This window comes from Chryseobacterium sp. ZHDP1 (assembly GCF_018603435.1).
In the GTDB taxonomy this organism is placed as follows: Bacteria; Bacteroidota; Bacteroidia; order Flavobacteriales; family Weeksellaceae; genus Chryseobacterium; species Chryseobacterium indicum.
In genome coordinates this window covers 2,076,176-2,191,518 of record NZ_CP075682.1, presented here as the reverse complement: position 1 = coordinate 2,191,518, position 115,343 = coordinate 2,076,176, and the positions used below count along the sequence as shown (strand labels likewise).

Below are 115,343 nucleotides of genomic sequence, written 5' to 3'. Positions count from 1 at the left end.
AGCAATGAATACTCAGGCTGGAAAAATTGTTTCGGCTATTGATAAGATACTGAATAAATAAAGAGGTTTGGGTTTCGGCGGCGAAGCCGCCGAAACCCAAACAAAAAATCCGGCGGAGCTTTGCTCCGCCGGATTCAATATAAAAATAGTCAATTTACTTTTCCAGTTGCTTATAACTTCTCTGGATGAAGTCCGTAAGCTCTTTTCCTTTCAATAGATTCTGCGAAAGTTTAGCAAGATCCAAAGCGTATTTAATCAAATCTGATTTCGCTTCTATATTTTCCGTTTTTAAAATCTGACCCGCAAGTTCGCTGTTGGAATTTACCACCAGATTATACATTTCCGGGAATCCTCCCATTCCGAACATTCCGCCGCCTCCTGTTGCCTGCATATCTTTCATTCTTCTCATAAATTCAGGCTGGGTAATTGTGAAAGGCGCATCGCTGCTGTCTAAATCTTCAAGCTGAACGGTAAATTTGGTATCATTGATAGACTCTTCAACGTTCTTCTTTAAAGATTCCTTTTCAGTCTCTGTTAATTTTGAAATAACAGGTTCGTCTTTTTTAATCAGATTGTTGATGTGATCTGCATCTACTCTTGCAAAAGAAATTTTATCTTTCGATGTTTCCAGTTTTTGAATCACGTGAGGAATAATCGGAGAATCCAAAAGAAGAACCTCATATCCTTTATCTTTTGCAGACTGGATGTAAGAGTGCTGTTCATCTGCGTTGGACGCATAAAGAACGACCAGTTTTCCGTCTTTATCGGTCTGAGTAAGTTTAATCTTTTCTTCCAGTTCATTCCAAAGGAAATATTTTCCGTCAGTGGTTGGATAAAGAGTGAATTTATCAGCTTTTTCTGCAAATTTTTCTTCGGTAACAATTCCGTATTCGATCACTACTTTAATGTCGTTCCATTTTTTCTCATAATCTTCACGGTTTTCGTTAATTAAAGATGCCATTTTGTCGGCAACTTTTTTTGTGATGTATGAGGAAATTTTCTTCACGGCTCCGTCTGCCTGAAGATAAGAACGGGAAACGTTCAATGGAATATCCGGAGAATCGATCACACCGCGAAGAAGCATTAAGAAATCAGGTACAATTCCTTTCACTTCATCGGTTACAAAAACCTGATTCTGATACAACTGAATTTTATCTTTTTCAATATTTAAATTGTTGTTCAGTTTCGGGAAAAATAAAATCCCCGTTAAATTGAACGGATAATCTACATTCAGGTGAATATTAAACAAAGGTTCCTCAAACTGCATGGGATACAATTCGTGGTAGAACTTCATATAATCTTCATTCGTCAGTTCGCTCGGCGCGATAGTCCATGCCGGAGTCGGATTGTTGATAATATTGTCAACTTCTTCCGTTTCTGCAACCGCATCTTCAGGAGCATCTTCCGGTAATGGAAGCGTATGTGTTTTTGTTCCGAATTTAATGGGAACAGGCATAAATTTGTTATACTTCAACAGCAGTTCACGGATCTTTCCTTCTTCCAGAAACTCTGTAGAATCTTCTGCAATATGAAGAATAATTTCAGTTCCTCTGTCTGTTTTATCCGTAGTTTCCTCTAAAGTAAATTCAGGACTTCCGTCACAGATCCAACGAACAGCAGGCTCATCTTTATAAGATTTGGTAAGGATTTCTACTTTTTCCGCAACCATAAAGGCAGAGTAAAATCCAAGTCCGAAATGTCCGATAATTCCTGAATCTTTTGCCGTGTCTTTGTATTTTTCCAGAAATTCTTCAGCACCCGAAAAAGCAACCTGATTGATGTATTTTTCAACTTCTTCACCCGTCATCCCGATTCCCTGATCGATGATGTGAAGTTTTTTGTTTTCTTTATCTACTTTTACCTCAATCTTCGGATTTCCGTATTCCACTTTTGCTTCCCCGATGCCTGTTAAATGTTTCAGCTTTAACGTAGCGTCCGTTGCGTTGGAAATTAACTCTCTTAAGAATATTTCGTGGTCACTGTAAAGAAATTTTTTAATAAGCGGGAAAATATTTTCCACAGATACATTAATATTTCCTTTAGTCATAATAATTTTGGGTTTTTAATTTTCTATACTTTCTCAAAAAAAATACCGTTTCCAAGAAAGTGACATTTTGACATTTTTTCAGAATAGGATTGTTGAAGATCAAAATTTTTCAAAAGAATAAAAATCAGCAATTTTTTAAGACTGATATTTTCTTTTTTTCCAATCAGATATCTAATTTTTAAATAAGACATTCCATTTTTGGTTAAATTGTTTATCCTGAAAATACCTTTATAATGCAGATTTATCCGCAAAAAGCCTTATTTTTAGTTCTTAAAATATTTAATAATGAATTTGAAAAGTGCAGTTTTGGTTCTGCTTCTCATGGCTTCGTATGTCTATGGGCAGAAAAAACCGTTGGATCATTCGGTTTACGATAATTGGCAGAATATCGGAGCCAGAAAAATATCCAATGACGGAAAATGGGTAGGATATTCAGTAGATGTACAGGAAGGAAATCCCGATCTTTACTTACATTCTGCAAAAAATAAAAGCACGAAGAAATTTCCGAGAGCCACAAAAATGGAATTTACCAGCGATTCCAGATTTGCAGTTTTCCAGATCCGTCCTTTTTACAAGGATATAAAAGCGGTAAAAGATAAAAAATTAAAACAGAACAAACTGACCAAAGATACCCTCGCTGTTTTTGATTTCACGAAAGGAACGACAGAGAAAATTCCTAATGTAAAAGGATTCAAAATTCCGGAAAAAGGAGGTTCTTTCGTAGCTTATCTGTTAGAAAATATGAAAGATAAATCTTCCGAAAGTCCTTCAGATAAAGATGATGACGACGAAAACAAAGATGATGATACAAAGGCAAAACCATTACAGCTGGTTGTCAGAAATCTTTTGAACGGAAAAAGTACAACGTATGACAATGTTGTTCGCTATCAGTTTAGTAAAAACGGAAAAGAGCTTGTTTTTGTTACAAAAAAACCGGAAGAAAAACCTAAAAAAGGGAAGGAAGAGAAAAAAGATTCATTGGAAGATAAATCTCTGGCTATAAAAGAAACAGATAAATCCAAACCGAAAAAATATACGCTTCAGACAGTTCAGGTTGTTGATCTTAAAACCGGAAACGTCAATAAAATCTCAGAAATGGAGGGAGATTTCTCACAGCTTGCATTTGATGAAGAAGGAAATCAGTTAGCTTTTGTTGGAACTTCTTCTGCACAGAATGATCTCGTAAAACTTTACCAATTGTATTATTTTAATTTTAAAGGAAATAAAAATAAAACCGTTACCAACGATCATTCTCAGATGAAGAAAAACTGGGTAGTTTCTGAAAACCGTTTACCGATATTCAGTAAAAACGGAAAACAGTTGTATTTCGGGGTGGCTCCGAAACCTGTTGCAAAAGACACTACATTGATTGCAAACGATCATGCTGTGGTTGATATCTGGAATTATAAGGATGATTATCTGCAAACGGTTCAGTTGAAAGAATTGAGAAATGATCTTAAAAAATCTTATGCTGCCGTAATGCAGACCGACAAACCGGAACATTTCACAAACATTGACGGAGAAGATCTCGATACTTTACGGCTGGTGAATGAAGGAAATGCAGAGTTTGTATTGGGAATTACCAGTATGAATAACCGCATTCAGTCACAATGGGAAGGTTCTGAAAAGAAGACTTATTTTATTATCGACAATAAAACAGGCGAAAGAACAGAAATGATAAGAAACCTGAATGGCTCAGTTGCCGTTTCTCCATTGGGAAAATTTGTCGTGATTTTCGACAGGGAAAAAGGACAGTGGCTGAGTTATAATGTAAAAACAAAACAGACAGTACCGCTCAATAAAGATTTGTCCGTTTCTTTTGTAGATGAAGAGTTCGACATGCCGGATTTTCCTAGCGCATACGGAATTGCATCTTGGACGGATAATGATGAATCCATAATCATCAAAGACCGATACGATCTTTGGGAATTTTTTCCGGACGGCTCTACAAAGCCCAGAAACATCACCAACGGATTCGGGCGCAAAAACAAGATTACTTTTGATACGTACGATTTAGACAAAGACATTAGAAGTGTAAACCGAAAAAAATCGATTTATTTGTCAGCATTTGATAATGTTTCCAAAGCCAACGGGGTTTTTAAAACAACCGTTCAGGTCGGTTCTGATCCTGTGAAAATTCAGATGGAAAATGTTTGGGGATATCGCAGTCTTCAGAAAGCAAAAAATGCAGAAGATTATATTTTAGTAAAAGAATCCTACACCGATTCTCCGAATATTTTCACCACTTCCGATTTTAAAAATCAGGAAAAACTAAGCAACACCAATCCTCAGCAAAGTCTTTACAATTGGGGAACAAGTGAATTGGTTAACTGGAAAACTCCGAAAGGAAATTCATCGACAGGCGTTCTATACAAACCTGAAAATTTTGATCCTAACAAAAAATATCCGATGATTGTTTATTTCTACGAAAAACTTTCGGATAATCTGAACCGTTACGTAGCACCGTCTCCGACTCCTTCAAGATTAAATATCTCTTATTTTGTAAGCAACGGATATCTCGTTTTCACACCCGATATTTCGTATGTAGATGGCTTTCCGGGGGAATCCGCAATGGAATATATCAATTCCGGTGTTGAAAAGCTGAAAGAAAATTCATGGGTAAATGGTTCAAAAATAGGAATTCAGGGACAAAGCTGGGGCGGTTATCAGGTTGCCTATCTTATTGCACATACCGATATGTACGCGGCAGCATGGAGTGGTGCTCCTGTCGTAAACATGACTTCTGCATACGGTGGAATAAGATGGTCTTCAGGAATGAACCGACAGTTTCAGTACGAAAAATCGCAAAGCAGGTTAGGGAAAAATCTTTGGGAAGCGCCTGAACTGTATATTAAAAATTCACCGCTTTTTACCATCGATCAGGTGAAAACTCCGGTGGTGATTATGAGTAACGACAGAGACGGAGCTGTTCCGTGGTATCAGGGAATTGAGATGTTTACCGCATTGCGCCGTTTAGGAAAACCGGCTTGGCTGTTAAATTATAATGGTGACGACCATAATCTGATAAAACGCCAGAACCGGAAAGATATTCAGATCCGAGAACAGCAGTTTTTCGATTATTATCTTAAAGATGCGAAAGCACCGGTCTGGATGACGAAAGGGATTCCTGCAACCCAAAAGGGAAAAGACTGGGGATTTGAATTAACCGATGAAAAGCCTTAGTGTATAAACAACAAATCGGCGGAGCTGAAAGCTCCGCCGATTCATTTTATCGCGTTATCAAAAAAACTTATTTATTCTTAAGTTCCTCTTTAATTTTGTTTTCCAGTTCTTCCGCAAGTTCAGGATTGTCTTTTAAGACATCTTTTACTGCATCACGACCTTGTCCAAGCTTTGTTTCTTCGTAGCTGAACCAAGAACCACTTTTCTTTACAATTCCCTGTTCTACAGCCTGATCCAGAATTTCTCCTGTTTTAGAAACCCCTTCACCATACATGATGTCGAATTCTGCCTGTTTGAAAGGCGGGGCAACTTTGTTCTTAACAATTTTCACTTTCACACGACTTCCGATCGCTTCATCACCCTGTTTGATAGGCGCACTTGCTTTTCTGATGTCAACTCTTACCGAAGCATAGAATTTCAAAGCGTTACCCCCCGTTGTAGTTTCAGGATTTCCGAACATAACCCCGATTTTCTCTCTCAACTGGTTGATGAAAATAACCGTACATTTTGTTCTTGAAATGGTTGCCGTTAATTTTCTTAAAGCCTGAGACATTAATCTCGCATGAAGACCCATTTTAGAATCTCCCATTTCCCCTTCGATCTCTGCTTTTGGCGTAAGCGCAGCAACCGAGTCAATTACCACGATATCAATCGCTCCCGAACGAATCAGGTTATCAGCAATTTCCAGTGCCTGTTCTCCGTTGTCCGGCTGAGAAATAATAAGGTTTTCAAGATCGATTCCCAATTTAGCAGCATAAGTTCTGTCGAAAGCGTGCTCTGCATCAATAAACGCTGCAATACCTCCTGCTTTCTGAGCTTCTGCAATCGCGTGAAGCGTTAAAGTTGTTTTACCTGAAGATTCCGGACCGTAGATCTCAATGATTCTTCCTCTCGGATAACCACCCACTCCAAGAGCGATGTCCAATCCCAAAGATCCTGAAGGAATTACCTCAATTGTACTGTCTACGGAATTTTCTCCCAAGGTCATTACCGTTCCCTTTCCGTATGTTTTATCTAGTTTGTCCAGCACTAAAGCCAGTGCTTTTTTCTTATCGTCTATATTACTCATCTGATGTTTAAATAATTTATCAAAAATACAAAAATTTACGCTCAAAAACTAATCTTTCCTACCACTAAAAGTTGTTTTTATAGTTAAAAAAACATAAAATTCAGATGTACCTCAAAAATAAAAACGGAATCTTTAAAACTTTTGTTTTATGCTTTATCAGGAGCTTTTTCGCGCTTTCCGCTGCAATCTTTTTTTTCAAAAAAGGATTTTCGCTGCAATCACGGCTAGGGTAGAAGTCATCAAATAAATTGCAGTCTTTGCAGTAGATTTTTAATGGAAATTAGAATTTTGGGTGATGCTGAGATAATCACTCAAGACTTTCATCTGATCTTTATTCCCTTTTTTTATTCTGGCTTCACGGCTTACGAGTCGGTCAACGATTTTGGTAATCATTCTTTTCGTCACCGGAAAAGCCTTTCTGTTGGAAACCTCCGGAATTTTCAGTCTTTTACACACTTCATCATCCAGCAAAAACCATGTACAGCAGATGTGGAGGTAGCGCAGATTCTTTCTCTGGAAATTGTATTTCAGGATCGGGTTTTCCAGCGATTCGTTCAGAAGAGAATGAGCCAGCAAAACAGAATCTCCATCCGCAGAAGGCTGAACCGAAGTCCACAAATAGAAATACTGCGTTGCCTGTACTTTATCATTCGGTAAAAGATCTTCCGGAATTCCCAGAAGATAACCTACATATTTCCAAAGGTGGAAAAGTCCTTTTTCTTCCTCTTCAGAAAACGTGTTTCCCAGTTTGTGCAGACTGTGCATAAAGACGAGACTGAAGCCAATATACGTTGCCATCATATCCCATGAATTAATGGGTTCTCCCCAGTTTTCCGTGTCCCATTCTTTATAATATTTCTTAATGGAAACTCTTGCGTAAGAATGGATCAGGCGGGTTTTTATGGCAAATTCATATCCTTTTTTATGAACTTCCAAAGCATCATATCGGGTAACATTTACCCAAAAATCAAGCGTTTCAGAAAGTCTTTTTACAGCGCCTTTTTTTAAGGCTTCCGTTGCAATAAGGGGTTTGTTGAGGTAAGCATAATCATAACCTCCGATCAGGCAGTAATCACGAAGAGAGATCAGAGAATCCACATTGCTTCTCATGCAGAGTTCTGCACCGCTTTTAATCAGATCATAATCCAGCCAGTCAGGAATTTTCTGAGTCTGCAGGAAAAGCTGTTTCACACTTTCCGGAACATCATCATTCTCAGAAACACCATTTCGGATGTAGCCTTCAATTTCTCTCGAAGCTTCATGAAATTTTTGAGTGAGATAAACGTCTTTTACAACCTGATCGCCGACTTCATCCACATCATAAAAATAAGATGAAAATTTTTCAAAATCTTTAAAACTGACCTCTGCTCCTGAAAAATCAAGAAGCTGCTTTCCGTTGCCTTTTGTCCAGAAATCCTTAAAATGCTGCGAATCTTTAAAGCGTGGCTGTAAAATTGTTTTCTCCATCGAAGGCTAAAGTTACAAGTTTTGCGCCGCAATTGCAGAGTGAGATTTATCAGGAAAACTCTTGTTAATAAACTGATTATTCACAATTAACTATTCACTATTCACATTTGACATTTTATATCAATCCCCATTCAAACGCTTTTTTCAACAATTCTTTGCTGTTTCTGGAGTTTGTTTTTGCTAAGATATTCTTTCTGTGAGTACGGACTGTATGTTCTGATAAAATCAGCATTTTTGAAATTTCCGGTCCGGAATATCCTTTGGCAATAAGTGAAAGAATTTCTGTTTCCCTTTTGGTTAAATTAATTTCCGAGCCGAATTGTAGAACCGGATTTTCAATTTTAATCTGAATAAAATCTTTCCGATGGCCGATTCCTGTCATGAGAACCGTATACGGATTCTGCTTTGTAATATGATGGATATTGGTATGAATATTAATTGACTGTACCAGGTTTTTATCCTCATCTTCCCATGTAAGAACCGCCTGATGATGAAAAAGCTCGTAATTTCCTGAAGCGGTTTTCATTCGGAAACAGTAACTGGGTTTAAGAAAAAGCTGATGCTCTTTACCGATTTTCATTAAAATTTCCACGACTTTCTGTTCGGCTTTGGTAATGAATTCTATATCATCGGGATGAACCAGATCAATCACATCTTTTAGATTCTGCGGATATTCTTGTAACCCATGAATTTTTAAAATATCAGGATGATGGTTAGAAATTACACTGTTGGTAAGATTTAATACGTAATAATAAAATTCTCCTATCGCAAACATTTCACCAATGATACGCTCAATCGGAGGGATATTGGAAATGTGTTTCTCCTGTCTTCCTACGCCTGAATAGGAATTCCAGACTTCAACCAAGGGATGTTTTTTTTCCGAATTATCCATATAAAAGATTTGTAACTAAAATAGTTAAAGTTTCTTTAAAATACCACAAAAGGGGGATTTTTTTATATCAATAAAATTTGAAAATTTGTATACGCCAATAATCATGAAAACTCATTCTAAATTTTTTTTCCGTTTTTTCGGGTAATGTTTTCATATTTTCTTTAAAAAAACAAAATTTACATAATATCATTAATATGTCAGAAATAGTTTAGAATTTTCTGTTAGCTGTTTGAAAATGATAAACTGGAATCCTCTGCAATTTTGCAGGGGATTCATTATTGTATAATCTTACTGTTTAAAATTAATTTGTCGAACTTAACTGTCAGGTCCACGATAGCCGAACATTTGATAAATATAGAAACCCAGAATGAGAGCATAAAATACCGAAGCTACCGTAAGAATAAGAACAACAATATTATTTTTACTTTGCTTGGTGAAAAATTTAATAAATCCATACGATATTATTACCAAGCCGACCGCAAAAAGATAAAATATATGTCCTGAATATATCATTTGTAAGCCCCATAAAATTCCGCCGATAGTGCCGCCAAGAATTCCTCCCCAGAATACTTCCTATATAAGTACTTGTCTTTATTTCTACATCTTTTTTCTCAGCTTCTATTCTGCTGCTCACAAGGTCTGTAATCTCCTGAACTTCTTCTCTGGACAGTATTTCAGAATGTATGATTGAATTAATGTCGTTTTTGGTATTTCCTTTTTTATAGAGCTGATTTGCCTCATGATGAACTCTTCTCTTTTCCTCTTCTTTTTCAACCAGTTTATAATATCTTTCCTTCAGAGCACTGAATCCGCCTCTTTCTTCTACCACTGTTTCAAGCGCTTTTTTCGCGTCTTCGGTATATCCGTTTGAATTCAGATAGACATTCATAAGCTCAGAATCGGAATATTTAGAATATCTTTCAATAAGTTCATCCAGCATGTTTACTAATTTTAAGCGGTTAATTTAACCAAAAAAACCTTCCCATCAGGAAGGTTTTCATATTTTAAGCTGATACTTTATTAGTTAGATAAAGAAGCAGCATGGATCAGCATATCTACTAACTTGTTAGAATACCCCATTTCGTTGTCATACCAGGAAACAAGTTTTACAAAGTTTGGAGAAAGCATAATTCCTGCATCTTTATCAAAGATTGAAGTTCTCTTATCTCCTACGAAATCCTGAGAAACTACAGCATCTTCAGTATATCCAAGAATACCTTTCAATTCACCTTCAGAAGCAGCTTTAATAGCAGCACAGATTTCATCGTAAGAAGTCGCTTTTTCTAATCTTACTGTAAGATCAACTACAGAAACGTCAACAGTTGGTACTCTGAAAGACATTCCTGTTAATTTTCCGTTCAAAGAAGGGATAACTTTTCCTACCGCTTTTGCAGCACCTGTAGAAGAAGGGATGATGTTGTTTAAAGCAGCTCTACCACCTCTCCAGTCTTTCATTGAAGGACCGTCAACCGTTTTCTGAGTAGCCGTTGTAGCGTGTACCGTAGTCATTAAGCCTTCTACGATTCCAAAGTTATCGTGGATCACTTTTGCTAATGGAGCCAGACAGTTAGTTGTACAAGAAGCGTTTGATAAGATTTTGATATCATCTGTAAGTTCTGTGTGGTTTACACCCATTACAAACATTGGCGTATCATCTTTAGAAGGAGCAGAAAGAATTACTTTTTTTGCACCTGCAGCAATATGTTTTGCAGCACTGTCTTTATCTAAAAATAAACCTGTAGATTCTACAACGTAATCTGCACCTACTTCGTTCCATTTCAAATTGCTTGGATCTTTCTCAGCAGTTACTCTGATTCTTTTTCCGTTTACCACAAGGTCATTACCTTCTACAGAAACCTCACCCGGAAAAATTCCGTGTACAGAATCGTATTTAAGCATATAAGCCATGTATGTAGCATCGATAAGGTCGTTGATTCCTACTACTTCGATGTTATCTCTTTCAGTCATTGCTCTGAAAACAAGACGTCCAATTCTACCAAACCCGTTGATACCTACTTTAATTGTTGACATAATAGTTTGTTTTAAATTATATTAAAATATTAGATTGCTAAAATTTCTGAAATCAGTAAAAGATCTTTATTGATTTCGTTGTGTTTTTTAATGGCTTCTTCAATCGGAGTGTATACCAAATCATTGGAACGCATTCCTGCCATTACGTTGGTTTGTCCTTCCATTAATCCTGTTACGGCTCCAAACCCCAGTCTGCTTGCTAAAACTCTGTCTGCACAGCTTGGAGAACCGCCTCTTTGCATATGACCTAAAATTGCGACACGAATATCGTAGTCCGGGAATTCCTTCTTTGTTTTTTCTGCAAGTTCATACACGTTGGCCAATTTCTCACCCTCTGCAACGACAACTATGCTTGAAGCTTTTCCTGTTTTTTCCGCACTTCTGAAATTAGCAAAAAGTTCATCGATGCTGTCTTTTTTCTCAGGAATCAAAATATCCAGAGCTCCGGTTGCCAGTCCGCTGTTCAGAGCGATAAAACCTGCATCACGACCCATTACTTCCACAAAGAAAACTCTGTTGTGGGAAGTTGCCGTATCACGGATTTTATCAATCGCTTCCATTGCAGTATTTAAAGCAGTATCATAACCAATGGTATTATCCGTCCCGAAAATATCGTTATCAATCGTTCCCGGAACACCAATTACACGGATTCCGAATTCCTCGTTGAAGATTTTTGCTCCTGTGAAAGTTCCGTCTCCACCAATACAAACCAAACCGTCAATGCCATATTTTACACAATTGTCGTAGGCTTTTTGACGGCCTTCTTTGGTTCTAAATTCCTGTGATCTGGCAGATTTCAGAATCGTTCCGCCCTGGTTGATTATATTTTTTACGGAACGAGGCCCCATTTTAAGGAAATCATCGTTGATCAAGCCATTATAACCTTCTCTTACTCCGTAACATTCTATTTTATAATAATTTGCGGTTCTTACTACCGCCCTTAATGCTGCATTCATACCCGGAGAATCTCCTCCCGAAGTAAGAACTGCAATTTTTTTTACAGCACTCTCTTTCATCTAGTAAAAAATTTCGAACACAAATTTACAAAAACAAGTTCAGATAATCGCAGTAACTTAAGAAGAGTTTTACATATAAATGATGAAACCTGAATAAAATTTATCGGTTTATAAAAAAATATCAATGTTTTTACGTGAAAATTATCGAGATGAAAATTATTTTAATGCTTTTCGGTAAGATATTTCCAGTATCTTCTCGGAACGTGCTGAATATGAAGCTTCATATTTTTTCTCTCCACAATATTGGTTTTTGTAAAATATCTTTGCCAAAGCGTCTGATAATTTTTTTCTTCATCGTGAAACTTTTGCTGATATCGGTTCAGATCTATTTTTTCATCGGGATAGAAAAAATCGCAGGTTTCCAAGTCGTACAGAATTCCGTAATTTCTTCTCAAATCATAAATCATCCATTTCTGATCCTGATAACGGTCTTTGAAATGTTTCCGGATTAAAGGGAGTACATTGAAATCAGGATCTATTTTGGCGAAGAAAACACCGTCCTGCATTTTTTCAAAACGGACAAAAGCCGTCATTCTGTGTCTTTCCCGACTGACGGATTTACAGATTTTTGAGATCTTCAGAATGTCATTATCTGCATAATTTTTCAGAATATTTTCATCGGAATGTTTTACGGATTGTTTTACGGCAGACAAAATAAGCTGTTCCAGTTCCGGATCTTCAGATAAATAAACTTTCAGAAGCTCGTGAATTCCGGCTTTTCCGATATTCTGTTCTAATTTGTTTAAAACCCTTTCAGATTTATCATTTTGAGTAATGACTTCATGAATTTCCGCAAAGATATTTTCCTGATGAAACCTTTCTTTACTTACAATTTCCACGTCCTTATATTTATATTCAAAAACTTCGAATACAGCGGTTAAAAGTCCGTCGAAACTGCCGTCGTAGAGTAGGGTAGTCATCTGAGTTGAAAGGGAGTGTTTTAGTGTTTTAGAGTTTGTAATCTTTTGTTATTATGTTGATGTTATTTCATTATTTATAATATTTTGCTACAGGAAAAATTTCGGAATATCTCTGCTTCCGTGCAAAACTCTCACAATTCTGATATGATGATCTAAAATCCTGTAAAAAATAACGTGATTGTCTTTCGGAAAGCTATATAAACCTTTTTTTATTTCATCTCGCTTTTTGCCTAAATATGGATTTAAAAATAAATTCTGAAAAATTTCTTCAATTTCCAAAAGATATGTTTCTGCCTGATTGAATCCAAATTCATTCAAAGTATAATCAAAAATATCCTCCAGATCTTTATCAGCAATTTCCGATAAGATATAGGTTTTCTCAGACATTGCTGATTCTGTTCTTTTTAGCCTGAATAATATTCTTTACAGAACGAGAGCTTTCAACATCATTCCAGCCTTTTTCTATTTCAGCTTTTAAATCCTGAATTACACGGTGCCGGTAAACCTCATGAAGCCGCAATGCATCACGCACAACTTCACTGGCATTCTGAAAATCACCGGATTCTATTTGTTTTGAAATATATTCTTCCTGCTTTTTTGTGAAACTGACATTCATAATAAATTCTTTCTTCGAAGTTATATATAATATCCAAATTTAGCAAATATGGACATTGGGAATTATTTTCTGCGATTTAAGATAAGATCAAAGGAGTGAATTTAAAACAACGTCAACTGTTGCGAAAACTGATTATGAAATTTCGAAGAACTTCCGCCAATCAGCAATTTCTTAAGATTTTGATTTGTCAGATATTTTAAAAAGGCGTTTCCTGCGTTAAAATCAATGAAATATTTGGCGCGGTTTACTGCAGCTCCCAACTTTTTAAGATGATCCATATTCAGAACCTGAAATCGTCTTGCGCTTACAATTTTCTGTGCTGTTTTTACTCCAATTCCCGGAATTCTCAAAATCATCTGATAATCCGCAGTTTGAAGATTAACAGGAAACTGATCTAAATGTCGCAGAGCCCAGCTTAATTTGGGATCTACTTCAAGATCTAAAAACGGCATATTCGGATCCAGTATTTCTTCAGCTTTAAAACCATAAAAACGCATCAGCCAATCCGACTGATACAAACGGTTTTCACGAAGCATCGGAACTTCAGTCGTAAGAGCAGGTAATCTTTTATCTTCTAAAACAGGAACATAACCGGAATAATACACTCTTTTCAGTCTGAAATTTTTATAAAAATGATCGGCAACTTTAATGATCTGTAAATCATTTTCATTCGTAGCACCGACAATCATTTGTGTAGATTGTCCTGCAGGAGCAAATTTTGGCGTTTTCCTGAACAGTTTTTTCTCATCTTTATATTGTGCAATTCCGTTCTGAATATATTTCATCGGGTTAAGCATATCCTGTCTGTTCTTTTCAGGAGCCAGAAGTTTCAGTCCGCTTTCGGTTGGGATTTCAAGGTTGACGGATAAACGGTCGGCGTACAAAGCGGCTTCCTGCATCAGTTCATCACTTGCTCCCGGAATCGATTTTAAATGAATGTAACCGTTGAAATTTTCTTCCAGACGCAATTTTTTCGCCACACGAACCAGACGTTCCATGGTCGTATCCGCATTTTTAAAAATTCCTGAGCTTAAGAACAACCCTTCAATATAATTTCTGCGGTAAAAATTAATCGTTAAATCTACCACTTCCTCCACAGTAAAAGCAGCTCTTTTAATATCATTTGAACTTCTGGAAACACAGTAGGCGCAATCGTAAATGCAATGATTGGTTAATAGAATTTTGAGAAGAGAAACACATCGTCCGTCTTCCGTATAAGTATGGCAGATTCCGCTTGCGGAGCTGTCTCCCAAAGCACCTTTTTTATTCTTTCTCGAACCACCGCTTGATGAGCAGGAAACATCATATTTCGCTGCATCGGCAAGGATCTCAAGTTTTTCTTTCAGGCGGTCAAAATTCATTTCGCATTCTTTTTTTACTGATTTCTATTATCCATAAATCACATTAAATTTCAAGAAAATATTCAGATGATAAAAGTCTTTGATTTTTTAAAACTGATGTATCTTATTTTTTAGTTCATTTAATTTAATTCTAATGTGACTTAAGTGTTTAAAAAAATAAACTTAATTAGATTTAAAATTTTATATTTTCTAGTCAAATTTAATTCCAAAATTGATAAATGTCAATCTTTTTTGATAGAAGTTATCAACAGTTTAAAGTGACAAATTTAGTATATTTACGCTCATTAAATTTATGTTATGAATCATAAACCCGTTGAAGGTTTTTCCAAATTAACAAAGCAGGGGAAAATCGACTGGCTCGTAAACGAGTATCTTGAAGGAAACGAAGAATATCAAAATATATTAAACCAATACTGGAACGAAAATGCTGATTTGCAGAAACTTCACGACGAATTTTCTGAAAATACTATTTCCAATTTCTATATGCCTTACGGAATTGCTCCGAATTTCCTCATCGATGGAAAACTGTTTGCGCTTCCGATGGCAGTGGAAGAAAGTTCTGTAGTAGCGGCAGCTTCAAAGGCAGCAAAATTCTGGATTGATAAAGGTGGTTTTAAAACAACGATCATCAACAACGAAAAACTGGGGCATACCCACTTTATTTTTAATGTTGAATCTCATAAACTGCTTCATTTTTTTAATTTTAAACTGAAGAAAAAATTACTGGAAGCTACGGAAGACATCACAGCGAATATGAGAAAGCGCGGTGGTGGAATTTTAGACATCAAACTCGTCGATAAAACGTCCGAAATGCCCAATTATTATCAGTTGAAAGCAAGTTTCGATACAGTAGATTCGATGGGCGCGAACTTCATCAATTCCTGTCTGGAACAGTTTGGTAAAACTCTGAAGCAGGAAGTTGCGGTAAGCGAAGATTTTTCTCAGGAAGAAAAGAATTCTCTGCAGATCGTAATGAATATTCTGTCCAATTTTACTCCGGATTGTATCGTAAGAGCTGAGGTTTCCTGCAAAATTGAAGATCTGAAAGACGACAGCGGAATTTCCAATGAAGAATTTGCATGGAAATTCAAACAGGCAGTAACGATTGCTGAAATTGAGCCTTTCCGTGCGACCACTCACAATAAAGGAATTATGAATGGAGTAGATGCGGTTGTAATTGCAACAGGAAACGATTTCCGTGCAACAGAAGCCTGTGCTCACGCATACGCAGCGAGAAACGGAAGATATTCTTCTCTCACACATTGTACAACAGACAACGGAATTTTCAGATTCTGGATTGATCTTCCGATTTCTGTTGGTGTTGTTGGTGGTTTAACGAATCTTCACCCTTTGGTAAAGTTCTCTTTGGCACTTCTTGGAAAACCTTCTGCTCAGGAACTGATGAGTATTTTGGCGGTTTCCGGATTAGCTCAGAATTTTGGAGCGTTACGATCTTTGGTGACGACTGGAATTCAGAAAGGGCATATGAAAATGCATCTTTTCAATATTCTGAATCAGTTTAATGCAACTGAAGAGGAAAAGCAATATTTTGTGACGTATTTTAAAGATAAAACAGTGAGTCATCATGAGGTGATTGCGGAATTGGAGAAGTTGAGAAACAAGTGAGTTTAGCCACGCTTTTAATATTTAATTTATATTGGTTTGTTATCAGAAATAATAAAAATCATCAATGAAAAAAATTGTATCACTAATTGCAATTTTACTTTTTTTAGTAAGTCCTAAATTATTTTCACAAACCGATAAAAATGGAAATCCTGTTTTTAACAGTTTAAAAATTGAAGATATTAAATTTGAAAATGTTGAAATCATTTCAAATTATTATACAATAGAAAATAATATAGAAAATAAATCTTCTTCTGTTTTTATTAATGAAAAACCAACTTCGGAAGACTATATAAATTTTTCAACCAAATTGCCATCATATTTTTTTATGATTGTTGATAAAGGAAATGTTCTTGGGATGGCAATCCTGATCCCTAAAACTGAAGATGATTCTTTTTTTTATAATGTAGTGATTCCAAGTAAAGATTTAAGTTTTCAAATTCCATCTCAATTGAAAGGAAAAATTACCGAACATCGAGCAAATGAAATTTTGAATCTCAAAAATTCAAAAGCCGAAATTAGCAAGAACGTTTTGAAATTTAATAATATGGATTTTGAGGTACTTCAGTATGATAAAATTATTGCAGAATTAAAGAAAAATGTTTTAGCAGAAATTGAGAATGAAAAAAATACAGAAAAAAATAATGTAGAAGAATATATCAGAACCGAATCAAAAGAAGGAGGAAAACTTGATTTTAAAAGTAGAGTTGAAAAGCATGAAGGAGCATTTATAGCTTTTGATGGAGTTATGTACAACAAAAAAGACTTTTCAATTTTAATGTGGGGAGCTTCTGTAAGAAAAATCGGAATAAAAGATTTTTCGAAAGCTCAAAATATTTGGGAGCAGATTAATAGTAAAAAGCTAACCGAACCAGAGCTAAATGCCTTAAAGAAAGGGTTTGAAGCGAAATTTTAATAAAAACATTTTTTAGACAATTCAAACTTTACTTTATAAATTTTGTATCAATATATTCAAAAAAATAAAATTAAAGTAATTGCAAAACAGCAAAGTCTATATTCGTAATTACTAATTTGAAATTAAATAAAATGAAAACAATAACATTAATTTTTGGTGCTGCTTACGGAATGTTATCTGTAATTTTAGGCGCTTTCGGAGCACACGCTTTAAAGAAAATATTGTCTGTGGAAAGGCTGGAAAGTTTTGAAACAGGCGTGAGATATCAAATGTATGCTGCATTTTTTCTTTTAATTGCAGGCTACATTTTAAAATTTGAAACCAAAACAGAGAACTGGATTTCGTGGTTTATGATTTTCGGAACGATGCTTTTCTCATTCAGTATTTACGGATTGAGTATGCAGGATTATTTCGGGATGAACCTGAAATTTCTCGGACCGATTACTCCGCTTGGAGGATTACTGATGATTCTGAGCTGGGCTTTGCTGATCTTTTACTTCGTGAAGATGAAAGCTTAAAAATAAAGAAACTTCAGTTTGAGATAAAATTTAATGAATCGCAAGGTTAGACAAGGGGGTCTAATTCTTCATTTTTCAGATATTTAAGTTAAACGAAGGCGTAAAACTTATCAAAGAAATACAAAACTTTGTATTTCATTACTAAACGAAGTGCCTTTGTTTTTCTTAAAATCATTCCAAAAAATGAAATTTTTTTGTATCCCTTTGCGGCAAATTAATAAACACAATCAATCAAAACATAGAAGTTATTTTATCTTAAAATAAATTAAAAAAGGAATTCTGCGTTCAGAATTCCTTTTTTTATTACCTCAAAAAATTTTCATTCAGCCATTTCAGCTTATTGTAGCTTTTCAGGAATTTAGCTTTTAGTTCGATATTTTTTTCCCGTGCATCCAATAATTTATTTTCTCTGGAATTGATCAGGAACAAAGAACTTTCACCATTGTTGAACCTCGTTTCCTCCGCATTCAGAAGTCTTTGGTAATTATTCAGATTCTTGGTGGAAATATCAATCTGGGTGAAATAATTATTCACTTCATTTTTATAGGTTTCAATTTTTGTGCTCAGTTCACGGGTTTTAAGCTGAGAATCCTGTTGGTTTTGAGAAATCTTCAGCTTGGCAATTTCATAATCTGCTCTTGCCTGTCTTTGAAATACGGGAATCTCCAGTTTCAGTCCGTATTGGAAATTATTATCAAACAAAGGAAGAAAATCGGCACGGTAATTTTCTTTATTAAAAAAATTATATGTGAAATCCAGTTTTGGAAGGAAGCTTTGCCATTTCAGCCTTTTTTCACTTTCGAGGATATTCTGCTTCTGAAAATAATATTCCAGTGAAGCGTGATTCTGTAGCTGTTTCGATTCTAAATTCTGTACCAGAAATTCATAATCGGAATATCCGGAATGCTCGTCAAGATTCGAAGACGGAAAAATAAGCTTTGAAATTTCATAAAACTCCTGATTTTCTTTCCAGAGGTACATCTGAAGTTCCTGCGTACTTTTCACAAAACTTAAATAAGCGTCTCTTTCCTGAAGCTCAAAACTCTGCAATTGTGAAGCGGCTTCCACTGTATCAATTGCCGGTCTTTCTCCAAAATCGTACGTTTTTTTGGTAAGTTCGAGTCTTTTTCGATTAATTTCTACCGCAGATTTCTGCAATTTGTAGATTTCATAGTTTTTAACCCATTCCCAATACGTATTTTCGGCATCCAGAAGAAGTTCATTGGTGAGAACAGTCTGTTCGGCTTCCGTCATTTTCAATCCGAATTTTGCCTGATTCAGCATGGCTCTTCTTTTATCATACAGAAGATTTTTTGCCAAAGGAATCGTAACTCCGAATTGGTATAAACCTCCTTTCGTTTCGCTGCTGTTCAATTTTTCGCCATCCAGATAATTGTAACTTCCGGTAATATCAATTCCGTACCAAGTCGGAATGCCGAGTTCTACATTTCGCTGTTCGTAATATTTTGTTCCGTCAATATTTTTCTCCCCCAGTTTTCCTGCGAGTACCGGATCAAAATTTCCTCTCGCCTTGGTAATTTCAGCATTGGCAATTTTATTCTGAAGCTGATATTTAAAAGCTAACGGATGATAATTTTTGACTATATTCAGAAATTCCTGATGCGAAAGTTTCAGAGAATCCTGCGCAAACGAAAACTGAACACACAACAGAATGAGAAGTGTGGTAACTATTTTTTTAGCATAAGCAACATTCATATTTCTATTTATTTGGACAGCTATTCCGCCCTCCGTTCCCGCTTTTTGCTCGTCGTTCCTCCTCACAAAAGAGCTCCACTCAGGTCGTGCTGCACCAGTATTGTGGAAAAAATACTCAAAAATAAATTGTAAGTAATTCATAAACAAAGTTTTATTATGAGTTTTGCGTTGTTTTTTAATTTTATTTTTAATAAAAAAGGCTTTTCTTCGTTAGGCTCAGGATGAACTAAACTCAGCCTGACAGTATTTAAATAAATCAGTTAGTATCAGAAATGTCATCCTGAGCTTGTCGAAGGATCTATGAACTAAACTGCCTCTACTGTTAGAGTTTATACAAATTAAATTATCGATAGGATTGGGCTTTAACCCATTCACAAATAGAGCAATTTAGTTGGCTTTAGCTAAAGCCTGTTTTAAATTTCGGCTAAAGCCTGTGTTAAACGCCCCTGTTGATATCGGGCTAAAGCCCGACGCTATTGATAAAAAATAATAACTTGTATAAACTCCATTTATTGATTTCTGAATATTGCCTGTAACGATAAGTCAGATTATTTTTTAGACTTTTCATCTTTTGCAGATTTTTCGTTTTTTACTTCATAATAATCCGGCGGGAAACCGTTGATGTTTCGCCATAATTCGTACCAGACCGGAACGTCATTAAGAATCGCAATTCCCTGAACTCCGGTTCCCATTTTAATTTTCGGAGGCCACTGTTTTTCATTTTTATCCTGAATCACCAAAGCTTTGAACATTCCGTTGGCGCTGATGTTGTTTTCTACTGCAATTACTTTTCCTGCAAAAGTTCCATAGCTGGAATTCGGCCATCCTGAAAAGACAATCGCCGGAAAACCATCAAAAATACACATTACACGCTGTCCTTCTTTTACCAGAGGCAAATCGACAGGTTTAATGTAAATTTCTACGGCGTAATCTACTTTTTCCGGAACAATAATTCCGATGCTTTCACCATCTTTGAGGATTTCCCCGATTCCGGCTTTATTGATCTGCACAACCTGTCCGTCCTGAGAAGCGATCACGAAATACAAACCTTGTCTTGCTTTGTAATTGGCAACCTGATTTTCGAGTTTGGCAATATCGCCATCACTTCCCTCGATCTGTCCCATACTTTGGAAACGGTCGCCTTCCGTTTTGCTCAGTTTCTCATTATAATCCTGAATGGTAGCATTTTGTTCGATGCTTACATTCACAATTTCCTGTCGGGTTTGCGCCAGTTTATTTTCAGTTGCCGTTTTTTTAGCTAAAGCATTCTGATAAGAAACACTTCTCTGCTGAAATTGCGTGAGCGAAACCAAACCTTCATCATACATTTTCTTCTGTCTTTCGTATTGGTCGGAACTCATTCTCAGCTCGTTTTTTACTGCTTCCAGTTCGGCTTCTTCTCCTGCTACTTTATTATTGAGCTGACTGATCTTCACTTTAAGCTGACTCAATTTTAAATCTCTGGCAGAATTTAAAGCCTGCAACTGACTATTGGTGGTTCCAACTTTGGCTTCGTAATAGTCTCTAACTCCTTTTTTGGCTTCTACCTGCATTTCGGTTCTTTTCACCAAAAGCGGATCCAGATAATCTTCTTTGACTTCGGAAAGCTGAAGCAAAGTATCACCTTTTTTTACATAATCGCCGTTTTTCACATACCATTTGATGATTCTTCCGGGAATCGGAGAATTGAGCTGTTGCGGACGCTGTTCCTGATAAAGCGTACTTACGTTTCCCATTACCTTGATATTTTGTGTCCATGGCAGAAACAGAGTGATAATTCCGCCAATCAGGATGAAAAGAAACCATCTTTTAACCCTTGATTTTCTGTGGATGTGGTATATTTTATTGACTGACTTCAGTTCCATCTCTTTTAGTTTTTGTTAAATAATTTTTTCACATTTCCGTTTTCTACCTGAAGATGCTGATCGGCTTCCAGAATAAGATTTTTATCTTCTGAAACAATGATAATGGTGGTTTTTTCTTTTAGTTTTAAAAGATATTCCGTCATTTTAGTTTTAAATGTATCATTCATTCCGTCTAAAGGATCTTCAAGGATTAATAATCTTCTTTCGCCTGCCAAAGCTCTCAGGAGAAGAATTTTCTTTTTGGAGCTGAACGAAATTTCCGTATCGGTTTCGCTGACGTTGGTGAAGAATCCGTTGCTGAACTGGCTGGAGAAATCTTCGATGCCAATTTCTTCTGCAATTTCCAGAATCTGTTCTGCGGAGGTTTCATTCTGTCCGAGAGTGATGTTTTCGTAAACTGTTCCTTTAATGATCGTCATGTCTTCAAGATACATCCCGATCTGGCTTCGTAGCGATACTTTATCAATATTTTTTAAAGGAATTTTATCAAATAAAATACTTCCGGAAGTCGGATCATAAAATCCGGTCATCATATTCAGCAGTAAAGATTTTCCTGCGCCGAGCTGTCCTGAAATAATGGTTAAACTATTTTCCGGAATTTTAAAATTGATGTTTTCCAGAATCCTGTGATGATCGTTGAAAGCAAAATTTACGTCTTTAAATTCAACTTCAAAGCCGTCATTGTTTTGATCGAAAGTAATTTCCCCGAATTTTTCTTCCTGAAGCGTGGTTACTTTATTCAGTTTTGCCAAAGCTGCAATAACGTCGTAATAGCTTTCAAGACTGATGATTAGTTTTTCCACAGCAGACATAATGCTCAGAACAACGATTTCCGTGGCGATAAACGCTCCGATGTTAAGTTGCTGATTCACCAAAAGGTAAGTCCCGATTACAAGCATCACCAAAGTAATCACCACTTTAAAAGCAATAATGGTTTTATACTGGAAAACCAGAACGCGAAAGTGCGAAGTCCGGTCATCGAGATATTTTACCACTCTTTCATCAGTTCCTGAAAGATGTGCTTCTGTTTTGGAATTTAGCTTAAATGTTTTGATAGACGCGGCAATATCTTCAATCCAGGAAGCTACCTCATACTTTTTGTCGCTTTCTTCGATGCTGGATTTAATTCCGCTTTCCATCGTGAATCTGAAAATAATGACCACACAAATCACCACTAAAGCTCCGAACACCAAAAACCACGGATGGTAAAAGGAAAGAAGAAGGATTCCGAATAAAATCTGGATGAGCGCGGTTGGAATTTCAAGTAAAATTTTAGAAATTCCTTTCTGAAGATTCTGGGTATCGAAAAAACGATTAACCAGTTCAGGAAGATAATATTTCCGTGTTGCTGAAAGATTCACTTTCGGAAGTTTTTCGGCAAAAGCAAGGGAAAATTCAACAAAAATTTTCTGCTGAATCTTTTCAATGATCTGCATTACTTTCAGCCTGAAATAGCCGACAAGCCAGGTTCCCAGAACCACAAAAGCGATCAGAATATAAATAGAAGTTGCCATCGTAGCTCCCATTACAAAACTGACGATAGACTGTATTCCCAGCGGAACGCTCAACTGAACAAGACCATTCAGGATGGCATAAAAATAAATATTGGTGACATCTTTCTTTTCCTTTGTAACGTATTTGAAAAGGTTGTAACCGTGCTGTTTGGGAGAAGTTTCCATTTGAGTCTTATTATTTTATAAGGTTGAAGGTGATAAAACGCAGATAATCCAAAACATACTTTTTGTGATCTATTTTATTGATATGATTGTCGGTAAGTTTCGGAAGATGTTCGCTGAAAAACTGCTGATCGTGAGCGGTTTCCAGTAGAGTGCTTGCAAATGATTTCGGATAAGGGAAATCCGGCTTTGCTTCTGCAATGATGTCTCCGATAAATGCGCAAAGACTTTTTAAAGGACTGAAAACCATTTCTTTATTGATTTCGTCCACTTCTTTTACCAGATAAGCTTTGCTGCTTTCTGCAATAACGATGTTGTGAAGTTTTGTAAGATCATAATCTTCTATTTTATCATCAGTTTCATCATTATGCGTGATGATTTCGAGGATTTTTTCCATTTTTTGCTGAGGTTCCCTGATTTCCTGAAGCCTCAGTTTGGAAATGAATTCGATGTAAGACCAGTACCAATTGAGAATATAGGTAAGAAGTTTATGCTTTGAAGAAAAATACCGGTAAACCGTTGCCTCTGTAGAGTTGATCTTTTGGGCTAGTTTTTTAAAAGTAAAACTTTCAAAACCGGTCTCGTAGATCAGTTCTATTGAATTTTTGACAATGGCACGTCCGATCTCGCTGTTTTCGGGATCTTTAAGATAAAGGTGTTCGTTGACTTTAAATTTTACCTGAAATTCCATGATGTATTAAATAACTATATTTTTTGATAGCAAAATATATACCGAAAAATGTTTTAATATTATTTATAATAGTAATACTATCGTATTGTAATTTCTATGAAATGGATTCTCCATAGAAAAGTTCAATGATCTCTCATTAAAAATTATCTTTGTGATAAATTATAAACGATGTATAGATTTTTGCTAATTGTTGTGGTTGTTCTATTTTCCGTAGTTCAGGCGCAGATTCCGAAAGTGAGCAGCGGAAAGATTGAAAGAATATCGGATTTTAAATCTCAGTTTGCAACACCGAGAAACATCGATGTATGGCTTCCTGAAAATTATTCAGCATCTAAGAAATATGCAGTTCTGTATATGCAGGACGGACAAATGCTTTATGATTCTGATCTCACGTGGAATAAACAGTCCTGGAATGTGGATGAAACTGTTGCGGAACTGATTAAATCAAAAAAAATACAGAACACCATTGTTGTAGGAGTGTGGAATGATTCCAAAATGAGGCATTTCGATTATTTTCCGCAGAAACCTTTTGAAACTTTATCCGTAGTGGAAAAAGATACCGTTAATCATCAGTTGAAAAAAGCAGGAAGAGCCAATGAAAAGTTTTCTCCCAATTCAGACAATTATTTAAAGTTTTTGGTGAAGGAACTGAAACCTCTTATTGATAAAAAATATTCAACCTTTAAAGACAGATCTCATACTTTTATTGCTGGAAGCAGCATGGGCGGACTGATCTCCATGTATGCCATTTGCGAATATCCTCAGATTTTTGGCGGAGCAGCCTGCCTTTCCACACACTGGACCGGAACTTTTACCAATGAAAATAATCCTTTTCCTGAGTCTGCTTTACGCTATTTAGACAAAAATTTATCCGATCCCAAAAACCACAAAATCTATTTTGACTGCGGAGATCAGACTTTGGATGCATTGTATCCTGAAATTCAGAAAAAAGCGGATGCAATTATCAGAAAACACGGTTACTCTGAAAAGAACTGGAAAACGTTATACTTTCCCGGTGAAAATCACAGCGAGGAAGCATGGGCAAAAAGACTTTCGAAGCCTTTGGAGTTTCTTCTTGCTAAATAAAAATATTCAGTAAAAGTTTAAAAATGATTCTTTAAACTGGGGAATTTTAAATGAACAGCTTTTTTCAATAATCAGTATTCCTGGATTTTGATTGTTAATAAAATCAATGCATCTTTGAGATTTAAAATTAATAACACATGAGTTACAAAACGTACAATATTATTATCAAAATTAATGAAGAATCTGAGAAGGAAGATCTGAAAAATAGGTTGACCGAACATTTTAAGTTTTACAATATCAGAGAGTTCTTTACACCCTTTAGAGGAATTGTCTGTCAGGCGAATAACAAATTTAAGGAATATTCTTTTGAACAGTTTCCGGATCAGTTCTTCAGAGATCAGGATGAGGTTGAAGACTATTATTCTGAATCTGAAAATCATGCGCTTGAATTTTCTAAGAAGAACGGAGATCTGGAAGTGGTGTATGTGGAAGTAGATTGTTTCGGAGGAAGATGTGCTTCAAATGGTTTTGTGATACAGAATGGTGTGAAAACCAAAAATGAAGATGTTTTTCATTCCGCACACATGAAACTGCTTCATGCAATTGATCCTCAATATGATTCATGGCATTTTTATCCTTTCACCAGAACTTTTTTTACTGATAAAGGCGGTATCAATGGTGAAATCCTGAATTTTACTTTTCTGGCGGTTCTGATGGCCTTTAATATGGAAGTAGAACACAATCCTGACTTTGAATTTAACGCGGCAGAAAATGAAATGCAGATTCTTCTTAAAGATAAGTTTGAAATTTATCTGATGAATCTGGGAAGAGAAAGAATTAAAGTATTGGGAAGATTATTCGATAACAGGGCAGAAACGAATAATGAAGTAAAAAACCTTTTAAACGAAGCATTGCAGGGATTGGAGTATTATATAGAAATAGATAATTTTGAAAACGGAGAGAAAGATTCGGTTTCCAGTATTTCCAGAGAAAAGTTTCAAAGTGTTGCCAGAGTGAGTTACAGAGCGCAGATTTTTAATGAAATAAAAATTGATTTTTCGACTGATGAAAAAGAACCTGTTAAGAATGTCACAACAAAGAAGGAAGGTTTTTTCGGTAAAATTTTTAAAAATATTTTCGGAAAATAAGTACAGTTACCTTTGGTTACAACATTTTAGGAAGGGCAAATTTACAATATAATTTTGGGGTAATTTACATTTTATTAAACTGATAAAAAGCATCCTTACAGACATTGCTTTCTTTAAAATAAAAGTTGATAATTCATCTGTTTTTATTAAATTTGTCAACCTTTAACTATTAAAATAAAATAATAAAAATAATATGAATCTTCACGAGTATCAATCAAAAGAGATTTTATCAAAGTATGGAGTAGCTATCCAACGTGGTTTCGTTGCAAACAACGTAGATGAAGCTGTAGCTGCTGCTGAAAAACTAACTGCTGAAACAGGTGCACAGGGATGGGTTGTAAAAGCTCAGATCCACGCAGGTGGCCGTGGTAAAGGGGGTGGTGTAAAGTTCTCTCCAAACATGGATAAACTTAAAGAAAACGCTCAGAACATCATCGGAATGCAGTTGGTAACTCCACAGACTTCTGCTGAGGGTAAAAAAGTAAATTCTGTTTTGGTTGCAGAGGATGTATATTATCCGGGAGAAACGGAAACTAAAGAATTTTATGTTTCTATTCTTTTAGACAGAGCTGAAGGTAAAAATACAATCGTATATTCTACTGAAGGTGGGATGGACATTGAGCACGTTGCTGAAGTAACGCCTCATTTGATCCACAAAGAAATCATTGATCCTGCTTTAGGTCTTCAGGGATTCCAGGCTAGAAAAATTGCTTTCAACTTAGGTCTTGAAGGGAATGCTTTCAAAGAATTCGTAAAATTCATCGGTTCTCTATACAATGCGTACACAGGAATTGATGCATCTCTTTTCGAAATCAACCCTGTGTTGAAAACTTCTGATAACAAAATTATCGCTGTAGATGCTAAAGTAACTTTGGATGACAATTCATTGTTCCGTCACAAAGATTTAGCTGAGCTTAGAGATACAAGAGAAGAAGATCCAATGGATGTAGAAGCTGGTGAAGCGGGTCTTAACTTCGTAAAATTAGACGGTAACGTTGCCTGTATGGTAAACGGAGCAGGTCTTGCAATGGCAACAATGGATATCATCAAATTATCAGGTGGTAACCCTGCAAACTTCCTTGACGTAGGTGGAACAGCAGATGCACAAAGAGTACAGACGGCTTTCGGAATCATCTTAAGAGATCCAAATGTAAAAGCAATCTTAATTAATATCTTCGGAGGTATCGTAAGATGCGACAGAGTTGCTCAGGGAGTTGTAGACGCTTACAAAGCAATGGGCAGCCTTCCTGTTCCATTGATCGTAAGATTACAGGGAACTAACGCTGTTGAAGCTAAAAAATTAATTGACGAGTCTGGTCTTCCGGTTCACTCTGCAATTACTTTGGAAGAAGCTGCAAACAAAGTAAAAGAAGTTTTAGCATAAGACTGAAATTTTTAAAATACATTAAAACCGTTTCATTTTTTGGAACGGTTTTTTCTTTTTTTAATCAAATTAAATATCTTTTGTAATTTGTAGCTGAAAAAATTTAATATACCATGAAAAACATACAAATTCCGAAACCGTGTTCAGAAAGCTGGGAAATGATGTCTCCGCAGGAAAAAGGACGATTCTGTTCCGTCTGCAATAAATGTGTGATTGATTTTACACAGAAACAGCCCAACGAAATTCTACAAATCATCGATGAAAAGCAAGATGAAGAAATCTGCGGAAGATTTTATAATCATCAGTTGGACACAGGTAATCAATCTGAAAAGATAAGAGCTCAATTCTTTAAACATATTCCTGTGCATTTTCAGAATAGCAGAATCGTATTAACTCTTCTTTCCGTTATTTTATTTTTAACGGGCTGCTCAAAACAAAAAGAAGAATCTTACGCAACGACAGGTCTTGTGATGATGGAAGAAGATTCTATCCCTGAAAATAAAAATTATGTCATAGGCGAGGCTAAAATAAACGAAAACGATTCCTGTGCGAAAATTTCGAAAAAGGATAGTTTAATAATGAAAGACACATCTTCAAAAAATAGATAACTCAAAATAAAGAAAGTGATATAATTAAATAAGTTATTCATTTTAAAATTGTTATCTTTACAGGAAAGGCTTAAAAATGAGACTGCGTTTATCCTTTTTTCTCTTTTTATTTCTTACTTGTCAATCTCAAATTGTCAGCCATTACTTCCTATCTCACGGAAAAGAAATTCAGTTCGAAGATAAAAACCATTATCCTTTTTCTTTAATTCAGAAAGATTTTATTGTGATTAATTCTCAGAAAAAGATGGATGAAATTTTTAAAATTATTCATCAGAAAAATACAGGAAACAGATTTTCGCCTGTTCCTTCCATCACCGAAGATGAAACGTATATTATTGTAAAACCTCAGTTAAAAAACTCCAATGATATTTTAATTGAAGCCATTACTTTTGATAAAAATATCCTCTGCATAAAAGCGAAAGAATTCAGCAATCCGGATTTTAATGAACAAAGCAGAATTCCGCCTGATATCTTATTAAAGCTAAAAGAAAATTTGCTTATTAAAAAAGTCACCATTCAATACTAATATATAAAATTACTGTCATGAAAACTAGAACCTTTATCGTCTCGTGCCTTTTGATTGCAGCACAGGTTTTTGGTCAGCAGAACTACTGGTCGAAACTACAAGAAACAAAAACAGAACGGGAAAATCTGAACCCGAGATGGACGACTCCCAATAATTTTTCTCTATATCAAGTTGATCTGGGAAAAATTAAATCCGATCTTAAAAAAGCACCCCAGCGTTTTTCGGGAGATGAAAGCCTTATGATTAAATTTCCGGATTCTGACGGGAAAATAAGAGATTACATCGTTCAGGAAGCTTCTGTAATGGAGCCGGAACTACAGGCGAAATTCCCTGAAATACGTTCTTACACAGGCTGGCAAAAAGAGCATCCCGAAAATACAATCCGTTTCAGTGTTACCCCTTCTACAGGAATCAGTGTCATGTATTTTGATAACTGGGAAATCAGTTATCTCGACAGTTACACAAAAGACAATTCTGCATTTATTTTATACAAGAGAAAAGATCTTCCGAAAAACGACCGGCTTTTTGAATGTCATGTCGAAAACGAACTGGATAACTTAAAAAATAACGGAACAGCCAATAAAGCTCCTCTGGTTTCGGACGGACAGTTCAGAAAATACAGACTCGCTCTCTCTGCGACAGGGGAATATACCACATTTCATGGCGGAACAGTTGCTCTGGCAATGGCAGCAATGGCAACAACAATGACCAGAGTAAACGGAATTTATGAAAAAACGATCTCTACAACCATGATGATGATCGCGAACAATAATCTGTTGATTTATACCAATGCGACAACAGATCCTTTTACCAATGGAAACCCAAGTAGCATGATAAACGAAAACCAGACCAATACAACGGCGGTCATCGGAACTGCGAACTACGATATTGGCCATGTTTTCGGAACAAACAGCGGCGGTTTGGCAGGATTGGGAGTGGTATGTGTTTCAGGCAGTAAAGCAAGAGGCGTTACAGGTTCCGGAGCTCCGATTGGAGATCCTTTCGATATCGATTATGTTGCGCACGAAATGGGACATCAGTTTGGAGCAAACCACACATTCAGAGCGGCAACTTCTTCATGTGCTGGTAACTTCAATAACGCGACTGCTTTCGAACCGGGAAGCGGATCTACGATTATGGCTTATGCAGGGATCTGCGGAGCAACCAATAATGTTCAGAATAACAGTGATGCTTACTTTCATGCGGCAAGCGTTTTGGAAATGTACGCTGTTTTGCAGAGAGCTTCAGACTGCGCCGTAAAAAATTCTAATAGCAATGGAGTTCCTACCGCTGATGCCGGAGCAGATTATACCATTCCGCAGGGAACTGCTTTTGTCTTAACGGGAACAGGAACAGATCCGGATGGAGATCCTTTAACCTACCTTTGGGAACAGTATGACAATACAAGCAATACGCAGCCTCCGGTTTCCACAGGAACAGCCGGACCGGTCTATCGTTCTTTAACTCCTACTGTTTCTCCGTCAAGATATTTTCCCGTGCTGAGTTCGGTGGTAGCGAATAATCTTATCCCGAAATGGGAAGTTACTCCAGGTGTTGCCAGAACTCTTAATTTTTCTTTGTTGGTAAACGATAATAAAGCAACAGGAAATCAGGCAGCAAGAGATGTTATGGTGGTTACCGTAACGAATGACGGACCGTTTAAAGTAACTTCTCAGGCTACGACAGGAATAAATTATAATGGAAATACTTCCGTTCCCGTAACATGGAATGTAGCAGGAACAAGTACAGGAGCAATTAGTACACAGAACGTATCTATTTTACTTTCTAAAGACGGTGGCTTAACGTTCCCGACTGTTTTGGCAGCAAGTGTTCCGAATAATGGTTCCGCTAATGTTACGATGCCAAATGAAAATGTTTCGTCTGCGAGAATTATGGTAAAAGCGGTGGGAAATATTTATTATGCACTCAATACATCGAGTTTCTCTATTACTCAGACTGTTCTTACAACGGCTGAAACTAACGTGAGAAACTTCTCGATTTATCCGAATCCTTCTCATGATGTTGTCAATATCAGACTTAAAAATTCATCTCAGAAAGCAGATTATACGCTTTACGATGCTTCAGGCAGATTAATTAAAGGCGGAAATTTCCAGGGTGAAACTCAGGTAAAAGTTAATGATCTGATGAACGGAAATTATGTGATCTCTCTGGTTTTTGAAAACGGGGAGAAAATAACAGAAAAATTAATCATTAAAAAATAAATTACTGATTCATAAAAACAGAAAAGCAACCACTATTCGGTTGCTTTTTTTATTTAGTCCTGATTTTCGTTGATTAAATGATCTCCGTTCGTAATACTGATACTTGTAGGAGTAACAAGCTGAATTCTGTCCTCATCAAGACGCTGTTTGATCTTTAAATAAGCTTCGCTCTTGAGCTGAACCATATTCGCGCCCACCTTCATCCAGAATTTAGCCTGAATATTGAAAACGCCCTGTTTCAGATCTGTAAAAATAACTTCTGCAGTATCCAGTTTATCCACATTTTCGAGATTTTTAATAATGTCGAGCATTCCTTTCTGTGCTTTAGAAATATCTTCATCGGCAGGAATTTCGAAATTTAAAATAATTCTTCGCTGAGGTGATGCGGTAATGTTGTAAAACGGAGCATTAAAAACCACCTGATTCGGGATGTAAGCTTTTTTCCCGTCGTCAGTTATAATTTTCGTTGTTAAAAAACCAATTTCCTGTACGGTTCCGGAGTGGGTTCCTATCGTAATATAATCTCCTACTTTAAAGGCCTTATCTATTCCGATCAGCATTCCTGAAAATATACTGGACACCAGATCTTTTAATGCAACCCCTGCAATAACCCCTGCAACTCCTAAACTTCCGATGAATTTCCACAGAAAACCGCTGAAACCCATAATTTCCAGTGCAATGAAAGTTCCCATTACCATAATCAGGAATCTGAATACACTGATTAACGTGACCAGTGAACTTTCTTTTTTGCTTTTCGGAAAAAATTTGTGGAAAAGTTTTACGGCGCCCTGACTGAGATATTTACTGGTGAATAAAAAGAAAGAAAATACCAGAATTCCCACAATAAGTTTTGGGGTAAGTTCTGCAAATTTCAGATACCAGTTCTGTATTACATTATAAACAACATCGATATAGCCTAGACCACTTTTCTCCATGAATAAAAAAAATTTTAGTTAAAGATATAATTTTTAAACAAAAATTTTGCCAGTTCCAAAAACTCTACTAAATTTGTAGACTATTAAGAACAAAATATTATGTCAATTAAACTAGGAGATACCGCACCCGATTTTCAGGCAGAAACTTCTGCCGGAGATATTAATTTTTACGAATATTTAGGAAATTCATGGGGAATTCTGTTTTCGCATCCCGCAGATTATACTCCGGTCTGTACTACAGAACTTGGGTATACTTCGAAATTGAAGGAGGAATTTGATAAGCGCGGAACCAAAGTAATTGCGCTGAGTGTGGATGGAGTAGAAGATCATCAGAACTGGATTAAAGATATTAATGAAACCCAGAATACGGAAGTACAGTTCCCGATTATTGCAGACAAAGACAGAAAAATTTCAGAACTGTACGATTTTATTCATCCGAACGCTTCTGCAACGGCAACCGTTCGTTCTTTACTGATTATCGATCCGGAAAAGAAAGTACGGCTTATTATAACTTATCCTGCTTCCACAGGAAGAAATTTTAATGAAATTCTGAGGGTTCTGGATTCTCTTCAGCTTGTAGATTCCCATAAAATTGCTACTCCTGTTAACTGGAAAGCCGGAGATGATGTTATTGTTCCACCTGCGATTTCTACGGAAGATGCCAGAAAGATTTTTCCGAAAGGGGTGAAAGAGATAAAACCTTATTTAAGATATACACCACAACCGAATACATGATTTATTTGATTTTTTATAGTTTAGTTTTAATTTGTACGAAAATCGCCTCGAAAACTCGAGGCGATTTCAATTGTAGTGTATAGTGAATGTGAAGTGATTGGATCGTAATCTTACTTTACATCATTTGCGATTTGTTTTGCTTTAGAGGTAGGAAGGTAAATGCTGAAACCTAGATTGAAAGTAAGGTTTGAATTTAAACCTTCACTGCCAAATCCTGCTCTTCCTCTGTATTTTACCAGACCTTCAAGACCGATGTTTGGAGTAATGAAGTAAGAATAACCAGGACCTACTCCGAAATCGAAACCTGTAGTAGAATCTGCATTTTCAACAGATCTCCCTCCAATTCCTGCGTTACCTTCTAAGAACCAACGTCCGTGGTTTAGTAAGTTATCTACTCCTTTTTCTCCCGGAGAAAGATAATAACGTCCTAAAGCACCAACTCCGTAAGTAAATTCTGTAGGAGAACCGTTAGTTACTTTGTTGAATCCTAAATCTACATAACCCCCGACAGCAACGTTGTCTTCAATAAAGTAGGCTCCTTTAGGCTGAATAGCAATATTATAACCACCACCGGTGTTTAAACCGAAATTACTTGATATTAAACTACTACCCACTAACCAGTTTCCCTTCTGGATCTGCGCATTCATTGTTGCAGCCAAACCCGTTACTGCCATTATTCCTGTAAAAATTAGCTTTTTCATAATTTATTATTTAATATTTTAATGTTGTATCATTTGTGATTTCAGAAAATCAATAAATGTGCCATTCTACTCAATGCGTAGTGAAATCATTATCATATTAATCAATGGTATGCTCTTATGAAATGCCGATCATCAGGAGTTTTTATTCTAATAAAATTTACAATAAAAGCAGAATAATTGAAACTACAAGTCCTGCCACCGTGAAAACCATTCCTCTTTTGAATGCTTTGGTTTTAGGATTGAACATCCAGAAACTCGAAATCACAAAAAAGAACAGGGAAATTCCGAAGAAAGTATTTAGCGGAGAAAGAGTGTCTTTAGATTGCGATTTGTGAAGTTTTGTCATTTTATCCAGTACAAATGGCAGCTCCTTTTTAGTATACTTTGCCTGTCCCGTTGCGGAATCGTAAGTTCCCTGTTTAAAGGTAAGAACAGTACCTTCAGTTTTTTCAACCTCAAGACCTTTAATTCTTAATTCTTTTCCAAGTGCTTTTTCATCAAGATTTTTTTCTACAACTTTATCGTACTTTTTTTCTTTTTTCAGAAAATCAGTGTCCCGGTAAATTAATAAAACACCACTTACTGCATAAACAGCCATTATTCCGGCAAGGAAATAGCCCAGATAACGGTGCATGATTCTCATAAAACTTCTTGTGTCTTTAATCTTATCCATATATATTGTTTTTGTTTTTTAAATCTCAAAAGTGGAAACTGCAAAATTGCAATTCCCACTTTACATGAAGAAATTATTGTAATTCTTTTTTACAGTTTATACGTTAATGTAACATAGTAATTTCTCGGTGTGATCGGATTCACGGAATAATTTTCGTGTACGGTGTAATTTTCTACATCAAACAGGTTTCCGACTTTCCCCTGAATCGAGAATTTCTTCCAGTCGTAGCCAACTGATAGAGAAACCGTTGTGTAATCTTTTAATTCGAAAATTCTGCTTACCCCATTTCTCTGCTGCAGACTGTTAGCTCCTGTTTTGGTATCATTCCATCCGGCAAGTCTGTCCCCAATGTAATATACTCCGGCTCCCACTTTCAAGCCGGGAACCAATTTTGTGAATTTATAAAATACCGAAGCATTCGCAGTAGTTGCAGGAGTTCTTACCAGTCTTTGGTTTTCTACATATCCGAAAGCTTCCGGAGTATTTAAATACACAGAATTGTTATAAGAGAAACCTCCGATAATGGATAAATTTTCTGTTGGATTTCCTGTAATATCAAGCTCAACTCCGCGGCTTCTCATTTTTCCTGCAAAATCTTTGGTAAGTCCTGCCGGATCTACAGGATTTCCTTTATCGTCTAATGCATTCTGATAATAATTTCTGTACAGAATCTGGTAAACCGTTAGATTAACTGCCAAAGCATTGTTCCAGAAATTCTTTTTCGCACCCACTTCGTACTGATCGATGTTGGTTGGCGTTAAAGCTTCTCCGTCTCTTAATCTTCCCACATTGGCAACAAAAGAGTTTGTATAGGTTGCAAAGGCTGAAAAATTATCATTCGGCATGTAAACAAAACCTAATTTCGGAGATATTGCCTGATCGGATGACGAAGAATTATTAACCAGCGATTTTCCTGTGGTAGAATTCAGATTCACTAAACCGCTTGTAACCGTTTTAAATTTAGTGTTGATCGTTGGCATATTTTCAATATAAGACCAACGCAATCCAGCAATAACTTTAAATTCTTTGGTTAAACTGATGAAATCCTGAGCATACACTCCGATTCTTCTCGTATTAATTCTGTTTTTCTCTAACCTTTCAGCAGCAGGAGCACTTCCGTTTGCCCAGGAATCAGGATTGTCCAGATAAAGAATACCATTGCTGTTTCCGTTGGTACCGTACAGATAGCTGTTTCCGTAAGCCAGTCTGTTGGTTGGATTATAGTAAGTGTACGCATCTGCAACTCCATAATCTGTATCTGCCCCGAATAACACCTTATGGTTTATTTTTCCTGTATTGAATTCACCATTTAAATTTACCTGTGCCGAAGTATAATTCTGTTCGTTATACGTTCTGTTCAAAGGTCTTTTCCAGAAAAGCCTGTCAGTTGATTTTTCGTATCCCCACTGTACTCTTTCCGTAGAAAAATAATCTTTCGTGTAATTCTGGTAAGATGCCGTAGCGTTTAAAGACCATCTTTCATTAAACTGATGATTGAATGTAACATTGGTAGTAACCTGCTCTATATTCTGATATTGCCAGTCTGTTCCTAAAAAAGCATTTCTCGGAAGAAGATTATTCATCTGGTAAGTATATCCGTCACGCTGCGTGATAGATCCGATTCCGAAGTCCGGAGTAAAATCATTTTTAAGATAATCTGCCTCAACGATAATCTGCGATTTATCACTTAAATTAAATAAAAATGAGGGATTGAAATAATACTTTTCAGACTGCACCACATCTCTGAAACTTTCCGCATACTCATACGCTCCGTTCACACGGAAAGCAATATTTTTTGAAAGCGGACCATAAAGATCAACTGTTGGTTTATAAGAATTCCAGCTTCCTGCATTCATCCCCACGCTTCCGCCAAAGTTGAATTTAGGCTTTTTTGTAATCATGTTGATAACACCACCTGCAGCCGTATTTCCGTACAGCATTGCATTTGCCCCTTTAAGAACTTCCACTCTTTCCAATCCGCTTACTTCAGGAAAAACTCCGCTGTTAATTCTGGAGCCGTTCTTGAAAATATTGTCATTTCCCAGAATGAAACCACGTCCTCCGAAACTGTCCTGAGAATTTCCTCTGGAAGAAGTTACATAAATTCCGTTTACATTTTGCAGAACATCACTCAGTTGTTTTGCCTGCTGCTGCTCAATAATTTCGTGAGTAACAATCGCAATTGGCTGAGGTGTTTCCATCATCGTAAGATTAGACTTGGTAGATAATGGTCTTGCCTTGTTGGGATTTCCGGTTTTATGAAGATTAACGTCTTCAATAGTCTGGATTCTAATGGTATCAGCTTCAACATATTTCATCTGCGCGTCCAAAGAAAGGGCTGCGAATACTAATCCTATTGTGGCTAGCTGCTTTTTCATGATAGTCTATTGTTATTTAGAGTGGTTTTAAATAAAGTGCAAATGTATATTATTATTTAGAATTAATAAAAATTATAAACTGATTTTTGTCAGTAATCTTTAATTTAGAAATTGTGTTTTCCCTTATTTTAGTAGGGATGAGAACTTTAGATTAAATATCTTTGTTAAAAAATAAATCTATGCAGTTAGTAAAAGTCGGACTTTGTGCGTTCGGAATGAGCGGAAAAGTTTTTCATGCCCCGTTTTTGAAAGAACATCCGGGATTTTTTATTTCCGCAATTGTGGAAAGAAGTAAAGAAGAATCTAAAGAAAAATATCCTGAAGCAGAAATTTACCGTTCCGTAGAAGAAATGCTTGAAAATGCCGATATCGAACTCGTGGTTGTGAATACTCCGGTTCAGACGCATTTTGATTATGCAAAAAAGGCACTGGAAGCAGGGAAAAATGTAGTGGTTGAAAAACCTTTCACCGTAAATGTTGCAGAAGCAGAAGAACTGGCAAAACTGGCGGAAGAGAAAAAATTATTTGTAAGCGTTTACCAAAACAGAAGATTCGACCGCGATTATCTTCAGGTACAAAAAATCATCAACGAAGGAAAACTCGGAAATATCAAGGAGGCGGAAATCCGTTTCGACAGATTTCGTACCGAACCAAGCGGAAAGGCTCATAAGGAAAATCCTGAAGCTGTAGGTTCGGGTTCTCTGCATGATTTAGGATCGCATCTGGTGGATCAGGCAGTTCAGTATTTCGGGTTTCCCGAAAAACTCTTTGCTGATGTTTTTTCCATGAAAGGAAAAGAATTTGCCAACGATTATTTTGAAATTATTTTGTTTTATCCGAATGATTTAAGGGTAAGGCTGAAATCTTCTGTATTCACCAAAGAAGCACATTTTGCTTATGCTGTTCACGGAGAAAAAGGAAGCTTTTTGCAGGAAAGAACCGATCATCAGGAAAATGAACTCGTTGCAGGAGCCATTCCGGAATATGGTGAAGAATGGACAAAACCTTTAACGGAAACCGATGGAATTCTGAATTATCTAAATGAAAATAAAGAAACCGAAAGAATCCTTACTTCAAGCGAACCCGGAAATTACATGAATTATTATCAGCAGATTTACGAATTTATCGTTTTCGGATACGCATTGCCTTCACCTGCGGAAGAAATCATTAAAAATATGAAAATTATCGATGCGGCAGTGGAAAGTTCCAGACAGGAGAAAGTGATTTACTTGTAGAGTGTTTAAGGTGAGAGAGTTGTAGGGTTTGAGGGTTTTAGAGTTTTAAGGTTTGGGAGTTTTATTGCAGTTTAGAGTTATGACTCTTAAAGCAGGATTTTTAGAGTAAGAAAATTTAATATCAATTAAAATATAACGCTCCACACTCTAAAACTCTCACACACTAAGACACTAAGACACTAAGACACTCAAACTCTCAGACTCTCACACCCTCAAACTCAACTACGCTTCACCTAAAATCTCCTGAAGTTCAAGCCATCTCATTTCATGGTTTTCCAAAGTTTCAGAGATAGATTCCAGATCGGCAGAAAGTTTGGATATTTTCTCGTAATCTGCTTCATTATTAAGCTGATCTAATATTTTCGCTCTTTTTTCTTCTAATTCCGGCATTTCTTTCTCAATGGTTTCGAGTTCACGCTGTTCTTTAAAGGAAAGTCTTTTCTTTTTTGCGTTTGCATTGTTTACAGCAGGAACTGTTTCTTTTACAGGTTCAGATTTTACGGAAACAGATTTCTCCAAAGCATCTTCTTTGCTTTTCGCTTCGCGGTATTCGGAAAAATTGCCCGTAAAATCACGAATTTTGCCTTCGCCTTCAAAAGCAAGAATATGATCTACGATTCTGTCCATAAAATACCTGTCGTGCGACACAATGATTAATGAACCCTGAAACTGCTGCAAAAAGTTTTCAAGAACCGTTAAAGTCGGAAGATCAAGATCATTGGTAGGCTCATCAAAAATCAAAAAGTTCGGATTCTGGTATAAAATATACATCAGATGAAGTCTTCTTTTTTCACCACCCGAAAGCTTAGAAATAGGAGAGTACTGCGTCTGATCATCAAATAAAAACAATCTTAAAAACTGGGAGGCAGAAAGACTTTTTCCGTTGGCTAAAGGGTAAAATTCGGCAACTTCTTTAATGAAGTCGATTACTCTTTCATCTTCTTTATACGTAAGACCTTTTTGCGAAAAATATCCGAAATGGATGGTTTCTCCGGTTTCAATTTCTCCTTTATCAGCCTTTTCAAACCCCTGAATAATATTTAACAAAGTAGATTTTCCAGCTCCGTTTTTCCCTACAATTCCTACTTTTTCACCTCTCTGGAAAGAATAGCTGAAATCTTTCAGCAACAATTTACTTCCAAAACTTTTGTCAATATTTTTAAGCTCAAGAATTTTATTTCCAAGCCTTTTCATTTCAAAATCAAGCTCTAATCCCTGTTTTCTCGTGTCTGTTTTGGCGACTTTTTCTGTTTCGTAGAAAGCATCAATTCTGGATTTGGATTTTGTAGTTCTTGCTTTCGGCTGCCTTCTCATCCATTCCAGTTCCTTTCGGTAAAGGTTGTTGGCTTTATCAATCGTCGCATTCATATTGTCTTCGCGGATCATCTTATTTTCAAGATACGTCGCGTAAGAACCATTGTGAATGTAAAGATTTCGGTCTTCCATTTCCCAGATCGTATCGCAAACGCTGTCGAGGAAATATCGGTCGTGCGTTACCAATAGTAAAGTTATTTTTGCTTTACTCAGATAACTTTCCAGCCATTCCACCATTTCCACATCGAGGTGGTTGGTTGGCTCATCCATAATTAATAAAGTATGGCGGTGTTCGGCTCTGGTTTCCGTTAATAGTTTTGCCAAAGCAACACGCTTGATCTGTCCGCCGGAAAGTGTTCCCATTTTAGCTTCCAGATCGGTGATTTTTAGCTGCGAAAGAATCTGCTTCATTTCATTTTCCAGATCCCATGCTTTATGCGCTTCCATTTCAAGAAGAGCTTTTTCAATGAAATCATTGTCTGTGGAATGCAGAGACTGATGATAATTTTTCAGTGCCATAATCGGAGCCGAATCTAAAGTCATCATAAATTCATCAATGGTAAGATTCGGGTCAAAATCTATTTCCTGATCAAACAACACTACCTGAATATCTTTATTGATGATTACCGTTCCGCTGTCTGCAATTTCTTTTCCCATCAGGATTTTAAGAAGAGTGGATTTTCCGCTTCCGTTTTTGGCAACAATAGCAATTTTATCCCCTTCGTTGATATGAAAAGTAATATTTTCAAATAAAACTTTTATTCCGTAGGATTTGGTAAGATTTTCGGCAGAAACGTAATTCATTATAGTCTGATGGTTAGATTTTGAAACTTAAACTGAGCCGCAAAAGTACGAAAATGTATCAGAAAAGCGGAAGCCAAGTTCAAAGGGATTCAGATTGTTTTCCTAGTGTAGAATAATAATTAATTAACCGTATGTGTTGATTTCTGTTTTGTTTAATTATATTTTGTTTGAGTAATTTTAGTTAAAATTAAATATTTTTTGAATTTAATGTATTTTGAATTGATTTTTAATGTAGATTTATATTCCTAAGATTATTAAAAATTAAAACTATGATGCAAATCAACTATTGGGCTGTTTTTGCAGCCGCACTTGTCCCTTTAATAATGGGATTTATCTGGTATCATCCTAAAGTTTTCGGAAAAGCATGGATGAAAGAAGTCGGTTTAACCGAAGATAAAATGAAGGGTTCCATGATCGGAGTTTTTATTTTTTCCATCATGTTATCAGCTTTAATGGCTTTGTTTTTACAGTTTGTAACCATTCATCAGTTTGGCGCGCTCGGAATGGTCGGCGGAGATGAAATGAACGCCAATCCTTCTTATCATGCCTTCATGAAAGACTACGGAATGGCTTACAGATCCTTTGGTCACGGTGCACTGCATTCTTCCATGACGGGATTTTTATTCGTGCTTCCCATGATTGCCATCAATGCGATGTTCGAAAGAAAATCGTGGAAATATACATTAATTAACGCTGCTTTCTGGACGGTCTGCATTACCATTATGGGCGGAATTATCTGCGGTTGGTATGCTCCGGACGGTTTTCACTGGGCAACACAAAAATAAATGTAATGTTTTAAAAAGTTAAGGCTACTTTTGCGTAGCCTTTTTTATGTCATATACTTTAAGAATTTTTCAGTCAGCTGCCGATTTGCCGGAAGAGTGGAATGTGGTGATCGGAAATCATAATATCCTGCTTTCCGGAGAATACTTCTGTGCTTTAGAACATTCCCGACCTCAGAATATGGAATGTTTTTTTGTCGGTTTTTTCAAAGAAAATGATCTGATTGGCGGTGCTTTGTTTCAGTATCTAGATTTTATTCAGCATAAAACATTTCAGAAAAATGAAGTGTTCTGTACCATCAGGAATTTTGTGGCAAGACAATTGAGTAAAGATGTGATGATTTTAGGAAATAATATGCTTACCGGACAGAACGGATTTTATTTTGATAGCTCAAAAATTATTTCGGAAGAAATGATTCCATTGTTGGAAGAAGCTGTTTATACAATGCAGAACGAAATAAGAAAAACATCTCTGGTGATTTATAAAGATTACCAGTCGAATTTTCTGAAATACTTTGAAGGAGAAAAGCATCGGAAATACTTCAGATTTTCCGTTCAGCCGAATATGATTCTTCGGATAAGAGAAAACTGGAAGAATTTTGAGGATTATATCAATGATTTTTCGAAAAAATACAGGGCAAGAGCCAAAACTGCCAAAAAGAAACTGGAAGGAACCGTTAAGAAAGAATTCAGCTTAGACATGATCAGAAAATATCAGTCTGAAATGAATGTTCTTTATCAGAATGTCGCAGAAAACGCGCCTTTCAATACTTTTTTTCTCAGAGAAAATCATTTTGAAAGCATGAAAGAAAATCTAGGAGAAAATTTCAGAGTCTTCGGATATCTTTCAGAAAATCAATTTATCGGTTTTTATACGATGATTATCAACAATAAAGATGTCGATACCTACTTTTTAGGCTACAAAAAAGACTGTCAGAAAGAAAAGCAGATCTATCTTAATATGCTTTTGGATATGGTGAAATTTGGAATTGACAATCGGTCTGAAAGAATTATTCTAGGAAGAACGGCTTTAGAGATAAAATCAACGATCGGCGCGGAACCGACTGAAATTTTTGGTTTAATAAAGCATAAAAACTTCATGATTAATCCTTTCCTGAAAACTATTTTTCCTTCTGTTTCTCCAAAAACCGAATGGATTCAAAGAAAGCCGTTTAAATAGTTTTATACAGAATTCACACACGTTTTAGTTTGATATTTTCATCAATAGAAACGGGCTTCAGCCCGTTAACAGTATAAGGCTTTTCGATTGGCTTTAGCCAAAATTTAAAATATGCAAAATCACCGGAAAAAAATCAATCCAGAGTCAGCCTCTTCAAAGACCACGAACTTCCATTGTAAATATCCAGATCTACTTTGGTGTTAATTCCGTGCACGATTCCGTTTTCTGTAAACTGCCAGAAATCCCAGTCTGCATCGGGAGAAGGAGCAGGAACATCATTATAATTCGCAAGCCAGAGCGGATAATCATCAAATTCGCCCTTCAGGAAATCTTTGTAGTAATGATAATAGGTGTAAATGATTGGTTTTTCACCATAGGTTTCCTCAACAATTTTGCACCACACTTTAAGATCTTCAACCAGTTTTTTATTCGTTTTTCGCTTCGGGATTTTCTCAATATCCAAAATCGGAGGAAGATCTCCGCTTTCAAGCTTTACATTTTCCAGAAAATTATTTGCCTGAATTACAGGATCTTCATCTGCTCTGTAAAAATGATACGCTCCGCGGATTAAATCCTGCTTTTTAGCCTGCTCCCAGAAATCAGAAAAATGTTTGTCGGCATTTCGGTTTCCCATCGTTGCACGCATCACCACAAACTCCAGCGGAATAGTTTTGTTTCCGATCGTAAGGCTGTCCCATTTGATATCTTCTTTATTCTGATAATGCGACACATCAAATCCGTATGTTTTATCTAAATTATTAGAAAGGATTTTCTGAATTCTCAGCGTTTCCGTTTCACTGTTGTGGAGTTTTCTATGAGTAAATTTATTGAAATATAAAGCGTAATAATAACTTATGGATTGTCTTAAATACAACCCTGTTCCGATAAGAGCAACAATTAAAATAGCCAGTACGATTTTTCTTCGTAAAAGATATTTTTTCCGGCGGTTTTTATGGATCTTTTTGGCGGTTTTTTTGCTGTACATCGTTTGTGAATAAAGATTTACAAAACTAGCTTTTTTCACTTCTAAATGCTAAATAAAATCAGTAAATTTGTGTACTATGGAAACACGCGAAAAGATCATCATCATTGGAGGAGGTTTTGCGGGGCTGCAGCTTGCGAAAACGTTGAATAACAGGAACAAAAAGGTAATTGTTCTGGATCGGGTAAACCATCATATGTTTCAGCCGCTTTTCTATCAGGTTGCATGCGGAAGGATTGAGCCTTCCAATATTTCTTTTCCTTTCAGAAAAATTTTTCAGCGTTCCAGAAATACCCAGTTTCGCCTCACGGAAGTTAAGGAAATCGATACTGCCAATAATAAAGTCATTACCGATGAAGCAGAATTTACCTACGATAAATTAATTATCGCTACAGGATGCAAAACCAATTTTTTTGGAAATAAAGATCTTGAAGGTAAAGCTTTCGGAATGAAAAATACTCAGGAAGCGATCAGTATCCGAAATCATGTTTTAATGACTTTCGAAAAGCTGATTCTTGAAAAAAGCAGGAGCGACGATGGAAACTGGAATATCGTAATCGTAGGAAGCGGACCGACTGGAGTAGAATTAGCCGGAGCTTTCTCCGAAATGAAAAAAGAAATTCTTCCGCGAGATTATCCTTACATGAATTTTGACCATTTGAAGATTATTCTGGTAAGTTCTACAGAAAAGCCTTTGGCGGTAATGAGTCCGGAAGCACAGCAGAAATCTGAAGAATATTTAAAAGATTTAGGCGTTACATTTTTAAGTCAGGAATACGTTACGGATTATGATGGTGATAAAGTGTATATGAAAAGCGGAAAAACCATTCCTTCTAATAATGTAATCTGGGCAGCCGGCGTTACAGGAAACGTTGTAGATGGTTTTCCTGCCGAAAAATTGGTCAAAAACAGATATATTACAGACAGATACAATAAAATAAAAGGCTACGATAATGTTTTTGCAATCGGAGATATTGCGTATATGGAAACTCCGAAATATCCGCAGGGTCATCCACAGGTGGCAAACGTAGCAATTAATCAGGCAAAAAATTTAGGTAGGAACCTTTTAAAGAAAAATCCGAATGAATGGATTGAGTATGAGTATGATGACAAAGGTTCTCTCGCTACCATCGGAAAACACAGAGCGGTTGTAGATTTACCATTTATTAAATTTCAGGGGTTTCTTGCGTGGTATTTCTGGATGTTTTTACATTTAATGCTTATTTTAAGTGTAAGAAACAAGCTTGCCGTGTTCTTCAACTGGATGTGGAGCTATTTTAATAAAGATTCTTCTTTAAGATTGATAATTTTGCCAAATAAGAAAAACGAAACAGTACAATGAGAATTGATATAATAAGCGTACTTCCGGAACTGATGGAAAGTCCGTTTAAAACTTCTATTTTAAGAAGAGCGATTGATAAAGGTTTGGCAGAAGTGCACTTCCATCATTTGAGAGATTGGGGAATCAACAAAAAAAAACAGATTGATGATGAACCTTACGGCGGCGGTGCAGGAATGGTGATGATGGTGGAGCCTCTGGACAACTGTATTTCAGAATTAAAATCTCAGAGAGAATACGATGAGGTGATTTATCTTACGCCGGATGGAGTTACCCTAAACCAGAAAATTGCGAATACACTTTCCATTAAAAATAATCTGATTTTCTTGTGTGGGCATTATAAAGGTATTGATCAGCGTGTAAGAGATCTGCACATCACGAAGGAAATTTCCATAGGCGATTATGTTCTTACCGGCGGAGAATTGGCAGCCTGCGTTCTTGCAGATTCTGTCATCCGGCTGCTTCCGGGAGTTCTGAATGATGAGCAAAGTGCTCTAACAGACAGTTTTCAGGACGATCTTTTATCTCCTCCAATTTATACAAGACCTGAAGTTTACAAAGGTCTGGAAGTTCCAAAAGTTTTACTGAGCGGAAATTTTGCCAAAATTGAAGAATGGAGGCACGATGAAGCGGTAAGAATCACTACAGAAAAACGTCCTGATCTTCTTTAAAATAGATAAAACCTATCGTTGTCCTAAATTTACAATTGATTTTTTTATAAATTTTTACAGCAGCAAACAATAGTTGTTGTTTAAAAATGGTTGAAAAAATTCTTATTACCTAGCTGTTCATAGAATTTCTTCTACAGAAAAATTAAATTTAAAAATACCGTTTTATTTTGGGTCTAAAGCATATATTAGATTGTGCATAATATTTTTAATTAAATTTATCTATTTGATTTAAATAATTCTTTTAAATGCTTATATTTGAATAATAAATTAATTTTGCAAATTTGTTAAAATTATTAACGATATATTAAATAAAATAATAAATTTACATATTCATTTTAAATAAAAAAAGGTAATTGTTTGAAATCAGAAAATGTGCTAATGGAGTTGTTTAGTTTTTACAACGTTGAAAACTTATTTTTACCGGATCCGAAACCAATGCACAAGTTGGACCCAACTATATCGGGACTCAGGAACTGGGATGAGGGAAGATACCGGAACAAACTTTCAAAAATTGCACATGTTTTCAGGCTCATGAAGGAAGAGAATGGAGTATTGCCTTTTATAATTGGTCTTTCCGAAGTTTCCGGAAGGAAAGTTCTGGAGGATCTTGTGAAAATGGAACCTTTTAATTCAGAGTATGGAATTGTGCATTACAATTCTATGGATGAAAGAAGGGTAGATGTTGCCTTATTATATGATAAAAACAAAGTGGAAATAATAGATTCTGAAGCTATTACATTCTTCTTTGAAATTATAAACAGAAGCACAGAAAATTACGATACAACAAGAGATATTCTTTATTCTAAAGTAAGATATAAAGGAGAGATTATTAATATTTTTATTGCACACCTTCCCTCTAAGCGCGAAAAAGATATTAATAAGCCCAAAAGAGCCTTTATACTTTCTGAGATCCGTGAAAGAATTTTAAATGTTGTAAATAATAGCAAAGAAAATGTAATTCTGTGCGGTGATTTTAATGAAAACCCAGATGATGAAAATTTAGTAAAAATTCTTTTTGACGATGCAGGAGTAAAAATATTGGAAAATCCTTTCCAGCATCTGTTTTCCACAAGAAATTATTCTACTTTTCATTATAAATCGGGACTGCTGTACGATCAGATCATTTTATCGAAGTCGTTCTTTAATGATGATCATGTTCTTGAATTTCAGGAGGCAAAAATATTCAATTCTGAAAAACTCAGCAGCCGCGACAGAAAGTTTGCAGGCAGACCTTACCGAACGTATGCGGGAACAAGGTATTTGGGAGGCTACAGCGATCATTTTCCGGTTTTTATAAAATTAGGGATTTGTAAACAGATGTAAAAACATAAATAAAGTAGAAAGAATGAAAAATTCAAACAACACGAGTTATCAGTTAGATTCAATTGACAAGGAAATAATTTATATGCTGATGGATAATGCCAAATCATCATTAGCTCATATTTCAAAAAATGTAGGAATCTCCACGACGGCGGTTCATCAAAGAATAAAAAAACTTGAACAGGCAGGGGTTATAGAAAACTCCATATCCTTTCTGAATCCTAAAAAGATAGGATACAAAGTAATTTCTTACATTGGTGTATTTCTGGATCAGCCGAGCCATTATCCGGATATGGTAAAATCCCTGAAAGATATTAATGAAGTGGTAGAAGCGCATTATACCACAGGAAATTATACCATTTTCCTTAAAGTTCTTTGTAAAGACAACGATCATCTAATGCAGATTCTTAGTAAACTTCAGCAATTGAAAGGCGTTATAAGAACAGAAACTTTCATATCTTTGGAGCAGGGTATTTACAGACAACTGAAAGTATAATAGATTATGAATATTGCACAATATCTGGATTCAACATATTTGAAAACACCTGCACAGTCAGGACTTTCACAGGAAGAAACTTTACAGAAAGATATCGAACTTACACAGGAAGCGATCGATCACGGTATTTTTGCCGTAATGATCCGTCCGGATTATGTTTCTGAGATTAAAAAGTATATTCAGGGAAAGAATTCAGATGTTGTCGTAGGAACGGTGATCGGGTTTCATGAAGGAACCTGCTCTGTAGATGAAAAACTTACCGAAGCTGAAAAAGCAATTGCTGACGGAGCAGATGAACTGGATTTTGTGATCAATTACAATGCTTATCTGAAAGGTGATCTTGAGCTTGTAAAAAATGAGTTTGTAAAATGCACCAGGCTTAGTCTTGAACATCATAAAATTGCAAAATGGATCATTGAGATTGCAGCTTTAACTGATGAGCAGATTGCTGATCTTACCAAAAATATTTCTATTTGGGCAGAAGATAACTTTTCCGAAAATGATTTATCGAAAATTTTTGTGAAATCTTCCACAGGCTTTTACGAAACAAAAGAAGGAAAGCCAAATGGAGCAACATTTGAAGGAATAAAAATTATGCTCGATAATGCAGGAAAACTTCCTGTAAAAGCTGCGGGCGGAGTAAGAACTCCGGAAGATGCAGAAAAAATGATTAATCTTGGAGTAAAAAGAATCGGGACTTCTTCGGCATTGGCTTTAATTAAAAATCAAACGTCTTCGGAAGGATACTAGATAAAAAACTAAACAATGAAAATAAAAAAACCATCAACTTACTATTGATGGTTTCATTTTTTTATGCCTGTTGTGCTAAATATTCTGTGTAAAACTCCTGCGTTTCTTTAATCAGCGCATCCATTTCTTCTAAAGTGAATACTTCTAAAAATTTCTTTCTGAAATCTTTAAAGTGAGGAACTCCACGGAAATAATTGCTGTAATGCTGTCTCATTTCCACCAGTCCTAATCTTTCGCCTTTCCATTCTGCACTCCATTCTGCATGCTGACGAACCGCCAGTAATCGGTCTTCGATTGTAGGAGCCGACAAATGCTCTCCGGTTTTAAAGAAATGCTTGATTTCGTTAAAAATCCAGGGATAGCCAATCGCTGCACGACCGATCATAATTCCGTCGCAGGCATATTTCTGTTTGTATTCTAACGCTTTCTCAGGAGAATCAATATCACCATTCCCGAAAATCGGGATTTCAATATTAGGATTTTGCTTAATTCTTGAAATATGTTCCCAGTCTGCTTCGCCTTTGTACATCTGCGCGCGGGTTCTCGCATGAATGGTTAATGCTTTGATGCCTGTTTCCTGAAGACGTTCTGCCACTTCATCAATATTAATGGAAGTGCTGTCCCAGCCTAAACGTGTTTTTACCGTTACAGGAAGACTTGTAGACCGTACAACAGCTTTGGTAAGACGAACCATAAGATCAATATCCTTCAAAACTCCTGCTCCTGCTCCTTTACAGACCACTTTTTTTACAGGGCATCCGAAATTGATATCAACCAGATCCGGATTTACCGTTTCCACAATTCTTGCAGACATTGCCATTGCTTCTTCGTCACCTCCAAAAATCTGAATTCCGACAGGTCTTTCGTAATCGAAAATATCAAGCTTTTTTCTGCTCTTGATAGCATCACGAATTAACCCTTCCGAAGAGATAAACTCCGAATACATTAAATCTGCTCCGTGCATTTTGCAGAGTCTTCTGAACGGCGGATCACTCACATCTTCCATCGGTGCAAGCAAAAGCGGAAATTCCGGCAGTTCTATATTGCCAATTTTTATCATGGTGCAAATTTACGAATTTCTGAGCATTTCAGAATTTGATAATTTCTATTAATGTAATTGCTGTCAATAAGAAGTGTAGAAAACGAAAATCTCAGGTAAATTATAATACTAAGCAAGAAATCTAAAACACTCCAACCCTCCAACACAAAAACTCTCCAACTCAAAAACCTCCGGCTTTAGAAACTCGCTTTCACCTGCATACTTCCGATATGAATCGTACGGTCTCCGGAATTTCTGCCTTCATAATTTAAATTTAGCTGAAGGAAAGAATTAATTGCCTGCTGAATGAAAACACTCCAAACCTGATTTTTCCCCGGTTTTAATCCATCCAACATCTGGTTTCCGACAATGCTGAAATTATTGCCGTTGAAATTATTATTGATGAATGAGAAATTTCCTCTGATAGAGGTTTTTCTGCGTTCCCACTGAATCGTTCCCGTAACATCAAAAGCTTTGAGGAATTCTTCTCCATCCACTCTCTGTTTCTGGCGGAATGCCGAAGAAAGTTCTGCCTGAATGGCATCGGTAAACTTATAGGTTGCTTTTGGTTTTGTTTCAAAATTATTCAGACGGTAATCTCTTGTAGAAAATAACTGTGAAGAATTTTGAATATCATGAACCGAATTTTCCCAGTCGATACGGAATTCTTTATTAAACCAATAGCCGATATTCAGGAAATGCGAAACCTGTTCGCGCTCCTCATTACTGAAATTCGCATTGATGAGGTTATCATTGGAGATGAAACGGTAATTTCCGTTCCAGCCGGATTTGTCAGTCGGACTGAACTGTGCGGAAGCCAGAATATTCTGATTTTTAAGAATCATGTCATCACTCTTCTCAAAAGGATTCAAAACCAGAACTTTATCTTTTTTGAAGAATGAATTTTGTGAGTTTAATGAAATATTGAAATTCCAGCGTTTTAAAAATTTATTCTCAGAATTAAAAACAATCGATGGATTCACAAATAAAGCGAGCTGAATTTTATTTTTATTGGAAGGGATATAACGCACGGAATTCGTGTAAATTCTGATGTATTGCGCCAAATCGGAATATTCGGCAATTTCAAATTCATCAAGCTGCTGAACGCCATCTCCGTTGTAATCCGTCCATTTGTAAATTCCCTGTCCGTCAGTCACTTTAATATACTGAAATTCCCTTTGTGCTTCCTGTCCGTTCCCAAGTTCATAGAAAGCCTGCAAACGCATTCCGTTCTTGAAAAGCTGCTGATTGTAAAGGATATTTCCTACTACAAAATCATTGTTTCTGGAAAGATCCACATCCTGATTCTGGTAAAAGAATTTTCTGTAGTGGAGTAGTGCATTCAGCGTTGTTTTCTCTGTTTTAATGATCTGGCTTTCTGCCATAATTCCCAGAATATTATTCATATTCTGAAGTCGGTTATCTCTCACAGAATCATTGTCGCGCATATAAACTTTCGCCAATAGTTTGGTTCTTGTGCTGTCTCCGATTTTTTTCTGAACAAAAAGTTCTTTCCAGCTGAAACTGGTAACATCCATCAGTTGCGTATCATTGTACTTCTTTTCGTTGTGTTCCATGCTTCCGCCAATCGCCCAGCTTCCTTTTTTACCGGTAAACTCTGTTGAAGCACCACCTCGGATGAATTTTGTGTCCTGAAGTACAGCATTGGTATTCAGATAAGATAAATTTCCTTTTGTAAAAAATTTACCGCTGATCCATCCAAAATCCAGATCATTCTTTATGCCTTTATAGGTTTCCTGTTCGTCAAGATAATTGATTCTGTAATTTAAGGTAGATTTATTGTTCCATTTATTCAAAAAGCTGAAAATAAATCTGTTCTGTGTTCTTCCGCTGAATTCCTGTGCAAGGTTGAAATCTCTGGAGAATTCCACATCATTAATGCGGTCTAAAATGTGGAACTGCTTGTCAATATATTGATATTCGAAATTCGGAGTTCCTTTCCAGTTATTTTTGGTGAAGGTTTTGTTTCCGAAAACTCTCCATGCATATCCTATATTCTGCTGAGAATCTTTTGATGAAAATAAATTGACATCATAATTGCTCAAAGATATATCGGCTCCTATTTTTCCGTCTTTCAATAAATATTCCGAATTTACAGAATACACCTGTGATTTTTCCGGTGAAGGAAGTTTTCTTACGGCACGATAATCTCCCATGTTAGGACCAACGTATGCGAAAACACGTCCGTTGTTGGTGGTCTGCGTAATTTTATAGTCTCCTAAATTAGCCCCGAAATACGTGTAAGAAACACTGTATAACGTTTGTGTGGCATCGGTTGAAAACTCATAATAATTTCCTCCTGAACCCTGAACCAGTTTGTATAAGATTTTATTGACGTCATATTCTGTAACCACTCCGGAAGGAGCATACATTAAATTCGGATTGTTTCCGGCTTCTGCAAGAATATGTTGATCTTCCTGTGAAAGATTTAAAGAAAGTGGTGCGTTTTTATTGTCATTTTCCATAAACCAGTTCAGTCCGAGTTTCAGCTTTTCCCTTTTATGCTCAACCTTTCCGGTAAATAAATATCTGGAATAATTTCTGTTGGTATAGTTATACGATATGGTAATGAAATTCTGTTGGAAAATCGGTCGGAAACTGGTAAAAGTAACTTCTCCGGTGTTGTAATTGATGATGTAATCCTGATTTTCACCACGCTTCATGAGAATACCATCGATGAAAACCTGTTCAGAACCTGAAATTAAGGTGATAAACTGTTCACCATTTTTTCCGGTTAAACGGTAAGGTCCCTGGTTTCCTTCCACCCCCTGAAAACGGATTCTGTGAAATTCACTTCGCGCAACGCCCATCGAAACATCCACAAATGTTTTGTTTTCTTTCCCGAATTCCGTCTGAAATTCGAGTCCCATACTTCGCCGCTGATATTTGGCAAAATAATTTTTAGCTTCCACCAAATCCAGATGTCCCGCTCTCAATATCGATTTATCCTTGATATTGAGCTGCATATAAATTTTGTCGAATTCCTCAAGCGTTTGTGTATATCCATCTGCCTGAATCGGGAGATTGTGATCCGAAATACTCGCAAGAATAGTCACATCCTTTGAAAGTCTTCCGGAAATCTGTAAATCCATAGAACTTTGTACAGACTGTCCCTGATTGTTACCAAATGTAATTCCGCGAATGATAGATCCTTTGGAGTTTAATTCTCCTAAAAATCTTTTTTTATCATTTTTTGCAAGAACCCCTTCATCTACAAGAATTCTGTTATTGGTTTTTATAAAATCCAGCGTATCTTTTGCGAAAATATCCTGCTCAAATCTGGCTGCGAGAATGCTGTCCTGTTTAAGACTGTCATTTTTAAGATTAGATTGCGGAAGATTGGGATTTTTCCATGTAAATATCTGGGCATTTCCCGAAAACATGCCCACGAACAACAATACGAATATCAGAATAAAATTTCGCAAATCTTAAAAATAATGCGTAAAAATACTTAAAAATACTTTATGGAAAGGGTTTTAGTATTATTAACAGAAAATTAACCTAATTATTGCATTACTAAAAAAAAATGGCGTAATTTTGGCTTGTAAATTATTAATAATTAAATTTTTAAATCATGAAAAAGATTTTTACTATTTTGGGTGTTGTAGTTGCAGGTATTTCTGCAAATGCACAAATCGTAATTAATGAAGTTTATGGAGGTGGTGGAAATTCTGGTGCGCCATATAAAAATGACTTCATCGAATTAAAAAATATCGGCTCCACAACTGTTACTTTAACGGGTGCATATATACAATATGCTTCAGCAACAGGAACATTCAATGGTGGTACAAGTACACATTCTTTGCCTGATATTACTTTAGCGCCCGGAAAAACTTATTTAATTGCTGAGGCTGGAGGAGCTAATGGTGTAGACCTGCCAACTGCTGATGCAACAGGAACGATTAATATGTCAGGAACTGCAGGTAAAGTTGCTTTAACTTCAAGCGCAACTTCAATCACCTCTGCAACAGGTTCTACAGTGATTGATTTTGTAGGATTTGGTGCTACTGCAAACTTATACGAAGGTACAGGACCTGCTCCAGCACCATCAAATACGACTTCAATCTCAAGAAGCTCTGGTGATACTAATAATAATGCTACAGATTTTGTTACTGGTGCTCCAACTCCGCAAAATTCTTCCTCAGGAACTTTAGCCGTTACAGATTTATCCACAGTAAAAGGGGGTAACTTCGTTAAAAACACTTTCGTTAAGAATGATGAGATTACTTTCGGATCTGCAGCTAAAGATGTAAAAGTATACAATATGTTAGGACAAATTGTTAAAACAGCTTCAGTAAAAGAAAATGAGTCTGTAAGCGTTGCTGAATTACAAAAAGGAAATTACATTGTAACAGGTACTGTAAACAATAAACCAGTTTCTCAAAAAATCCTGAAAGACTAATTTAGCTCTTAAGCATTAAAATAATAAAAGCCTCAGATTTCAAATCTGAGGCTTTTTTATGAAGTAATTTCAGTTATTTTTTAATACCAGCCTCTTCTCGCTGCATTAATAATAGAACTCAGATTAAGAATTAAAGTATATCTTATTCTTTTTCCGTAATCTTTAAAGCCGGGTTCAAAACCTAAAGAAGATTGAACAGGAAGATAAATTTCAAGGAAATCCGGGATAATTCTTACTTTTACGCCACTGTCCCAGATAAATTTCGTCGATTGGTTTTTATTGTCATAAACTCCTGCATCTGCATAGACGTGGAAAATTTTCCATACACTCGTATCTACATTTACTGAAGTAATCCATTTATTTACACTTCCCGGAATGAACGATTTAAATCCTCCGTCTGCCAAAACATACTGCTGGGAAAGAATTCCGCCTGTTGCGCTCTGTCCCAGTAAGTTATAGGAAAAAGAGTAGTCTGAAACTCTGGAAATCCCATAATTGAAAGTATTGTTTCTGGTGTTGTTTTTAATAAAATATCCCGCAAATAATCTTACACTCAGTTTCTGCCTTGGTGCAAATTCCCATCGGTAAAAGCCTTCTGCCGTTACTTTATGAAAATCTTCCATCCATTGCGTACTTACGCCCAGACTTTTTTCATGAATACTCTGGCTGTCATTATAACCATATCCAACACTCCAGAGACTGTACTGGTCATAGTCTTTATTGGCAATCATCAAGGCGTTAAGATCTCTTTCAAAATAGTTGTAAGAAATGCCTAAACTTCTGCTCACCGTACTTCTAGGGTTTTTCCGGAAATTTAAATTTGAATAAATTGAAGCTTTTCGGTAGGCAAGATCATAATCATAGTGAAAATAAGAGCCGGAAACTCCGAAAGTAAGACTACGGATGATGCTTTCAGCAGGAAGGAAGGAATAAGCAATGGCTCCCGAACCTGTCAGTTTTCCTGTTCCGGTACTGTAAGTCGGGGTAAGTGAATAAAGAAACTTCTGATCAAAAAACGACTGGTTTTTAAAGTTAAATCCGATTAGGAATTTATCGTACGTATTGCTGAAACGTACTCTCGGATTGATGTATATTTCATTGAACTCAGGATTCGGAATATCTTTAATCAGTTTAAGTTTTATTTTCCGCATGTTGGAAAAGAAACCTTTTGCATACAGAAAATTATCTCTGTAATTTGCTTCAGGGAAAATATAATCGTCATTCAGCGTTATTTTATAGGTGTCTAAAGCAGGAATAGAAAAGTTTTTTGACTTTTGATTTTCCTCTGTTTCAACCCAATATTCTGTGGTTTTACCATTTTTTGACGTTGTCTGCAATTTTACCGGAATGTTTGCATCTGTATTTTTATGAATGGTTACATTCAGCGAATCGCCTTCTCTTTTAAATTTTCTCAGCTTAAAATTTACCCTGTTTTTATGCTCAAGAAATTCCGGGAGGTAGGCTGTTCTCTTATCTTTTTCTGCCAATTCTTTTAAGAAATCAGCAGGATTAATCTCTTTGTCGGTATTTTTAGCAATGAAATCTTTTACAAGAGTTTCAAAATTTCCGTAACCCATTTTGTCGGCGGAATAATTGAAAAGGGTTCCTGTTTCAAAATTACTGATTGCCATATCGTTAAAATTACTCAGGTCAGAATAATTTTCATCAATTTTCTGATCCAGATTCTGAGACATGATGTATTGATATGCCAAACCATATCTTTCGGTCAGTTTTACATCCGAAGCATGAAATAATTTCAAAGGTTTTACACCGAAAATTTTCGTTTCAGGTAAATTTCCCAGCAATTTGGTGTTGGCATAGAATTTTTTGAGGTACTGAATTTCCAGATAAGATTTCAGCCCGTTTCGGAACCAGTGATGATCCTGTTGGTCGGTAATGATAATTTCATCTAAAACTTTTTTGGCAACAATTCCGAAATAATCAAGATCCGTTTTTTCGGCATCGGTAAAAAGTTGGAATCTGAATTTCCAGAAGGTAATGTCATTATTTCCGAAAAAATCTTGTTTACTCCTGAATTTATCCGAAATAAAAATTCTTTCAGGAACAGAACCGATCCTTTCTTTGATGAATTTTAAATGTAAAGGAAGATAAAATTCCAGACTTTCTTTTTCTTCAGGCTTTAAATTATAGCCGAATTTAATTTCTGTATGAATATCATTTGTATTGATATTAATGGATGGATATTCGTTTTGAGAAATCAGGAACTCAGGATCAGAATCCAGATAACCGTTGAATGAATTGATCTGGGTCTGTAAAAGATTACTTTCTGCAATATAATTAACAGGAAGATCTAAGTTTACCGTCCAGAATGTATTATAACTTACGGTTTCTTCGATGTCGGCGTAATCTCTGTTGGAAATATTGTCCGGATCAAAGCGATCCGGAACAATAAAGAAATATTTTAGAGCCACATTATTATCAGAAGTTCCGTATCCTGTAAATTTCTTATCAGGAAGCTGAATCTGATATTGTAGCTGAAGTTTTACTTTTTCTCCGGGTTTCAGAACTTCTTTCAGGGGAAGAAAAATATTTTCTTCAGAAGTCTCTCCAACAGGAATTTCTTCGCCAGAATTTTTAACCTGTAAATTCAGCAGCTTACCAAGCTCATTTTTTTTAGCAAAATGGAGATCGGTATTTCTGTCTTCCAGCTTTCGGTAGACCAGAGAAGTTCCGCGCCTGTTGTAAGCGGCGACCCAATTCAAAAGCTTAATGGTGTTAAGATCTTTCTCCGAATTATTGAAATACACGATTTCTTCGGTTACATCGAGCATCTTTTTATCCTGAGATAATTTAGCCCCGATATAAATACTATCTTTCTGTGCAGAAACTTCTGCAACACCCAAAAACAAAATAAGACAAATACTGATTCTTTTCAAAATTCCTGATAAAGTATCAAATATAACTTATTTTGCAGAGATTCCGCAAAGATTTTACGGCTGAACTGCTTTTTTTTCTAAAGAATTTAAATATGCTTTCCAGCCTTCGTTTTTATAAGTCTGAGCTGCCTGTTCTGCATTTTCAGCTTTATAAATTCCTCTTCCTACAATAATGAAATCTGTATGAAGTGTTTTAAAAACGTGTTCCGGAGTATTGTACTGCTGTCCTTTTCCGTCTCCTGAATCGGCTAAATTTACACCCGGCGTGAATAATAACATTTCCTCAGGAAGCGCATTTTGAGATACTCCTCCGATAACATTCGGGTGCGATGAAGCTATTTTTAACGCTTCTTCACGATAAGCACTTGTTGTTAATGCACCTTTCGAAGACATTCCGATGATGGCTACAACGCCTACATTTTTGAAGCAGTCTAAAGATTCAAAACCTCCGATCACCTGTGAAGTCACAAAATCTGCCCAGTCTGTAATTTTAAAAACACCGCTTGTAAACTGAAGTTCCTGCGTGTTTCCGATGTCTGCAAATTTTCTGTCTTCCATTAAAAGGAAATTGTGTTTTGCAGCAAGAGCTTTTAACGGAGTAATGGTTTTTTCGTATTCAAAATCCGAAATAATATCGATGTGAGTTTTTAAAGCAATAACGTGTGGTCCCACTTTTTCAGCTAAATCTAATAATTCCTGAGTTGTGGTAACATCCGCAGAAGCGATTAAATTAGACTGTTTTGCTAAAGCGGTTTCCAGCAATTTTTTGGAAACGGAATGTTGCGCGGCTTCTAATTTCTGTTCGTAAGAAGGTCTTATTTTTTCTTCAAACTGAATATGGTTTCCCTGTAAAAAATCCTGAATTCTCTTTACTTCATCATCCGTAAGTTCGCCGTTTTCACGAAGAATGGTGCAGACTTCAGAAATATTGAATAGCGTATGAACTCTGTAGCCTCGGCTTTCCAGAAGCTCTTTTCCGCCCTGCTCTCTGTCTAAAACCACCACGATGTCCGCAACTTTGATGTCTTCCTGCTCAACTTCTGCAATGGTTTCAATTAAAGATTTTCCTGAAGTAATGACGTCTTCCACCAAAAGACAGTTTTGCCCTTTCTGGTAAATTCCTTCGATCAGTTTCTTAGTCCCGTAGTTTTTCGCTTCTTTTCTTTTAATAATTAACGGAATATAGCTTTCCAGAGACATTGCTGTAGCCATCGGAAGTGCTGCATAAGGAACTCCGCAGATCAGATCAAAATTATCCAGAGGAAGCATATCCAGTAAATAATTGGCTAAATTTTTTAAGATTTTCGGATCTGAAGCCAAAGGTCTTAAATCTACATAAAAAGGGCTTTCGATTCCGCTTTTCAGGGTAAATCTTCCGAATTTAATGATGCCCAGTTTGTAGCACTCCAAAAAGAATTCTTTTTTACTTTCCATTATTTTTTATTAGATGTTGCAAATTTAAGGAAATGATGTTAAATGTCAATTGTGAATTTTGTTTCGTTTTTTTTCAAACACGAATGACACGAATGTTTTCACGAATGACACAAAATTAATCTGCTAAATCAATAAAATCTGCGAGATTAAAATTTACGATTCACTTTTAACATTTCTCCATAAAAAAACCACTCGTACGACGAATGGCTTTTAAATATTATCTTCAAATTATTTTACAATTTCGGCATCAATTACTTTCGTGGTGCCTGAATTATATTTTTGCTCGGTTTCCCAGAGAAGAAATTTATCTACCTCTTTTATCAGCTTTGGAATTGCAAGTGATAAAACAGCAAGATCATCCAAAACGCCGATCACTGGGACGGCAACTTCCGGCAGAAGATCTATTGGTGAGATGACGTATAAAAGTCCCAACAACGGCAGAATAATATCGATGGATCTCATAGGATATTCTCCTTTTCTCCACATTTTTATCATTCTGAAAATATCAGGGATTTTTTTTACGAAACCTTTGTGGTTAATCGCTTCTTTTGCCAGATTCAGTTTAGAATACTTCATTTTGTGTTTAGGTTTAAATAATTTTTTTTTAACTCTGTAAATTTCGCAAATTCTGTACCAATAATTTACAAAATTTAGTTAAAATTATTTAATAATATTATCTATAAACTGATGGGTAGATTCTGTATTCCAGTCTCTTGAAGCATCTTCCTTAATTAAAATTCTTCCGTCTTTATCCAGCAAATAGGTTGTAGGAAACACTTTCGGAAGTATTTTCTCGGAAATCGGGCTTTGCGCAATGTATACAGGAACGTTGTAATTATTATCTTTCAGAAATTTTCTTACCGCATCCTCTTTGTCTTCCATGGCGATTAAAACAAAATTTACATGATCTTTTCTGGTATCATACAGTTTCTGGATCGAAGGCCATTCTTTTCTACACGGAGCACACCATGTTCCCCAGAAATTAAGGAAAACCGCCTTGTCTTTAAAAGCTTTAAGATTGGTATCGGGAACATTAATTCCTTTCAGGTCAATATCATAATCTTCTTCGCTGATGTGTACTGCATTTTCAATCGTTGCTACCGGAAAAAATGCTTCCTGCAGTTTCTCCTTTACTCCCGGAATAAATGCGATAATGGCAATAACTGCGATCAGCACAATGTAAATTATATTTTTTTTCATTAAATCTCTATTATTTATTTTGTCCCAATATATTGAAAGTAATTATTATTAAGCTGATAAACCAGAAATTTTTTTGAAACAACTCCGTCTTTATTAACAATCGGAATATACAATTTGTCTTTATCAAATGTAATCAGTTTCAGCGGACGTTCCGGTCTGTCAACAACGCTGAAAAAGTCAAAATCAACCTGAATTTTATTGAGAGTTGTTGTTTTTGTTTTAAAAATCTTATCAGAATCAATTAACTGATCTTTTCGGATCGTAAATGCCTGAATTGCCTGAGCCTGATCTTTCGTAGAGAAAATCCCGTTAGAAATAACAAGATAATACATCTGATTATTAAGAGGAACCTTTATAATTTCGGAAATAAAATAAGGAGAATCAGATTGTTCTTTATTATAAATGGTTTTTACTTTTCCGTTTGATGAATATTGAATGATCTGATCGAAGCTTTTCATCGTTCCTCCCAATTCTGTGTCCCAAACATAAAATCTGAGTTTTTTATCTTCTGAGGTAATGACGTTTACTTTATTATTCAATTTTTTAAAGTTATACGACAGTGTTTCAGGATTTTCGGAAATGAATTTTTTGAATTCTGCAGAAAAATGTAAAGACTGAGATTCTTTACCATCGTAGTCGTCATTCTGAGAAAATTTTTCATATTCTTTTGAAAAAAATAATTCTTTATTTTCAAGCTTTGAATTTTGAGCATTCAGAAAATTCGAAATGCATAGAATTACAACAAAAAATCTGAAAAATTTCGACATATTACAACAATTCTAAAATTTCCTGAACGGCATCTTTTCCTCTGTTCTTCGCATAATACACCTGAAGATCGTTATAGAAATGATCTTTAGTATATACTTCAGGATCAGCCTTGTATTTCATCAGAAGTTCTGTTCCGAATTTCGGACGCGGTCCCCATGAATTTTTAACGTTAAAATCTTTATCCAGAATAATCACTTTCGGGATGGATTCGGTTCCGTTCGTTAAAAACTGACTGATTAAACTCTTATCGCTGTCTCTCAGAAAAATACGAACCTCATTTTTACCTTCGAAAAATTTAACCAAAGCAGGAACGGTTGCACTTGCATCACCACACCAGACCTCAGAAATAATTAAAATTTTACCGTCGAAATTTTTAGATTCTAACTGTTTTAGCTGTTCTTCATCCGCCACATACTTTTTTAACGTTCTGTCGATTCTCTGAAGTCCAAGTTCGTAATAAGGTTTATAATCTGCTTCCTGCTGATCGGAAGGGTTTTCTAATCTCTGTTTTCCGATTTCCACATACTCTTCGAAAGAGATGCCTTTTTCCCAGTAATTTTTCACTGCTAAAATTATGATGTTTAAAAATTATTGATGTTTCTTGTTTTGTTGATGAGGAATAAATCTGCCAGAACAAACGCCGCCAGACTTTCCACCACCGGAACTGCTCTTGGAAGTACGCATGGATCATGACGTCCTTTTCCTTCCACAATTGCAGTATTTCCGTATTTATCCACACTTTCCTGAGGTCTTAAAATCGTCGCCACAGGCTTGAAAGCCACACGGAAATAAATATCCATTCCGTTGGAAATTCCGCCCTGAATTCCTCCCGAAAGATTAGACTTTGTGGTAAAATCTTCATTGAAAAGATCGTTATGTTCTTTCCCCGTCATTTTGGCACCGCAGAAACCGCTTCCGTATTCGAAGCCTTTTGCCGCATTAATGTTGAGCATGGCTTTTCCTAATTCTGCCTGAAGTTTTGAGAAAACAGGTTCGCCGATTCCTACAGGAACATTTTTAATCACGCAGGTAATTGTTCCGCCAATCGTGTTTCCTTCTTTTTTTATTTCCTTGATTCTTTCGATCATTTTTTCTGCCGTTTCAGCATCCGGACAACGTACTTCATTGGTTTCGGTTTTCGAAAAATTCAAAGCCTGATAAGGTTTTTCACAGAAAATTTCGCCTACGGAAGAAACGTAAGCGTTGATCTCGATATCCGATAAAAACTGTTTTGCTAAAGCTCCGGCAACCACCCAGTTGATGGTTTCTCTTGCAGAAGATTTTCCGCCGCCGCGATAATCCCTCAATCCGTATTTCTGATCATAGGTAAAATCGGCATGGCTCGGACGATAAGATTCTGCTATGTGATCATAATCTTTTGATTTCTGATTTTCGTTTTCGATGATGAAGCCGATGGGAGTTCCTGTTGTCTTTCCTTCAAAAATTCCTGAAAGAAATTTCACCGTATCACTTTCTTTTCTTTGGGTTACGATTGCGGACTGTCCCGGTCTTCTGCGATCCAATTCGTACTGAATTTTATCGAAATCTACCGTTAAACCTGCCGGAAAATTATTAATGATTCCACCGTAAGCCAGACCGTGACTTTCTCCAAATGTTGTAAGACTGAGAAGATTACCTAAAGTATTTAACATACTACAAATTTAAGGCTTTTTCTTCAGATAAAAAGGATCTGGAGATATGATCTATTTACCAAGAGGATTGATGGTATGAATGACAGATTTTGCCTGTTTCCTTTCTTCATTATTTAATTTTTTCCAGATAAATCCTTTTTTAAGATCTGTATTATCGATGAGTTGAGGAAATATGCCCGCTTTTTCATCCTGTGAAACGTAGCCTGCGGAAATAGCAGGGATTTTAGAATCGTAATTAAAAGGATAATTTTCCGAAACATGAAAGTTTAAATTACCAACTCTGAAAGAATCAAACTTTGTGCTTTCATAGACTGAAGGTTTGTACAACTGTTCTTTTTCAAATTTTCCCATGAAGTTTCCGGGGTTAAAACTTGGAAAATACGTCTGCAAAATATTCGGGAAAGTTAAAAAGCTAACAAAGATGATGCTTAAACCAGAAAATACAATAAGAGATTTTTTTTGATTGAAATAATCAACAAACAGTAAAAAGAAAATCACAAAAAAGACATCCATAAAAAATCTGTACTGTGCTGAAAAAAGAAGAACCAAAATACTTTTAATGATAAGCGAGATACAGATAAAAGTAATGATTCTGTTTTTTTTGATGAAGGTAAAAACAGTGAAGATGATTAAACTAACAATAAAAAGTAAATTTATTTTTGCTTTGATTCCGTTTAAAAAAATCCAGTTTCTGATGTAATCAATAGCAGAAAATTTTTGAATTTCTTCATACGAATACTGCATGTCGTATGTTTTCTGAATAGCAAACTGAGAAGATATTTTTAAAACTTCAGGATTGGGTTTCCAGTTTACTCCTAAATCTATTATTGAAACAGGGAAAACGGGATATCCGAATGTGTAAATATTTTTAATGAAAAACAGGAAGCCGATTAAAATTCCGAAGATTAAATTTTTTAAGTTGGATTTCAAAATAAAAATAGAGTAGAGACAACTCAAAACCGGCAGCCAGATCATAGTAGGTTTAATGATAAAAACAAAAACCGAAAAAGCGAATAGGAGAGTGGTTTGTTTATTTTGTTTTAAAATTTCATTTAAAATGATGAGTGAGAAAATAATAACAGGCAAATCCGGACTTGGCGACTGGCAGAACAATAGTAAAACCGGAATAAAACAAAGTTGAATCCAGCTTTTCTTTTCTATTATATATAAGGTATAAATAATCAGTACAACAGAATTGATTCTTAAAAACGGATCGGTAAAATTTGAAAATCCCGTCTGAAAAATATGCCAGACCGACATTTGTCCGAGGGTAAGATCGAGGTTGGATATTCCTTTTATTAAGCCAAATTCTTTCAGCCATTTTATGGTGGGAACATAATATCCGAAATGGTCTAAAATATAAGGGTAAAAAGATCCGCAGTATACAATAATTAATGAAGTTGCAGCAATCAGCGAAAAATCTTTTTTTGAAAAGGCGGTAAAATCTTTATAAAGTTTATCCTTAAAAAAATAAATCAATCCTATCGCAATTGTAGAAAATTCTACATAGCTGTTTAAAGGGATAAAAAAAGCAGCAATTGTCCACAGTAAACTTATTCCAAGAATTCCCAAAAATATTTTTCCGGAGACGCCTTCCCATAATTTTCCTGAAAAATTTTCTGTAATTTTTCCTATTCCCATTAAAACAGGAAGAAGCAAAAGTGTAGAAAAAAAAAGTAGAATCATAAAAAAAGATTGCCTAAAAATAAGCAATCTTTTTTGTTATCGTTAAAATAAAATTATCTTGGCTGGACTCTTCCGCTTTTTCTGTCCTGCGCTCTACCCAGAGTATAACCGGTAGCACCACCAATTACACCACCAATGGCAGCACCCGCTCCCGGACTTTTCTTATTAACAATTGCTCCCAAAGCGGCTCCTCCTACAGCACCAATAATGGTACCTTTTGCGGCTTCACTCATCCCTTTTTTCTTTGCGGTGGTCTGGGAAGAAGTTCCGTTATTGGCATAAGTCCCGCTGTTGGAAGAAGAACTTCTGCTCGGTCTGTCTCTGTATACTGTACGTGTTTCTCTTATTACCTGCGGTTTAGCATTAGCTGCCGCTGTTTTGGCTTGCTGAACTTCTAAAACACTGTCGGCTTTTTTCTGTGCTTCATAAGCCATTTTTTCTTTTTCAATGGCTAATTTTTGTTTCTCAATTTCCAATTGTCTCATCTGGAACTCCATTTTCTGCTGTTCCAAAGATTGTTGGGCTATCTGGTCGTCTTTTTTACAGGCGGTCAGTAAAAATACAGACATCAGTCCTGTTAATACTATACTTTTCATAACTCAAATTTTTATAAGGATTTTAAGTCAATCCAATTTCGATGTTATTTCTATTTTCAATTATGAAGCCAAAATTCCGTTAAGTAATGTTAAAGTTTTTAAATGAATCTCAATATTTTGTTGAATTCCTTTATTAATAACGGTTTTGAAATGTAAAAATTTATTGATTTTCACTTAAAAATGGATTAATATGAATTTTTTATATTTGATTTACCAAATTACATTATTATGAAAAATTCAATTGTAAAAGTTGTGCTTTTTGCAGGCGTAATTGCTGCTGTAAGCTCATTTTCGGCATCTAAAAATGATTCTGAAAAAAAACATTCACCTATTCAATCTGTTGCCCAGACAGAAACTTACCAGATCCGGTTTGGATTACAGAATCAGAATGGCACTAAAACACTTTCGGGGAGTTATGATCTCGGAAACTTTGTAGCAACCAATACTGTAACCGGAGAAACTTTTGAAACCTATGGCGGTAGCGGAATGCAGTCTTTGCCACAATATTTTGATGGTCTTCCGGAAGGTACTTATACCTTCACAGCAACTCAGGGACAAGGCGGATGGGTAGGATACGGATCTGTAACTGCAGAGGTTTCTGAAGCCAAAGTAGATTCTGATGGATATGTCACGATTTATGTTCCTATCGCATGGGAAGAATAATTTAAAATTTACTTTAAAAATTAGTTTGTGTAGCCTCCTTAATCGGGAGGCTATTTTTAATTTAGCCAACAGAATTTTATTTTATTTACATCGGATTATTATTAAACATGAATTTATTAAGGTCGGAAATGTGTTATAATAAAACAGAAAAGATGACGTTATTAAAAAAATAAATATTCTAAGTTAATGAACTGTATAGTTAAAATTTGATGCGTTTTTTGTAAAAATATTGTAATTTATACTATGTATTATCAAAAAACGCGTTAGATTTGCAGTAAATAATAAATTTCTAGCCTATGGTGAATTTTTTTACTTTTTTTCAATTTTATCACAATTTCAGTTTCTTGGATAGTTCGTATTCAGGAAATAACTTCTTAAACAAAATTTATAATTCTCATATCCTTATAAGGATCTAATATTTATTAATATGAAAAAATATCTATTGTTTTTTTTCTTGGCACTTTCGTATATACTGAGTGCGCAGGTAAGTTCTTATAGTTTTTCTCAGTCTACGGGAACCTATACAGATTTGCCGGGTACGGCAACGGTACTGGCAACTGCAACGGGAAGTACAGGAGCAGCCTCTCTGGATAACGTTATTTATCCGGTTACTCTTCCTTTCCCTGTTTCTTTTAACGGAAGTAATTATTCTTCTATTAATGTATCAACAAACGGATTTATTACTTTTGGGGCGACAGCTCCCGGAGCTGGTACTTACAGCCCGATTTCCAGTACGGAAACTTATGCAGGAGCTGTTTCTGCATGGGGTAAAGATTTAAATTCAATTTTTAATATTAATTCTAAGACAGGAAGTATCAGTTGGGCGGTTGTAGGTACAGCTCCGAACAGAGAAATTGTAGTACAGTGGTCAGATTTCAGACCAGCGTACTCAACTTCTACAACGAGTGTTTATACTTTTTCTTTTCAGATCAGACTCAGAGAGACTACTAATACGATTGCTGTAGTATACAAAGGCGGAAGTTATCTTATAGGTAATACTTCCGTAAGCGGAACTACTCAGGTAGGATTGAGAGGATCAAGCAATGCCGATTTTAATCACAGACAGAATGCTACCACAGCATTATTTACGGCTTCTGCTTTGGCAACGGTAAATACCGGCAGCCAGTCATTTAATACAACTGTTGCTACTCCGGGAATGCCTTCGGATGGTCTTATCTACACATGGACTCCGCCGTCTTGTTTTGGACCGTCTGGTTTCACTTCTACAGCGGTTACTACTTCCAGTGCTTCTGTAAGTTGGGCGGCAGCATCAACCCCTCCGGCAAACGGTTATGAAATATATTACAGCACCACCACAACTCCTCCCGCAACGCCACAGATTACGGGTATTGCAGGAACTGCAACGAGTTATACAATTCCGGGTTTAGCTGCTAATACAACGTATTACGTATGGATTAAAGCAAAATGCAGTTCCACGGCTCAAAGTTCGTTAATAGGACCTATTACCGTGTATACAGGATATTGTACTCCTACAGGTGGTACGTCTTCTACAACGTATTATTTAAATAATGTTACGACTACAGGCGGATGGACTAACCTTGCTTATACTGCTTCTTCGTATCAGGCTTATGTAAACTCTCCGGGAGTGATATTGAGCTCACCAGGATTTACAGTGACTACGAATTTAGCTACTTCGGGTGGAAGTACATATTATTACTACGTTTGGGTAGACTGGAATAACGATCTGGATTTTAATGATCCGGGAGAAACGATTCTTGCGACCACTACTTATACTTCAACCGCAACAGCGAATATTGTAATTCCTGCAGGACAGGCTGTCGGAAACTACAGAGTTCGTACGTCGTCATCATTTATTGGTGCAAATACTTCGTGCGGACCAGCTCCGTATGGAAATTTCGTAGATTTCACTTTATCTGTTGTGGCTCCTCCAACGTGTCTGCCTCCGACTGGTCTTACGATCACTACGGCAACAACATCAAGTGCTACCATACAGTGGACTGTTCCGGCTACACCACCGGCAAACGGTTATGATGTTTATTACAATACTACGGGGGTTGCTCCTACAGCAGCAACAGTTCCTCAATATAGCGGTGTAACGGGACCTAGCCAGCTGATTACCGGTTTGGCTTCAAGTACAACGTATTATGTATGGGTAAGAGCGAAATGCAGCAGTTCAGATATTAGTTATTGGTCAGGACCACGTACGGTTTATACAAATTACTGTGTTCCTACGGGAGGTTCTTCTTCAACAACTTATTATCTGAATAATATTACCACTACAGGTGGGTGGACCAATTTAGCTTATACTGCTTCTTCGTATCAGGCATATGTAAATTCTCCTAGTGTTGTTTTAAGCTCTCCAGGATTTACAGTAACGACCAACTTGGCGACATCCGGTGGAAGTACCTATTTTTATTATGTATGGGTAGACTGGAATAATGATCTTGACTTTAACGATCCGGGAGAAACTATTTTAGCAACCACTACTTATACTGCAACGGCAACGGCAAATATTGCAATCCCTGCGGGACAGCCGATAGGGAACTACCGAGTTCGTACTTCTTCATCGTTTATTGGTGCAAATAGTGCTTGCGGACCTGCTGCATACGGAAATTATGTAGATTTTACCTTATCTGTGGTAGCTCCTCCGACGTGTCTTCCTCCGACTGGTCTTGTGATTGCAAATGCGACAACGTCAAGTGCAACCATACAGTGGACTGTTCCGGCTACACCACCGGCAAACGGTTATGATGTTTATTACAATACTACTGGAGTTGCTCCTACAGCAGCAACTGTTCCTCAGTTCACCGGAGTTCCAGGACCTAGCCAACTGGTATCGGGATTAGCGTCAAGCACAACGTATTATTTTTGGGTAAGAGCAAGATGTAGCAGTTCAGATATTAGTTATTGGTCAGGACCACGTACAGTTTATACAAACTACTGTGTTCCTACAGGAGGTTCTTCATCAACAACTAATTATTTAAAAACGATTACCACTACAAACGGATTTACAAACCTGAACTATACGGCTACTGCTTATAGTGCCTATGTAAACAATTCTGCTACCAGTTTCTCTGTATTACCGGGAGGAGTAGCCAATGTTTCCATGAATGCGGGAACCAGTACTTATTATTATTATATCTGGATCGACTGGAATAATGATTTAGTATTTGATCCGGCTACTGAACAGGTGTATTATTCCGGAGGTTATATAAATTCTGTTGCTAACGCTCCGATAAGTTCTGTGGGTCGTCCTTCAGGTTCTTACAGAGCAAGATTTGCAGCGTCTTATATCGGTACGCTAACTCCATGCGGACCGGCTCCTTATGGAAATTATGTAGACTTTACATTTATCATTAAGCCTTGTTCTACAACCGCACCTACGAATGTTTATGTAGATGCTATTGCTCACAATGCAGCTACTGTACACTGGACCCCTTCTCCTGATAACCTGGGGTACAAAGTATACTGGAGAAAGAACGGAACGACACCATGGGTGAATTCTTCAGTTGTAATAGCGCCGCCGGCAACATCTTATACAATAACTACAGGTTTAGATCCGGCTACAAAATATGATGTAATGGTAGTTGCGGTTTGTAACAATACCGAAGGTACTGCTACTCCGGCTGTGTTTACCACAAGATGTGATCCTACGCCGCCGAGTGTAACGGTAACTAATATTACGACAAACTCTGCCTTGGTAACATGGGCTCCAATTGTATCAAGTGCAACGTATGTAATCAGATACAGAATTGTAGGTACAGGAACATGGACTACGGTGAATATCACCGCACCTCCTTTAAATACATATCCACTTACCGGATTAACTCCGTACACTACATATGAAGTACAGGTGGCGAATATCTGTAATGGAGAAACCACTATTAACACTTGGTCTAATCCTAAAGTGTTCACTACGGAAAGAACGTGTCAGTTACCTCCTCCGGGACTTACCATTACAGCGATTACTCCAACTACGGCGCAGGTAACATGGGATCCTTTCCCGGGTGCTACTTATATCCTGAGATACAGAAAAGTAGGTATTCCGAGCTGGACAATGGTACCGTCTAATACCAATACGATTACCCTTACAGGTTTATTGGAACTGACTAAATATGAAATGCAGGTAGCAAACGTTTGTAGCGGAACTCCGGGTACATATACACTGCCTTATTTCTTCACGACGCCAACGATCGTTTACTGTCAGATGGCATCTACCGGAACAACAACTTCAGAGTATATCTCTAAAGTAACGGTAACGCCAAATGGTAAACCTCAGATGACGAATACTTCCGTAGGATCTAATTATACAGATTATACAGGAGTTACAAACAAGTTTATTGAACTGATTCAGGGGTCTTCCGACAATAAAATCATAATTGATAAAAAACTGTCAGGAAACAATAAAGCAGGAGTTGCCGTATGGATCGATTTCAACAGAAACGGATATTTTGATATCAACGAAAGAATCCTTGCTGACGGACCAAACAGTAATCCTACTGCGAGCACTACGTTTACGGTACCTGCAGATGCATTTATCAGTCTGGTAGACTACAAATATGTAGTGATGAGAGTAGCAATGGGCAAAGATGTTATTCCTGTAAATTGTACCAACTTCCCGAATGGCGAAGTAGAAGATTACACAGTAAGAATTTCTAAGCTTCCTGTTCCTAACCCGATTAATCAGACAGATATATTAATCTATCCGAATCCTGTGAGTTCTGTACTGAATGTTAAGAATATCAGCAGCAGAGCGAATTATAAGATTTATAATTCAGCAGGACAGGTGGTATCAACCGGAGTTATCTTAAACAACAAAATTGATGTTCATGCATTAATTAATGGAATTTATGTAATCGATATTGAAGATTCTAAAGGAACTGTACAGAAAAAGTTCATTAAGGAATAACAATAATTAATAGTTTACACACCAAATAAGCCCTCAGCAATGGGGGCTTATTTTTTTTATTTCTTAATAAGTGTTAAAACTTAGATTATTAAAAGAATAAGAGAATCAAGTAATGTTTAATTTGCTATATGTCTGTAACCACAGCAATAAAAGGGGAGTGGGTTGAATATTAAAGAAAATATATCCTTTTATAAGGATATTAACAGTTTTTTAATCTTTGATAAAAATTGTTAATTGATGGAATTAATATTCGATATAGATGTATGTAAAACTAACATTTCATAAATTTGCAGTCACTCATGTTTAATTTGAGTTTTCATGGTTATTAGTTTTTATCCTCGTAGAAATACGGGGATTTTTTGTTTTTGCGGAAAATATAGCAATAGAGAAGGGAAAACGGAAGCTTTAGTTTTGGTTTTTGGCAAATAAAAATACTTTAAACCTATCATTACTGCTGTATCTCTTACAGCTCTCATCCATAAACGAATCGGGAGATTTTTTAAACTCTTCAATGTATTTGAGACCTTCTTCGTCAATACTTGGAATAATAATGTAATCATACAGCGTTTTTGTAAACTCGCTGGAATTTTTTAAAATGTTTTTCTTGTGTTTTAATGCTTCGTTGAATGTCATGATTTTAGTTTACGCAAATTTAATCATTATTTAGTGAAAAATATAATGTTTTATACAACAATTTTTATTACGTAATATTTATAAACTTAAAAAATATAATATGTAAATAGTTTAGGTTTAGTGTTTTATAGGTTTTTTTGTTGCCGGTTATTGGAATTATTTATATGACTGGAATCATAAAATGGAGAACATATTATAATTAATTTTAGAAATATAACATATAAATGTTTTAGTATCTCAGTAAGTTTGCCTCCCGTTTGCGGGAGGTTTTTGTATTATGACTCTGGTCATACTCATTTAGAAAAGCTTTATTGTAGTTTTATACATTCAATTTCCATTCGTTTTTAAACAGTTTTTTAAACTTCTCAGTTTGTTCTGGGAAGTTTTTTGTTTTAGCGAATCCAATAGATTGTCGTTAGAATTAAGTTGAAATTTATATAAATAAAAAACCTCTAATTATCTGATTTACAGATGTTTAGAGGTTTGTTTGGAGGTACCTAGCGGATTCGAACCGCTGTAGATGGTGTTGCAGACCACTGCCTAGCCGCTCGGCCAAAGTACCATTTACCATTTTTGAGGTGTGCAAATATAGTAAAATTTATTTTCGAACAAAAATTTTTAAGCAATTTCTTTCGTGCCAATGCTCTCTATTTCGCTTTTTGCCTGTCTTTCAGTCTCATAATTTTTGGTATGTATTACCCTTGTATCGCTCCAACTGTCGTGCCATCCGTTTTCTCCAAGAAATGACAGTGCATCAAAAGGGACAAGTCTGGAAATATTTCGTATAAAATAATCCTGTAAAGTCGGAGATGTGCCGTCCGTCATAATGACTTTCGTTCCTGTAATGTATTTTCCTATTGTTTTTCCGTTTGTAAAATACTCCATAAGGAAAGCATACAAAAAATATATAAATGAAGTAAGAATAATATCAGCAAGACGCCCGATTTGGGATAGTTTATAAATCATTGGAGTGAAATAATACATTCCAAAAATGTTATCAATGAAAACAACGGCAATACCGAGAAGGAAAAAGAACAAATTAATCACCAGCTTGTCGATAAAAAGATTCGCAAATCTTTGCCATTTCGTTGCTCTGTGGATATCCACAATTTTAAGGTACTTTCTCATGTGTATTAGTTTTTATAAATTTTAAATTCCTGTTAGTGTTAATTTTAAAGTGGCTTTGGTATCAATAACGGCAGTAATTCCGTAAGGATTGAGAAGGATTTTACTTGGTTTTAGGCTGAATACTTTTCCGTTCATTTTTAAACCTTTATAATATTCTTTATTGAATGCTTCTTCGATGCTTTTCTTTGAACTGTTTTCCAGTTCCTGAGTAGGTATTCCGTATTCTTCTTCGATCATTTTTACGATTCTTCCTCTGAAGAGCAGCGTCGCTGTTTTCTGTAGAATATTGGCTGTTTTCAGGTTGAATTTTGTATTGGACAGTACAATTTTCTTTTTCGTTTCATCATACACAGGAATTCCGGAAATAAACGCTTTTCCGTTTACATACCCTTCGGTTTCCGCTTCTATCATTACCTTATCATCAACGCCGTATACTTTAATATCTTTAATTTTTACGGATGACCCTCTTACATCATATTCCTTATTCAAAAACATATTTCTCGCAATATTGGTCGCTTCCGTATACGGAATATTAGCGGTCGTCTGAAGCAGGAACTGGTTTCCCAAACTAGAAATAAATGTGAAGTTTGGAGCCGATTTTATAGGCGGTGTTGAAGCAGGCTGGCTTCCTGTAAAAGTTTCAGAAAAAACATCAATCCCAATCGTAGTATCAATCTGATTGGCATAAAACTTTAGTGGTGTCATATTTACCTTTACCGGAGAAACTTTCAGCCAGGTTTTGTATTCTTCAGAAATATTAAAAGGCTGTGAAAATGCATTCCAAGCCATTACTGCATATTGCTGAAAATTAAGCTGTGCTGCCATTTGGCTGTCGATGGTTTTACAGAATTTCTGCTGTTGTTCCACCAGACTTTTTTCAACCAGAGAAGTAATTGGGATTTTAATTTTACCATAATCCAGAACAGGCTGTGTTACCCATCGGAAGCCGTTGGGTTTTGTGCTGGTCGTAATAATCCAGTTATTCTGAAAGTTTAATGCTGCATTAAAAGACATCACCGTTTCAAAAGTGGTGTTCTGGTATGTATAAAGTCCCAGCGTTCCGATGCCTTTTTCTGCCCAGATTTTTAAAGGAACTTCGATCAGTATGTTCTGATTGGTTCCTCCCACAAGCCGGATAGGGCGGGTTTTCCAGACTTTTACCTTAAACTGGTCATTATTATTATCGGTATAAGAATCGTCCTGATAAATGAGATCTTTTACCGATGCATTAATCAGATTGCTGATCTCTGAAAGCGGAATGCTCACAGGCATCGTAATATTAGACCGCACTTTCGGAAAATTATAGTCAGGAATTTCCGTGCTGATATTCGTCTGCCCGAAAATACCCGTACAAAACAGAAGAAATACTATTTTTACAACTTTCAATTGTGTTATTTTTTTTAATATTTAGTTTAAGGCTTAAAACTTTTTTCAAGTTCTATACTTGCACCCGTCATTTCCCCTTTCATTGGCGGAGCTGTTTTGGTAATTTTTAATTTAATATAATCTACCTGCGGAAACCTTTCATGTATTGCAAAAATAATTCTTCCTGCTACATGTTCCAGCAATTTAGATTTTATTTTCATTTCCTCATGAATGATTTCGTTGATTTCTGCGTAACTGATGGTATCATTCAGGTCATCAGAAACTGCTGCATTCCAGAGGTCAGTATGAAGTTCTGCATTTACAATATAATAGGTACCAACAATATTTTCTTCCGGAAGAACACCGTGGTAAGCGTATATTTTTACATTTTCTAAATAAATCCTGCTCATAACTCTTAAATTTCTGTAAGCAAAAATCGTTTTAATTCTGCAAAATCTGGATTTATTTCAATACTTTTTTTCTCTTTTTTCATTAATAATTCTAAAGACTCAGGTAAATCTACTGAAGTCTGAATGGCTTTTTCTACTGCCTGAGGAAATTTTACGGGATGAGCGGTTCCCAGAATAAAGCCCTTTTTAGGATTGTCTTCAAAGTGTTTTTCCATAGCAGCATACGCAACTGCAGCATGAGGATCGAGCAGATGACTGTATTTTTTATATACATTTTTAATAGATGCTAAGGTTTTTTCATCATCCACAGAATATCCTGAAATCATATCCGTCACATCCTGAAACTTATTCCCGAAAAGCGTTAAAATTCTCACGAAATTACTCGGATTTCCTACATCCATTGCGTTAGAAAGCGTAGCTACTGTTTCTTTTATCTGTAGTTTTTCTGTTTTTAAATAGTTGGGAATAACATCGTTTTCGTTACACGCAGCAATAAAATGTTCTACAGGAAGTCCCCGGAAATAAGCTAAAATTCCGGCACACAGATTACCAAAGTTTCCGCTTGGGACAGCGATTACAGGCTTTTCTTTTTCTGTTTTTTTCCATTGCTTCAGGGCGAGCAGATAATAAATTTGCTGGGGAAGCCATCTTGCGACATTAATGGAATTGGCAGATGTTAAAAATAATTTCGAATAAATTTCTGAATCCGAGAAAGCCTGTTTTACTAAATTCTGGCAATCATCAAAGCTGCCGTCAACTTCTAAAGCAGAAATGTTTTCGCCGAGTGCCGTTAACTGCTTTTCCTGAACTTCGCTTACCCTATTTTTTGGGTAAAGAATAACCACATTAATATTTTCAGTTTTATAAAATCCATTCGCAACGGCTCCTCCCGTATCTCCGGATGTAGCCACCAAAACGGTTACTTTTTTATTCTCACTTTTCAGGAAATAAGACAGACAGCGGCTCATAAATCGGGCTCCCACATCTTTAAAGGCTAAAGTTGGACCATGAAAAAGTTCTAAAGAATAGATGTTTTCATTGATTTTTTTCAACGGAATTTCAAAATTGATGGTTTCTGAAACGATTTCTTTTAAAATCTCCGAAGGAATTTCGTCGCCCACAAAATCTTTCATGCATCGGTAGGCAATTTCTACATCGCTGTAAAGGTCTAAATTTTCAATAAAATCTTTTTCAAATAATGGGATATATTCTGGGAAAAACAGTCCTTTTTCTTTTCCCTGTCCTTTTATGGTAGCTGTTTTGAAATCAACAACTTCTTCTTTATCTTTTAAATTATAATACTTCATAGGCTGATTTTTTATTCTTCAATAATTTCTATTCCTTTAGGATTTACTTTAGAAACATACGCGAAACTTTCAATGTTGATTTTACTGTAAACAGATTTCATCATTTCTGCTATTTCGTATGAAATTTTTTCATTCTCGGAAAGCATAAAAACCGAAGGTCCGGAACCTGAAATACCCCCGCCTAAAGCGCCTAAACCGAGACTTTTTTCTTTAATTTCATTAAATTTAGGAATCAGGAGACTTCTTACAGGTTCTACGATAACATCCTTTAAACTTCTTCCGATCAGTCCGAAATCATTATTCTGAATTCCGGCAACCAGACCTGCAATATTTCCCCATTGCTCTATGGCATCCTTCAGAAGAATGTTTTTCTTCAGAATCTGTCTTGCATCAGAAGTTTTTACTTCAATCTGCGGATGAACCGCCGTTACAAATAAGTCCGGAGAATTCAGCGGAATGATATCAATGGGATTTGAAGATTTGATTAATGTTATTCCACCAAAAATACAGGGTGTAATATTGTCTGCATGTTTCACCCCTGAAGCTAATTCTTCACCAAACATGGCAAAATAAATCATTTCCTCTTTAGAAAGAATATTTCCCAGCAGACGGTTGGCTCCAAAAGCAGCTCCTGCTGCACTTGCCGCACTGGAGCCCAATCCGCTTCCGGGTTTTATCTTTTTATGGATGATTACCTCAAAGCCGTTTTTAAGATGTAATTCCTCCTGAATTTTCAATAAAACTCTTCCTGCAACATTTTCTGAAGTTTCTTCCGGCAGTCTGAAATCGTCTGTGTGTCTGATGATGATTTCAGAGGTTTCCAGCAGTTTCAGTTCCATTACATCAAACGGTTCATGGATTGCCATTCCTAAAATATCGAATCCGCAAACCAGATTGGCAATGGTAGCCGGAACTTTTAATTTTACTTTTTTCATAACTCAATTTTTAAACAGAACGGAGGATATCTGCGAAAACACCACTTGCAGTAACTTCTGCACCGGCTCCCGCACCTTTTACAACAAGAGGCTGTTCATAATACCTCAACGTTTTGAAAATTACAATATTATCTTTTCCATACAGGTGGAAAAGATCGCTTTCCGGAGCAATATGCTTCAGTCCTACTTTTGCTTTTCCCTCTTTAAATTCAGCAACATATTTTAAAATTTTGCCTTTACTTTTTGCTTCTTCCAAAAGATTCCTAAAATGATCTTCATATTTGGAAAGTGCATTATAAAAGTCGTTTACGCTTCCTTTCATGCATTCTTCAGGAAGAAAACTTTCATTTTCAACAGAAGTAAACTCAATGGGATAGCCTGCTTCTCTGGCAAGAATGATAATTTTTCTGGCGACGTCTGTTCCTGCCAAATCAAGTCGGGGATCGGGTTCTGTGTAACCTTCTTTTTGAGCCTGAGCCACAATTTCAGAAAATGTTCTGCTTCCGTCATAATTATTGAATACAAAATTCAAAGTTCCGCTGAGAACCGCCTGAATAGAAGTAATTTTATCACCGCTTCGGATAAGATCATTAATTGTTCCGATAATCGGCAATCCTGCTCCCACATTGGTTTCAAATAGAAATTGACAACTGTGGTTTCTGGCTGTATTTTTTAAATTTTTATAATTTTCAAAATCAGAAGAGGCGGCAATCTTATTACACGCAACAATATTTACACTTTTCTTCAGAAGTTGCTCATAGATACTTGGAACTTCGGAACTCGCGGTAACATCTACGAAAACAGAGTTTCTTAGATTTCTTGAAATAATTTCCTGCGCAAATTTTTCCGCAGAAGCTTCCTGACCATTTTGATCGAAGTTGGTAAATTCATTTTCTGAAATCCCTTTTTCTGAGAAAATCATTTTACGGCTGTTGGATAATCCAGCAATTCTTAAATTAACAAGAAGGTGTTCTTTAAGATAGTCGTTCTGGCTATAGATCTGCTGAATTAACTTCATTCCCACATTTCCTGTTCCGCAGATGTAGAGATGCACCTGTTTTATTTCGGACTCAAAAAATTCTTCATGTAAAACATTAACCGCTTTTGTAATATCTTTTTCTGAAATAACAATGCTGATATTTTTTTCTGATGATCCCTGAGCAATTGCTCTGATATTGATGCCGTTATTTCCCAGACAACCGAACATTTTGGCACTTACGCCGCTTCTGCTTTTCATGTTTTCTCCCACCAAAGCAACAATCGCAAGATCTGTTTCTATCTTTACCGGATCAATTCTTTTGAGTTTTAAATCATCTTCAAAAGCAGAATCAATGGCACTTTTTGCGTTGAAAACATCTTTTTCGCTGATCGCAATTGTAATAGAGTGTTCTGAAGAACTTTGGGTAATTAAAATGACATTAATTTTCTCCTGACTCAGACACTGGAATAGTTTTGCAGAAACTCCGGGAATGCCTATCATTCCGCTTCCTTCTACAGTAAGCAGAGCAACGTGGCTCATATTGGATACACCGACAGCAATTTGTTCATTTTCAAAATGAGATTTTTTTGCATAATGAGAAATCAATGTACCCTGAGCTTCTGGATCGAAAGTATTTTTGATTCTCAGGTTGATATTTTTCACCATTACCGGCTGAATGGTGGGAGGATACAAAACTTTTGCCCCAAAATGAGAAAGTTCCATCGCTTCGGAATATGAAATTTCAGCAATAGGTTTTGCATTGGAAACCAATCGCGGATCTGAAGTCATCATTCCGTTTACATCGGTCCAGATCTCAAGTTCATCTGCATGGATAACGGAAGCAATGATTGAAGCTGTGTAGTCTGAACCTCCTCTTCCTAACGTTGTGGCATTTTCTTTTACATCTTTCGCAATGAATCCCGGAGTGATAATGATCTGATTTTTATTTTCATTCAGAAATTGGCTGAGATTATTTTCTGTGGCTTCAAAATTTACTTTTGCATTGGTGAAATTACTGTCTGTAACGATGTGAGAATCCATCCAGCAAGCATCCGAACCATTTGATTTCAGTCTGGCTGTAATAATATTTGAAGAAAGAAATTCGCCATATGATGTAATTTTATCTTTGATTCTGTCTGTAAACTCTTTCAATATAAAAATGCTGTTGCAGATGTCCTCAATATCATTAAAATGTTTTTTTACGAAACTGAGCCATGAACTTTGTTCTGAAAAAGGAATCAGGTCTTTAACAAGATCTAAATGTTTTTCTTCGAGATTTTTAAGGATTTGAAGATAATTTTCATTATTGTGGGAAGCGGCTTCTGCAGCCTTTATCAATTGATCTGTAACCCCGTGAAGTGCTGAAACTACAACGATGATTCTGTTTTTCTGAGATTCTTTTTTAATAATGTTTTCTACTAACATTATATTTTGTGAATGGGCAACCGAAGTGCCTCCGAATTTTAAAACTTTCATTATTTGTTTTTTAATTATAGAAAATTGAATTTTACTCTTTAGAAAAAAAGAGTACGCAGACTTATAATGATATGTGAAAATGCACCCCGTTATGGGGTAGTTGTAGTTGTTGTAGCAATAATAGAAACAAAAGATACTTCCGAAATTGAGAAAATCGGAGTGGAAATATCAGATATGTTTATTAAAAAATTCATTGCTGTATGAACAAATGTACAAATTTTTTTTAAATCTGAAATTAAATAAGCTTTTATTTTGAATTTAATATAAACAATGCTTATCTATATTATTACGAACAAAAAAGCACTGCCAAAACAGTGCTTTTATTTATTTTATACTTTTTGAAAGATCAAGCATCGCTTCGATAGGCTTTAAAGCTCTTAATCTTAAATCTTCATCGATGATGATTTCCGGAAGCTCATATTTCATACATAAATACAATTTTTCCATGGTATTACGCTTCATGTAGAAACATTCCGAGCAGTTGCAGCTTTCATCAAAAACCAGAGCAGGAATTAATTCTTTATGAGGAGCACGTTTTCTCATTTCGTGGAGAATTCCTTCTTCTGTAGCGATGATGAATTTCTGGCAGTCGTCTTTTTCAACATAATTCAACAGGGCAGAAGTGGAACCTATAAAATGAGCCAGCTTTAAAACGGCTTCTTCGCTTTCAGGGTGTGCAATTAATTTTGCATCTGGATTATCTGCCAGTTGTTTTGCAATTCTTTCCATAGAAAATGCTTCGTGAACGATGCAGCTTCCGTCCCAAAGAATCATATCGCGTCCCGTTTTCTGAGATAAATATCTTCCTAAATTTTTATCCGGTGCGAAAATTATCGGTCGGTCTTTCGGTAAGGCTTCAATTACCGTTTCAGCATTTGAGCTGGTAACAATAATATCACTTTCCGCTTTCGTTTCTGCGTTACAGTTAATGTACGTTGCAACCAAAGCATTCGGATGCTGTTCGCGCATTTTTCTCAAACCTTCTCCGGAACATCCGTCTGCTAATGAACATCCTGCCATTGTATCGGGAAGAACTACTTTTTTAGTCGGATTCAGAATTTTAGCCGCTTCCGCCATAAAGTGAACTCCGCAGAAAACAATCATGTCCGCATCCGTATCTTTTGCCTGTCTTGCCAGTTGCAGAGAATCTCCCAGAAAATCAGCAATATCCTGAATGTCTCCGGGTTGATAATAATGCGCCAGAATAACGGCATTTTTTTCTTTTTTCAATTTAAGAATTGCCTGTACAAGCTCTTCTCCTTGAGGAATTGCTATATCTTTTATATCCAGAAATCCTCTTACAGGAATCGCAGATTTAGCTTTTTCTAATGTTTCGGTACTCATATCAACCTCAATGTTTTAGAATCAGAAATTAAAATTCAGGAATTAAAATCAGAATTTTGATGTTGTTTAATAAACCTCAAGCTTCTGTTTCTATTCTTTAACTTCCAATAAAATTTTTTATTAAACTTTCTATTTCTTTTTTTGCTTCGTTAAGATCACTGTTGATGACAATTTTATCAAATTCTTTAGCGTAAGACATTTCTTCTTCTGCCTTTGCAACACGCGTTTTGATGGTTTCTGCATCATCTGTATTCCTTGAGATCAATCTTCGTTCCAGTTCTTCAATGGAAGGCGGTTCAATGAAAATCGACAAAGCCTGTTCTCCGAAATATTTCTTTAAGGAAATTCCGCCTTTTACATCAACATCAAAAATAACCACTTTTCCTTCGTTCCAGATCTTTTCTACTTCGGATTTTAATGTTCCGTAGTATTTGTCGGTATAAACCTCTTCAAATTCTACAAAAGCATTTTCAGCAATCTTCTGTCTGAATTCATCGGGTGTTAAAAAATGATAATCCACTGCATGAACTTCACTGCCTCTCGGCTGTCTTGTTGTACATGAAATCGAAAATTTCAGTTCATTAAAAACCTCCAGAGAATGCTTTACCAATGTTGTTTTTCCGCTTCCTGACGGTGCAGAAAATATGATAACTTTATTATTCAAAGTTTTTAGTTTAAAGTTAAAATCTATTATTCAAAATTATTTTGCTTATCCAAAGTTTTTTTACATTGAATTTTAAACATTAAACGTTGAATTTAAAGCACATTTAACGTCTGCTCTTTAATCTTCTCTAGATCATCCTTCATCATCACGACCAGTTTCTGAATTTCCGAATGATTGGCTTTGGAACCTAATGTGTTGATTTCACGACCGATTTCCTGAGAAATAAATCCAAGTTTCTTACCGTTGAAATCTTCATTATCCATTACTTCTTTGTAATATTTCAAATGTTGGGAAAGTCTTACTTTTTCTTCCGAAATATCCAGTTTTTCTGTAAAATAAGCCATTTCCTGATAGAAACGCGTTTCATCTACGTTCTCAAACTCTTTTAAAGTTTTCTGATAACGTTCCTTTACTGCAGAAATTCTTTCTTCTTCGAACGGAATAACCTCACCTAAATATTTATCAATATTCTGAATATTTCTTTCCAGCTCTTCATGCAAAATTTTACCTTCCTTTCTTCTGAATTCTTCAAAACGATCCACGGCAGCATTTACAATTTTTGCCAAAGCTTCCCATTCTCCTTCAGATAATTCGTCAGGTCTTGAAGTTATCGCATCCGGAAGCCTCACTGCCATTTTCAGATATTCGAAATCAGGTCCGTCTGAAGCGATATTTTTCAGCTCATTCATGTAAGAATCAATTAAGCTTTTATTGATTTTCACATCATTGGACTCCTCAAGATTTTCTATATTGATGTAGCAGTCTACTTTTCCACGGATTATTCTATCGTTCAGAATTTTTCTTACCTCAAATTCCTTCTCTTTATATCTCAAAGGAATTTTGATATTTAAATCGAAGCTCTTGCTGTTCAGGGATTTAATATCGATGGTAATTTTTTTGCCTTCAAAAACGTCTTCGGCTCTACCAAAGCCGGTCATTGATAAAATCATAGTTTTTTATTGTCTTACAAAGATAAACAATTAAGTGTATAGTTTTGCTAATGTTGAAAGAGCGAAGCGGGAAGAAGGAAGAAGGAAGAAGGAAGAAGGAAGAAGGAAGAAGGAAGAAGGAAGCGGGAAGATTGTTGTGTATATTATTGAATACCGATTTTAACTTCCATCTTCGTTCTTCCCATCTTACATAAAGTAAGTCTTCAGTAGTAGGAAAGTTTATTTGAACCATTAAGATTTAATTTAAGGAGTTTAGAATATTAAGGTGAGTTCTGCTTTAAGTCATGATATTTTCTAAAAATCTATCTGATTCTTAATTGTACTTAACTCCTTAAATTAAATCTTAATGGTTTATTTTAGAATAAAAAAGTTCGCGCAATCATTTCGTAAATTTTTAACTTACCTAAGAAACATGGAAATATATTGTCTTTTTTTCGGTAAAATAGAATTCACTCATTTTCGTAAATTAGCGCGGTGAAAAAGAAAAATTTAATTTCTGTTGTAGGACCCACCGGAATTGGTAAAACAAGACTGGCAATTGATCTGGCAAAACATTTCAGCACAGAGATTGTTTCGTGTGATTCGAGACAGTTTTTCAGGGAAATGAAAATCGGAACGGCTTCACCGTCTGCTGAAGAACTTGCCGAAGCACCTCATCATTTTATCGGAAACCTTTCCGTTGAGGAATATTATTCCATAGGGCAGTATGAAGAAGATGCATTAAAAAAAATCAGTGAACTTTTCGAAAAACATGATACCGTCATTTTAGTTGGTGGAAGCATGATGTATGAAAAAGCGGTGATTGAAGGTTTGAATGATTTGCCTGAAGCGGATGAAAACAATCAGAAAAAATTACAGGAAATTTTCGAAAAAGAAGGAGTCGAAAAACTTCAGGAAATTCTGAAAGAGCTTGATCCCGAATATTTTGCCATAGTAGATTTTCACAATCACAGAAGACTTTTACGCGCCATCGATGTTATTTGGCAGACGAATAAAAAATATTCTGAACAAATTGCTGTTTCGCAGGATTCCAGAGATTTTAAAACCATCCGGATCGGAATTGAAGCACCGAGAGAAGACTTGTATTACCGGATTAACAGGAGAGTGGATATGATGATGGAAAAAGGCTTGCTGGAAGAAGCAAAAAGTCTGGAGAAATTTAAACATCTCACCGCTTTGAATACGGTTGGCTATTCAGAATTATTTAAATATTTTGAAGGAGAATGGGATCTTGATTTTGCCGTTTCCGAAATTAAAAAAAACAGCCGAAGGTACGCAAAACGACAATTGACTTGGTATCGGAAAGCAGATGATATTCATTATTTACAGTTGGGATATTCGCAGGAGGATTTTGATGTGGTTTTAGAATACATTAATCAGAATATTTCGTAGCATATAGTATAGGTAACATAAAAGCTATAACAAAAAAATCGCATTCCGAATGCGATTTTTTTTGCATTTGTGTTAATTAACGAATTTGTTTTTTTAACCAAATACTATTTTTTCATAGATAATTTATCCCTCAATTTACATATACAAAAATAAAGGTAGAGTTGTGTTTATATATTTTTTAATGAGCTTTTGGTAATTCAGAGTTTTTAGTTTTTACACTGCATAATAGTCCCTCTCAGAATAATAATGATTACACAAAAGCTCATTTTGAAACAAAAGCACTGAAGAACTTAAAATGAATTTATATCGCTTTTAAAAATGTAAGATAGATCTGTTAAATGATTGATATACAATTAAAAATATCTTCAGCTATTGTGGTGAACTCATCTACAATAAATCTAGAGTGCTTCATGACGTTTTTGAAAAATTTATTATCTCCGTCATATCAAAATAGTAGTAAAAACACATATCATTTTAATATAAAATTAAATCTCATGAGAAAGTCAATTATTTATTTTAGTATTTTAGTTTGCCTTTTCATAAATGGGCTTGCTCAGACGGGAAATGTAGGAGTTAATGAAACGTCTCCTGCATCAACTTTGGATGTTAAAACAATATCAGGTTCGAATACAAAAACTTTTCGTTTACGTAATAACAGTGGCTCAGAAACTTTGACAGTACTGGAAAATGGAAATGTGGGAATAGGGCAGCCCAGCCCGGGCTATAATTTAGAAGCTAAAGGTACAATTGCTTTTCCAAATGTCCTTAGCAATACTTTGTCCTCAGGCTATAATGCTTTGGGAATAGACAATACTACTGGTCAGGTGGGTATTTTTACAGCGGGAGCACCTCCTTATCTGTATGGCGAACTTCAGACTGCAGGTTTAGCATTCAACTTAACAACAGCTGCCGGAAATGTTGTCCGTGCTTTGGATCTATCCAGTGCAGATTTAGCGGTAAATACTATAAGTGCTACCTATGGTGTAGCTGCTTCTGCAACAATAGATGGAAGTGCAAGAAGTAATGTCGCTTATATTGTTCTGCCAGCAGTCGGATATTATCGTTTGGATTTGGTATGGTATGGTGTCTGTAGCACCGGTACTGTTGTGACAAATTCCAGAGAATTAGTCGGAGTTAATACTACCATCGCTTTGGCAAGCTCGGGTACCAGTTTTACTACTTATACTGTAAATAGAAATATTTGGGTTGCAGATAGTGATTCCGCAGGAAATATCTCAGGTTATATTACTGCGACACCAAATAGAGCAAACACTATCTTTAGAACAACTGTCGCTAATACTAAAATTGCGGTTTTCATTGGTTATGGTGTTGGAGACGAAATCTCAGGATGTCAAATTGCAAAGCCTAATGGTGCAATAAGTAACGGTAGTTATTCTATTACTAAATTATAATTCTTCACACTTTATAATGATGGCTTTGCATTTCTCTACTATAGAATGTAAAAAATATTATTTAGTTTTAGTGAAGTCGATTATAAGAAAAATAAAATATGATTTTAAAAACACGAAGGAGGAAATCGTCTCGAAGAGATTTGGGACGATTTCGTATTTGAAATTGTTTTATCGTCATATATTTGCTGTTTAATAAAATAACCAGTACCTAATTTTTTGTAAAAGCTTGCTTTGATTAACAAAAAATGCAGCCCCGAAAGACTGCATCCCATAACAATATAATTCAAATTTACTACTTCCAGCCGCCACCTAAAGCCCGGTACAAATCGACAATACTGCTCAATCTCTGTCTTTTTACGGACGCGAGATTCAGTTCTGCCTGTAAAGAATTTCCCTGAGCTGTTATTACTTCTAAATAGTTTGCCATTCCGCCTTTGTACAGCATTTCGGCACTTTTAATTCCATTTTTTAAGGTTGCCACCTGTTCCGTTGCTTTTTCTTCCTGAACTTTTAAACTCTCATTAGAAACCAAAGCATCAGAAACTTCTCCCACTGCATTTAAAACCGACTGACGGAACGCCAATACGTTTTTCTCTCTCTGAATTTTAGCCACATTTAAGTCCGTTTTCAATTGTCTTTTCTGGAAAATCGGCTGAGTCAATCCTCCCAAAACAGACCCGAACAAAGAAGCCGGAATCTGAAACCAGTTATCAATTTTAAATGAATTGACACCGCCATTTGCCGTAATTTTCAAGGAAGGATACATATTTGCCTGCGCAATTCCCACCATAGAATTGGATTCCAGCAAAACCAATTCCTGTTGACGAACATCCGGACGACGGCTTACCATTGCTGCGGGAAGTCCTGCGGAAATGTCCTGTGGTAAAGAAGTTTCAGACATTTCAATCGTTCTGCTGATTTTTCCCGGATTTTCACCCACTAAAATACTCAATGCATTTTCCTGAATGGCAATATTTTGCTCCAATTGTGTAATCAAAAGTTCAGTCGATTGTTTCTGGGCGGTTGCCTGCTGAACTCCCAAAGAAGTGGTGTCACCGCTTTGCCATAATTTTTCTGTAAGAGAAAGCGTACGATTGCTGAGTTCCAGATTAGATTGGGCGATCTGCAATTGTTTATCCAGCATCAACAGATTGTAATATCCCTGCGCAATGGCTGCAACAACCTGTGTCTGAATGGCTTTTGTTGCTTCGTAAGTCTGCAGATACTGCATTTTTGAAACTTCCTGCTGATTTTTAATTTTGCCCCAAATATCTGCTTCCCAAGACAAATTGAATGCTGCATTGTAATCTTCAACATAGCTTTTTCCTAAGAATAGGTTTAAACTTTGTCCGTTCATGCTGTTTTTGGAAGGCTTTGAAATCTGTGCGGAAACTCCGAAACCAACATCGGGATATTGAAGATATTTTGCCTGTTTTAATTTCTCCTGTGAAGAAGCAACCTGTTTTAAAGCAATCTGTAAATCGTAGTTGTTTTTAATTCCTTTTTCGATTAAGTTTTGCAGCATCGGATCGCTGAAAAACTTTCTCCATTCCAGATTCGCTACACTTGCAGTATCTGCTGTTGCGGTATATTTAAAGGTTTCGGGAAGCTCCAGTTCAGGCTCCTTGTATGCCAGTTTCGACACACAGGAGACTGAAACCAAAGCCAGTCCAAAAGTGATGATGATATTTTTTATTCTTTTCATAAAGGTTTAAATTTTTAATGGATTACAAAACTTTGAGAAATTGTTTCAAGCAGTTTTTTTTCTACTTTTTGTTTTGAAATTTTTTAACGCAAAGGAAAATTTTTGATATAAAATATTTAAGTGAGCAAAGATTTAATCAATGAAATTGATTTTAAGAAGCGAACTTTAATCATGCAGCTTCATCAGTGACTTGTCGCTTTCTTTGCTTCTTTAAAAATATTAGTAATTAATAATAAATCTTTGCGTTTAAATTCCTGTTTGAAAATCTCAAAGTTTTTTTACTTTTTGTTTTGAAATTTTTTAATGCAAAGGAAAATTTTTGATATAAAATATTTAAGTGAGCAAAGATTTAATCAATGAAATTGATTTTAAGAAGCGAACTTTTAATTATGCAGTTTCATCAGCGATTTGTCGCTTTCTTTGCTCCTTTAAAAATATTCGTAATTAATAATAAATCTTCGATTAAATTCTTGTTTGAAAATCTCAAAGTTTTTTTACTTTTTGTTTTGAAATTTTTTAACGCAAAGGAAAATTTTTGATATAAAATATTTAAGTAAGCAAAGATTTAATCAATGAATTAATTTTAAGAAGCGAACTTTTAATCATCCAGCTTCATCAGCGACTTGTCGCTTTCTTTGCTCCTTTAAAAATATTCGCAATTAATAATAAATCTTTGCGTTTAAATTCTTGTTTGAAAATCTCAAAGTTTTGTCAATCATATATTAATGAGCCGCAGCTAAAAGTTCTTGCTCCAGTTTCTGTCTTTGAAGTCTTTTCTTTTTTCTGCTCGGCATTTTTTCATGTAAATACTGGAAAATCACAAACATCACAGGAATAATGAATACTCCGAATACAACTCCTGTCAACATTCCGCCCACAGTACTCATCCCGATTGAGTGGTTACCTTTTGCGGAAGCTCCCTGAGTCCAAACTAACGGCAGCATCCCGATGATGAAGGCAAATGAGGTCATTAAGATCGGTCTCAAACGCAGTGTTGAAGCCTGAAGTGCAGATTCCAGCAATGATCTTCCTGCATTTCTTCGTTGTACGGCAAATTCTACAATAAGGATCGCGTTTTTCGCCAATAATCCGACCAGCATGATCAATCCGACCTGAACGTAAATGTTGTTATCAATTCCGGCAAGTCCCGTGAAGGCAAATACTCCGAAAATACCTGTAGGAATCGTTAAAATAACTGCAAACGGAAGAATGTAACTTTCGTACTGCGCTGCCAGTAAGAAATAGACAAACAAAATACTCAGCATAAAGATAAATGAGGTCTGTCCGCTTGTTTTAATCTCTTCACGGGTGATTCCCGTCCATTCGTAACCATAACCTCTAGGAAGTGATTTCTGTGCTACTTCTTCCACTGCTTTAATCGCATCTCCGGTACTGTAACCCGGCTTCGGTGTTCCGTTGATCGTTACCGCATTGAAAAGGTTGTTTCTGGTCACCGTTTCAGGTCCGAAACTTCTTTTTAAAGTCACCAATGTTTTTACAGGAACCATTTCGCCGGATTTATTTTTAACATAAATTCCTTCCAAAGAATTCGCATCGGTACGGTAAGGAATATCTGCCTGAGCCATTACTCTGTAGTACTTCCCGAATCGGTTGAAATCTGAAACAAAGCTGCTTCCGTAATAAATCTGCATCGTCTGCATCAATTCTGTAATTGAAACGCCTAACTGATTGGCTTTATCATTATCAACTTCAATCGTGAATTGAGGATTTCCTGCTGCATACGTTGTAAACGCGAAGGCAATTTCCGGACGTTTCATCAATTCTCCGATGAAAGCCTGAGTGTTGGTTCCTAATTGTTCCAAAGAGCCGTTCGTTCTGTCCTGAAGCATAAATTCAAAACCGGAAACGTTACCAAATCCCTGAACGGTAGGGAAATTGAAGAAGAATGCATTGGCATCTTTCACCTGCGAAACTTTCCCTGTTAATCCTGCTGCAATCTGATCGGGATCGCTGATTTCACCTCGTTGATCATGGTCTTTTAATTTAATGAAACCTGCGGAATACGGAGAAGCATTGGCGTTACTGATGAAGTTCAGACCGTCTGCAACCCAGAGATTTTTTTTCGCTTTTTCTCCGTTGATGATTTTATCAATCTGCTCTGTTGCGTTGTGAGTCCTGTCTAATGAACTTCCCGGAGGAGTATTCACGGCATACAAAATGAAACCCTGATCTTCGGTAGGAATAAATCCTGACGGTGCTTTTTTAATTAAGAAAACACTTGCAGCAGTTAGTAAAACCAATCCTCCAACGGCAACCCATTTGTTTTTAATTAAAAATTTAAGACTGTAAATATATTTCTTCGTTAATTTATTAAAGCTTGTATTGAAAGCATTGAAAAATCTCGCTCCGAAACCTGTTTTTTTCCCATGTTCACCGTGTTCTCCCTGAGGATCATTTAATAATAAAGCACAAAGAGCCGGACTTAATGTTAAGGCATTCACCGCAGAAATCATAATGGCAATTGCCAGTGTAAAGGCAAACTGTCTGTAGAAAACTCCTGCAGGTCCCTGCATGAAACCAACCGGAATAAATACGGCACACATCACCAGAGTAATGGAAATAATGGCTCCGGAAATTTCACTCATCGAACTTGTTGTGGCTTGTTCCACAGGCATTCCGGTATGTTCCATTTTGGAGTGAATGGCTTCTACTACCACAATTGCATCATCCACTACAATACCAATCGCGAGTACCAAGGCAAACAAAGTCAGCATATTGATACTGAAACCAAATAACTGTAAGAAAAAGAAGGTACCAATAATCGCAACAGGAACCGCAATCGCAGGAATTAAAGTAGATCTGAAATCCTGAAGGAAAATATACACTACAATAAATACCAGAATAAATGCGATCACTAAAGTTTCAACAACCTGATGAATAGACGCGTCTAAGAAATCTTTAGAATTGTACATGATGATCGGTTCCACTCCTTTTGGAAGCGTTGTTTTGAACTGGTCTACCTGTTTTTCAATTTCCGTTAAGATCTCGTTGGCGTTGGAACCAGCAGTCTGCATAATCGCAAATCCGGCTACCGGTTTCCCGTCCACTCTGTTAGCTGCTGTATAGGTATAAGATCCGAATTCTACTCTTGCCACATCTTTTAATCTTAAAAATGAACCGTCTGTATTGGCTTTAATAGCAATGTTTTCGTAGTCTTCGTTCTTGTTTAATTTCCCTTTATACTTTAAAATATATTCATAAGTTTCCTTGCTTCCCTGTCCTAAACGACCGGGAGCGGCTTCTAAATTGTGATCTTTTACCGCGTTCAGAACTTCCTGAGGCGAAAGTCCGTTTGCTGCTAATCTGTCCGGTTTCAGCCAAAGTCTCATGGAATAATCTCTCGTTCCGAAAACCTGTGCCTGCGCTACTCCGGGAATACGCTGAATCTGCGGAATGATATTAATTTTCAGATAATTCTGTAAAAAAAGTTCGTCATATTGTTTAGGATCGTTACTGGATAACCCCATGAACATGATCATACTGTTTTGTACTTTCTGGGTAGAAACTCCCGCCTGAACAACTTCCTGTGGAAGCTGGCTCATCGCTTTGGATACACGGTTTTGTACGTTTACCGCCGCGTTATCTGCATCAGAACCCTGCTTGAAGAAAACATTCAGCGTCATCGTACCGTCGTTACTGGAGTTGGAAGTCATGTACGTCATGTTTTCAACCCCGTTCACAGCTTCTTCGATAGGCGTGGCTACAGAGCGCGCAACAACCTCCGCATTGGCTCCCGGATAAAATGCCGTTACCTGAACGCTCGGCGGAGCAATATCCGGAAAGAGGGCAATGGGTAAATTAAAGAGGGAGAGCGCCCCCAATAATAAAAGTATTATGGAGATCACGGTAGAGAGTACCGGTCTTTCTATAAATTGTTTTAACATAAGAAGTTTATTTTTTAATGTGGTTTAAACTTTTTAGCTTTAAATTTTTAACACTTAAATAGCTTTTAGTTTAATTAAAAACTTTGCATGAAGTTCACTTTAGCTGAAAATCAAAGATTTTCAAAACCTTATGTGTACTTGTTGAGCGATTGCTTTTTAACTTACAGTAAATTAAGTGTTTAAAAACTTTTATGACTTTTGTGGTTAAAGAAGTTTAAACGGTTATAATGGTTTTGCTTTCAGTAAGCTGTCGGATGAAATCGCTTTCGGCTTGATAGAAGCACCATCTTTTAACATTCCGATTCCTGTGAATACAATCTTTTCTCCCGGCTGTATTCCTTCGGAAATAAAATAATAGTTTTCAGTTTTTCCTGAGATTTTTACAGGCTTACCGGTTACTTTCTGGTCTTTACCAACTACATAAACATAGGTTTTATCCTGAATCTCAAACGTAGATTCCTGAGGAATAATGACAGCATTCGATATCAATTGAGGCATACGAACTCTACCTGTATTTCCTGTTCTCAACGTACCGTTGGTATTTGGGAAAACAGCACGAACGCTGATTGCTCCTGTAGATTTGTCAAACTGTCCGTCTACGATGCTCATTTTTCCTTTTTGCGGATAAATGCTGTTGTCTGCAATCACCAAATCTACCATCGGCATATTTTTCAATTTTTCTTCTAAGCTTGCTCCCTGATATTTATTTTGAAAAGCAATGAAATCAAGTTCGCTTAAAGAAAAGTAGGCGTAAATCTCGCTGATGTCTGATAGTAAAGTCAGCGGATTCGGATCTGTTCTGGAGATCAGACTTCCTTTTTTGTGAGGAATTCTTCCGATGTATCCGCTTACCGGAGCGGTAATCGTTGTAAATCCGATATTGATTTTTGCTCCTCCAACTGATGCTTTCGCCTGTGAAGCGGCGGCAACTGCGGCTGCATAATTTGCTTTTGCAGTTCTCAATTGTACCTCGGATACGACTTTTGCAGCAACCAAAGGCTCTAATCTGTCAACCTCCACTTTTGCTTTCTGGATATTGGCATTGGCAACCTGTAAATTGGCATTTGCCATATTCATCTGTTCTCCGTAAGCTCTTGAATCTATTTTGAATAATGGCTGTCCGGCTCTTACGTAAGCGCCTTCTTCCACATAGATTTTATCTAAATATCCGTCGACCTGAGACCGGATTTCCACGTTATTTTTTCCTTCCAAAGCAGCCGGAAATTCCTGATAGGTTGTTGCCGGTGATGAAATAACGGTGTAAACAGGAAGTTCAGGAGCGGGTGGTGCAGCGTTGACTCCTTCTGCAGCCTTTGTGCAGTTTTGTAAAAGAATAATACTTGAGATCAGTACAATGAGTCTTATTTTTCCAAATATTTTCATTTTGAGTTTAAATTTTTAATGAAATGTTAAATTAAGTAGTGATGTTTTTAATTTGAATTATGTTATTTTTTCTAACAGTGTTAATTTTTAGGTTAAAAAAATTTTCAAAATTCTTAATGTGATTTTAGATTGTTGTTTCCATGAGAAGAACTTTTTATTGTTGGTTAAATATGATTTAGATGAGGTGTGAAATGTGTTACTTTTGCTAACGGTGTTAATTATTCAGGACAAAAAATGATTATCAATTCATTGGTTACATTCTACATGATTGTTTTTTTAATTTTAAATTCGGTTTAAATGAATACTTTATATTAATTGATGTTAATATTCCTAACGGTGTTAATTTTTAATTCAAAAAAGATTACAAAGACTTAATGAAAGCAGAAACGGTTTCATCAAGAGTCGTTTTGTTCATCGTAGAAGGAATATCGTCATTACGCATCATCATGATCGAGATCAAGCCATGAACTGCTGAAAACAGGGCGTGCGACATGTGACAGGCATTATCCGGATTGGATCCGTTTTTCTTAATAATTTTATAAGTACAATCGTAAAGCATATCCTGAAACGAAGAGAATTCTTCTTTCATCATACCTCTTCCGCTGCACTGCATTCCCAATCCGAACATAAGCTGATAATACTCTTTATTTTTAAATGCAAATTTCCAGTAGGCATCAACAATAGCTTTCAGTTGCTCGTCCGGAGCTTCATATTCTCTCTGGGCTTTCAGTAATTCTATGTGTAAACAGTTGAAACCATTCAGCGAAATTTCATACAAAATCGCTTCTTTGTTTTCAAAATAATCATAAACCACCGGTGCGCTGTATTCTATGGCATCAGCAATTTTTCTCATGGAAAGGGATGCCCATCCTTCGGTTTTAGCCAAAGAAAAAGCCGCATCCAGAATACTGGCGCGTATATTTTCTTTTTCTCTTTGCCGACGTTCGTGCAGACCCATGATTTTTAATTACTAACAGTGTTAGCAAAACTACAAACTTTTGAGGATATCTTCCAAACAAATTTTATGCTTTAACTTTTAAAGTAAGATTATTGAAGTGTCTGTAAATTGGCTTGGATGCCGGAAGGATGGGAGCTGGAAGTATTTTTAATGTGTTGATATTTTAATTATTGTAAAAATTAATAGAGTTTATAGTCCCATTCAATCGATTGTAATTTCTGAAACTACCATCTTCTCGCATCCATCCTCCATACTATAATGATCAAGAAATTCTATATCTTTGTAACCAAATAAAAAAGTTATGAATACTCCCTCAAATATGATCGAATTGGGTACAAAAGCTCCTTTTTTTGAGCTTCCGAATCCGTCAAAAAGTAACGAAATTCAGTCTTTGGATGATCTGAAAGGCGAAAAAGGAACTTTGGTGATCTTTATGTGCAACCACTGTCCGTTTGTTCTTCATGTCATTGATAAATTAACTGAACTGTATGAAGATTACAACGAAAGAGGAATTGAATTTATCGCCATCAATTCGAATGATGTGGAAAAATATCCCGCAGATTCTCCGGAAAAAATGATTGAATTCCAGATTGAAAGAAAGTTTGATTTCCCTTATCTATACGACGAAAGTCAGGCAATCGCAAAAGCATATGATGCTGCCTGCACACCGGATTTCTTTTTCTTCGATGAAAAACTGGATTTAATTTACAGAGGACAGATGGACGATTCCAGACCGGGAAATCACAAAGAAGTAACGGGAGAGGATTTAATTATTGCTTTCGAAAATCTTTTGTTGGGAGAACCGCAGGAAGAAATTCAGAAACCGAGTATGGGATGCAATATCAAGTGGAAGTAATTTTTGGCTGATCGTAGCAGGTTATCAGTTGATGGCTTTGCAATTCAAATACATAAAGCTGTTCTTTTTGAACAGCTTTTTTTGTTTGTAATGATTTATAAATGAGTTGTTTAATTTTAGTTAGAAAAGTTATCCACAATTTTATCCACAGAGTTATCCACAATTTATTTTGCTAAAAACTTGCTTTCACTTTTACTTTTTCTTCTACTTTTAAATCTACATTCACCCTGTTCTGTGCAAAATTTTTCATGAATTCTGAAGGGGTCTTTCCTGTATATTTTTTAAACATTCTGTTGAAATACGTTACATTATTAAAACCGCAGCTGTAACTGCACTCTGAAATACTTTTGTCCTGTGCCATCAGTAAACAGGCTTTATTGATGCGGTAGCGGTTCACAAATTCGGTGAAAGTGATCTGAGTTGCTTTTTTGAAAAAATTACAAAATGCAGGCAAAGTGAGATTGGCAAGTTTGGCAACATCCTCAATGTCAATTTCTTTATCATAATGATGTTCCACGTAAGTGAAAATATTTTCGAGCCTCGTTTTATTTTTAGAAATAATGGTGTAGGGCATGATCTCTTTGTTAAGAAGTTCATAGTCTTCACTTTTTGAAAGTTCAAATAAAATTTCCAGCAATAATAAATATCTTCTGTATCCTTCAGATTCCAGCATCAGTCTCAGTTTTGGAAGCATATTAATATGAACCTCATCATGAAAATGAATTCCGTATTTTGACAGCTCCAGAAGATTTTTAATGGATCTTGCTTCAACTTCCTGTTGAGGAAACTGCAGGATTTCTTCCTTAAACTGCAAAACAATTTCTTCATGCGGATCGATGGAGTTCAGTCCAAAACCGGAGTGAGGAATATTGGAGCCAATTAACACCAGATCTCCGTTCGTATAATTGCTTTTATGATAACCAACGTGGCGCGTTCCGCTCCCGGAAACCACACACACGAGTTCAATTTCGGGGTGATAATGGTATTCCCATTTGAATTCTGAAATAGGAGAATTGTTGTGAATCGTACGAAAAGAGCTCTTTTCATCGGGGACTACGCGTTCAAAAGTGACTTTCATTTAGTTAATCATAATTTGTTTCCTAAAATAATAATTATATTAATATGGTTCAAATATTCATTTATAATGTTAAATTAACGTTAAGGCAAATGCTTATATCTTAGCCCACAAGAAATTATATGAATGAAAAATTTCAATATTAAGGCGGTTTTATTTTTAAATTATTTTGTTTTTGCCATTCTACTGAATTCTGTAGGAACGGTGATTTTACAAATGCAGCAAAACTTCGGGATCTCCAAATCTTCAGCCAGCGTTCTGGAAGGTTTTAAAGATCTGCCTATTGCGATCTGCTCTTTCATTCTGGCTTCGTTTTTACCTAAAATAGGAATCAAAAGATCGATGCTGATCGCTTTGCTTTTGGTGAGCTGCATGTGTTTCGTAATGCCTTTTGCCAATGCATTTTGGTTGTTCAAATTATTGTTTACGATTGTCGGGGTTTCTTTTGCGTTAATTAAGATTTCCGTTTTCACTTCTATCGGTTTGGTAACGGATTCAGATAAGGAGCATTCAAGTTTTATGGGTTATCTGGAAGGTTTTTTTATGATCGGCGTATTAATGGGAAATGTTTTATTCAGCTTATTTATAGATGACCATAATCCGAGATCAACCCATTGGCTGAATGTGTATTGGGTTTTGGGAGGGATTTCCACACTTTCATTTTTGTTTTTATTCTTCACAAAATTAGATGAACATGAAACGAGAAGCGAGAAAACGGACTTGCTTGGAGATCTTAAGAACAGTGTAAGTTTATTCAGCTATAAAAAAGTCCTGTTCTTTTTACTGTGTGCTTTCCTTTTTGTCTTGGTAGAGCAGAGTTTCCAGACATGGACACCCACTTTTTACAAAGAGATTTTAAAAGTTCCGACTTCCATGAGTATTCAGGCGGGAGCGGTTTTGGCAGGAGCTTTTGCTTTGGGGAGATTCTTATCAGGATTCTTCTCTAAAAAGTTCAGTTGGATCTACGTGGTTTCGTTTTGCGTGGTAGGATTTGCCATAAGTATCTTATTGGTTCTGCCATTAACTCACAATATTAGTATTGATGCGGGAACAACTTGGTTAAATGCCCCTTTGGTTGTTTACTTATTTCCTTTGATGGGCGGATTACTAGCTCCGATTTATCCAAGCATCAATTCTGTGATTTTAGCATCCATTCCGAAATATTTACACAGCGCAATGTCGGGTTTAATTGTGGTTTTCTCTGCAATCGGAGGAACCATCGGATCGATTATTACAGGTTTTGTGTTTCAGGAATTCAGCGGACAGCAGGCATTTTACCTTTCGTTAATACCGCTTTCCCTGTTGATTGTTTCAGCAGTTATTATGAACAAATTAAAAATAAATCCTAAAAAATAAAATGAAGAAGCAGTTATATATATATGAAATTCAGTCTCTTTTTGATGATGTACAGAGATCAGAAGTTTTTGAAGATCAGAAGATAATGACGGATGCGGTTCCCTTGTTTCCGGTCGAAGAAATTAATGCAAAATATGAAGAAGGGAAGCAGTCGGAAGATTTTAACCTGAAAGAATTTGTCCTGTCAAATTTCGATTTTCTGGGAGCTAAAATATCCATTCAGAGGGAAGATCACCTTCCGATTGAAGAACATATCGAAAAATTATGGGATGAACTGACAAGAACAGCCTATGAGGAAAAGGGGACTTTACTGAAACTTCCAAAACCGTATGTGGTTCCGGGAGGTCGCTTCAATGAATTTTTCTACTGGGACAGTTACTACATCATGTTAGGACTTCAGATTTCCGGAAGAGTGGAAATGATGGAAAATATTATAGAAAACTGTTCTTATCTCATTCAGAACGTAGGATTTGTACCGAATGCGAGCAGGACTCATTTCTTAAGCCGTTCTCAGCCGCCCTATTTCTCGTTGATGCTGGATCTGCTTTTTGAAACAACAAAAGACGAAAATATTTACATCAAATATCACAATACTTTAGAAAAGGAATATGCTTTCTGGATGAACGGAACGCAAAAACTGGAAAATGGTTCGGCTACAAATAGAGTAGTGAAAACAATTCACGGAGATGTTTTGAACAGATATTATGATGCTGAAAACATACCGCGCCCTGAAAGTTATTTAATTGATATTGAAGACAGTAAAAATGCAGGAGAAGAATTTTACAGAAACATCAGAAGCGCCTGCGAATCGGGTTGGGATTTTTCCAGCAGATGGTTTGCAGACGGAGAACATATACAGACTATTGAAACGTTGAATCTTGCTGAAGTTGATCTGAACTGCCTTTTATGGCATTTGGAAGAAACACTGGCAAAATCTTCATCGCTTCAAAAATTAAATGAAAGAAAAATTGATTATTCTGAAAGGGCAGCAAAGCGAAGACAAATGATAGATCAGTATTTCTGGGACGAAACTTCCGGAACATACAGGGACTATCATACTCAAAAAAACACAAACACAGCGTCTGAACATATTGCTGCTCTTTATCCTTTATTCCTGAAAATCGCGAGTGAAGATCAGGCAAAGGCAGTTGCGAAAAATATTGAAGAAAAATTTCTGTATCAGGGAGGTTTGGTAACGACGACTCAAAACACAGGTCAGCAATGGGATTTTCCAAACGCGTGGGCGCCGTATCAGTGGTTGGGTTATCAGTCGATGAAAAACTACGGATTTGATGATCTGGCTGAAAAAATTAAAAACAACTGGTGCAGCAATGTGGAAAGAGTGTACAAAAACACTGGAAAACTGATGGAAAAATACAATGCTTTAGACATAGAAACCGTTGCAGGAGGCGGAGAATACCCTAATCAGGATGGTTTCGGATGGACAAACGGAGTGTATCTCAAATTAAAAAAGAATTAAAACTAACAAATAAAAATCAAATAAGGCTATGAAAAAAAGATCGATGTTTTTACTTGCCGGTATTGCAACCTTGTATTACAACAATGCATACGCTCAGGAAACTCCTAAAGATTCCACGAGATCGGCTTCCATCGAACAGGTGGTTATTACGGGTAACTCTAACCCGAAAAAGAAAATAGAATCGAGTACGGCGATTTCTACTTTTACAGCAAAAGAAATCCAGAAACAAAACCCGATCAGTGCGGCAGCTTTGCTGCAGCGTGTTCCCGGTTTTGCGGTAGAAACTTCCGGTGGTGAGGTTGGAAACAACCTTTTCGCAAGAGGTATTCCTTCTGCGGGAGCGTATGAATTTGTACAGGTTCAGGAAGATGGTCTTCCGGTGTTCGAAGACGGAGCATTACAGTTTGCCAATGCAGATAATTTCTTCCGTGTAGACAACTCGGTAAGCAGATTAGAAGCTTTGAGAGGAGGTTCAGGTTCTATTTTTGCGAACAATTCTCCGGGAGGTTTAATTAACTTTATTACCAAAGAAGGAGGGAACGATTTCAGAGGAACGGCAAAACTGGAAACCAGTACTTATGGATTAATGCGTACTGATGTAAATGTAGGAGGAGCTTTGGTTCAGGACAAATTATTCTTCAATGTAGGAGGTTTTTACAGGACAGATGACGGAATCAGAAAAACAGGTTTTAAAGCCAATCAGGGCGGACAGATCAGAATGAATCTGAAATATGTTTTCGATAAAGGCTATGCTAAAATTTATTACAAAAAACTGGATGACAGAAATACATTCTTCCTTCCGATTCCTTTGGTACAGAACGGAAATGATCTGAAAGAATTTTCCGGTTTTGATGCTAATTACGGTACCTATAGCTACAGAAACATCAGTCAGTTGAACATTCCACAAGTAGGCGGAGGGTTTTTCAGCAGAAATTTAGAGGACGGAATTCATCCGAAAGTTGATGTTCTGGGAGCAGAATTCAAATATGATTTGGGTAACAATTTCTCTGTTTTAAACAAGACAAGATATACCAATATCAATATGAATTATACAGGGATTTTCCCTGCAGGCGGACCTCAAAGCGCGGCTGATTTCGCCAAAGGAGCAGGAATTGCAGGAAATACATCCCAATATTCAATGGTAAGCAACGGAGCGGTGGTAAATCCGGGTTACGTTCAGAAATTAGGATTCTGGGCAATCGATAAGCAGATGAATAATTTCGTCAACGATTTGCAGTTCAATTATAAATTTGATAAAGGAAATGTAACGGCAGGTTTCTACAAATCTAACTGGAAGTCTCATCAATACTGGAACTGGAGCAATATTTTAACGACGGCTACCGATAAACCGGAATTGCTGAATTTGGTAGACACTTCATTAACGCCAAACAGTGTTGGTTATTCTAAAACGTACAATGGAGTAACTGATATGACTTTCCTTCAAAGAGATACTCAAACTCAAGGAAGTTTAAATGATTTATATGCAAATCTGGATTATAATATTACAGAAAGCTTGAGTATTAATGCGGGGATTCGATACAGTCATGATTATTACAATGGAAATTTTGTAAATACAACTAATGGAAATTTAAATAATTCAGGATTAACAACCGATGGAATTCACAGCTTTTTAACGACGACTGCGGATAATAATATGAGTATTTTAGGAAATAAATATACATATTGGAATTTTAATATAGATAAAGTTTCTTTTACTGTCGCTGCAAATTATAAAATAGATAAGGAAAATGCTATCTATGCTCGTTTTTCAAATGGATTCAGATCTCCAAATGAAGAAGCATATTATAATTATTTCTCAAATCCTACACCAGATCAGCCTTTAAAATCTGTTTCTACTAATCAAGTTGAAGTTGGATACAAATATTATTCAAGAACATTTGATATTGCTGTAATTCCATTCTATTCTACTTTGAAGAATCTTTCGTTCACGGATGTATTTTCAAATGGATCTTCAGAAAATACCTTTGCTAATACTAAAAATTATGGGGTAGAATTTGAAGGTTATGCAAGGTTATTTAATAATATTTTTGAAATTACTTTCAACGGAACGGTTCAGAATCCTAAGTATAGCGGTCTGGAAGCAGGAAGTGTTTTAGAAGGAAATACAGTGAGAAGAATGCCTAAGTTCTATTTTAATATTGCACCAGCTGTAAATCTTACCAAAGAATGGAGAGCCTATGTAAGTATGAATTATTATGGAAAGCGTTTTCAAGATCAGATGAATGTTCAGACTTTGCCTTCTTTCTCAGAATTTGGAGCGGGAACTTCTTATCAGTTAGGCAAAATCCGTTTTGCAGTAGACGGAACCAATATCTTTAATACCATCGGAATTACAGAAGGTGATCCAAGAGCAGGATCTCCATCGGGAGACGGAATTATTATGGCAAGACCAATTATGGGTGCGGCTGTAAGAGCTTCTATTACTTTGGATTTCTAAAATTACTTTCTTCATATAATTGATAAACCGTCAGGAATTTTTCTGACGGTTTTTATTTTCAAAAGCCTTCATTTAATGTTTCCACTTTCCTTCAAATTCACCATTGCAAAATGATCCGTCGCCTTTTGCTAAAATTTCACAATGCGGAAGCTCACAAGATATTTTTAAAAGACCATCAAATGTAAAATTATTGTTACAGACCTGAATGGTAATCATTTCCATATATTTTATTACCGTTAATTTTTTCAAACCAACTTCAGTAATTGATGTTTCCTGAATTTGCAGATTTAGTAAATTATTTATTTCTGTCAAATATGGAATACATTCGTCTGTAAGTTGTGTATTGCCTTTTAACCGAAGATATTGCAGAAATTCTAAATTCTTTAAATATTTTATGCCATCGTTCGTAATTTCAGTATCCTGTAAATCTAAATTTTCAATTTTACTGCAATTTGAGACATGAGCTAATCCTTCGTCATTGAGATTTGAACTGTAAAAATTGGCAGATATAAGATTAGGAAACTGTTTCAGATAAGATAAGTCATTAAAATTAATTGGAGATTCTTCCCATCTCAATGAGAAATGTTCACTGTTTATATCATAATAATGATTGCCTATTTTTATTGGATTTTCCATAATCATTATATACTTATTTATATCTTAGTTCTTTTCATTATTCTTTTCAAATTTTCCAAATCATCATCTTTGTATCTTCTTGAACCGGATAAATTTATTTCTTTTAAATTTTTTGGAAATAGATCAGGATTTAAATCTGTAAGTTTTGTTTCGCTCAAACCTAAATATTTTAAGTTTAACATTTGGTTGAGGGTTTTTGGTAATTTATTCAGTTCGCAGTTTTCAATACGTAATGTTTTTAATTGATCTAATTGCGATATTGTCTCAGGAACTGTATCAATATCATTTCCTCGAATCATTAAATACTGTAACGATTTTATTCGGGTGAGCCATTCAGGAAAAACTTTTAATGGAAGATTTAGGAGTGAAATTTTTTTTAATTTTTTCAATTCAGCAATTTCTTTCGGAAGTTCAAAATCATCCAAATTATAAATAAAAGGATGTGCCTGAATTTCTAAGGTTCTTAAGTTGATAAATTGCGAAAAAATGGCACCTGTGTCCTTTAGATTGTATTCTATAAACAGTAGACTAAGTTTTTTACAATTCTTTGGATTTTGCATTGCTTCGCTTAAGGACAAAAATTTAGTTTTTTTAAAAAAGAGCATAATTCAAGAATTTATTTTACATCTTAAGTTAAATTGTAATTACTGATAATTATCCTTTTTCATTAATCCAGTTTTCAATCATGGTAACAGCAGACGTAATAGCTTCTTCCAGTTCAAAAAAACTTTGATGTGTTTCTGCAACAGGATTTTTATCATCGTTATTTTTTATTATAGTAATATGATAGCCTCTTTCAGAACCATGCCAACCTGCAATAAGTAAGTAGTTTTGAGAATATGAAACTTCTAACATATCCGATTTCAGGTTTGATCTTGAAAAATCTTTAACAATATAAACTATAGTTCCGCTTTTAAAATCAATATGTTCAAAAGGATTTTTAGGCATTTTAAATACTTCAGGGATTGCCGAACCGTCCTGACTGTCATGCCAATCAAGAATCAGTCTTACATTATAATTAGAAAATATTTTGTCCTGAATGCGTGGTGAAAATTTGTATCGTCCTGATTTCAGTTTTTCACTTTTTACAATTCCTATTTTTGGCTGTATAAAAAGATTGTTCGCCTGATCTGTCTCATATGATAAATACAACGTCTGATCATCAGAAATAATTTTTAAATAAAATAAAAAATCGTAATCATCATCTGGTATAATATACCACAGATACAGTTTGTCTTTATAAATAATTTTTCTCTTTCCTTTATGTGATACTGCCATTTATTTATATCCAAAAATTCTCAGTCCTTCTTCTGTTATTTCATATTCTAACAGTCCCAAATTTTTTATGATCTGTTCAATTTTTTCTATCGGCTGAAAAAAAAAATTCTGATGTCAGTTTTTCATTTCTGTTCCAGCGTTCTGTTTCATATTTTTCGGGGATCAGAATCCATTCAATTTCTTTATATCTGAATGGTCCCAGTTCGCTTACGTCCCCAAAACCATTTGTGTTAAAACCACCAAGATGAAATTTGTACGTTCTGTCGTTCAGCAGAAATTTAATGTATGCAGACTGAATATTTATTTCTGTATCCCGCATTTCTGTCAGTAACCTGAACCATTTTGAGTTGTTCATGTAGGAAACCCGTTTTAGAATTTCTTTCTCCAGTTTGTCCATAGAGACCTTATTTATTTTTTCGGGATAAGCTCATCAATGTATTTTAGCATAGTTTCTTTTACCGTATTTTCATTAAAATCTATGGTAACGGTTAAATTTCTTTCGTTTTCTGTAAATCTTATTGTATTGTTATCAGGCTCTTCAATCTGTCCGTCAACGATGAAAGTGAAGTTTTTTCCAAAAGCTGTTCGGGAAAGCTCAATATTCCAATCGGGAGTGTCATTAAAATTTAATTCTCTTACCGGAAAAATACTTTCAAATTTTAAAGTAACAGATTGGTCGGCAAATTCCGCAGAAATTAGTTTGCAGGCACTCCGTTCTCTGTTTTGTACTTCAATAATTCCATCGATGCCAATGTATTTGTTTAATTCCTGTTCCATATTTTTAGTTATTTGTTTTTATGAAGGTTATTCAATTTCAATAGAATGATAAGCCATCCATCGTTTTAAATTTCCAACCATCCTTTTCAGATGATCTTCATTCAGGAAGATATTTGTCCAGAATTCAAATCTGTCGCACTGCACACTGATGTAATACATTATGACAGCTAAACAGGCGTAAGATAAGAATTTTTTCTCTTCGTTGCTGATTGTTGTTACCGTTTCATAACCCTGTAAAAAACTTTTTGCTTTTGTCTGATATTCTTCCTCATTCAGGTTGGTTGCCAGAAGCTGAAATAGAAAGTAAGAAATATCAAAACACAAATAGCCGTTTCCGCAGAAATCAAAATCGAAAAAAGTAACTTCCTTTTCATTATCAATGTGCAGATTATCAAACCAGACATCAAGATGTACGCTTCCGTATCTCATTTTCTGTCTGTCGAAAGTTTCGAATTTAAGGCTTAAAAATTCAGATAATTTCTCCAGAAAAATAACTTCCGGATTACCATCGTTAAAGAATTTTTTTATCTTTTCAACAGGATTTGTAAGCAGATTTTTCGCATCATATGAAATCCTGTTCAGTTCAAAATGCTCTGCCGACTGATGAACTCTGGCTAAAGCCTGTCCAATCAGAAAACTTGTTTCAGGTGAAAATTTTGCTGTTTTTATGCCTTTCGCATAAGAAAATAAAACACCGAATCTTTTTCCTTCTGGGGCTTCAATTTCCTGAATATAGTCACTGAATTTATCTGCAATCGGAAAAGCAACCTGCCGGTTTGCGTCTTTTAAGTGAAGGAGAAGCTTTAGTTCTTCCTCAATTTCAGATTTTGTCCGCCAATGATGAGTATACACTCGGAAAACAAATTTCTTTTCCTCATCATTAATAATGTACAAATGATTCATGGCTAGGCGGAAAATGCTGCATTTTGTTTTGTTACTCAGTCCGTATTTTTGCTGAATAAGATATCCGAGATGTACGGGATCAAGCGTACTGTTTATAGCAGGGAATTTTTCTGTCATTAATTTATATTTATATCCGTAAGTGAACAGTACTTTATATGAAACAACTTTGTTTGTAATCAAATGCAGGTGCAGGCAGTCTAAAACAACCCTGTTTGTAACCAAATGCAGTTTACATAACTCTGAAACAATCTGTTTGTAATGAAATGCAAATGCAGGTATTCTGAAACAACCCTGTATGTAATCAAATGCAAATGAATGTAGTTTAAAACAACCTTGTTTGTAACAAAATGCAAATCAATTTAGATTAAAACAGAAAGGTTCGTATCTAAACTCTCTTAGTTCACCCACACTCAAACAGTCTTACTTAAAAAACGGATTATACTCCTTTTCAAACCCGATTTTCGTATGATTTCCGTGTCCGGAGAAAACCTGAGTTTCATTATCCAGAATAAAAAGTTTGGTTTTGATTCCTTCAATTAACTGCTCGTAGTTTCCTTTATAAAGATCAGTCCTTCCGATGCTTCCTTCAAACAGAACATCTCCGGAAATGATAAATTTCTGATTTTCATTGTGATAAACCACACTCCCCGGAGAATGTCCCGGAACATGATAGATTTTGAATTTTTCTCCGTCAAAATCCAGTTCGTCACCCTCATTAATATATTGAATTTCCACATGAATATGATCCAGCTCAAAACCAAACCTCATCCCGCTGATCTGGAACATATCCAGCACTTCTTTGTCTTCTCTGTGCATCAGAACAGGAACTTTATACGTGTCAAAAGCCCATTGTAAGCCCAAAACATGATCAATATGAGCGTGCGTTAAAAGAATTTTTTCAATTTTCAATTCATTTTCTGAAATGAAACTTTCGATCGCTTTGGTTTCCTGTCCGTTCATATTTCCGGGATCAAATAACCATGCTTTTTTATTTTCGTTATAAAGGATATAAGTGTTTTCGCTTGCAAAATTGAATACGAAACCTTGGATCTGAAGCATATTCTGAATATTTTTATTGGAAACAAAGGTAGCTACAAAAGTTTTGGTTTAAAAGTTTTAATAAATTTTTAATTGATAAAGATTCCCGTATTGTATGTTTAAAAACGATTTTTCGTTATCTTCGTCATAATGAAAACATTGCAGCTACTTTTACTTTCTTTGGGCGGACTGGTTTTTGGACAGAATATCCAGAGTATTCAATTGTTTAATCCACAGACCAATGACGAAACGCCGGTTATTAATTTTAATCAGCAGTTGGTTTTAAGTTTCGATGATCTTACCAATGCTAGCGAAATTTACAGATATACCATAAAGCATTACAACAGAAACTGGGAAGACGATAATCTCTTTTTTACAGAATTTGCCAATGGAAGTTTAAACGGTTTGCTTGATAAATTTCAGTACTCTTTCAATACACTGCAATCATATACGCACTACACGCTGAATTTCCCGAACGAGAAAATGCAGCCGAAAATATCCGGGAATTTCGAGCTTATTGTGTACAAAGATTCTGCTGAAAAACCACTTTTCAAAAGAAGGTTTTATGTAGTGGAAGATGCAGCAACTTTAGCAATAGGGGTTTCAAGATTTGCTGATGCAAGAAATCCGGATGCGAACCAAAGGATAGAAGTGAAAGCAGTTCCCAAAGGCGGAGATATAACATCGAATGTAAATTCCATGACGCTGAATGTAATGCAGAACAATAATCCGAATGTTACAATAAATAATTTAAAACCTAGTGCGACATTGGGAAACCAGCTTCTTTTTCAGCAGCTTTCCTTGATATTTCCTGGGAATAATGAATTTTATTATTTCGATAATAAAAATATGAACATGGCTGCAGATATGGTTCGTGCAACCGAACTTTTGGACGGAGTTAACCAGACTTATCTTCATCCGGTCTGGGCTTTCCCGCTGAATTATCAGTATCAGCCGGACGTTAACGGTGCATGGTTTTACCGTAGAAATGATCTGGGAAGAGAAAGGGATGCTACGAGAGAAGCAGATTATTCATGGGTACATTTTTACCTTGATTCTGAGCCGGTCGACAAAGAAATTTTTGTTTTGGGAGGGTTCAATAATTTTAAACCAGGCAAAGAAAACCAGATGCAGTATGATGAGACATTAAAAAAATATGTGGCAAAAATATATCTGAAGCAGGGTTTTTACAACTATATTCTGGCAACAAAAAATCCCGATGGAAGACTTAATTTCGGTGAAGTGAACGGTAATTTCTGGCAGACGGAAAATCTTTATCAGGCATTTTTATATTATGCCCCTTTCGGAAGAAATTACGATGGATTAATGGGGTATGGCGAATTCAGAACGCCGGTGAGATAATTTTACAGCCGATTGATTTCATGCAAAATATTAATGTCATTAACTAAAAAACCTCACAGATAAATCCGTGAGGTTTGAATATAATAATAGTCTGGAAGTTTTGGTGATTATGTTTTGAATACAGCGGTTATTAAAATGTTTTCTTCATCTTCAAAAAGATAATGGATATTTACTGGGAAATCATGCATTGTTTCCACGAGAGTTTCCTGAATCTTTTTTCTCTCTTTTTTTGAAATTCCATTTACACATTCTTTTAATTCTTCTAAAAAATCAGTTCCTTTATATTCTTTTTCCGCATTAAAAACTCTCATAAGAAGTCTTATGTCGTTTTTGGCAATAGAAGAGAGCAATACATTCATCGTTTAGGCACAGTACTTTTTCAGCTCCGAGATATTTTCGTAGAAGTCCAGTTTAGTATCGGGATTTTCCCTGTGAAACTGAATTCTATATAAAATTTCGTCCAGATAAAATTGCGATATCGCTGTTTTATTTTTCATTTCAAGACTTTCTACCATCTTCGCAAAAGTTTCCAGCATTTCCGGATTTAAGTTTTCTATTTTATTTTTTAGAATTTCGGCAGTTGCATTCATCTGATCTGTCTTTTTAATTAGCAATGTAATTTTATAGGGTAAAGGTAGTAAAAAATATTTATTTTCAAAATATTTACTATTTAAAAAGGGGGTGTTTTGTTTGTTTTTGATTTTTTTTAAAAAAAAACTTAGCTTTTTTAAGGGGGTGTGAATTTGTTTTTAAATTTTTAACATTGTCTTAAATTTCTAACCTTTTCTTATATAATTCATACATTTTTGAATTATAATGCCCTGCATAGTGAAAAAAAATAATTCATAAATTAATTATTTATGTTAAATATTTTAACATAAAATATATTTAATGATTAAATTTTACATTAAAGAAGTTGTTTATTGTAAAATTGTGATTATGATTTTTTTGCTGATTTATAAATTCTATTGAATATTTAATATTTATTTCGTTAATTTGGTATAAATCTTTTGTTAATTAAATTTAAAACCAATAAATATTTATTATGAAAATGAAATTTATCTTAGTGTCAAGTGTTGCTGTATGTTCTTTTGTTTTCGGACAAAATGTACCGTCTAAACTAATTCCGGCTAAAGACGGACTGCATGCAGATTTTATGAGATTCGAAAAAGACAGACCTGCTTTTCAGGGCAGTCCGGTTTTATTTGATGAAACTTCACAAAGACTATCCCAAGCTCAGGGTCGCAAGTTGGGTTTTGAAAAAGATCAGTTGGGATTTGAAACGCACAGATTTCAGCAGACCATCGATGGAATTCCTGTAGAATACGGGATGATGGCTGTACAAACCAAAGACGGCAAAATTGTAGGAGAATCCGGAAAATGGATTGTTAAGACTCCTAAAAATTTAGAAAAAAGTGCTAAAATTTCCGAAAGCATCGCATTACAGAACGCGATGGCATTTGTAGGCGCAGATTCTTACAAATGGCAGAATAAAGAAGAGGAAGAATTTATTAAAAAAGAATCAAATGATGCCAGTGCATCTTTCGCTCCTAAAGGAGAAGTGGTTTATTATTCTGATCCTGCTGATGATAAAATGAAGGATTTGAAGCTGGCTTACAAATTCGACATCTATGCTGAAAAGCCATTAAGCAGACAATATGTATTTGTAGACGCAAAAGACGGTAAGGTATTGGGAGTTGATGCGATTATCCACGAAGTTAATACTCCGGGAACAGCTGTTACAGGTTACAGCGGAAGCAGAAGCATCGTAACAGATTCTTACAACGGAAGCTACAGATTAAGAGAAACAGGAAGAAACGGCGGAACGGCTGTTCAGACTTTTGACCTTAAAAAAGGAACCAACTATGCTTCGGCAGTAGATTTTACAGATGCGGATAATACATGGAATAACGTTAATACCAACAAAGATCAATATGCAACTGATGCACATTGGGGAGCAGAAATGACGTTGGATTATCTGTATACTAAATTCGGAAGAAAGAGTATCGATAACAATCATTTTGCAATAAAATCGTATGTGCATTACTCTACCAATTATTTTAATGCCTTCTGGGACGGAACCAGAATGACTTATGGTGACGGAAGTTCCACAACAAACGGAGGAAAACCTCTTACAGCTTTGGATGTTTGTGGTCACGAAATTACTCACGGCATGACTTCTAAAACAGCAAATCTTGCTTATCAGAGAGAATCCGGAGCTTTAAATGAAGGTTTTTCCGATATCTTTGGAAATTCAATAGAGCGTTGGGCAAGACCTACACAAAATAGTTGGAAATTAGGAGAAGATTTCAGTTATGTAATCAGAGATATGGCAAACCCGAATGCTTACGGACAGCCGGATACTTATCTTGGAACGTACTGGAAAGCAACTACTACAACAGGTTGTGCAAGTCCTACTCAGACCAATGATTACTGTGGAGTTCATACGAATTCAGGAGTTCTTAATTTCTGGTACTATTTATTAGTAACCGGAGGAACCGGAACAAATGATAAAGGATTTGCTTACAATGTTACGGGAATCGGTCTGGATAAAGCGGCAGCTATCGCTTACAGAACTCTTACAACATATTTATCCTCTTCTTCAACTTATCTGAATGCAAGAACGTATTCTCTTCAGGCGGCTGCAGATTTATACGGTGCAGGAAGTGCTGAAGTTACTCAGGTTACCAATGCATGGAATGCTGTGGGAGTAGGAGGCGGAACGTCTGCTGCAGGAAAAACTGCCGCTTCAGATGCTTCATTATACACAATAAGTCCAAATCCGGCAACAGATAAATTTACCGTATCATTTGAAGGTAAAGAAGGAAGCGGAGTAGTAGAAGTAATGAGCTTGACAGGTAAAAGAGAAATTTCCGAGAAAATGAAATTAACAGACGGAGCGAACAGAGTGGAAATTCAGCTTCCGGGTAATATGCTTCCGGGAATTTATGTGGTAACTGTAAATGGACAAAAAGCAGGAAACTTAATTAAAAAATAACAGTAGTAATATCATAATTAAAAAAAGTAAGACCATAGGATTTTCCTGTGGTCTTCTTTATTACTTTATATCAAAAAGATTATTATACGAGATAAAACTCATGAAGCTTTTCTTCGCAAAGTGTTTTTACCACTTCAATCCATCGGTCTTCATCATTAAGACATGGAATGTAATGGAAATTTTCTCCTCCGCCGTGTAAAAACTGCTCTTTTCCTTCCACTGAAATTTCTTCCAGTGTTTCCAGACAATCTGAAACGAAAGCAGGGCACACAATCGCGAGATTTTTTACTCCTTTTTTAGGAATGGTTTCCAGTGTTTCATCGGTGTAAGGTTCGATCCATTTGTCCTTTCCTAATCTCGACTGGAAAGAAACAATAGTTTTTTCTTTGGGGAGATTCAGTTTTTCAATTACCAGATTCGTTGTTTTGAAACATTGGTGACGGTAGCAAAACGTATGACTTGGATTGCTTTCTCTGGAACAGCAGTCATTCAGATTACACGTTTTCGTTGGATCGGTTTTATAAATATGTCTTTCCGGAACTCCGTGATAAGAAAACTGAAGCGCGTCGAAATTTTCAGGAAGTTTTTCTCTGATGCTTTCCGCTAAACAGTTGATGTAAATATCACGATCGTAAAAAGGCTGAATATAATTGATCTTTACCTTCGGAAACTTCTGTTTTCTTACTTCTTCTGCCTTTTCCACCACCGTTTCTGTCGTGCTCATCGCATACTGAGGATACAGCGGGAAAAGTACAATCTCGGAAACTCCCTGATCTACCAGTTTCTGAATTCCGGCTTCAATACTCGGCTGCGCATATCTCATCCCGATTTCCACAGGAACATCCACTACTTTCTGAAGTTTCTTCTGAATTTTTTCTGTGATCACGATAAGAGGAGAACCTTCGTCCGTCCAAACCGTTTTATAAGCTTCCGCAGATTTTTTCGGTCTTGTGTTCAGGATAATTCCCTGTACCAGAAGTGCGCGGAAAAACCAGCGGTAATCGATCACTTTTTCATCCATCAGGAATTCATCCAGATATTCTCTTACATCATTAACTGCCGTAGACTTCGGCGAACCAAGATTTACTAATAAAATTCCTTTCATAAAATATAAATAATGAGTAATGGTAATGAGTAATTTAATAGTGCTTATTACTGATTACTTATGTTTTTTATCCGTTTACAGCTTCCACTTTTTCTACTAAATCAGGAACAAACTGTTTTAAAATATTTTCAATTCCGCCTTTTAGCGTAGCTGTTGAGCTTGGACATCCGGAACAGGCACCCTGTAAAAGCATTTTTGCGGTTTTATTTTCTTTGTCATATTCCATTAAAGAAATTTTTCCGCCGTCGTTTTCTACTGCAGGAGCTACATATTCATTTAAAATATCTGAGATTTTCTGTTCGTCGTCTGTATATTCTCTGTTGATGATTTTTTCAACAGGATTTTCATGCTTTTGAGCCTCAATATTTGAAATTTCGCCGCCGTTCTGTAGGTATTCTGCAATTAATGCACGAACCGTCATCATTACCTGATGCCATTCCACAGAATTGTCTCTCGTAACTGCTACAAAATTATCTGAAATGAAAACTTCCTTCGCAAAATCAAATTCATTGAAAATTGCCTGAGCCAAAGGAACACCTTCCGCCGCGTCTCTTGATTTTACTTCTACAAAACCTTCAAGCAATAATTTGTTCGAAACAAATTTCATTACATTCGGGTTCGGAGTCATTTCCGCATAAATCTGGTACATTTCTTTTTTCTTCTGAAGATAAATTCTAGGGTTTGCAAGCAATTCATCCTCAATTACATTTTTAAGGCTTTCTGCCACATGTTCCCATTCTACCGTATCCTGTTTTGCAACTGCTACAAAATTTGCCGTGATGAAAATTCTTTCCACAAACGGATAATTGAAAAGTTCCTGAGCAATAGGAATTTCTGAAATATCAGAATCTCTGTCCAACTCCAAAGATCCCGGGATGAGATTGTAATCTGCTACAAATTTCATCACTTTCGGGTTTTCGGTTGGCTCTATAAGTATCGTACGCATTTTTTCTTTAAATTTGAGATACAAAAATACGCATAAGAAGTGGGATTGAAGAAAATGGAGAGTTAGATTTTTGCTATTAGTGTTATTATTGATTTGAATCCATGAATTTCAGTTATAAAATTTCCTTATTTAATATTCTCGCTCTGATACTCTTCATTTTTGCTATGTATACAGCTTGTAGAACAGAAGGGGCGTTTTTGCTTTATGGAGTGGTTTTGTTTTTCGGAATCTTTGTTCCCGTTTTATTGTTAATCATTGATTTTGGATTTCAATATGTTATTAAAAGTAAACTAACCATTCTTTTTTTAGAAATGATAGTATCAGTGATAGGAGGAATGCTCATTTATCTTTATGTGTCACTTTTAAATTTGTTAAATTAACATTACATACATATGGCTTTAATAAAAGAACTTTTAGGTAAAACACCACAAATAGGAGAAAATACTTTTCTGGCAGAAACAGCAACAATCATTGGCGATGTTACCATGGGAAAAGACTGCAGCATTTGGTATAATGCGGTGATTAGAGGAGATGTTCACTACATCAAAATGGGAAATAAAGTAAATGTTCAGGACAATGCAATGTTACACTGTACCTATCAGAAACATCCTCTGAATATCGGAAATAACGTATCTATCGGTCACAACGCAATTGTTCACGGATGTACCATTAAAGACAATGTGCTTATCGGAATGGGAGCGATTGTAATGGACGACTGTCTTGTGGAAGAAAATTCAATTATTGGAGCAGGATCTGTCGTAACGCAGGGGACGCATGTGAAATCCGGAGAAGTCTGGGGCGGTGTTCCGGCAAGAAAAATCAAAGACATCAATTCGCAGCTTCTGGAAGGGGAAGTGAACAGAATTGCAGATAATTACGTAAAATATTCTTCATGGTATAAAGAAAACGTGAAGAATGTAGAAGGATAAATTTTAATTCAATGATGAATGGTGAATTTTGCTTCGCAGGTAAATTTTCAAAGTAAATTCAAATTCATGAAAATAAAAAAGCATTGCTAAAAATTTCAGCAGTGCTTTTTTTATCCTTAGTGAAATTCCTGAAAGAATTTAATGGTTTTAATTAGTAAATAAGTTCGGCTTTACCTTTTATACATTTAATTGCAGTAGGAGGATTTACCATCATGCAGTCCGACATAATTCCGTATTTCTGGTTAAATGCTTTTACTTTTTCAGTATAATCATCAATTCTGTTTAGAATACTTTCTTCCATTTTTTTAGGATAGGCAATATAGAATTGAGGTCCGCCGCAGGATTTAGCGCCCATCGGAGCGAAAGCCCATTCGTTTGCATCTGTACATTTTTCTTTCGTAACTTCAGATTCAATGGAAACCCGAATTCTGTCGAGCTGTGCCTGATCGTATTTCTGGCTGCTTTCATCGGCAGGTCTTTCTGCGATATCCTGAGGAAGATTGGCGTTTGCTTCTTTAGCGGTTCCACACGAAACAAATATTACCGAAACACTGAATAATACAGCAGAAATATAAGAAAGAGGTTTTAGCATAATGACTTTTTTCTGTTTCAAAATTTTCAAAACTTATGCCAAGATAAGGATTTTAAGTTTCATTTCCGTAATTTTGACAGCGATGAACAATCATTTTTTTGACTTAATAGAACATACCAACCGAAGCGTATTTTTAACGGGAAAAGCAGGAACAGGAAAGACGACTTTCCTCAACGATTTTGTAAAACGTACCAGAAAAAAACACATCGTTGTGGCTCCTACAGGAATTGCAGCCATTAATGCAGGTGGCGTAACCATCCATTCCATGTTTGGACTGCCGTTAAGAACGTTTTTACCAACTACGGAAAGAATTGATACGAGTCTGGCAAATAATATTGCAGACCTGATGCCTCATTTCAAATACAGAAAAGATAAGCTTAAACTTTTGCGGGAAGTAGAAGTAATTATTATTGATGAGGTTTCCATGCTTCGATCCGATGTTCTCGATATGATGGATTTTTCTCTGAGGTTTATCCGTAGAAATAATCAGCGTTTTGGAGGGGTTCAGATGTTGTTCATCGGAGATTTGTATCAGCTTCCTCCGGTTGTGAGGGATGAGCATATTCTTAAAATGTACTACAATTCGCCTTTCTTTTTTGATAGCCATGCGATTAAGGAAATCCCATTAATTACAATAGAGTTAACCAAAGTTTACCGTCAGTCGGATGAAGATTTTCTTGCCATTCTGAATGCGATCCGTGACGGAGATATTGCGAATATAGATTTTGAAAGGCTAAATGAAAGATATGATCCGGATTTTAATTCCGGAGACGAACCTTATGTTTATCTCTGTTCGCACAATAAAATGGCAGACGATATCAATCAGGAAAAACTCGATGAAATAAAAGTAACTTCTAAAACCTACGAAGCGAAACTTTTCGGAGAATTTAAAGAAAATCAGTTCCCGAACGAACAGTTTTTAGACTTGAAAATCGGAGCGCAGATCATGTTTATCCGAAATGATATTTCAGGAGAAAAAAGATATTTCAACGGAAAACTGGGCGAAATTTCTGCGTTGGACGAAAACGAAATTAAAGTAATTCTCGACGGAAGCGAAAGGGAAATTACCGTAAAACGTGAAGTCTGGGAACAGAAAAAATATTTTCTGGATACCGATAAAAATATCAAAGAAGAAGTTTTGGGGAGTTTCGAACAGTTTCCGATAAAATTAGCATGGGCGGTTACCATTCATAAAAGTCAAGGTTTGACGTTTGACCGGGTGATTATCGATGCCGGAAAGAGTTTTACCGCAGGACAGGTGTATGTTGCTTTATCGCGTTGCCGTACTCTGGAAGGGATTGTTCTGAAATCTAAAATTACGCCCGAAGTTATTTTTAAAGACAACAGAATTCTGCATTTCCATACCGATACAGTTGCGAATGATCAGGTTGAAAAGATTTTAAACAACGAAAAATACGATTACAGCATCAGGAAAGTACTTCGTGCAGTCGATTCTCAGTGGCTTTTAAAAGAAGTTGAAGACTGGAATAATCTTTCTATTGTTACAAAAAGTCTGGATCATCTTAAGACGAAGCAATTATATAACCAGTTAAAACCTGAAATCGTTAATCTCGGCAAGATTTTCGAAAAACTGGAAAGGGTTATTTCTCAAAAGGTGAATAATTTTATTGAGCAGAAAGAAGAATGGTCTGAAATTGAAAGCAAAACCAAAGGCGCGGTGAACTTCTTTTTTACCGCAATCAGAGATAAGGTTTTCAGTCCGCTGAAAGATTTTTATGCCGAAATTAAAGGAACAAAAGGTCTGAAACAGTATAACGAAGAATTTCGTGTTTGGCTGGAAGATATTGAAGAATATTTAAACAGTTTAAAGGAAATTCATTTGCTGGAAACAAAACTTCTGGACGAGATCAATAACAAGGAAGTGAGCATGAAAGTCGCAAAAGTTCCGTCTCAGGTTCTCACGTTCCAGTTGTTTGAGCAGGGGAAAACCATCGGGGAAATTGCTTTGGAAAGAGGACTGGTGAAAGAAACCGTGATTGGTCATCTCGCAAAATTTGCAGAACAGGGATTGCTCGATATTTCAAGAGTGGTTACTTCGGATAAAATAAAAGCCTTTGAAGATACTTTCTACAAAGATCCCAAAGAAACTTTAACGGAGTGGAAAAATGTTCTCCCGAGTCATTTTGAATTTAACGAAATCCGTATTCTGATCAATCATTTCAATTACCTGAAAGAGAAAAATCAATAAAATATTGCTGATTTATCAGCCACAAACCTCACAGGTTTTTAAAACCTGTGAGGTTTTTTTATCATAAAATTTTGGAAGAATAAAATCCAGATGAATTTTTGTATTTTTAGGTCTTAAATCCTCATCACAATGAAATATTTATTTACTTTTCTGTTTGCATTTTTACTGAATGCAGATCACGGTTCCAAATTCAATTATGATCTGCTTATCGGTTCATGGTCGCAGAAATCCATTGCGAACAGCAATTCTACCGGAATATTCACCTTTAAAAAAGACAGTACGGCAAGTCTTGAAATGATCGATCAGGCTTCCAACGGAATGATTGGCGGAATGACCGGTCCTTATAAAATTGAAAGAACCAAAGGAAACCTGAAAATTACGTTACTGGGAAAAGAAAAAACATTTGAAATTCAGGAACTGACTAAAGATGTTTTGGTGATTCAGAATAAAATGGAAGGTAAAGAAAAACAGGTTTTTAAACGGTATACCGAAGAAAAATAAAAGTTTTCTGAGAAGAAGTAAAAACGGTCAGCAATTGATAAAATTACTGACCTTTTTTATTTGCTAAGCATATCCTGATTCACACGATAGCCTACAATTTTGATATCGCCGTTTTCATCTTTTTCCAGAGTGAAGGTTTCCTGTGTTTTTTCAGTACCTCTTTTCACATCGTAAACGAAAAGATATTCACTCTTGGGATTACTGCCTTTTACAACCATTGTTTCCCAGTGAGAAAGATTATATTCCTCAACAGGACCGATCTGTCCCGTCACATTTAAAAGTTCTGTAAGTTTTTCTTTGCTCGTTACACTGAAAAATTTTTCTCCGAACAGCTTAAAAATATTATCCTGATTTCCACCGTATCGAATTTCCCAGTAAAACTTCTGCGGCACTTTTTCACCATCTGCTTTATCGGATTCCCGGTCTTTGTAAAACTGGTTAAAGTTGCAGCTTAGTAACAGAAAGGATAAAAGAAGTAGATAAATGCTTTTCATTTTAAATTATTTTTTTTAATCGTTATATGTTATTTTTTCTTTTGCTGAATTTTTTGAAAATTTAGTAGTAATTATATTGAAAATGCTGTGCACATCGAAGATAAAATAGATTTGTAATTAAGAGGTCAATTTCGTTAACAAATCCATTAAGCTCCTGAATCCGCTCAGTTTTTTCCTTTGCTGTAGATTCTTTATCAATTTTAACCTCGTCGTCGATCCTTTGTCTCAGAGACTGTATATAAAGTTTCTTTTGTTTTGAAACATCATATTCATCTTTGGATTGACTGTTATCTGATTCAGAATGAAGATAGACAGCATATTCAGCATTCGCAACAAGGCGGGATTGCTGATGCCCGAAAAATGTTCCGCCATTCGCGAGATAGCCAAAAATCGAATTGATAGCAGAGTAAATTCTGATTAATTTTTTGCGATGTCGGGCATTCTTTTCTACTCCGTTCTTTTGTGCAAGAAAATAAGCATACAGATTATAATACTGATCTTGTCCGGCTTCACTGCTGAAATCTGAACCAAAATTTCGGTAAGTAATATCTGGACTTTGGATTATTTCATCGAAAAATTCAGGGTGATTATCGATTATTTTGTTGAAATCTTGTCTGCTCAGTTTTAATAAAAAATCATTTTCATTACGTATCACTACAGTATCGAGTGTTGTATAATGTTTTGAATTTAAATTTTTTATTTTTTGACTTTCATATTTTTTCTGTTTATCTTCAGCAGTCTTTGAAAAAATATTTGTGTTTGTAATCAGTGAATCTCTGTTTTCAGTTGTTTCTTTTACAATTTTGATTTTTTCACAGCTTATAATGAATAAAAGCAGTAAGATTACACTTTTCTTTTTCACCGTTTAGTTTTTAGAATAATAAAGATATAACATAAATGGCATATATTAAATAGTATAGAATTTAAATTTTTTTCACCGAAATAGAAATGCCTTTATGATCACTCACCACATTTTTATCCACAAAAATTCTGAATTCTGTATTGGGTGAAAAAACTTTCGGAATGATAATGTGATCGATATTTTCTTTAATTTCTGAAGTTACAGGGATGATATTCAGTTCTTCAAAAAGATTTTTTAAAGCTTCTGTTGTTTTTAAATTAATTGAAAATTGTTCTTCTCCTTTTCTGAATGATGTATTAAAATCACCAACGATAAAAATATTTTTGTTCTCTGCATAAATTTTTCGACAGTCGTGGATGGTATTCTGCAATTCGATATCAACAAAAGGTTTTCGGTTAAACCAAGTTCCGATAATCGTACAGTAGAAAACAATTTTTCCCAATTCTGTTTCAAATTCCAAAGCGAGATTAGTTTTTTCATCCGTTACAGCATATTTTTTCGAATAAGGAATTTTAGAGTACAAAACTGTCCGGAAAGCTTTTTCTCCTTTTAAATATTCCGAATAATTGAGATTTTCATAAACGGTGTTCTCAGGAATCGGCGAACAGAGATATTGATACGGAAAATTTTGAAGATCAAGATCAATGGCTTCCGTAAGAATAAGGAAATCGAAATCAAACTGATTAAGAAATTCCGCGGTTCCTGAAGAATTCTTTTTTCTTGCCCAATCGATGTTGAGGGTTGCAATTTTCAATAGTCTCTGTTTAAAATTAATTTCCGTTGATTGTTGTCATAATAACTTGAATGACGACTTGTATCTTTGAAGAATATTTCTTCATTTTCTATTTCATTAAATCTTTGCTTATCGGTTTTTGCAAAATCAATCAGCGTATATGTATTTTCATCTAAAACAGTAAAATCAACGAGTTTTAAATATTCAGGAACAGATTTTCTGTCGATCATAATCTTTCCGCCGCCAAGTTGATGTCTGTCCTGTCCATTTTTCTTCACTCCGGAAACCCAATATTCTTCGCCCGTTTCAATATCAAAATGATTTCCCGAAATGCCGGGAATTTTAAGTTTTTTAAGAGCCTTATTATTGAAATATACCGTTTGTCCGGATTTTGAAAATTCAACCCAACCAATCCACGCAGATCCGTGATGACCGGAAGATTTGTTTTCGATATACCTTATTTTTGATTTCATGTTTTAATTATTGATCTTATCTTTTTAATTTCTCAAAGTCATATAAAGTAATGAAATCAATTTTATGCCCCCATATTTCATTCATTTTCGCCTTGGGAAAAACTCCTGAAATAGAGGTGTTTTCAAATTCATCCTTGAAATAATATTTTATATCCGCTTTATAGATTAAAGATGTTTTTACATTGCTTTTTAAAGATAAAAGAGATTTCCAGTCTTTATCTTCCTTCCCTTCGTTATAGTAAGCTCCTGTGAAAAAAACTTCAATCGTATT

The 115,343-nt window shown here is 35.9% G+C and carries 99 protein-coding genes and 1 tRNA gene (2 of these 100 running past the window's edge); 35 read left to right on the top strand and 65 right to left on the bottom strand.

The annotated features are described in order from the left end of the window. Positions 1-61 carry the end of an alpha/beta hydrolase gene (locus KKI44_RS10030; protein WP_214590871.1) on the top strand. Its footprint begins 743 nt before the window's first position, so only the last 61 of its 804 coding nucleotides appear in the window; its start codon lies off the left edge, out of view; the stop codon is at positions 59-61. 93 nt (positions 62-154) lie between these two features. On the opposite strand, the gene htpG is transcribed toward KKI44_RS10030, so the two are convergent. Further along, positions 155-2,047 (bottom strand): molecular chaperone HtpG, encoded by a 1,893-nt coding sequence (gene htpG / locus KKI44_RS10025; RefSeq protein ID WP_214590870.1) that lies wholly within the window; start codon positions 2,045-2,047, stop codon positions 155-157. A gap of 285 nt (positions 2,048-2,332) precedes the next feature. Between htpG and KKI44_RS10020 the strand changes: the two genes are divergently transcribed. Next, positions 2,333-5,230, top strand: coding sequence for a prolyl oligopeptidase family serine peptidase (locus KKI44_RS10020; RefSeq protein WP_214590869.1), 2,898 nt, complete (start codon positions 2,333-2,335; stop codon positions 5,228-5,230). A gap of 67 nt (positions 5,231-5,297) precedes the next feature. Here the strand turns inward: KKI44_RS10020 and recA are convergent, their stop codons facing one another. The 10 genes from recA to KKI44_RS09970 form a co-directional block, all read right to left on the bottom strand. Further along, positions 5,298-6,299 (bottom strand): recombinase RecA, encoded by a 1,002-nt coding sequence (recA, locus tag KKI44_RS10015; protein WP_087712199.1) that lies wholly within the window; start codon positions 6,297-6,299, stop codon positions 5,298-5,300. A 270-nt stretch (positions 6,300-6,569) separates the two neighbouring features. Further along, entirely contained in the window at positions 6,570-7,766 is a 1,197-nt protein-coding gene (locus KKI44_RS10010; protein ID WP_214590868.1) for an oxygenase MpaB family protein, read from the bottom strand. A gap of 115 nt (positions 7,767-7,881) precedes the next feature. Beyond that, positions 7,882-8,658, bottom strand: coding sequence for a response regulator transcription factor (locus KKI44_RS10005; protein ID WP_214590867.1), 777 nt, complete (start codon positions 8,656-8,658; stop codon positions 7,882-7,884). 442 nt (positions 8,659-9,100) lie between these two features. After that, complete coding sequence (locus KKI44_RS10000) at positions 9,101-9,598, bottom strand: hypothetical protein (protein WP_214590866.1); 498 nt, start codon at positions 9,596-9,598, stop codon at positions 9,101-9,103. 80 nt (positions 9,599-9,678) lie between these two features. After that, complete coding sequence (gene gap, locus KKI44_RS09995; protein WP_108411166.1) at positions 9,679-10,689, bottom strand: type I glyceraldehyde-3-phosphate dehydrogenase; 1,011 nt, start codon at positions 10,687-10,689, stop codon at positions 9,679-9,681. Between the two features lie 29 nt (positions 10,690-10,718). Beyond that, complete coding sequence (pfkA, locus tag KKI44_RS09990) at positions 10,719-11,705, bottom strand: 6-phosphofructokinase (RefSeq protein ID WP_076390826.1); 987 nt, start codon at positions 11,703-11,705, stop codon at positions 10,719-10,721. Positions 11,706-11,866: 161 nt separating this feature from the next. Next, entirely contained in the window at positions 11,867-12,625 is a 759-nt protein-coding gene (locus KKI44_RS09985) for a TIGR03915 family putative DNA repair protein (RefSeq protein ID WP_214590865.1), read from the bottom strand. An 87-nt stretch (positions 12,626-12,712) separates the two neighbouring features. Beyond that, positions 12,713-13,012 (bottom strand): type II toxin-antitoxin system RelE/ParE family toxin, encoded by a 300-nt coding sequence (locus KKI44_RS09980; protein ID WP_214590864.1) that lies wholly within the window; start codon positions 13,010-13,012, stop codon positions 12,713-12,715. Then, a complete protein-coding gene (locus KKI44_RS09975) occupies positions 13,005-13,241 on the bottom strand; it encodes a type II toxin-antitoxin system ParD family antitoxin (RefSeq protein WP_214590863.1) in 237 nt (78 codons plus the stop codon). The genes KKI44_RS09980 and KKI44_RS09975 overlap by 8 nt, the downstream gene beginning before the upstream one ends. Before the next feature lie 101 nt (positions 13,242-13,342). Then, complete coding sequence (locus tag KKI44_RS09970; RefSeq protein ID WP_214590862.1) at positions 13,343-14,602, bottom strand: putative DNA modification/repair radical SAM protein; 1,260 nt, start codon at positions 14,600-14,602, stop codon at positions 13,343-13,345. 297 nt (positions 14,603-14,899) lie between these two features. On the opposite strand from KKI44_RS09970, the gene KKI44_RS09965 reads away from it, so the two are divergent. From KKI44_RS09965 to KKI44_RS09955, 3 genes are all read left to right on the top strand, one after another. Further along, positions 14,900-16,228: a hydroxymethylglutaryl-CoA reductase, degradative gene (locus KKI44_RS09965; RefSeq protein WP_214590861.1), complete on the top strand. Its 1,329-nt coding sequence runs from the start codon at positions 14,900-14,902 to the stop codon at positions 16,226-16,228. A 64-nt stretch (positions 16,229-16,292) separates the two neighbouring features. Next, the gene (locus KKI44_RS09960) at positions 16,293-17,141 is read left to right on the top strand and encodes a hypothetical protein (protein WP_214590860.1); all 849 of its coding nucleotides are present in this window, start codon (positions 16,293-16,295) and stop codon (positions 17,139-17,141) included. 131 nt (positions 17,142-17,272) lie between these two features. Next, positions 17,273-17,659, top strand: coding sequence for a DUF423 domain-containing protein (locus KKI44_RS09955; RefSeq protein ID WP_214590859.1), 387 nt, complete (start codon positions 17,273-17,275; stop codon positions 17,657-17,659). Positions 17,660-17,962: 303 nt separating this feature from the next. On the opposite strand, the gene KKI44_RS09950 is transcribed toward KKI44_RS09955, so the two are convergent. From KKI44_RS09950 to KKI44_RS09935, 4 genes are all read right to left on the bottom strand, one after another. Continuing rightward, entirely contained in the window at positions 17,963-19,516 is a 1,554-nt protein-coding gene (locus KKI44_RS09950) for a TolC family protein (RefSeq protein WP_214590858.1), read from the bottom strand. A 407-nt stretch (positions 19,517-19,923) separates the two neighbouring features. Further along, a complete protein-coding gene (locus KKI44_RS09945) occupies positions 19,924-21,240 on the bottom strand; it encodes an HlyD family secretion protein (protein ID WP_214590857.1) in 1,317 nt (438 codons plus the stop codon). Positions 21,241-21,245: 5 nt separating this feature from the next. Continuing rightward, complete coding sequence (locus KKI44_RS09940) at positions 21,246-22,919, bottom strand: peptidase domain-containing ABC transporter (protein WP_214590856.1); 1,674 nt, start codon at positions 22,917-22,919, stop codon at positions 21,246-21,248. Between the two features lie 10 nt (positions 22,920-22,929). Beyond that, positions 22,930-23,607 carry a TetR/AcrR family transcriptional regulator gene (locus KKI44_RS09935; protein ID WP_214590855.1) on the bottom strand — a complete coding sequence of 226 codons (678 nt, stop codon included), beginning with the start codon at positions 23,605-23,607 and terminating at the stop codon, positions 22,930-22,932. Between the two features lie 168 nt (positions 23,608-23,775). Here KKI44_RS09935 and KKI44_RS09930 point away from each other — a divergent pair, with 168 nt between their 5' ends. The 6 genes from KKI44_RS09930 (at position 23,776) to KKI44_RS09905 (ending at position 30,521) form a co-directional block, all read left to right on the top strand. After that, on the top strand, positions 23,776-24,693 hold the full coding sequence (locus KKI44_RS09930; protein ID WP_214590854.1) for an alpha/beta hydrolase: 918 nt from the start codon (positions 23,776-23,778) through the stop codon (positions 24,691-24,693). 137 nt (positions 24,694-24,830) lie between these two features. Next, positions 24,831-25,781, top strand: coding sequence for a hypothetical protein (locus KKI44_RS09925; protein WP_214590853.1), 951 nt, complete (start codon positions 24,831-24,833; stop codon positions 25,779-25,781). Positions 25,782-25,974: 193 nt separating this feature from the next. Then, the gene (gene sucC, locus KKI44_RS09920) at positions 25,975-27,165 is read left to right on the top strand and encodes an ADP-forming succinate--CoA ligase subunit beta (protein WP_076390839.1); all 1,191 of its coding nucleotides are present in this window, start codon (positions 25,975-25,977) and stop codon (positions 27,163-27,165) included. Between the two features lie 113 nt (positions 27,166-27,278). After that, positions 27,279-27,773: a hypothetical protein gene (locus KKI44_RS09915; protein ID WP_214590852.1), complete on the top strand. Its 495-nt coding sequence runs from the start codon at positions 27,279-27,281 to the stop codon at positions 27,771-27,773. Positions 27,774-27,849: 76 nt separating this feature from the next. Then, positions 27,850-28,299 carry a hypothetical protein gene (locus tag KKI44_RS09910; protein ID WP_214590851.1) on the top strand — a complete coding sequence of 150 codons (450 nt, stop codon included), beginning with the start codon at positions 27,850-27,852 and terminating at the stop codon, positions 28,297-28,299. A gap of 17 nt (positions 28,300-28,316) precedes the next feature. Further along, a complete protein-coding gene (locus KKI44_RS09905) occupies positions 28,317-30,521 on the top strand; it encodes a reprolysin-like metallopeptidase (protein ID WP_214590850.1) in 2,205 nt (734 codons plus the stop codon). 53 nt (positions 30,522-30,574) lie between these two features. Here KKI44_RS09905 and KKI44_RS09900 read toward each other — a convergent pair whose 3' ends face one another. Further along, positions 30,575-31,456, bottom strand: coding sequence for a mechanosensitive ion channel family protein (locus KKI44_RS09900; RefSeq protein ID WP_214590849.1), 882 nt, complete (start codon positions 31,454-31,456; stop codon positions 30,575-30,577). Positions 31,457-31,555: 99 nt separating this feature from the next. On the opposite strand from KKI44_RS09900, the gene KKI44_RS09895 reads away from it, so the two are divergent. Next, the gene (locus tag KKI44_RS09895) at positions 31,556-32,191 is read left to right on the top strand and encodes a peroxiredoxin (RefSeq protein WP_214590848.1); all 636 of its coding nucleotides are present in this window, start codon (positions 31,556-31,558) and stop codon (positions 32,189-32,191) included. A gap of 110 nt (positions 32,192-32,301) precedes the next feature. Here KKI44_RS09895 and KKI44_RS09890 read toward each other — a convergent pair whose 3' ends face one another. The 3 genes from KKI44_RS09890 to KKI44_RS09880 form a co-directional block, all read right to left on the bottom strand. Continuing rightward, positions 32,302-32,892: a hypothetical protein gene (locus KKI44_RS09890; RefSeq protein ID WP_214590847.1), complete on the bottom strand. Its 591-nt coding sequence runs from the start codon at positions 32,890-32,892 to the stop codon at positions 32,302-32,304. A gap of 157 nt (positions 32,893-33,049) precedes the next feature. Continuing rightward, on the bottom strand, positions 33,050-33,565 hold the full coding sequence (locus KKI44_RS09885; protein ID WP_214590846.1) for a hypothetical protein: 516 nt from the start codon (positions 33,563-33,565) through the stop codon (positions 33,050-33,052). Between the two features lie 89 nt (positions 33,566-33,654). After that, entirely contained in the window at positions 33,655-35,943 is a 2,289-nt protein-coding gene (locus tag KKI44_RS09880) for a TonB-dependent siderophore receptor (RefSeq protein ID WP_214590845.1), read from the bottom strand. A 179-nt stretch (positions 35,944-36,122) separates the two neighbouring features. Between KKI44_RS09880 and KKI44_RS09875 the strand changes: the two genes are divergently transcribed. Next, complete coding sequence (locus KKI44_RS09875; RefSeq protein ID WP_214590844.1) at positions 36,123-37,178, top strand: Gfo/Idh/MocA family oxidoreductase; 1,056 nt, start codon at positions 36,123-36,125, stop codon at positions 37,176-37,178. Positions 37,179-37,400: 222 nt separating this feature from the next. Here KKI44_RS09875 and KKI44_RS09870 read toward each other — a convergent pair whose 3' ends face one another. Then, on the bottom strand, positions 37,401-39,296 hold the full coding sequence (locus tag KKI44_RS09870) for an ABC-F family ATP-binding cassette domain-containing protein (protein WP_214590843.1): 1,896 nt from the start codon (positions 39,294-39,296) through the stop codon (positions 37,401-37,403). Between the two features lie 269 nt (positions 39,297-39,565). Here KKI44_RS09870 and KKI44_RS09865 point away from each other — a divergent pair, with 269 nt between their 5' ends. Continuing rightward, entirely contained in the window at positions 39,566-40,081 is a 516-nt protein-coding gene (locus tag KKI44_RS09865; protein ID WP_308196689.1) for a DUF1761 domain-containing protein, read from the top strand. Between the two features lie 46 nt (positions 40,082-40,127). Further along, entirely contained in the window at positions 40,128-41,258 is a 1,131-nt protein-coding gene (locus KKI44_RS09860; RefSeq protein ID WP_214590842.1) for an 8-amino-7-oxononanoate synthase, read from the top strand. Positions 41,259-41,391: 133 nt separating this feature from the next. On the opposite strand, the gene KKI44_RS09855 is transcribed toward KKI44_RS09860, so the two are convergent. Continuing rightward, positions 41,392-42,243: a glycoside hydrolase family 25 protein gene (locus KKI44_RS09855; protein WP_214591133.1), complete on the bottom strand. Its 852-nt coding sequence runs from the start codon at positions 42,241-42,243 to the stop codon at positions 41,392-41,394. A gap of 76 nt (positions 42,244-42,319) precedes the next feature. Here KKI44_RS09855 and KKI44_RS09850 point away from each other — a divergent pair, with 76 nt between their 5' ends. The 5 genes from KKI44_RS09850 (at position 42,320) to deoC (ending at position 46,816) form a co-directional block, all read left to right on the top strand. Next, complete coding sequence (locus KKI44_RS09850) at positions 42,320-43,582, top strand: NAD(P)/FAD-dependent oxidoreductase (protein ID WP_214590841.1); 1,263 nt, start codon at positions 42,320-42,322, stop codon at positions 43,580-43,582. After that, complete coding sequence (gene trmD, locus KKI44_RS09845) at positions 43,579-44,250, top strand: tRNA (guanosine(37)-N1)-methyltransferase TrmD (RefSeq protein WP_214590840.1); 672 nt, start codon at positions 43,579-43,581, stop codon at positions 44,248-44,250. The genes KKI44_RS09850 and trmD overlap by 4 nt, the downstream gene beginning before the upstream one ends. 435 nt (positions 44,251-44,685) lie before the next feature. Then, entirely contained in the window at positions 44,686-45,573 is an 888-nt protein-coding gene (locus KKI44_RS09840) for an endonuclease (protein ID WP_250902190.1), read from the top strand. A 22-nt stretch (positions 45,574-45,595) separates the two neighbouring features. Further along, positions 45,596-46,066 (top strand): Lrp/AsnC ligand binding domain-containing protein, encoded by a 471-nt coding sequence (locus KKI44_RS09835; RefSeq protein WP_076390855.1) that lies wholly within the window; start codon positions 45,596-45,598, stop codon positions 46,064-46,066. Between the two features lie 3 nt (positions 46,067-46,069). Further along, entirely contained in the window at positions 46,070-46,816 is a 747-nt protein-coding gene (gene deoC, locus KKI44_RS09830; RefSeq protein ID WP_214591132.1) for a deoxyribose-phosphate aldolase, read from the top strand. 61 nt (positions 46,817-46,877) lie between these two features. On the opposite strand, the gene dusB is transcribed toward deoC, so the two are convergent. Beyond that, entirely contained in the window at positions 46,878-47,876 is a 999-nt protein-coding gene (dusB, locus tag KKI44_RS09825) for a tRNA dihydrouridine synthase DusB (RefSeq protein ID WP_214590838.1), read from the bottom strand. A gap of 176 nt (positions 47,877-48,052) precedes the next feature. Continuing rightward, entirely contained in the window at positions 48,053-51,259 is a 3,207-nt protein-coding gene (locus KKI44_RS09820) for a hypothetical protein (RefSeq protein WP_214590837.1), read from the bottom strand. A gap of 191 nt (positions 51,260-51,450) precedes the next feature. On the opposite strand from KKI44_RS09820, the gene KKI44_RS09815 reads away from it, so the two are divergent. Next, entirely contained in the window at positions 51,451-52,278 is an 828-nt protein-coding gene (locus KKI44_RS09815) for a T9SS type A sorting domain-containing protein (RefSeq protein WP_214590836.1), read from the top strand. Positions 52,279-52,358: 80 nt separating this feature from the next. Here KKI44_RS09815 and KKI44_RS09810 read toward each other — a convergent pair whose 3' ends face one another. The 9 genes from KKI44_RS09810 to KKI44_RS09770 form a co-directional block, all read right to left on the bottom strand. Next, positions 52,359-55,175 (bottom strand): aminopeptidase, encoded by a 2,817-nt coding sequence (locus KKI44_RS09810; RefSeq protein WP_250902189.1) that lies wholly within the window; start codon positions 55,173-55,175, stop codon positions 52,359-52,361. A gap of 54 nt (positions 55,176-55,229) precedes the next feature. Next, complete coding sequence (gene pyrF / locus KKI44_RS09805; RefSeq protein WP_185208318.1) at positions 55,230-56,609, bottom strand: orotidine-5'-phosphate decarboxylase; 1,380 nt, start codon at positions 56,607-56,609, stop codon at positions 55,230-55,232. Between the two features lie 228 nt (positions 56,610-56,837). Next, entirely contained in the window at positions 56,838-57,185 is a 348-nt protein-coding gene (locus tag KKI44_RS09800; protein ID WP_076390861.1) for a YkvA family protein, read from the bottom strand. A gap of 84 nt (positions 57,186-57,269) precedes the next feature. After that, positions 57,270-57,809 (bottom strand): TlpA family protein disulfide reductase, encoded by a 540-nt coding sequence (locus tag KKI44_RS09795; protein ID WP_214590835.1) that lies wholly within the window; start codon positions 57,807-57,809, stop codon positions 57,270-57,272. A 14-nt stretch (positions 57,810-57,823) separates the two neighbouring features. Further along, positions 57,824-58,576 (bottom strand): hypothetical protein, encoded by a 753-nt coding sequence (locus KKI44_RS09790; protein ID WP_214590834.1) that lies wholly within the window; start codon positions 58,574-58,576, stop codon positions 57,824-57,826. A gap of 1 nt (position 58,577) precedes the next feature. Beyond that, positions 58,578-59,141 (bottom strand): thioredoxin family protein, encoded by a 564-nt coding sequence (locus tag KKI44_RS09785; protein ID WP_214590833.1) that lies wholly within the window; start codon positions 59,139-59,141, stop codon positions 58,578-58,580. Between the two features lie 17 nt (positions 59,142-59,158). Beyond that, positions 59,159-60,229 (bottom strand): chorismate synthase, encoded by a 1,071-nt coding sequence (aroC, locus tag KKI44_RS09780; protein ID WP_214590832.1) that lies wholly within the window; start codon positions 60,227-60,229, stop codon positions 59,159-59,161. Between the two features lie 51 nt (positions 60,230-60,280). Beyond that, entirely contained in the window at positions 60,281-61,915 is a 1,635-nt protein-coding gene (locus tag KKI44_RS09775; protein WP_214590831.1) for an LIC_10190 family membrane protein, read from the bottom strand. A gap of 53 nt (positions 61,916-61,968) precedes the next feature. Then, positions 61,969-62,511 carry a YMGG-like glycine zipper-containing protein gene (locus KKI44_RS09770; RefSeq protein ID WP_214590830.1) on the bottom strand — a complete coding sequence of 181 codons (543 nt, stop codon included), beginning with the start codon at positions 62,509-62,511 and terminating at the stop codon, positions 61,969-61,971. Between the two features lie 228 nt (positions 62,512-62,739). On the opposite strand from KKI44_RS09770, the gene KKI44_RS09765 reads away from it, so the two are divergent. Next, positions 62,740-63,174 (top strand): hypothetical protein, encoded by a 435-nt coding sequence (locus KKI44_RS09765; RefSeq protein ID WP_214590829.1) that lies wholly within the window; start codon positions 62,740-62,742, stop codon positions 63,172-63,174. Positions 63,175-63,601: 427 nt separating this feature from the next. Beyond that, positions 63,602-68,065: a fibronectin type III domain-containing protein gene (locus tag KKI44_RS09760; RefSeq protein WP_214590828.1), complete on the top strand. Its 4,464-nt coding sequence runs from the start codon at positions 63,602-63,604 to the stop codon at positions 68,063-68,065. Between the two features lie 405 nt (positions 68,066-68,470). Here the strand turns inward: KKI44_RS09760 and KKI44_RS09755 are convergent, their stop codons facing one another. The 11 genes from KKI44_RS09755 to KKI44_RS09705 form a co-directional block, all read right to left on the bottom strand. Next, entirely contained in the window at positions 68,471-68,698 is a 228-nt protein-coding gene (locus KKI44_RS09755; RefSeq protein ID WP_214590827.1) for a hypothetical protein, read from the bottom strand. A gap of 488 nt (positions 68,699-69,186) precedes the next feature. Beyond that, a tRNA-Cys gene (locus tag KKI44_RS09750) sits at positions 69,187-69,260 on the bottom strand. 56 nt (positions 69,261-69,316) lie between these two features. Then, positions 69,317-69,826 carry an RDD family protein gene (locus KKI44_RS09745; RefSeq protein ID WP_214590826.1) on the bottom strand — a complete coding sequence of 170 codons (510 nt, stop codon included), beginning with the start codon at positions 69,824-69,826 and terminating at the stop codon, positions 69,317-69,319. A 21-nt stretch (positions 69,827-69,847) separates the two neighbouring features. Further along, entirely contained in the window at positions 69,848-71,212 is a 1,365-nt protein-coding gene (locus KKI44_RS09740; RefSeq protein ID WP_214590825.1) for a DUF4403 family protein, read from the bottom strand. Positions 71,213-71,238: 26 nt separating this feature from the next. After that, positions 71,239-71,601: a dihydroneopterin aldolase gene (folB, locus tag KKI44_RS09735; protein ID WP_214590824.1), complete on the bottom strand. Its 363-nt coding sequence runs from the start codon at positions 71,599-71,601 to the stop codon at positions 71,239-71,241. A gap of 5 nt (positions 71,602-71,606) precedes the next feature. Then, positions 71,607-72,908, bottom strand: a complete 1,302-nt coding sequence (gene thrC, locus KKI44_RS09730) for a threonine synthase (RefSeq protein ID WP_214590823.1) — start codon at positions 72,906-72,908, stop codon at positions 71,607-71,609. 11 nt (positions 72,909-72,919) lie between these two features. Further along, positions 72,920-73,843 carry a homoserine kinase gene (locus KKI44_RS09725; RefSeq protein WP_214590822.1) on the bottom strand — a complete coding sequence of 308 codons (924 nt, stop codon included), beginning with the start codon at positions 73,841-73,843 and terminating at the stop codon, positions 72,920-72,922. A 10-nt stretch (positions 73,844-73,853) separates the two neighbouring features. Beyond that, on the bottom strand, positions 73,854-76,298 hold the full coding sequence (thrA, locus tag KKI44_RS09720) for a bifunctional aspartate kinase/homoserine dehydrogenase I (protein WP_214590821.1): 2,445 nt from the start codon (positions 76,296-76,298) through the stop codon (positions 73,854-73,856). Positions 76,299-76,622: 324 nt separating this feature from the next. Next, positions 76,623-77,642, bottom strand: a complete 1,020-nt coding sequence (nadA, locus tag KKI44_RS09715; protein ID WP_214590820.1) for a quinolinate synthase NadA — start codon at positions 77,640-77,642, stop codon at positions 76,623-76,625. 97 nt (positions 77,643-77,739) lie between these two features. Then, entirely contained in the window at positions 77,740-78,306 is a 567-nt protein-coding gene (gene gmk, locus KKI44_RS09710; protein WP_214590819.1) for a guanylate kinase, read from the bottom strand. Positions 78,307-78,398: 92 nt separating this feature from the next. Next, complete coding sequence (locus KKI44_RS09705; RefSeq protein ID WP_250902188.1) at positions 78,399-79,244, bottom strand: YicC family protein; 846 nt, start codon at positions 79,242-79,244, stop codon at positions 78,399-78,401. Between the two features lie 46 nt (positions 79,245-79,290). On the opposite strand from KKI44_RS09705, the gene KKI44_RS22795 reads away from it, so the two are divergent. The 3 genes from KKI44_RS22795 (at position 79,291) to KKI44_RS09695 (ending at position 82,060) form a co-directional block, all read left to right on the top strand. Next, positions 79,291-79,419: a hypothetical protein gene (locus KKI44_RS22795; protein ID WP_262899426.1), complete on the top strand. Its 129-nt coding sequence runs from the start codon at positions 79,291-79,293 to the stop codon at positions 79,417-79,419. 311 nt (positions 79,420-79,730) lie between these two features. Continuing rightward, entirely contained in the window at positions 79,731-80,648 is a 918-nt protein-coding gene (miaA, locus tag KKI44_RS09700; protein WP_214590817.1) for a tRNA (adenosine(37)-N6)-dimethylallyltransferase MiaA, read from the top strand. A 338-nt stretch (positions 80,649-80,986) separates the two neighbouring features. Beyond that, the gene (locus tag KKI44_RS09695; protein ID WP_214590816.1) at positions 80,987-82,060 is read left to right on the top strand and encodes a hypothetical protein; all 1,074 of its coding nucleotides are present in this window, start codon (positions 80,987-80,989) and stop codon (positions 82,058-82,060) included. 292 nt (positions 82,061-82,352) lie between these two features. Here KKI44_RS09695 and KKI44_RS09690 read toward each other — a convergent pair whose 3' ends face one another. The 4 genes from KKI44_RS09690 to KKI44_RS09675 form a co-directional block, all read right to left on the bottom strand. Next, positions 82,353-83,765 carry an efflux transporter outer membrane subunit gene (locus tag KKI44_RS09690; protein ID WP_214590815.1) on the bottom strand — a complete coding sequence of 471 codons (1,413 nt, stop codon included), beginning with the start codon at positions 83,763-83,765 and terminating at the stop codon, positions 82,353-82,355. Positions 83,766-84,487: 722 nt separating this feature from the next. After that, positions 84,488-87,670 (bottom strand): efflux RND transporter permease subunit, encoded by a 3,183-nt coding sequence (locus KKI44_RS09685; RefSeq protein ID WP_214590814.1) that lies wholly within the window; start codon positions 87,668-87,670, stop codon positions 84,488-84,490. Positions 87,671-87,892: 222 nt separating this feature from the next. After that, positions 87,893-89,053, bottom strand: a complete 1,161-nt coding sequence (locus KKI44_RS09680; protein WP_214590813.1) for an efflux RND transporter periplasmic adaptor subunit — start codon at positions 89,051-89,053, stop codon at positions 87,893-87,895. Positions 89,054-89,414: 361 nt separating this feature from the next. Next, positions 89,415-90,011: a TetR/AcrR family transcriptional regulator gene (locus KKI44_RS09675; RefSeq protein WP_214590812.1), complete on the bottom strand. Its 597-nt coding sequence runs from the start codon at positions 90,009-90,011 to the stop codon at positions 89,415-89,417. A gap of 301 nt (positions 90,012-90,312) precedes the next feature. On the opposite strand from KKI44_RS09675, the gene KKI44_RS09670 reads away from it, so the two are divergent. After that, positions 90,313-90,867, top strand: a complete 555-nt coding sequence (locus KKI44_RS09670; protein ID WP_076390886.1) for a thioredoxin family protein — start codon at positions 90,313-90,315, stop codon at positions 90,865-90,867. Between the two features lie 172 nt (positions 90,868-91,039). Here KKI44_RS09670 and KKI44_RS09665 read toward each other — a convergent pair whose 3' ends face one another. Continuing rightward, positions 91,040-91,945, bottom strand: a complete 906-nt coding sequence (locus KKI44_RS09665; RefSeq protein ID WP_214590811.1) for an AraC family transcriptional regulator — start codon at positions 91,943-91,945, stop codon at positions 91,040-91,042. A 123-nt stretch (positions 91,946-92,068) separates the two neighbouring features. Here KKI44_RS09665 and KKI44_RS09660 point away from each other — a divergent pair, with 123 nt between their 5' ends. Genes KKI44_RS09660 through KKI44_RS09650 form a run of 3 tightly spaced genes read left to right on the top strand, consistent with a single transcriptional unit; the run spans position 92,069 to position 97,236 of the window. Continuing rightward, positions 92,069-93,298 carry an MFS transporter gene (locus KKI44_RS09660; RefSeq protein WP_214590810.1) on the top strand — a complete coding sequence of 410 codons (1,230 nt, stop codon included), beginning with the start codon at positions 92,069-92,071 and terminating at the stop codon, positions 93,296-93,298. A gap of 1 nt (position 93,299) precedes the next feature. Beyond that, positions 93,300-94,778, top strand: a complete 1,479-nt coding sequence (locus KKI44_RS09655) for a trehalase family glycosidase (RefSeq protein WP_214590809.1) — start codon at positions 93,300-93,302, stop codon at positions 94,776-94,778. Between the two features lie 28 nt (positions 94,779-94,806). Further along, a complete protein-coding gene (locus KKI44_RS09650) occupies positions 94,807-97,236 on the top strand; it encodes a TonB-dependent receptor (protein WP_214590808.1) in 2,430 nt (809 codons plus the stop codon). Between the two features lie 72 nt (positions 97,237-97,308). Here KKI44_RS09650 and KKI44_RS09645 read toward each other — a convergent pair whose 3' ends face one another. The 7 genes from KKI44_RS09645 to KKI44_RS09615 all read right to left on the bottom strand — a co-directional run bounded on the left by KKI44_RS09645 (position 97,309) and on the right by KKI44_RS09615 (position 101,889). Beyond that, positions 97,309-97,872: a hypothetical protein gene (locus KKI44_RS09645; RefSeq protein ID WP_214590807.1), complete on the bottom strand. Its 564-nt coding sequence runs from the start codon at positions 97,870-97,872 to the stop codon at positions 97,309-97,311. 17 nt (positions 97,873-97,889) lie between these two features. Further along, positions 97,890-98,450 carry a leucine-rich repeat domain-containing protein gene (locus tag KKI44_RS09640; protein ID WP_214590806.1) on the bottom strand — a complete coding sequence of 187 codons (561 nt, stop codon included), beginning with the start codon at positions 98,448-98,450 and terminating at the stop codon, positions 97,890-97,892. Positions 98,451-98,526: 76 nt separating this feature from the next. Further along, on the bottom strand, positions 98,527-99,150 hold the full coding sequence (locus KKI44_RS09635) for a hypothetical protein (protein WP_214590805.1): 624 nt from the start codon (positions 99,148-99,150) through the stop codon (positions 98,527-98,529). 76 nt (positions 99,151-99,226) lie between these two features. After that, positions 99,227-99,547, bottom strand: a complete 321-nt coding sequence (locus KKI44_RS09630) for a DUF6678 family protein (protein WP_214590804.1) — start codon at positions 99,545-99,547, stop codon at positions 99,227-99,229. Between the two features lie 11 nt (positions 99,548-99,558). Next, positions 99,559-99,927, bottom strand: a complete 369-nt coding sequence (locus KKI44_RS09625) for a hypothetical protein (protein WP_214590803.1) — start codon at positions 99,925-99,927, stop codon at positions 99,559-99,561. Between the two features lie 27 nt (positions 99,928-99,954). After that, positions 99,955-100,947 carry a phosphotransferase gene (locus KKI44_RS09620; RefSeq protein WP_214590802.1) on the bottom strand — a complete coding sequence of 331 codons (993 nt, stop codon included), beginning with the start codon at positions 100,945-100,947 and terminating at the stop codon, positions 99,955-99,957. A gap of 303 nt (positions 100,948-101,250) precedes the next feature. Continuing rightward, on the bottom strand, positions 101,251-101,889 hold the full coding sequence (locus KKI44_RS09615; protein WP_214590801.1) for an MBL fold metallo-hydrolase: 639 nt from the start codon (positions 101,887-101,889) through the stop codon (positions 101,251-101,253). Positions 101,890-102,018: 129 nt separating this feature from the next. Between KKI44_RS09615 and KKI44_RS09610 the strand changes: the two genes are divergently transcribed. Next, positions 102,019-103,230 (top strand): type IX secretion system plug protein domain-containing protein, encoded by a 1,212-nt coding sequence (locus KKI44_RS09610; protein ID WP_214590800.1) that lies wholly within the window; start codon positions 102,019-102,021, stop codon positions 103,228-103,230. 107 nt (positions 103,231-103,337) lie between these two features. Here the strand turns inward: KKI44_RS09610 and KKI44_RS09605 are convergent, their stop codons facing one another. Together KKI44_RS09605 and KKI44_RS09600 are read right to left on the bottom strand one after the other, a co-directional pair. Then, complete coding sequence (locus tag KKI44_RS09605; protein WP_214590799.1) at positions 103,338-103,541, bottom strand: hypothetical protein; 204 nt, start codon at positions 103,539-103,541, stop codon at positions 103,338-103,340. A 51-nt stretch (positions 103,542-103,592) separates the two neighbouring features. Continuing rightward, positions 103,593-103,820 carry a hypothetical protein gene (locus KKI44_RS09600; protein ID WP_214590798.1) on the bottom strand — a complete coding sequence of 76 codons (228 nt, stop codon included), beginning with the start codon at positions 103,818-103,820 and terminating at the stop codon, positions 103,593-103,595. A 455-nt stretch (positions 103,821-104,275) separates the two neighbouring features. Between KKI44_RS09600 and KKI44_RS09595 the strand changes: the two genes are divergently transcribed. Continuing rightward, a complete protein-coding gene (locus KKI44_RS09595; RefSeq protein ID WP_214590797.1) occupies positions 104,276-106,228 on the top strand; it encodes a M4 family metallopeptidase in 1,953 nt (650 codons plus the stop codon). Positions 106,229-106,310: 82 nt separating this feature from the next. Here KKI44_RS09595 and hemH read toward each other — a convergent pair whose 3' ends face one another. Beyond that, positions 106,311-107,333, bottom strand: a complete 1,023-nt coding sequence (gene hemH / locus KKI44_RS09590) for a ferrochelatase (protein ID WP_214590796.1) — start codon at positions 107,331-107,333, stop codon at positions 106,311-106,313. Between the two features lie 67 nt (positions 107,334-107,400). Next, a complete protein-coding gene (locus KKI44_RS09585; protein ID WP_087712341.1) occupies positions 107,401-108,279 on the bottom strand; it encodes a NifU family protein in 879 nt (292 codons plus the stop codon). 392 nt (positions 108,280-108,671) lie between these two features. Between KKI44_RS09585 and KKI44_RS09580 the strand changes: the two genes are divergently transcribed. Beyond that, the gene (locus tag KKI44_RS09580) at positions 108,672-109,208 is read left to right on the top strand and encodes a gamma carbonic anhydrase family protein (RefSeq protein WP_214590795.1); all 537 of its coding nucleotides are present in this window, start codon (positions 108,672-108,674) and stop codon (positions 109,206-109,208) included. Between the two features lie 151 nt (positions 109,209-109,359). Here the strand turns inward: KKI44_RS09580 and KKI44_RS09575 are convergent, their stop codons facing one another. Next, on the bottom strand, positions 109,360-109,800 hold the full coding sequence (locus tag KKI44_RS09575; RefSeq protein ID WP_214590794.1) for a hypothetical protein: 441 nt from the start codon (positions 109,798-109,800) through the stop codon (positions 109,360-109,362). Positions 109,801-109,882: 82 nt separating this feature from the next. Here KKI44_RS09575 and KKI44_RS09570 point away from each other — a divergent pair, with 82 nt between their 5' ends. Then, positions 109,883-112,009, top strand: a complete 2,127-nt coding sequence (locus KKI44_RS09570) for a helix-turn-helix domain-containing protein (RefSeq protein WP_214590793.1) — start codon at positions 109,883-109,885, stop codon at positions 112,007-112,009. A 129-nt stretch (positions 112,010-112,138) separates the two neighbouring features. Next, positions 112,139-112,510, top strand: a complete 372-nt coding sequence (locus tag KKI44_RS09565) for a hypothetical protein (protein WP_214590792.1) — start codon at positions 112,139-112,141, stop codon at positions 112,508-112,510. 56 nt (positions 112,511-112,566) lie between these two features. Here the strand turns inward: KKI44_RS09565 and KKI44_RS09560 are convergent, their stop codons facing one another. The 5 genes from KKI44_RS09560 to KKI44_RS09540 all read right to left on the bottom strand — a co-directional run. Further along, positions 112,567-113,004 (bottom strand): hypothetical protein, encoded by a 438-nt coding sequence (locus KKI44_RS09560; RefSeq protein ID WP_214590791.1) that lies wholly within the window; start codon positions 113,002-113,004, stop codon positions 112,567-112,569. 61 nt (positions 113,005-113,065) lie between these two features. Next, the gene (locus KKI44_RS09555; protein ID WP_214590790.1) at positions 113,066-113,866 is read right to left on the bottom strand and encodes a hypothetical protein; all 801 of its coding nucleotides are present in this window, start codon (positions 113,864-113,866) and stop codon (positions 113,066-113,068) included. A gap of 61 nt (positions 113,867-113,927) precedes the next feature. Continuing rightward, entirely contained in the window at positions 113,928-114,620 is a 693-nt protein-coding gene (locus KKI44_RS09550; RefSeq protein WP_214590789.1) for an endonuclease/exonuclease/phosphatase family protein, read from the bottom strand. Next, a complete protein-coding gene (locus KKI44_RS09545; RefSeq protein WP_214590788.1) occupies positions 114,617-115,072 on the bottom strand; it encodes a hypothetical protein in 456 nt (151 codons plus the stop codon). Before KKI44_RS09545 ends, KKI44_RS09550 begins: the two co-directional genes overlap by 4 nt. A gap of 16 nt (positions 115,073-115,088) precedes the next feature. Beyond that, positions 115,089-115,343, bottom strand: partial view of a hypothetical protein gene (locus tag KKI44_RS09540; protein ID WP_214590787.1) — the 3' portion only. The gene runs 252 nt beyond the window's last position; 255 of the gene's 507 nt are visible here — the last part of the coding sequence; its start codon lies beyond the right edge, outside the window; it ends in the stop codon at positions 115,089-115,091.

What these genes read in the sequence shown, in the direction of transcription:
- pfkA (WP_076390826.1), bottom strand. Translation starts at nt 11,705, where the DNA reads ATGAAAGAGAGTGCTGTAAAAAAAATTGCAGTTCTTACTTCGGGAGGA.
- KKI44_RS09570 (WP_214590793.1), top strand. Translation starts at nt 109,883, where the DNA reads ATGAACAATCATTTTTTTGACTTAATAGAACATACCAACCGAAGCGTA.
- KKI44_RS09930 (WP_214590854.1), top strand. Translation starts at nt 23,776, where the DNA reads ATGTATAGATTTTTGCTAATTGTTGTGGTTGTTCTATTTTCCGTAGTT.
- KKI44_RS09770 (WP_214590830.1), bottom strand. Translation starts at nt 62,511, where the DNA reads ATGAAAAGTATAGTATTAACAGGACTGATGTCTGTATTTTTACTGACC.
- thrA (WP_214590821.1), bottom strand. Translation starts at nt 76,298, where the DNA reads ATGAAAGTTTTAAAATTCGGAGGCACTTCGGTTGCCCATTCACAAAAT.
- KKI44_RS09615 (WP_214590801.1), bottom strand. Translation starts at nt 101,889, where the DNA reads ATGCTTCAGATCCAAGGTTTCGTATTCAATTTTGCAAGCGAAAACACT.
- KKI44_RS10010 (WP_214590868.1), bottom strand. Translation starts at nt 7,766, where the DNA reads ATGGAGAAAACAATTTTACAGCCACGCTTTAAAGATTCGCAGCATTTT.
- KKI44_RS09595 (WP_214590797.1), top strand. Translation starts at nt 104,276, where the DNA reads ATGAAAATGAAATTTATCTTAGTGTCAAGTGTTGCTGTATGTTCTTTT.
- KKI44_RS09850 (WP_214590841.1), top strand. Translation starts at nt 42,320, where the DNA reads ATGGAAACACGCGAAAAGATCATCATCATTGGAGGAGGTTTTGCGGGG.
- KKI44_RS09915 (WP_214590852.1), top strand. Translation starts at nt 27,279, where the DNA reads ATGAAAAACATACAAATTCCGAAACCGTGTTCAGAAAGCTGGGAAATG.
- KKI44_RS09565 (WP_214590792.1), top strand. Translation starts at nt 112,139, where the DNA reads ATGAAATATTTATTTACTTTTCTGTTTGCATTTTTACTGAATGCAGAT.
- KKI44_RS09665 (WP_214590811.1), bottom strand. Translation starts at nt 91,945, where the DNA reads ATGAAAGTCACTTTTGAACGCGTAGTCCCCGATGAAAAGAGCTCTTTT.
- KKI44_RS09645 (WP_214590807.1), bottom strand. Translation starts at nt 97,872, where the DNA reads ATGGAAAATCCAATAAAAATAGGCAATCATTATTATGATATAAACAGT.
- recA (WP_087712199.1), bottom strand. Translation starts at nt 6,299, where the DNA reads ATGAGTAATATAGACGATAAGAAAAAAGCACTGGCTTTAGTGCTGGAC.
- KKI44_RS09840 (WP_250902190.1), top strand. Translation starts at nt 44,686, where the DNA reads ATGCACAAGTTGGACCCAACTATATCGGGACTCAGGAACTGGGATGAG.
- KKI44_RS09900 (WP_214590849.1), bottom strand. Translation starts at nt 31,456, where the DNA reads ATGGAGAAAAGTGGTCTAGGCTATATCGATGTTGTTTATAATGTAATA.
- aroC (WP_214590832.1), bottom strand. Translation starts at nt 60,229, where the DNA reads ATGTTAAATACTTTAGGTAATCTTCTCAGTCTTACAACATTTGGAGAA.
- trmD (WP_214590840.1), top strand. Translation starts at nt 43,579, where the DNA reads ATGAGAATTGATATAATAAGCGTACTTCCGGAACTGATGGAAAGTCCG.
- KKI44_RS09695 (WP_214590816.1), top strand. Translation starts at nt 80,987, where the DNA reads ATGATTGATATACAATTAAAAATATCTTCAGCTATTGTGGTGAACTCA.
- KKI44_RS09685 (WP_214590814.1), bottom strand. Translation starts at nt 87,670, where the DNA reads ATGTTAAAACAATTTATAGAAAGACCGGTACTCTCTACCGTGATCTCC.
- KKI44_RS09960 (WP_214590860.1), top strand. Translation starts at nt 16,293, where the DNA reads ATGAAAAAAATTGTATCACTAATTGCAATTTTACTTTTTTTAGTAAGT.
- KKI44_RS09580 (WP_214590795.1), top strand. Translation starts at nt 108,672, where the DNA reads ATGGCTTTAATAAAAGAACTTTTAGGTAAAACACCACAAATAGGAGAA.
- KKI44_RS09690 (WP_214590815.1), bottom strand. Translation starts at nt 83,765, where the DNA reads ATGAAAAGAATAAAAAATATCATCATCACTTTTGGACTGGCTTTGGTT.
- KKI44_RS09705 (WP_250902188.1), bottom strand. Translation starts at nt 79,244, where the DNA reads ATGACCGGCTTTGGTAGAGCCGAAGACGTTTTTGAAGGCAAAAAAATT.
- KKI44_RS09980 (WP_214590864.1), bottom strand. Translation starts at nt 13,012, where the DNA reads ATGTCTGAGAAAACCTATATCTTATCGGAAATTGCTGATAAAGATCTG.
- KKI44_RS10000 (WP_214590866.1), bottom strand. Translation starts at nt 9,598, where the DNA reads ATGCTGGATGAACTTATTGAAAGATATTCTAAATATTCCGATTCTGAG.
- KKI44_RS09800 (WP_076390861.1), bottom strand. Translation starts at nt 57,185, where the DNA reads ATGAAGTATTCTAAACTGAATCTGGCAAAAGAAGCGATTAACCACAAA.
- KKI44_RS09650 (WP_214590808.1), top strand. Translation starts at nt 94,807, where the DNA reads ATGAAAAAAAGATCGATGTTTTTACTTGCCGGTATTGCAACCTTGTAT.
- KKI44_RS09905 (WP_214590850.1), top strand. Translation starts at nt 28,317, where the DNA reads ATGAAAACTAGAACCTTTATCGTCTCGTGCCTTTTGATTGCAGCACAG.
- KKI44_RS09605 (WP_214590799.1), bottom strand. Translation starts at nt 103,541, where the DNA reads ATGAGAGTTTTTAATGCGGAAAAAGAATATAAAGGAACTGATTTTTTA.
- KKI44_RS09970 (WP_214590862.1), bottom strand. Translation starts at nt 14,602, where the DNA reads ATGAATTTTGACCGCCTGAAAGAAAAACTTGAGATCCTTGCCGATGCA.
- KKI44_RS09985 (WP_214590865.1), bottom strand. Translation starts at nt 12,625, where the DNA reads ATGACTACCCTACTCTACGACGGCAGTTTCGACGGACTTTTAACCGCT.
- KKI44_RS09835 (WP_076390855.1), top strand. Translation starts at nt 45,596, where the DNA reads ATGAAAAATTCAAACAACACGAGTTATCAGTTAGATTCAATTGACAAG.
- KKI44_RS09745 (WP_214590826.1), bottom strand. Translation starts at nt 69,826, where the DNA reads ATGAGAAAGTACCTTAAAATTGTGGATATCCACAGAGCAACGAAATGG.
- KKI44_RS09795 (WP_214590835.1), bottom strand. Translation starts at nt 57,809, where the DNA reads ATGAAAAAAAATATAATTTACATTGTGCTGATCGCAGTTATTGCCATT.
- KKI44_RS09950 (WP_214590858.1), bottom strand. Translation starts at nt 19,516, where the DNA reads ATGAATTACTTACAATTTATTTTTGAGTATTTTTTCCACAATACTGGT.
- KKI44_RS09765 (WP_214590829.1), top strand. Translation starts at nt 62,740, where the DNA reads ATGAAAAATTCAATTGTAAAAGTTGTGCTTTTTGCAGGCGTAATTGCT.
- KKI44_RS09600 (WP_214590798.1), bottom strand. Translation starts at nt 103,820, where the DNA reads ATGAATGCAACTGCCGAAATTCTAAAAAATAAAATAGAAAACTTAAAT.
- KKI44_RS09725 (WP_214590822.1), bottom strand. Translation starts at nt 73,843, where the DNA reads ATGAAAAAAGTAAAATTAAAAGTTCCGGCTACCATTGCCAATCTGGTT.
- hemH (WP_214590796.1), bottom strand. Translation starts at nt 107,333, where the DNA reads ATGAAAGGAATTTTATTAGTAAATCTTGGTTCGCCGAAGTCTACGGCA.
- KKI44_RS09630 (WP_214590804.1), bottom strand. Translation starts at nt 99,547, where the DNA reads ATGGACAAACTGGAGAAAGAAATTCTAAAACGGGTTTCCTACATGAAC.
- KKI44_RS09585 (WP_087712341.1), bottom strand. Translation starts at nt 108,279, where the DNA reads ATGCGTACGATACTTATAGAGCCAACCGAAAACCCGAAAGTGATGAAA.
- KKI44_RS09655 (WP_214590809.1), top strand. Translation starts at nt 93,300, where the DNA reads ATGAAGAAGCAGTTATATATATATGAAATTCAGTCTCTTTTTGATGAT.
- KKI44_RS09855 (WP_214591133.1), bottom strand. Translation starts at nt 42,243, where the DNA reads ATGTACAGCAAAAAAACCGCCAAAAAGATCCATAAAAACCGCCGGAAA.
- KKI44_RS09635 (WP_214590805.1), bottom strand. Translation starts at nt 99,150, where the DNA reads ATGGCAGTATCACATAAAGGAAAGAGAAAAATTATTTATAAAGACAAA.
- KKI44_RS09575 (WP_214590794.1), bottom strand. Translation starts at nt 109,800, where the DNA reads ATGCTAAAACCTCTTTCTTATATTTCTGCTGTATTATTCAGTGTTTCG.
- KKI44_RS09945 (WP_214590857.1), bottom strand. Translation starts at nt 21,240, where the DNA reads ATGGAACTGAAGTCAGTCAATAAAATATACCACATCCACAGAAAATCA.
- KKI44_RS09880 (WP_214590845.1), bottom strand. Translation starts at nt 35,943, where the DNA reads ATGAAAAAGCAGCTAGCCACAATAGGATTAGTATTCGCAGCCCTTTCT.
- KKI44_RS09865 (WP_308196689.1), top strand. Translation starts at nt 39,566, where the DNA reads ATGATGCAAATCAACTATTGGGCTGTTTTTGCAGCCGCACTTGTCCCT.
- nadA (WP_214590820.1), bottom strand. Translation starts at nt 77,642, where the DNA reads ATGAGTACCGAAACATTAGAAAAAGCTAAATCTGCGATTCCTGTAAGA.
- pyrF (WP_185208318.1), bottom strand. Translation starts at nt 56,609, where the DNA reads ATGGAAAGTAAAAAAGAATTCTTTTTGGAGTGCTACAAACTGGGCATC.
- dusB (WP_214590838.1), bottom strand. Translation starts at nt 47,876, where the DNA reads ATGATAAAAATTGGCAATATAGAACTGCCGGAATTTCCGCTTTTGCTT.
- sucC (WP_076390839.1), top strand. Translation starts at nt 25,975, where the DNA reads ATGAATCTTCACGAGTATCAATCAAAAGAGATTTTATCAAAGTATGGA.
- folB (WP_214590824.1), bottom strand. Translation starts at nt 71,601, where the DNA reads ATGAGCAGGATTTATTTAGAAAATGTAAAAATATACGCTTACCACGGT.
- KKI44_RS09935 (WP_214590855.1), bottom strand. Translation starts at nt 23,607, where the DNA reads ATGGAATTTCAGGTAAAATTTAAAGTCAACGAACACCTTTATCTTAAA.
- KKI44_RS09890 (WP_214590847.1), bottom strand. Translation starts at nt 32,892, where the DNA reads ATGAAAAAGCTAATTTTTACAGGAATAATGGCAGTAACGGGTTTGGCT.
- KKI44_RS09625 (WP_214590803.1), bottom strand. Translation starts at nt 99,927, where the DNA reads ATGGAACAGGAATTAAACAAATACATTGGCATCGATGGAATTATTGAA.
- KKI44_RS09875 (WP_214590844.1), top strand. Translation starts at nt 36,123, where the DNA reads ATGCAGTTAGTAAAAGTCGGACTTTGTGCGTTCGGAATGAGCGGAAAA.
- KKI44_RS09975 (WP_214590863.1), bottom strand. Translation starts at nt 13,241, where the DNA reads ATGAATGTCAGTTTCACAAAAAAGCAGGAAGAATATATTTCAAAACAA.
- KKI44_RS09775 (WP_214590831.1), bottom strand. Translation starts at nt 61,915, where the DNA reads ATGATTCTACTTTTTTTTTCTACACTTTTGCTTCTTCCTGTTTTAATG.
- KKI44_RS09560 (WP_214590791.1), bottom strand. Translation starts at nt 113,004, where the DNA reads ATGAAAAGCATTTATCTACTTCTTTTATCCTTTCTGTTACTAAGCTGC.
- KKI44_RS09895 (WP_214590848.1), top strand. Translation starts at nt 31,556, where the DNA reads ATGTCAATTAAACTAGGAGATACCGCACCCGATTTTCAGGCAGAAACT.
- KKI44_RS09620 (WP_214590802.1), bottom strand. Translation starts at nt 100,947, where the DNA reads ATGACAGAAAAATTCCCTGCTATAAACAGTACGCTTGATCCCGTACAT.
- KKI44_RS09925 (WP_214590853.1), top strand. Translation starts at nt 24,831, where the DNA reads ATGAGTTACAAAACGTACAATATTATTATCAAAATTAATGAAGAATCT.
- KKI44_RS09815 (WP_214590836.1), top strand. Translation starts at nt 51,451, where the DNA reads ATGAAAAAGATTTTTACTATTTTGGGTGTTGTAGTTGCAGGTATTTCT.
- KKI44_RS09790 (WP_214590834.1), bottom strand. Translation starts at nt 58,576, where the DNA reads ATGTCGAAATTTTTCAGATTTTTTGTTGTAATTCTATGCATTTCGAAT.
- thrC (WP_214590823.1), bottom strand. Translation starts at nt 72,908, where the DNA reads ATGAAGTATTATAATTTAAAAGATAAAGAAGAAGTTGTTGATTTCAAA.
- KKI44_RS09870 (WP_214590843.1), bottom strand. Translation starts at nt 39,296, where the DNA reads ATGAATTACGTTTCTGCCGAAAATCTTACCAAATCCTACGGAATAAAA.
- htpG (WP_214590870.1), bottom strand. Translation starts at nt 2,047, where the DNA reads ATGACTAAAGGAAATATTAATGTATCTGTGGAAAATATTTTCCCGCTT.
- KKI44_RS09680 (WP_214590813.1), bottom strand. Translation starts at nt 89,053, where the DNA reads ATGAAAATATTTGGAAAAATAAGACTCATTGTACTGATCTCAAGTATT.
- KKI44_RS09760 (WP_214590828.1), top strand. Translation starts at nt 63,602, where the DNA reads ATGAAAAAATATCTATTGTTTTTTTTCTTGGCACTTTCGTATATACTG.
- KKI44_RS09670 (WP_076390886.1), top strand. Translation starts at nt 90,313, where the DNA reads ATGAATACTCCCTCAAATATGATCGAATTGGGTACAAAAGCTCCTTTT.
- KKI44_RS09545 (WP_214590788.1), bottom strand. Translation starts at nt 115,072, where the DNA reads ATGAAATCAAAAATAAGGTATATCGAAAACAAATCTTCCGGTCATCAC.
- KKI44_RS09610 (WP_214590800.1), top strand. Translation starts at nt 102,019, where the DNA reads ATGAAAACATTGCAGCTACTTTTACTTTCTTTGGGCGGACTGGTTTTT.
- KKI44_RS09940 (WP_214590856.1), bottom strand. Translation starts at nt 22,919, where the DNA reads ATGGAAACTTCTCCCAAACAGCACGGTTACAACCTTTTCAAATACGTT.
- KKI44_RS09660 (WP_214590810.1), top strand. Translation starts at nt 92,069, where the DNA reads ATGAAAAATTTCAATATTAAGGCGGTTTTATTTTTAAATTATTTTGTT.
- KKI44_RS09955 (WP_214590859.1), top strand. Translation starts at nt 17,273, where the DNA reads ATGAAAACAATAACATTAATTTTTGGTGCTGCTTACGGAATGTTATCT.
- KKI44_RS09860 (WP_214590842.1), top strand. Translation starts at nt 40,128, where the DNA reads ATGTCATATACTTTAAGAATTTTTCAGTCAGCTGCCGATTTGCCGGAA.
- KKI44_RS09675 (WP_214590812.1), bottom strand. Translation starts at nt 90,011, where the DNA reads ATGGGTCTGCACGAACGTCGGCAAAGAGAAAAAGAAAATATACGCGCC.
- KKI44_RS10005 (WP_214590867.1), bottom strand. Translation starts at nt 8,658, where the DNA reads ATGGATAATTCGGAAAAAAAACATCCCTTGGTTGAAGTCTGGAATTCC.
- KKI44_RS10020 (WP_214590869.1), top strand. Translation starts at nt 2,333, where the DNA reads ATGAATTTGAAAAGTGCAGTTTTGGTTCTGCTTCTCATGGCTTCGTAT.
- KKI44_RS09965 (WP_214590861.1), top strand. Translation starts at nt 14,900, where the DNA reads ATGAATCATAAACCCGTTGAAGGTTTTTCCAAATTAACAAAGCAGGGG.
- gap (WP_108411166.1), bottom strand. Translation starts at nt 10,689, where the DNA reads ATGTCAACAATTAAAGTAGGTATCAACGGGTTTGGTAGAATTGGACGT.
- KKI44_RS09820 (WP_214590837.1), bottom strand. Translation starts at nt 51,259, where the DNA reads ATGTTTTCGGGAAATGCCCAGATATTTACATGGAAAAATCCCAATCTT.
- KKI44_RS09910 (WP_214590851.1), top strand. Translation starts at nt 27,850, where the DNA reads ATGAGACTGCGTTTATCCTTTTTTCTCTTTTTATTTCTTACTTGTCAA.
- KKI44_RS09885 (WP_214590846.1), bottom strand. Translation starts at nt 33,565, where the DNA reads ATGGATAAGATTAAAGACACAAGAAGTTTTATGAGAATCATGCACCGT.
- KKI44_RS09755 (WP_214590827.1), bottom strand. Translation starts at nt 68,698, where the DNA reads ATGACATTCAACGAAGCATTAAAACACAAGAAAAACATTTTAAAAAAT.